The organism is Sphingomonas sp. PP-CE-3G-477 (assembly GCF_003050745.1).
In the GTDB taxonomy this organism is placed as follows: Bacteria; Pseudomonadota; Alphaproteobacteria; order Sphingomonadales; family Sphingomonadaceae; genus Sphingomonas.
The window spans coordinates 1-115,343 of sequence record NZ_QAOF01000009.1 but is presented as its reverse complement, the minus strand read 5'-3'; the positions used below and the strand labels follow the sequence as shown (position 1 = coordinate 115,343).

Here is a 115,343-nt window from a genome sequence, read left to right as displayed (position 1 = left end):
TTGATCTCGTGCTCGCGGCCGAGGAACGTTACCGGGCCCGCGATGTAGGCTTCCATCGTCAGGTTGCGCGTGGTCGCGCGGAACTTGCCGGGGTAGCTCTGGATTCCGGTCTGAAGCCCGGTCGCCGGGTCGATGCCGATCCCGTCGGCGTCGTTCCGCAGCGGGTTGCCATACACGTAGAACAGCGTGTTCTTTTCATCGGTGGCACGGCGGATGGCGCTGGCGCGCGCGATCCAGCCATTGCCGAAGCGGTGCGTGATGTCGCCGAAGATCTGGCGGTCGATGACGTTCCAGCTCGACCAGTCGGGCGCGACGTTCGACGAGCGCGAGAAGTTCAACGGCGTGCCGTCGCTGTAAGTGAGCGGTATCGCGCCCCACATCGCGCCGCGGCTCTTGTGATCCTGATGGCCGTACCCTGCGCTGACCGTGGTGTTGGCGCCGAGATCAGCCTCGACGATACCGTAGCCGACCCAGCGGCGCAGGCCGTAGCGGTCGAGATGGCTGTCGCCGTCCTGATACGCACCGACTGCGCGGGCGCGGACGCTGCCGTCCTTGGTGATCGGCACGCTGACGTCGGCTTCGCCGCGATACTGGTCGAACGAGCCGTATTGCCCGCTCGCGCGTACCTGAAGGTCCTTGGTCGGACGCTTGCGGATGAAGTTGACCACGGCGGACGGGTTGCCGGTCGACGAGAGCAAGCCGGGCGCGCCGCGGACGACCTCGATATGGTCGTAGAAGGCGGTGTCGATCGATCCGGTCTGGATTCCGAACGCGAACGGCACGCCGATGCCGTCGACCTGGAACGTCTGGATGTCGAAGCCGCGCGCGGAGAAATACACTCGGTCGGTCTCGCCGGCCTGCACGTTCACGCCGGGAACCGTGGCGAGCAGCGTGTTGACGTCGTTGAGCTGGAAATCCTCGATCTGCGCGCGCGTGACGACGCTGACCGACTGTGGCGTCTCGCGCAACGTCAGGTTGAGCCGCGTCGCGGTGGTCTGGCCGGGGATGGTGTAGTCGCTGCTGCCCTCGGTACGCGCGCCGGTGACGACGATCTCGTCATTGGACTGACCCGTCTGGAGCGCGGGATCGGGCATGGTAACGGACCCCGCGGTGGGATCGGCCGCGGTCAGTAGAACGGCGAGTAAGGCAGACATTTATTTCCCCCAAGGAACCTTTTGCAGGCTCTTGGCGCGTACCAGTAACTAATGCAAGTCAATCTCAATAAGAGGGGGTTCGTGTATCGGGTCTTCTCGGCTTGGCCACGAACTGAACGGGCCCTCGAATTGTGTCACGCCAATTTCGAGGGGGCGCAATCGAGCAGCATGGCCCGCAGCGTCAACCCGGCCAGGAAAAGCGGATCGTGTCGTCGCGCAGTCCAGCGCGCACCACGTCGATGCCGCCCGAGCGAACCATCCACTCGAGCCGGTGATCGCGGTATTCGCGTCGTCGCCCGCCGGTCCGATAATGGTCCGCAGCGCCAGCCATCGCGGACGCCGCCTCGTCGAACTCCGAGAACGTCGCAGCAACCGACGAACGCTCGCGGATCCGGGCTAGCCAACGCGCGAGCGACGTGTCGGAGGCAGGGCCCATGCCGTAATAGGCGGAGCGGTTGACCATTGGTGCGGCTGCGGCGTCGGCCCACCCAAACCGCTCGCCGCCGAACCAGTCGGCGTCGCCGAGGCGTTCGGCGAGCCAAGTCTGAAGCGTTGCCGTGTCACGGGCGGCAGCGGCCTTGAGGCGTCCGGCGAGATCGCCCTCGGCACGCCGGAACCAGAGAAGTTCGCCGAAGCCCCAGTTCACGGCCTCATATTGCGTGTCGCAAACCTCCTCGGTCGTCCTCGCGGCGGCCCGCGCAAGCGCACCGACCGGCAACAGAGGTGGCTCGGGCCAACGCTCCTCGATGTATTCGAGGATTATTGTGGAATCGAAGATCGCGTCGTTACCGTCGATCAGGACCGGCACTTCTCCGCGCGGATTGGCGGCGGCGAAGGGGGTATCGCGCCTTCCGGTACCGAAATCGTCAGGTAGCAACCGCTCGAACGCGACGCCCTTCTCGCGCAAAGCGATCTTCACTTTTTGCGCGTACGAGGAAAGCGGGTGATCGTAGAGTATCATGCACGTGCCTTCGTCAGCAGCTGGAACGGCCTAAGGTACCGGCGGCGCGCTGTCGAGCTAGCCGCCGCCGTGATGTTTGCCGATCCGGACGACGTCGAGCAGGAACGTTATCCGGTCGGAGTTTCGCTGGCCGCCGACCACGAACGACGACTGCCGCCGTGTGGACTGGCGGATCAATTTTCCAGTCGCAACGCTGCACGATCGGCGGTGGCTGCGGCGAGTTCTGCGCGAGCGGAGGCGATCCGGGCCTGTGCATCGATCAGTCGCACGCGGGCGTCGGTCGCAGTTTCCTCGCGCTGGTTGACGAGGAAGAAATCGCCTGAGCCCAGCTCGAAGCGACGTCGTTCGGCGGCCGCAAGGCGATCGGCGAGGCGGCGCTCCTCGTCCGCGATGGCCGCCAGCCGTTCGGTGGCATCGACCGCGATGACGATCCCGTCGACCTCGACGGCGATCTGATCGCGCAGGAAGCGACTGCGTTGGCCGAGCGCGTCGATCTCGGCCCGCGCTTCCGCGACACGACCCTTGGCGGCGCGGTTCTGCAAGGGCACGCTGAAGCGGAACCCGACCGTGGCTTCGAGCGGCGTACGGCTCGGGCCGCCGAGACCGACGGCACCGAGGTCCTTGCCGACGTCGCCGCGCAGATCGAGCCGCGGCGAAAGATCGTTCTCGGCCAGCATCAGCTTTGCGGTCGACTGGTCGATCCGGGTCAGGATCGCGCGATAGTCCGGGCGCGCAACGGGGGCCTTGATCGGGGACGCCGCCGCCAGACCTGCCAGCGGCGTCGTGTCCGGCGGCAGTCGCTCGGCCGATACGAGTAGCGGTGCGCCGTTGTCGTCGCGCAGATATAGCGACAACGCGTTGGCCGCGCTCGCGATATCCTGCTCGGCGCGAACGACGAGGGCGCGTCGCCGGACGAAATTCTGGTCGTTTTCGGTGAGCAATATTTCGGGTCGGGCGCCGAGCGTGACCAGGCGGCCGATGGCGCCGCGGCGACGTTCCGCGAGGTCCAGCAATTCGCGGTAGGCGCGCAGTCGCAATCCGGCTGCGACCCAGCCCTGATAGGCGTCGACCGCGCGCCGCTGCACGCCGATCGCGACCATCTCGCCCTCGAACCGGGCGACGTCGATATCGGCGCCGGCAAGGGTACGGCGCGTACGGCGTTCGTCGACGACCCGGTCGCGCAGCAGCGCGAACAGCGCGCCGACCTTCGCCTCGCCGGCGCGGTTGGTATAGGCCTGGTCCTCGTAGACGGGGAACGTGCCCCGCGATGCGCGGTAGTTGCCGTAGAGATACCCGCCATTGCCGGTCAGCGGCCGCGTTGCGCGACCTTCGACGACGGTGCCGTCATAGTAACCGGCCACGCGCGACTTGCCGTCGACATCGAACACGGTGTCGAACGCACCCTCGGCGGACAGCGATCGGCCCTCCGCCTGGCGGACGCGGGCCAGCGCCTCGACGATCTGCGGCGCGGAGCGGGCGGACGATCGCAGCACCTCGTCGAGCGTCAGTGGCGTAACCACGCCGGGAGACGCGACCTGCGTGCTGGACAGTGTCTGAGCGCTCGCCGCCACGGGGCACAAGGCGATGACCGAGCACAGGAGGAGCCGGATCATTTCTTCGCTCCCTGCTCGTCGCCGGCCTTCGAGGCAGCAGCCTTCGCATCGTCCTTCGTCGGCGCGGTGGGACGGCGACCGAACTCCAGCGGGAAGTCGTTGAGCTGGCGCCAGAGTTCGTAACCGACCAGGACCGTCTCGCCCTGCACCCAGCCGCGGACCTTGCCGCCGGGACGTGCGAACTCACGTGCGGGCCAAGCCGGCTTGCCCGGTTGCGGTTCGACCAGGATGCGGAACAGCCCGTCGACCGCGGCATTGGGATCGATCGTGCGGACGCGGCCGTCGAACATGCCTTGCGCCACCGATGGCCAGCCGCTGAACTGGATCGCGGGCCAGCCTTCGAATTCGAGCCGCACCGGTCGTCCGGTCCGAAGCAGCGGCACGTCGCGTCCGTCGACGAACAGCTCGACCGCGCGCTCGATGCGCTCGGGTGCGATCACCGCCAGCACCGTACCGGGCGACACCATCGCGCCTCCGGTTGCGGCGTTGAGCTGCTGGACACGCCCCTCGCGTGGTGCGCGGACCATCTGCACGGACTGGCGATTGAGCTGGATGTCGATCCGGTTGAGCTTGGCGCGCGCCTCGGCGAGCTTGGCGCCCGCATCGGCGACCTTGATCTGCGTCTGCTCATAGTCGCGCCGCGCGGCCAACCCTTCGGCGAACAACTGCGCCGTCCGCGATACGTCGATCCCGGCGACCGCGCGGCTCTGCTGGATCGCGGCGATCTCCGCCTGGACCTGCGCGCGCTCGGCACCGAGGCGGGACAGCAGGTCGGGATCGAGATCGACGACGCGCGCGATCGGATCGCCCTTGGCGACGTGCTGGCCGTCATGGACATACCAGCGCTCGACGCGGCCCGGCACGAACGCGGTGACCTGCTGCTGCCGATCGTCGGGATCGAGCGCGACGACCTGGCCGGTCCCACTCGCGGTCTGCACCCAGGGGACCAGCGCCATGATCGCTCCCGCGGTCGCGACGCCGATCGTGAGCATCCAGGCCAGCGTCCTCGCCACCCGGGGTGGCCGCATCCTACCCAGCGTGGGGAAATGTGCGGAACGATCAGGCGTGTACGGCATCGGTCGCCTCCTTCCGCGTGGCCGCGATCAGCGCCTCGCGCGTGTCGAACCGCCGCTGTCGACGGGGATCGAGCTGGAACCAGCCATCGAGGCTGATGTCCTCGGGCCTGCCGGTGCAGAGCAGCGTCGTGGTCTGCGCCGCCTTCAACTGGCGCAGCACATTGACGAGCCGGTCGGTGGGCACGAGATCGAACAGTTCGGACAGCATCAGCACGCGTGGGCGCACGAGCAGCGCCTTTGCCAGCTTCAACGCGATGACCTCCGCGATCGACAGCGGAAAGCCCGATGCCGCCAGTGGCGTATCGAGCCCGAGCGGCAGCCGCGCGATGGCGTTGCGCAGGCCGACCATGGTGAGCGCGTCGAGCACCGCGCCGGGCACAGAAGTGTCGTTTGCCAGCGTCAGATATTCGCGGATCGTGACTTCGACGATGGTCGGACGATCGAGCACCATGATCTCGGACCGCAGCCGATAGGTGTCGAACGTCGCCATGTCGGCACCGCCGACGGTGACCAGACCGCGCTCGGGAACGAGGTGGCGCTTCAGCACCATCGCCAGCAACCGCTCGGCACTACCATCGGACAAGGTGACGAGCTGCTCGCCCGCCGCCAGCGCGAAGTCGAAGCAGGCATGCTCGATCTCGACCTCGGCGAGCTGCACGGCGCCATCGACGGGCGCCTCGCCAGCCTTGGCTACCGCGGGCTCCTGCGGGATCGCGAACAGCAGCGACAGCTCCTCGGCACTGGCTACCAGATCGTACAGCGTGTCGAGATACCAGCCGAGCTGCGACACGCCGTAGAACACGCCGCTCAGGATCAGTTCGGCCGCGACCAGTTGGCCGATCGACAGTTCGCCGCGCAGGATCAGGCTTCCGCCGAGCGCGAGCAGTGCCGCACTGGCAAAGGCGTAGAGCAGCAGGAATGCGACCGTCTGCGCGAAACTGTAGCGGAAGTAGCGACGGTGCCGCTCGACATAGGTCGCGGTGACGGCGTCCGAACGATCCATCGCGAAATCAAGATGGCGGCTGGATTTGTAGAAGCCGTTCGACGCACCAAGGCTCTCCAGCCAGCGTGCGGCATCATGCTTGGCGTGGCTGAGCGCGACCGCGGATCGGATCGACCCACGGGACCAGAGCAGCCAGATCGCCAGCACCAGCACCACCAGCAGCGCGTTGAACGCGAGGAAGAACGGATGGTAGAAACTGGTGACGACGAGCCCGACGACGGATTGCAGCAGGATCGTGAACCCGCCGATGATCAGGCTCGGCACGGCCTTCTGCACCACGACGAGATCGAAATAGCGGTTGAACAGGTCGCCACGGTTCTGGTCGGCGAAGAACGGGTTCTGGGCGTGGATCGCACGCGTCGTCACCTCTGATACGACGCGTGCGAACGCGTGCCGCTCGAACAACGCCATGATCCAGAATCGCATCGCGCTGAGGCCGGCGACGAACAGCAGCAACAGCAGCAGCAACCCCGCCAACGTCCAGAGCGGCGCCGGCAGCGCCGTGTTGGCGACGTTGTTGATCAGCAGCTGGACCGAGATCGGGGTCGCCAGCGACAGGAGGCTGATCGCTACGCCGTAGACCGCGGCAAGCCGCAGATACGGCATGTCCGGTCCGACGATCTGCCCGAGCCATTCGCTTGCCTCGCGCCAGCCGATCCGTTCGTGTGCCACTTGCATCATCCAGCGTCGTTGCAGAGGCGCATAGGGTCGGCGATCGGGGCTATTGGTACAATATTGCGCAGGCTATACTGTCGATAGGATTATCCTATGGCCCCACGGCTCGCAGCATGTCCGCGATCAGCCGATAGGCGGGTGAGCGGCCCGCCCCGACGCGCCACAACAGCCCGATCTCGCGGTAATAGCGTCCGCCCTTGATCGGTCGGACGATCACGTCGTCGCCGTCACGCACCTCCTGCCGGACATAGAGTTCGGGCAGCAACGCCAGCCCCATCCCCATGCCCGCCATCTGGCGGATGGCATCGAGGCTGGTTCCTTCGTAATCGTTCAGCATGATGCCGCCGACGTCGGCAGCGATTTCGGCGACCTGTTCCGCCAGCCGGTACTCGGGAACCAGCGTCAGCAGGTTCTGGCCGCGAAGATCTGCCGGTTCGATGGCGGACTTGGCGGACAAGGGATGATCGGTCGCCATCGCCAGCCAGAGCGCCTCGCGAAACAGGCGTTCGGTATGCAACGCCCGCCCCGCGACGGGCAGCTGAAGCAGGATCAGGTCGTGATCCCCTGCGACGAGTCCGCTCGTCAGCGTCGACGGCAGCCCTTCGCGGATGTGCACGCGCAACGTCGGATGTTCGCGGTGCAGTCGCGCAACCAGGCTTGGCAGCAGGTACGCGCCCAGCGTCGGCGACACGCCAAGCCGGATCGTCCCGACGAGCGCATCCGCCGACGCCGCCCGCATCTCCTCCAGGTCCGTCACGTCGAGAAGGATGCGCCTTGCCCGCTCCAGCGCCTCGCGCCCGAGCGGGGTGAGGAGCGCCGGACCGCCGCGCTCAAACAGCGGCGCGCCGATCACCAGCTCGAGGCCGCGGATCTGCTGCGACAGCGACGGCTGCGATATCCCCATGCGCTCGGCGGCGCGGGTGAAGCTCCCGGTCTCGGCAAGCGCGACGAAGTAGCTGAGCTGGCGGGTCGTGGTGCGCGGGCGGTGCATGCCCCATGCTCTCGCGCCACCGGTCGTGAGACGCATCCTAATTCGTCCTGTCTGGGGGGCGCGGCCCCGTCATGCCGGGCGCTTCGGCTCCACTCAGGAGAGCCTCGTTCCGGCATGACGGGGTGAGTTCGGAAATGTCGTGACCCGGACGATCCGTCCTAGAGCCAGCGCACCGCACCAGTCGCCAGGCTGTAGACCGCTCCGACGACCTTCAGCTTCCCTTGGCGCTGTGGTTCGAGCAGCATCGGCTCCGAATAGTTCTGCAATCGATCGACCATGCGGCGGACATTCTCGTCGATCGTACGGTTCAGCAGGGTCTCGTTCGTTGCGCCGGCGCGCCGTGCGACCAGAACCGAGGGAATGATCGGCTCGATCATGCGCCCGATGCTGCCCGGCAGCCGGACATCCTTGTTCACGACGTCCACCGCGGCCGCGACGGCCCCGCATTTCTCGTGCCCCAGCACCACGACCAGCGGAACGCCGAGCGCCGTGACCGAATATTCGATCGAGCCCATGCCCGCGGTATCGACATTGTTGCCGGCGGTGCGGACGATGAACAATTCGCCGAGGCCCGCACCGAACAGCTGTTCGGGGCCGACCCGCGAGTCCGAGCAGCCGACGAGCGTCGCGAACGGCTGCTGACCCTCGGCGAGTGCGAGACGCCGCGCGCGCGACAGGTCGGACTTGACCGGCCGATCCGCGACGAACCCTGCATTGCCGTCCTTCAGCCGTCGTAACGCCGCGTCGGGGGTAAGCTGGGGAGTGGCCGATACGATCGGATCAGCCGCGCCGGCAGAGGTCGCCGTCGTTGCGGCTGCAATCGATGCGAGCGTGCCGGTGGTCAGAATGTCACGTCGGGAAATGGTCATGGATCGTCCTTTCAGGTGAGGGAACTTCAGAATCGGGCAACCAGGGTGATCTGCGCGATATGGTTGGGACCGGGCCGGTCGCGGCCGACCAGCGTCTGGTTGAGATAGCCGATCTCGGTCGACAGTCCGGGCTTCAGAGGAATACCGACACCGGCAAAGGTGCGGACCTGATCGAGCCCGGAGCGGACACCCCAGCGCGTGTCGGCAAGTTCGAAGAAGACTTCGCTGGTCACGATGGCGGACGGCGCGCCGGGCTTGCCCAGCGGCATCACACCGCGCAGCATCTGGCGTGCCCGCCACGACGTTCCGCTCGCATTCTCGCGCCACCGCTGTTCGGTCCGCGTCCGTCCAATCAGCCGCAGCTTCGGGGACGAATGCAGCGTGACGAGCAGCTGCTGCCAGGTGCGATGCTCGGTCGATGACGCACGATCCTCGACCGGCGTGTTGCGAAAGACCGCATAGCCTCCGTAGATCGAGAGGTCGGGCGATGGCTCCCAGCCAAGCCCGAGCCGCAGGTTGCGTTGCCCGAGGTGCCCGATGTCATCGATGACCCGGATCTGCCCTTCGGCCCACACCCCGAGCTGCCCCCGGACGGTTCCGCTTGCGAGGAAGCCGCCCCATGCCTGGACATCGCTCTGCGCCAGCGCGGGTGTTGCCCCGAGACAGGTGACCATCAGGGCGGACAGCCTCATTATTGTCGCGAACTGCGGCGGAGGACCTCGCTGATCCTTCAAACGCTTGCGTGATACGGCCACGAAGTCTCTCCTTCCATTCGCGAGGATGCCACCTGATCGGGGCGTTGCTCGCAGGATTGAAATGGCCGTTTCGGTATCTTCGCGCCAATCGATAGTTAAGGCGCTTTTCGATAGGCTGACGCTATCGATGTAATGTTAGCGACAAGCGTCCATGATCCGCGTCGCGCTGTCGGACACGCGGGCGGCGATCATCGCATACAGCGCGCCGTTTGCCGCGTTCTCACGCCAGCTGGCTGCGATCATCCGGTGACCGTTCCAGCCATCGGGTCGCAGAATTCGGATTCCTGCGTCACCACCCACTTCAGAACACATGTAAAGCTTCGGTAGGATCGCAAGTCCCAGACCCGTCGCTGCCATCTGCCGAAGACTGTCGAGGCTGGTGCCTTCATAGTCGCGTAACAGGACCATGCCGTATCGCTCGCACAGGATCGTGCCCTGTCGGTGGAGGTGATGCCGCGGATCGAGGCTCAGCACTTCGGCGCCACGTAGATCCTCCGCCGTCACCTGGCTGCGCTGCGCTAATCGGTGGAGCGGCGATGCAACGAGCACCAGATCTTCGCGGAACAGTGGTTCGATCGAGAGTGCGTCACCGTGAATCGGTAGCGGACCCAGGATCATGTCGAGCTTGCCGCGTGCAAGCTCGAGCGTTTGTTCGTCAGGAATGCCTTCTCGAATATAGAGCCGCAATCCGGGATGATCGCGCGTCAGGTCGGCAATGACGCCAGGTAAGAGATACGGCCCAAGCGTCGGCGTCACCCCGAACCGGATCGTCCCGACGGCGCTATCGCGGGAGGACGACGCGAGATCACAGATATCCTGTCGTTCTACCAGAAGCTTGCGAGCACGGTCTGCGATATCCCGCCCGATCGGCGTCAACTGCGCTCCGGCCAGCTGACGCTCGACTAACGTGATGCCGAGTTCCGTTTCGAGCACGCGAAGCTGTTGGCTCAATGTTGGTTGGGAAACATGCACGGCTGCGGCAGCGCGGCGGAAATTCTGGGCGTCGGCGATCGCCACGAGATATTCCAGCTGACGAAAAGTTGGCATGCTGGCTCCCGCTCATTTGCTGTGAAATGTTTAGATGCCGGCAGCAGGCGTGTCACTTCCACAGACCGAACATCCTATCTTCAGGCAACCGCACGCAAGCGTAACGGCTGCTGCCGCGAAGCCGGGCTGGCCGGGGCTACGGGCTTTTCTAGGTATGCGGTCGCCCGTCTGAATGGCCCGGATCGGCTAGCGAACGCTCGTGCAAAACGATGAAGGGCGCCAACCCGTTGACCGGGTAGCGCCCTCCTTTCGGTATCGAAACCGGTCGTTATCGGAACCGGTCGATATCAGACCCGACGACGAGCAGCCGCGGTGGCGCCGAAGCCAGCGGCGGCAGCGCCGATCAGCAGGGCGATCACGACCATGAACGACGTCCCGGCAGCTGCACCGGCGGCGGTGTCTGTCGCGGACTTCGCGGTTGCGATCGTCTCGTTCTTGGTCTTCACGAACTGCGCCTTGGCACGCGTCACCTGAGCCTGGGCTTCCGGACGGCTGATCTTGCGCTGGGCGGCGACGATGTCGACGATACGGCTCTCCGCGCGGACGCCGTCCTGGCCACCACGGGCAAGTGCCGGCAGTTCCTGGGCGATTTCCTTCTGGGCCTGTTCCGGCGTCATCTGGGCGGGATCCGACGGTGCGGTCGACAGATAGGCCGAAGCCTCGTCGCGTACGTCGGTCACGTCGACGTTGGCGACGTCGGCAACCTTGGGTGCTGCTGCACCAATGCCGCTACCGGCTGCGGTCGCGACCGAACCGACGGTGCGGAAGGCGCCGCCGATGATTCCGCCGACGGCCGATGTCAGCAGGTACAGCGTGAGGATCAGCGTGACACCCCAGACGACCAGACCGTGGACCAGACCGTCGAACCGGTCCTGCACGCCGGCCACGCGCGCTGCGGCATAACCGCCTGCACCGAGTGCGATCACCGTGGTGATGATCCAGTAGATCCCGGCACCAATGCCGAAGCCGGCCGCGCCGGGGGTCGTGCCTTCGACGGGATCGACGAGGCTGAGGCCGATGCCGGTGCCGAGGATGCCCAGCACGAGCTGGACCGCGATCGCAAGCACGACGCCTGCAAAGATCGCGCCCCAGGATACGCGCGTCGGGGTCTTCGCATAGCGAACGTCATCGACCGGCAGGACGCCGGGCGTCAGATGGGTAGCCATAATCACTCCTGTTTATTCGTAAGGGAATTTCTGAAACGCTGTCGGCGGACCGGGTCAGTCCTTGCCATCGCTATCGATCGGCGGATCGATCGGGTGTTCGGTCTTCGCCTGTCGGGCGCCGGCCTTGCTTTCGCTGAGGCCCTGCTTTTCGACAGCGGTGTCCCCGATGATCTTGCCGATGGCCTCCTGGACGGAGCCCTTGGCCCGACGGGTCCGCGCCTCGTCCGACTTGCTCGTCATGCTGCTGCGTCCTTCAAAGTTGGGCCGCCGCGCTGCGGTATCGGCATGGAGTCGCCGTCGAACCCGCGGGCGCGTGCCCAGGCAGCGGCGGCGTTGCGGCGATTGACGCCGATCTTGGCGTAGATCCGGGCGACGTGGTTGCGCACCGTGTTGCCGGTCACGTCCAGCGTCCGCGCGATCGACTTGTCGTCGAGCCCGCGACAGATCAGCGCGAGGACTTCGCGCTCGCGCTGCGTCAGCTCGTCGAGACCGACGCCCGCCGGTTCGGCATCCGGCGTGCGGATGCGCGCGAGCTTTTCCATGATCGACCGGCTGAGCCAGCTCGTGTCCTTCATCACCGCTTCGATCGCGTTGACGAGTTCGCGCTCGGACGCCTTGCGGACGCTGATGTCGCGCATCGCCCACAGGACACAGGCCTCGTCGCCCAACCGGATCGGTTCGGCCGACACGATGCAGTCGAGGACGTGGCCCTCTTTCGACCGGATCCGGACCTCGCGGTCGCGGATCGGCTGGCCCGCCTCGATATCCGCTTCTATCGCCTGGCGAAGGGCAGGGGTCTCCCACAGCTCGACATCGCCGAGCGGACGACCGACGATCTCGGAGGAATATCCGGTCAGCCCGGTGAAGGCCTCGTTCACGTCGCACAGGCGGTGGCCGTCCAGCGCGCCGATCGCCAGCGCGACCGGCGCAAGGGAGAAGGTTCGCATGAACCGTTCTTCGCTATGCCGCAGCGCAGTCTCGGCTTTGCGGCGCGGTTCGAGATCGGCGAAGGTGAACAGCATGCAGGATTGATCGCCGATGTCGATCGGCTGACCGGCGACGATGACGAGCTTGGTACTGCCATCCGGCAGACCGAGCTCGGCTTCCATCTGCGGAATCGTGCGTCCTTCTGCCAGTCGCCCCTTGGCCAGATCGCGCTGTTCGGCGCGTTCCAGCACGTCGATATCGTACACCGTCCGCGACAGGATCGTCTCGCGATCATGCCCGGTCATGTCGATGAAGCCCTGATTGACCTTCACGAAGCGAAGATCGCACAGGCGACAGATCACGGCCGGTGCGGGGTTCGCGTTGAACGACTGTTCGAAACGATCCTCCGCCTCGAACCGCGCCGAGACGTCCTGGATCACCATGACCAGGCATTCCGGTTCGTCCGCGTCGTTGGTCAGGACGAGGCTGCGCACCTGATGAACCCAGCGCGGTTCCTCCTCGCCCGCCACGGCGACCTCGACCACGACTTCCGAAAACGCCTCGCCGGACACCACGCGCTCGATGGGATAGTCCGCATCGGTCAGCTTGTGGTTGTTGCGATAGCGCAGCTGGAAACGCTGGCGATACTCGTCGACATCGGTCCCGAGTTCCTCGACGGATGCGACCCCGTGCATCCCGAGCGCCGCATCATTGGCCCACAGGATACTCTGGTCGGGGTCGACCAGTATGACGCCTTCGTCGAGCCCCGCGATGATCTGGCGCAGGTGGCGCAAATCGGCGGAGTCGCGAAGCGACTTGAGGGCCGGAGCCAATGCCACGATCTCAGTCGTCCCGGATCAGCTGCGCTGGCCGTGGACGAACCAGGCGATGCCATAGCCGATCGCCGCCGCACCCAGCGCCCAGAGGACGGGGGCGTCCTGCGCCGATGCCTGGGCGGAACGTGCGCCGCGCTTTGCCGCCTCGGCTGCCCGCTCGGCGGCGTCGCGTGCATCGCTGCCGATCTTGTCGGCGAGTTCGGGTGCACCGTCGACGACGTCTTCGATTGCCGACTTCGCGCGCCCGTACAGGTTCTGGGCGCCGCCAGCGACCTGATCGACCACGCCGTCGACCTGCCAGTCGCGGCTGTTCACGGTGTCGCCGACGGCCTTCTCGACCTTGCCACCGACATAGCGGGCGCCGCCCTGGAATTCGTCTTTGTTCATTGGTCTGTCCTGTTCGAATGAGGAAAAGCTCGGATCGTCACGGCAGCACGCCGCACCCGGCGGCGGCCTTGCCGACCTCAAGTGCGATCGCAGGATCCTTGAGCTGCGCCGCGACGCGGACGAGGTCGGATGCGGTCAATACGCCCGGCGTGGTATCGCCCTGCCGATACGCCGCGGCGGCCTTGCCGAGGCGCTGTAACTGGCCCAGCGACAGGTTCGCCTGAAGCCGGCCGCCGACGCAATCGGCACGGCTTTCATCCAGGCCATAGCGCTGAAGGCCGGTCGAGATCCGGGTCGCCGGAGCGGCGCAACCGACGGTAATCGTCAGCAGGGCTATCGCCCCACCGTTTGCGAGAATGCGTTTCAAGGATGATACCCCGCCTACCGGCCGAAGCGACGTTGCAATCGGACCGGACGCATAAAGCGTGAGGTAACCACTTGGTTCCTGGTAGTTTTGTGTAAAGCGCCTGGGTCTTATGTACTAGTTTGGGACAGCGATCTGGTTGCGTACATCTTGGCGAACCGGCGATGCAGCATCCGTGTAGAGCTGTCGCTGGCGATCTCGGCACGCTGTTCGTGCCATGCCGCCCGTCCCCGAAAATAGGTCCGGTCGTCGTCGCTATAGCCCGTAAAAATCGTCTCGGCTTCGTCCGTCACGGCGATAGCTCCCATGTGATCAAGCGGCATTCGTTATGCCAACACGGGGCATTGCGCGTGATCAGAAATATCCAGTCGTACAGGTAGAAATGTCAGAACGTTGGGACCGACAAAACTACTTCCGGCGCCGTCCATTGCAGCGATGCTCGCCCGGACAGGACCGGCTCGAACCGAATTTGCGTGCCGGGTCGGATGCGCGGCGACCTTAACGCGGCCTCGGCCGTTGTGCGGTGCAGAGGAGAGCGTTTCATGTCCCGCCAAATTCTGATCACCGGTGCGAGCGTTGCCGGAAATACCGCGGCGTGGTGGCTGGGTCGCGCCGGTTTCGACGTGACGGTGGTCGAACGCGCGTCCGGGTTTCGCGATGGTGGTCAGAACATCGACGTACGCGGATCGGGTCGCGAGGTGCTGCGACGGATGGCGCTGGAGCAGACGGCACTCGACGCGGGCACCGGTGAAGAGGGCACCGCCTGGGTGGACGGCGATGGCAGGATCGTGGCGCAGTTCCTGACGGCGGAGATGGAGGCGGATGGGCCGACCGCTGAGATTGAGATCCTGCGCGGCGATCTTGCGCGGCTGCTCTACGAACCTGCGGCGGAACACGCGGCGTATCGTTTCGGCGACAGCGTGACCGCGATCGAGCAGACCGATGAGGCGGCGGTCGTGACCTTCGCCAGCGGCAGCACGGAGCGGTACGACGCGGTCATCGTCGCCGAAGGCGTCGGTTCGGCCACGCGCGGGCTTGTCTTTCCGAACGAGAACGCGCCGCGCTGGATGGATCTCACGATCGCCTATTGCACGATCCCGCGGGCGTCCGGCGACGATCGGCTGTGGCGCTGGTACAACGCGACCGAGGGACGCAGCGTGTCGCTGCGTCCCGACCGTCATGGTACTACGCGTGCGATGCTGTCGGTGCAGCAGCCACCTGGTGACGAGCAGGATTGGAGCACGGCGCGCCAGAAGGCTTGGCTTCGCGAACGCTTCACCGACGCCGGCTGGCAGTCCGCGCGCGTGCTCGATGGCATGGACGCGACCGACGACTTTTACTTCGATGTGTTGCGGCAGGTGCGGATGACGCGGTGGTCGAAGGGCAGGGTCGTTTTGATCGGCGATGCCGCGTGGTGCGCGACGCCGATCGCGGGCATCGGAACGACGCTGGCGATCACTGGCGCCTATGTGCTCGCGGCCGAGATGGCACGGAGCGAGGATGTCGCCACCGCCTTCGCCGCCTACGAACAGGCGATGCGTCCGATGGTGGACGATGCGCAGGGCGTCCCCAAGATCGCGCCACGACTGATGAATCCGCATAGCCGGCTGGGTATTCGTCTGCTGCACGGTGTGTTGGGCATGGCGAGCCGGCCGGCCGTTCGCAGGACGGCGGGCAAGCTGTTCGGTGGTCGGTCGAAGGCGCCAGACCTGTCTCGCTATGTCGACGCGACGGCGGATGTGCCAGCCGGCATTGCGGCAAGCCGTGCGCAGCCCTCCAGCGCTGTGCCATCGCCAGGTGGGCTGTCGCCGCTGTTGGCGCTTGGTGCGGTCGGTGTCGTGCTGGGCGCGAGCGCGATCGTCGGACGGCGCAACGCGCCCGATCCGTCGCATCCCGGGATCCGTCGTTGGTATCGCCGGCTCGACAAACCGGGCTTCACGCCGCCCGATGCGGCATTCGGGGCGGTCTGGCCGGTGCTGGAAACCGGCCTTGCGGTCGGCGGCTATCGGTTGTTGCGGCAGCCATCGGGCACGACGCGCAATGCAGCGGTCGGGCTCTGGCTGCTGAACACCGCCATGGTCGGCGGCTGGACGCAATTGTTTTTCCGCGAAAGGCGCCTCGGGACGAGCGCGGTCGTATCGGGCGCCATGGTCGCCTCCAGCGCAGCCTATGTCGCGACCGCCGCCAAGGTGGACAAGCCGGCCGCGGCGGTCGGCCTGCCGTTCGTTGCGTGGCTCGGCTTTGCGACCTTGCTCGCCGAACGCATCTGGCGCGACAATCCGGACCAAGGGAAGTGACGCGCGTCACCGTCTGGCACGACGGCAATTGCCCGCTCTGTCGCCGCGAGATCGCGATCATGAGACGGCTGGACCGGCGCGGCAGGATCGATTTTATCGATGCGACCGGTGCGGACGATTGCCCGATCGATCGCGCCGCGTTGCTGGCGCGCTTCCATGCGATGGAGGACGGGCGTTTTCTGTCCGGAGCCGCTGCGTTTGCCGCGATGTGGCGCGCGATTCCCGTGCTTCGGCCGATCGGTCTGCTCGCGCGGTATCGCCCCGTACTCGACCTGCTGGAGCGCGCGTATCTGCGCTTTCTGAAGGTGCGTCCGCGCCTGCAACGCTGGTTGGGCAAACACGAGGCGAAGGCATGAGGCTGAAGCCGGATCCGGTCGCGCCCGGACAGGAGAGCGTCTGGCACTATCCCCGGCCGGCGATTGCCGAGCCAAGCCAGCGCCGCATCGTCATCGAGCATGCCGGTATCGTCGTTGTCGATACCTCCGCGGCGGTACGCACGATCGAGACCAGCCATCCGCCAAGCTGGTACGTCCCGCCGGATGCGATCACGCAGGGACTGCTCCGTCGATCGACGCGTCGCTCGTTCTGCGAATGGAAGGGCGAGGCGCGATACTGGAACGTCGAGATCGGCGGACGCACCTTCACCGACGTCGCGTGGAGCTATCCCGATCCCACGCCGGCCTTCGCCATCCTGCGCGATCACGTCGCCTTCTATGCGGGGCCGTTCGATCGCTGCTCGGTCGATGGCGAGCGCGTGCGACCGCAGCCTGGCGGGTTTTATGGCGGGTGGATCACGTCCGACCTCGCCGGTCCGTTCAAGGGCGTGCCGGGTAGTATGGGTTGGTAAGCCGGTAGCAGGCCATCGACCGCGATCGCCGCATCGTCAGGCTGCCTTGAGCATCACCCGGCCCAGCAATCCGGCGATGTGCCGACTCTCGACGGGTCTGCTGAACAGATAGCCCTGGATATTGCCGCAGCCTTCGTCGCGCAGCCGTTCGAGCTGGTCGATGTCCTCTACGCCTTCGGCTGTGGTTTCCATGTGAAGTGCGGTGGCAAGATCGACGATCGCGCGGACGATCGCCGCCGCGCTCGGATCGCATGCTACGCCGGTGACGAACGAGCGGTCGATCTTGATCTTGTCGAACGGGAAGCTGCGCAGATAGCTCAGTGACGAATAGCCCGTGCCGAAGTCGTCGAGCGCAACGCGGATGCCCATTTCGCGCAGCCGGTGGAGCAACGCGACGACCGGCGCCTCGCCCTCGAGGAATATCGATTCGGTGATCTCGATCTCGAGCCGGTCGGGCGACAGGCCACTGTTGGCGAGCGCTTGCAACACGATGGCCTGGAACCCCGCGTTGCGGAACTGCAGCGGCGAAACGTTGACCGCGACACGGACGTGGTCGGGCCAGTGCACGGCCTCGCGACATGCCTCGTGCAGCACCCAGGCGCCGATCGCCACGATCAGCCCGGTTTCCTCGGCGATCGGGATGAACGCGAGCGGCGGCACCAGGCCGCGGGTCGGATGATGCCAGCGCAGCAACGCCTCGAACCCGCCGATCCGGTTCGCCTTCAGATCGAATACCGGCTGGTAGTTGAGCACGAACTGTCCATCCCGAATCGCGTCGCGCAGATCGAGTTCGACTTGGTGACGCTCGCGCGCGGCGGCGTCGAGCGCGGGTTCGAAGAACCGGAACACGCCGCGCCCGTCTTCTTTGGCGCGGTACAGCGCAAGATCGGCGTTCTTGAGCAGTTCGTCCGCGGTGTCGCCGTCGGCCGGACCGATCGCGATGCCGATGCTGATACCGGTCGCGATCAGATGGTCTTCGGCCTCGACGGGGTCGCGCAGTGCGTCGAGCAACGCCTGCGCCAGCGCACGAGGCCGATCGGGTTCGCACGGACCCGACAGGATAATCGCATATTCGTCGCCGCCGAGCCGTGCGACGAGCCCGTCGGGGGCCACGTCCGCCAGCCGCCGGCCGACCGCGGCGAGCAACGCGTCGCCGATCGGATGACCGAGCGTATCGTTGATTCCCTTGAACCGATCGAGATCGAGACACAGCACCGCGACCGTCCCGCCGCCGTGCGCCAGCCCATGCCGGCCGACCTGCGAGATCGCCTGGTCGAGGGCCTCGCGGAAATAGATGCGGTTGGGCAGGCTGGTCAGCGGATCGTGGAACGCGAGATGGCTGATCCGGTTCTCGCGGTCGACGATACCCGCCGCCATCCGGTTGAAGCTGGCGGCAAGCCGTCCGATCTCGTCGGTACCTTCGACGATCGCCGGCACGCGGCTGCCCTGTTCGAGGGCCTTGGCGGCGGTGTCGAGCGCGGCGATCGGCTTGGCGATGCTGCGCGCGAGCCGGCTGCTGCCGAACAGTACGAGCAGCAACCCGACAAGCCCTGCGAGCGCGATGCCGCCCTGCAACGGCAGATAGGGCGCGAGCGCGGCATCGAGCGGATAGCGGATGAGGATCGCGGCCTGTGGCTTGCGCCCCGTACCGGCCAGCGGCTTGGCGAGGGCGAACGCCCGCCCGGCGGCGAGATCGAGCGTCGCCAGCGCGCGTCCGGACTGCGATCGCTCGACCAGCGCATCGATCGCGCGCGAGCTCCGGATCGATCGATCGGTCGCCTGCCAATGCCCCGTGGCATCGCGCTGCATCATGGTTGCGATCAACGGGATCGACGACAGGCGTTCGAGCGCACGCATCTCCGCCGCGTCGAGCCGCACCGCAAAGACCACCCAGCCGATCCGGGTCGGCGCCAAGACCGGCGACAGTACCAGCCGGTAGACGTCGCCGCCAACCGCGACGACCGCGTCGTTGCGCCCCTCGGGAACCGCGAACGGAAACGGTGCCAGCGCCGATTCAAGTGCGCCGGAGGGGCCCGTGACCTGCCCGTCATTGTCGACCACATAGGCTGCCGATACCGACGCCCGGGTCGCCAGGTTGGCGAGCGCGGAGGCGATCGTCGGCCGATCGCCGCTCGCCACCGCCGCACGAAATCCGAAATCGCGCGCGAGCACGTCGGCCGAACTCGACAGGGATTGCGCGCGCAACGCCCAGAGCCGGTCGTATACGCTGCCGCTGGTGGTGAGCTCGGCCCGGACGGAGTCGCGCGCGTGATTGCCGATCATCACCTGAGCCACGAACGCCAGAAGCACCAGTGCGACCACGAACAGGCCAGCGTACAGCACCGACAGCTTCGTTCGGAGGCGCTTGAACCGCGGGCGCGCTGCCCGGATCTTCGTCAGATCCATCATCGGTGCAGCGCGAAGATCGTCGTCAGCCCGGAGGATCCGACGGTCACGGGCTGCGACGCGGTGCTGCCCGGCGCACGGATCGAGGGGTGCCAGACACGCACCGTCGCGCGCCCCACCGGCACGCCGTCGATCGTGACATGCCCCGCGCCGTCGGTCAGCGCCGCAAAGGGCGTCGCGGTGACGTAGACGAAACCGTTCATCGCATCGTGGATGTTGCAGCCGAGCGGCACGATGCCGGGTTTGTCGAAAACCACAGTCCGCGCATCTTCGCGACCATAGAGCTTCAGGTCGAACTTCTTCGCCTTCGAGAAGGAATAGACATGGTGCCGTACCTTGTCGCGGTTCGGAAAGCCGACCGTCGCGCCGACCGGTACGATCAGGACGTGCGGCTGGAACGCGATGTCGCGCTGTTCCACATTATAGGGTCCGCGCACCGTTGCCGCGGGCGCCTTGGGCGTTTCGATCGTGACGACCGCACCGGCCAGCGGTCTACCGTCGATCGCGCGGATATCGATCGAAACGGTCGCCGCAGACCCGGTCGAGGGCAGGCCGAGGCCGAGGAGAGCAAGAACGAGCGGAAAGACGCGGTACACCATACCAGCGAGGTTAACGCTGCGCGCTTTCGAACTCGTGAAGACGTTGTTTACCCACGAAAAACCATTTTGGGTCCATTAAACGTTCAAATTCGATGTTTCCGGCCTGGCCGCGAGCATCCCCCGAAACCGGTCATCGACCCGACATTGTGTAGACCTCCGATACGCCGATCGACTGCCTTGATTCCCCTGCTAGGCGCACTCGCGTTGTCGCCCGCATTCGCGCAGGACGGGCGTGCGGGGGGCAAGCTGATGCTGACCAACGGCGTCACGACGATCGAGGGGAGCTCGGGCGGGGGCATCTCGACCTGGGCGCTGATTGCCGGCAACGAAACCACAGACGGCGTCGGCGGATCGCTGCACGTCTCCGGCATCGTCCTCCCGGACTTCCGCTTCGCAAGCTACGGTGCAGCGGTCGGCCTCGAGGATCGCCTCGAGCTGAGCTATGCACGCCAGTCGCTTGATACACGCGCGGTTGGCGGCAGGCTCGGCATCGGTCGCGGCACCACGCTCGATCAGGACGTGTTCGGTGCAAAAATGCGGCTGGCGGGCGATGCGGTTTATGGCAGCCCTTATTTGCCGCAGATCGCGGTCGGGATGCAGTACAAGCACAACCTCGATGCGCCGATCGCCGCCGCGGTCGGTGCGCGACACGCCAGCGGTACCGATTTCTACATAGCCGCAACCAAACTGTTGCTGCGCCAGAGCATCCTGGTCGGCGCGACCGCCCGCTATACCAAGGCCAACCAGAACGGCCTGCTTGGCTTCGGCGGCGATGCCGGCAAGGCTCGCACGCTCCAGTGCGAAGCGACGCTCGGGTATCAAGTCTCGCGGCGATTGTTGGTCGGCGGCGAATATCGCTCCAAGCCTGACAATCTCCGTTTCGCAAGGGAGGACGATTGGGCAACCGCCTATGTCGCCTATGGGATCGGCAAGAACCTGACCGCGACCGCGGCGTATGTCGACCTGGGTTCGATCGCCACCGCGGATCGCCAACGCGGCGGATTCCTGTCGCTCCAGGCGGCATTTTGAGGAGATGACGATGCTTTCGTTGCTGGTCGCGCTGCTGCAAGTCGCGCCCGCGCTGGCCGGGGAAGACCCGGTCGCACCCTATATCATGCGCGATACCCATGCCGGTGCCCGCCCCGCCAGGGACACGGCCCTGCTGGAGGCGTTCCACGGTCGCGCGGGGATAGACCGCGTCGTCGACGACCTCGTCACGACGAGCCAGGCGGACCCGCGCATCGGTGACATCTTCAAGGGGCAGGACATGGTCCGCCTGCGCCGTACGCTGAAAGAGCAGTTCTGTTATCTGCTGGCCGGCGGCTGCAGCTATTCGGGCCGCGACATGGCGACCGCGCACAAGGATCTGGGGATCCAGGCAAAGGACATGAACGCGCTCGTCGAAAACCTCCAGGCTGCGATGACCCGCGAGCACGTCGCGTTCCGCGCGCAGAACGCGTTGCTCGCCAAGCTCGCGCCGATGAAACACGATGTCGTCACCCGCTAGCGGGCGAGCAGGGATACCCGCGTCGTCTATCGCGGGACGCTGGAACGCTGGCGCGCACGGACCCGCAAGGGGCGGCGCTACGGCGAGATTATGGTGCGAGAACTGCAACCGCGGCACGTCGAGGCGATGCTCGCCGAGTTGCTGCCGCATCGGACGTCCGCGAACATGCTGCGCAAGCGGCTCTCCGCGCTGATGAAGTTCGCCATGCGAATCGGCATGGCTGGCACCAACCCGGTCATCGTCACGCGCCCTTTTAAGGTCAGCGGCGGCGGGTTCCACAGCTGGACCGAGGAAGAAATCGCGGCCTACGAGCGGCGTCACGTCATCGGTACGGTCGCGCGGCTGGCCTTCGATTTGATGATCTGGACCGGCCAGCGCGGTGGCGATGCTCGAAAGATGGGCCCCGCCAGCATCCGAGACACTCGGCTCGAACTCACGCAGGAAAAGACGAAGGTCTTCGTCTCGCTACCGATCATGCACGGCCTGGCCGAATCGATCCTGGCGACCCCAACAATCGGCGCGATCTTCGTCGTGACGGAGTTCGGCAAGCAGTTCTCCGTGAAGGGGTTCGGCAACAAATTCCGGCAGTGGTGTGACGAAGCCGGCCTGCCGAATTGTTCGGCACACGGCCTGCGCAAAGCCGCTGCGCGTCGCTTCGCCGAAGCAGGTTGCTCGAATCAAGAGATCAAGGCGTGGACCGGTCACACGACCGATAGCGAGGTCGCGCGATACACCGCAGCGGCGGACCAGCGCACACTTTCAGACACCGCCGCAATAAAGCTTTTGGCTAACCTCGCTGAAAGGTTAGCCAAAGATGCCGCTAAGGCATTGAAATCAGGGGATAATAAATGAAGTTTGGTGCACCCGACTGGATTCGAACCAGTGGCCTCTGCCTTCGGAGGGCAGCGCTCTATCCAGCTGAGCTACGGGTGCCAGATGGGAGCGCCTAGCAAAGCTGGGGGCGGGGCGCCAGCCGTTTTGATGCCCGCGCGTCACTTCGTCGGTATGGCATTCCTGACCTTGGGCGGCGGCGTCTTGGGTTTGAACGCGCAGAGATCTGCGACGATGCACCGCCAGCATTCGGGCGTACGTGCCTTGCAGACATAGCGGCCGTGCAGGATCAGCCAGTGATGCGCGTGGAGGCGGAACGGCTGTGGGGTCGCCTTGTCGAGTTTCAGCTCGACCGCCAAGGGAGTCTTGCCCCGTGCGAGGCCCGTGCGGTTGCCGACGCGGAAGATGTGCGTGTCGACGGCGAACGTCTCCGCGCCGAACGCGACGTTCATCACGACGTTGGCGGTCTTGCGGCCCACGCCCGGCAGGCGTTCGAGCGACTCGCGGTCCGCCGGTACTTCGCCGCCGAAATCGTCGATCAGCATCTGCGACAACGCGATGACGTTCTTTGCCTTGGTGTTGAACAGGCCGATCGTCTTGATGTGGCGCTTGAGTTCGTCGATGCCCAGCGCGATCATCTTCTCGGGCGTGTCGACGTCGCGGAACACCGCGCGCGTCGCCTTGTTGACGCCGACGTCGGTCGCCTGCGCGGAGAGCGCCACAGCCACGACGAGCGTGTAGGGATTGACGAATTCCAGCTCGGTCTCGGGATGCGGATCGGCCTCCGCCAGACGCGCGTAGAATTCGACGACGTCCGCCTTCTTCACAGTCCGAGCACGTCGCCCATCCGGTAGCGCCCGGCGGGTTGGCCAGCGAGCCAGATCGCCGCGCGTACGGCGCCGCGCGCGAAGATCGAGCGATCGTCGCCGCGGTGGTTGAGTTCGATCCGCTCGCCTTCGCCCGCGAAGATCACGCTGTGATCGCCGATCACCGAGCCGCCACGAAGCGACGCGAAGCCGATGGTCCCCTCGGTTCGTGCACCGACGAGCCCGGCGCGGCTGTCGACGCGGAGTTCGGCAAGCGTGGTGCCGCGCCCCTTGGCTGCCGCTTCGCCGAGCAGCAGGGCGGTGCCGGAGGGGGCATCGACCTTGTGCTTGTGGTGCATCTCGACGATCTCGACGTCCCAGTCCGAGCCGAGGCGCGCGGCGGCTTCGCGCACCAGGATGCCGAGCAGCGTCACGCCGAGCGAGGTGTTGCCGGTCTGCAGCACGGCAATATCGTTCGCGGCCGCGTCGATCATCGACTGATGCTGCGGCGAAAGGCCGGTCGTACCGATGACGATAGCGGTACCAGCCGCGCGCGCGGCGGCGAGGTGTGCTTCGACGGCGGACGCGGTCGAGAAATCGACCAGCACGTCGGCGGTCTGTGCGAGCGCGTTGGGATCCTCACGTGCGTCGACGCCACCAGCGAGCGTCGCACCGGCGGCTTCGATCGCGTCGACGATCGCGCGACCCATGCGTCCTGCGCTGCCGTAGATGCCGATCGAGGTCATGCCACGGGCATGCGGGGCGGTTTGGGGCGCGTACGTTTGCATGCGCGGCGCTTTGCACCAAGCCAGCGCTTGGGGACAGGGGCGAACAGGCCGGTCACGCTATTTCTTCGTGGAATTGGCGCAGGCCGTCGCAGCGGCTCCGTCGTAACGACGCCGCTTCAGCCGTTCGCGATCAACCTCCGGACCAGATCGAGATCGGCGGGTTTGTCGACATCGACCGCCGCAAGCCCGAACGGGCTCGCCACCGCCGCTGCGTCGAGGCCGGCAAGCCGACCGAGGTGCGCGATCGCTGCGACCAGCGTCAACCGGCCAGAAAGATAGCGGAACAACGTGCCGATGCCGAGCCGACGGACGATCCGCCAAGGCCGCTTGCGATCCGCTTCGACCTGCGCCCACAGATCGAGCGCAGCGACCGAGCGCGGCGTCGCGAAGTAGAACAGGTTGCAGCCGGACCATGCCCCGTCGGCGAAGCGCAGATAGGTTCGGCGCGTGCCGGGGGCGGCGGCCTCGATCACGTCCTGACGTGCGAGCAATGCCGCTACGTCGGCCTTCGGGGGCGCATCGGCGAGGAAGCGCGTGATCCATTCGGGCTGGAGCAGCGCGTGGTCGGCCGTGGTGACGAGCAACGGCGTGCCGAGTGCCTCGATGCCCTCGCGGACGCTGAGGCTGGGGCCGGCGGCGGCCGTCAGGACGGTAAGACCCAGCGCGATCGCGTGGGCGCGGACCCTGTCGTCCGATACCGAAACGGCGATCCGCGTCGCGCCCGCGTCTCGCAGCGACTGGGCGACGCGCGCGAGCAGGGTCTTGCCGTCGAGCAGGATCAGCGCCTTGTGCGACGCGCCGCCGTAAGCTGCGACGGGATCGACGCCGCCACGCGAGCCCGCGAGGATCAGTGCGCTGAAACCCGTGCTCATGCCGGTTTCGCAGCCTCGTTGGCGCGTGCCCGCCACACCCGCCAGAACACGCCAGGGGCCGCGAGGATCGGATGCTTCTCTCGCCACGGCGTCATCGGCACGGGGATCCCCGTATGGCGCTCGACCTTCCATGCACCGTAGCGCGCGGCACCTTCGAAGGTGAAGGCGGCGCGGACGAGGCGAACGACGTTGATCGGCTTGCCCGCGCGCCGGCAATGGCGCCAAGCCTGCAACAGGCGCGCGCGCTGTGCGGGGGGGGGCGCAGGTTGCAGCACGCCGGCGTTGTCGACGAACGCGATACCATCCGCCGCCCATGCCAGGGGAAGCAGCGCGTCGTAGCGCCCCGGATCGAACTGGAGGATCTGCCCCTCGCGGCCCTTGCGTTCGACGCGTAGTTCGGCGGCGTAGGTCTGGCGAAACAGCGCCCGCCAATACTCGTCTGCCGTGCCGCTGTCGGGGCCGAGCGCCGCGGCGAACCGCGCCGCCGACTTCGCCGCATCGCCGATAGCCGTCGCCACCGCCTGGGTAGTTGCACCATCGCGAACCCAGACCAGGGCTGAGGGCTGGACGAACCGTGTCCAGATCGTGGTGTCGAGCGTACGGGCCGCGGCGGCCTTCGCGAACGTCGTCAGCCGCATCGTCGCAATCTTCGCGCGCAGCGTTTCGCCGTGCAGGTCGAACTCACGATAGCTGACGGTCGGCCAGATGCCGCGCTCGGGCGGGCCGGCGGTCAGCACGTAGAAGTCGAGCACGCCCTCGGTCAGTCCGGTGCGCAGGTTCGAGCCGTAGAAGAGAACTGCCACCACGTCGGACGGCTCGGCGAGCAGGGCCGCGACATCGCGGACCGCCGGGATCGTCGAGGCGCGAAGCTGGCGCCGGACGACGTCGTCCAATGTGGTCACGGGACGACGAAGCGGAGCGGCTTGCCTTCGCGGACGATCAGGTCGCCACCCGGATAGATTTCGCCGTCGAGGATGAAGCCCGAGTCCATCGACAGGTCGAGCGACGGCGCGTCGATCCGGTGATAGCCGGCCCGATCGAGCCATGCGGCGGGCGAGCCCGTCACGATCAACGGTGTCGCAGCCGCCAGCCAGCGCGGCGGCGCGTCGACGACCAGCGTCTTCATGCCCGCGCGCGGTACGCCGAACGGGCGGATACCGACCGGCATCCGCTTCAGCGTCGACGCCAGCATGATGTAGCGTGCGCGGTCGGAGTTGGTGTTCGCACCCGGAGCATGCGCACCCGAAGTCTCGCCGCCCTGAAACCGGATCCGCATCCGGGTGCCTGCGCGCCACGCGCTGTTGGCGCCGCCGAACAGCGTCTGGAGGATCGCCCAGCACAGCGCCAGTCCGACGGCGACGCCATTGAACGCGCCCGCGCGGTGGGTGCGCTGCGCCAGCGCGGTGGCCTGGACGAACGCGCCCGCGCCGAACAGGAAACCGTGCAGACGCGTGCCATTGTCCTTGCGGACGATCTCGATCGGGCTGCGGGTCTTGACGTTGCCGTCGCGCGCCGCGGTGAGCGCCTGGTCGAGCGTCCAGCTGTCGGGGATGCCGAGATCGAGTGCGAGCGCGTTGGTCTTGCCCGACGGCACGATCGCCACACGGGGTGCAGCGCCGGTCCAGACGCGCGCGGCGGCGGTCATTACGTCGCGGATCGTCCCGTCGCCGCCGTCGATCACCAGCAGTTCGATACCGTGGCGCGCGAAATCGGTCAGCACTTCGGCGAGTTCGGCTTGCGTACGCGGCGTTACCGCGAGCACGGTGCCCGACAGGAACGGCTTGGTCGCCTCGACGCTGCTGCGGTTACGGTGGCTTTTCGGGTTGCAGATGATGCCGGTGCGGATCTTCGCCGCCGCCTCGCGCGGGCTCACGCCGACGGGGTCCGACAGGACGTCGGGTATCCATGCCGATGGCGACACTGGGCGCCCTCCAAAGGCCTGAAAGTTGGAAACAGCATCAGCCACAATACAAACTACCCGTCACGGTCCGTAACCGCTACAAATTTATGTCAGGAAGATTTCGGTTCCGCGTCGACGGAGACCGGTTCACCCTAACGGCGGTACCGCATCTTCATCCGCACGACCGTTCCCGACGCCGGCAGCGCGACTCGAACAGCCTCGAACGACGGCAACCCGATCGATGTCGGAGCATCGTTGGAAAAGCCGAAGCCCTCCTTGGGCGTGAACAGCGTGCGGTTGAAATTGTGGTCGCTGTTCTCGTCATGATATTGCGCGATCGCGTAATAGCCGGGCTTCAACCAGAAGCACGCGCGGGGCGTCGTCGCAGCAACGCGGACCCGTGCCAGCTTTGCGCCTTTTGCCAAAAACCGTTTCTTGTCGTCGGGATACACCGTGAAGGCGACTTCGCCGACGGCATTGTGCATCGTCGTCGCTTCGAGGACCAACTTTGCATTGCCGTTGCCCGGCGTGCCCTCGCACGTTTCGGCCGCACTGGCCTGAACCGGCGCGACGATACCGACGAGCACAGCGAGGCCCAAGGATAGTGCATATTTCATCGGCGGATAAAGACCTGGAAAAGTGGCGGTAGCGGGGCGCCCCGATGGCATTGTCGACGTGAACGCCGCCTTTATCGTATCCGTGACCCCGTTCGGCGCCTGCCGGCCCAGCAGCCGGCTCAGCTTTCAGCTCAGCGCGCGCGTCATCCGCGCCGCCGCGAACCCGAGCAGGATCGCGACGGCCATCGATCCGACCGCGACTGCCGCGGCAACGCCGGTCGAATCATAGGTCGGCATCAACGCAAAGGCCGTGACGAACAACAGCAGCACGCCGACGGCGCGGATCGCGAACACCGTGCCGGCGCGGTGCAACGCCGTCATCACCGTGTCGAGGCTCACGGTCGCCAGGTCGAAGCAGCCCGCGGCCGCTAGCCACAGGAGCACGGGATAGGCGTGGCCGAAGGACTTGCCGCCGACCAGCTTCAGGATCGGTTCGCCGACCAGCGCAACGATCGCGAGAATGACGAGCGCAGCCGCGGTGCTCGCCAGCATCGTCCTCACCAGTATCCGGCGCAGGCGCGTGGGCTCCGCGGTGCGTACCGCGCGAACGATCTCGGGGAAGGCGGCGCGCGACAGCATCTGCGACAGCTTGGCCAAGGCTTGCGCCAGCTGCGTCGCCAGTCGGAACGCGCCAGCAGCGGCGGGGCCGATCGACGCGCCGACGAGCAGCAACGGGATCTGCTTGCTCGACAGGCCCAAGGTGGCACTGGCGTTGGTGCTGAGCGAAAAGCGGACGATGCCGGGGTTCTCGTCGCGGATCTGTCGCCACGTTCCGCGACCCTTTGCGAGCAGGTCGAGGTCGCCGCTCTTGGCCACCATCAGCCAGTAGGTACCGGCGGTCACGATCTCCGCCACCGCCCAGGCGATCATGAATCCGCGGATCGTCGGTTCGAACAGGATCGCTGCGCCCGCACCGACGAAGCGCATGATCGGCGTCATGCTGTCCGCCACCGCCGACAACGAGAATTTATCGCGCAGGCGGAGGATGCCGAGCGGGGTCGAACGGATCGTGATGAGCTGCACCACCGCGAACATCAACGTGTCGCGCATCAGGTCGGGCGGGATGCCGAAGCTCTCGCTCCACGTCCACAGGATCGCCACGCTGAGCACTGCCCCGAGCAGCGCGCTGCACAGATCGAGAATCCCGGACAGCCGCAGCAACCGCGCCAGCCTTGGGGTGTCGCCGGTCTGGATCGGCTCGACGCCGTATTGGACGATGATCTGCCATGTCTGGAAGCCAACGAACGTCGCCAGCGCCTGTGCGGCCCCACTGATGAGCGCGAACCGGCCGAAATCGACCACGCCCAGTGTGCGCGTCGCGAACCCGAGATAGAACAGCGACAGGATCGCCAGCACGCTGCGGCTGGCGAGCAGCCAGCCGAGATTGCGTGCCGCGGCCCGGAAAATCCCGGTCGTGCCGGCTGGAGCCGGAGTAGGCGCCGGTGCCGGGGGAGGAGCGGGGGCCTGAACCATGCTGTCCGGCCCCTATAACGCGTTAACCCACGCGGCAAGTGCGGCGCGGTACGGAGGCGCTCCGGAATGCCGGAGGTGACAAAGCGGCGGGTGGCTTATAGATCGCGGACGATCGGGCGAGCGTGCCGCCCAGATATCGAGGATACTTCTCTATCTGCGGAATTGCCGGCCTTTACGCGCGAGGTAGCGCTGCCGTCTCGCCCCGTCTCGTCACCGCGCCCCTCATTACCGCGCAGTGCGACGCGATCCTCCACCGCGGCCCCGACGACCAGGGCGTTATGACCGATGGCGATTTCGGCTTCGGGATGCGCCGGCTGAGCATCATCGACATCGAAGGCGGGCACCAGCCGTTCCATTCGCCCGACGATCGCTATGCGCTCGTCTTCAACGGCGAGATCTACAATTTCCGCGAATTGCGGCGCGAGTTGCAGGCGCTCGGCCGCGTGTTCGAGAGTGCGGGCGATACCGAAGTCATCCTCGCCGGCTATGAGCGCTGGGGCGACGACGTCTGGGCGAAACTCGACGGCATGTTCGCGGTCGCGGTGTGGGATACGCACGCCCGTCGCCTGACGCTGGCGCGCGACCCGATCGGTATCAAGCCGCTCTATTATACCGACCAGGCCGCCGGGTTCGCGTTCGGTTCCGAGCTCAAGACTCTGACGATGCTGCCCGGCATGGCGTTCGATGTCGATCGCCGCGCGCTCCACGATTATTTCAGCTTCGGCCATGTCCGCACCCCGCGCTCGATCTACGCGCAGGTCCGCATGCTGCCGCCGGGCCATGTGATGACGATCGAGGCGAGCGGTCCGCTTACGATGCGCGCCTATTGGACGCCGGCCTATCATCCCTCTGAACCCCGGTCCGAGGCGGAGTGGATCGAGCGTTTCCGCGACGAATGGCTCGACACGATCGGCAAGCAGATGGTCGCGGACGTCGATGTCGGCGCGTTCCTGTCGGGCGGTGTGGATTCGTCCGCGGTGGTCGCAGCGATGGCGCAGGTCTCGGATCGGCCCGTGCGCACCTTCACGATCGGCTTCCCCGACCCGCGCTTCGACGAATCACCGCATGCCGAGGCGATCGCGCGGCATCTCGGCTGCCACCACGTCACGCGCACGCTGGAGTTGGCGGACGCGCAGGCGATGCTGCCCGAGGTCCAGCATTGCTATGACGAGCCGTTCGCCGATCCGTCCGCGGTGCCGACCTGGTACGTCAGCCAGATCGCCGCGCAGGAGGTGAAAGTCGCGCTGTCGGGCGATGGCGGCGACGAACTGTTCTTCGGCTACAAGCGCCACGCGACCGAACGCCGGATCGGTGCGCTGCCCGCGCCGTTGCGCAGGCTCGCGCGCGCATTGGATGCAGTGCCGACCTTGCCCTCGCGACATGCGAACGCCGTATTGCAGCGCTGGCGGAAAACCACTGGTAGCGCCGCACTCCCGAACGGTGTCGCACGGTTCTTCGCCAAGACGCAGATCACCAACGAAGCCTTCCGCCGCGAGATATTCTCGGCCGAGTTCATCGCCGAGGAGGAGGGCGGGATCGCCGCGCTGGTTGCGGAATATTTCCCCGATCCCGCCGCGATCTCGACCGACACGCTCGAGCAGTTCGGCCTCGCCGACCTCGCGCTCAACCTCCCCGGCGCGATGCTCACCAAGGTCGACCGCGCGAGCATGGCGCATTCGCTCGAAGTCCGCGTGCCGATGCTGGGGCAGGGGATGGTCGACCTCGCGCTGTCGATGCCCGCGGACATGAAGCTGCACGGCAAGGTCGGGAAATACGTGATTCGCCAGGCCATCGCGCCGTGGTTGCCGGAAGGGATCCTCGATCGCCGCAAACAGGGCTTCCAGATGCCGCTGGCCGCATGGTTCGCAGGCGATTTCGGCGCGTATGCGGAGCAGCTCTGGCGCGACAGCGGCGTCCGCGAGCAGGGCATCTGGCGTGCCGGCGCGGTCGACAAGGTGTTCGCCGATCACCGTGCGGGGAAACGGGATTACAGCCGCTTCCTGTACGCACTGGCGATCTACTGCCTGTGGTGGATCGGGCGGCCGAAAGCCTTGCGCATCCCCCTTTCCGTTCGTGCTGAGTAGAGACCGAGTAGCTTCGCAGAAGCGTATCGAGGGCTCGTATCGAAGCATGTGTTCCGCGCGCCAACCTGTCCTTCGATACACCATCTCGATACGCCGCCTACGGCGACTACTCGACGGCTACTCAGGACGAACGGAAGGGGGAGTGTCGGCGTAAAAAGGGTGGGGCAATGAAGCTTACGCCAGCCAACTCTCCAGCGTCTCACCCTTGGCCTTGCGAACCATCGCCTGCACCAGCCGCACCAGATGCACCACCAGCGAGATCGCGGTCCACGCTGCCACCCCGATGATCCCCCAGTCCGGCCGCGTCACCAGCAACCCGGCAAACAAAATCACCATGTTCGGATTGCGCCGCGCGGTGATCAGCCGGAACCAGCTGTCGAACCTCTCCCACACATGGATATGCATCCCGAACCGAACGATGAACGCCCCCTCGATCAGCCGCTGCGCGACATAGCCGAACAGCATCGTGCCGATCACCGCCCAGAACACGCCGTCCTCCAGCGGCCGCCCGTATGGCGCACACCCCGCCGCCCAGGCCCACCACCAGAACGGCGGATGCACCAGATCGACGCCGTGGTCCCAAGCGTTGCCGAGCTTCGACGAGGTGATCGTGCAGCGCGCGAGCTTCCCGTCGACGGTGTCGAGCACCATGAAGAACAGACCCGTAGCCAGCCCGGTCCAGAACCAGCCATACCAGAACGCGACGGTCGCGACGACGCAAAGCACCGAACCGAGCGCGGTCACCTGGTTCGGCGTGATCCCGGCGCGCGCGCAGACCCGCGTGATCGCCAGCGCCCATTCCGGCCACAGATACTTGGTCAGCAGGTCGGTGACGCCCTTGTACGCGCCGACATAGCTCGCCCGCTCGATCGCGGGCACGGCGGCGGGGGTCAGCAATTCCGCGAACGGCCGTTCGCGCTTGCGCAACGCCTCGTTGAAGATGCCCTCCTCGGCCTCTGCGGCGATCACCGTAAGCCCGGTCACCAGCGGCGCCTCGCCGAGCATCGCCGCGGTCATCCGCGCGCGCTCGTCGGCACCCCGGACATGCGCGAGCACGGGCACGCCGGTGCGAGTCACGACGGTGCCGGGCCGCGTCTTCAGATACGCGATCCACATCGGGTCGAACGCATAGGCGAGGTTGGCGAGGATCACCGGGCCGGTGTCGCCGTCGCCATCGGTCGGCAACCCTTGCGCGACGCCGATCCGCCGGATCCGCTCGGCATTGGTCATGCCCCAGAGCAGCGTGTCGTTCGTCCGGACCGTCCGGAGCGCTGGCGTGGGGGCTGTCGAATCTACCATGCCGCACCCGTTACCCGATCTGGTCGTGAAAGCGAGAGGGGCTCACGGTTGCCGATCGTATCTAGTTCCCCCGCGAAGGCGGGGGCCCAGGATCAAGCAGCGCTGCGGTTGGTACCCTGGACCCCCGCCTCCGCGGGGGAACAACTGCTTACTAGACCGACGTGGCTTCCAGTAGCCGAAGGACTTCTCCCGCCGCTTTCGCCGCGCCACCCTCGACCGCCCCCAGCGACCGCCCGGCAAACTCCGCCTGAACCGCCGCATACTCCGCATGCCGCAACGCCGAGCGATCCACCGCCGCCACGACATCCGCAACATCGCCAACCACCTCACCGCAAACCCACATCGCGTAGTTCGGATTACCCTCCCACGCGGCCCCCCCTGCATTCAGAAACACGCAAGGCCGCGGGCGCATCAGGAACTCGATCACCTGGCTCGACGTATCGCCGAGATACACGTCCGCCACGCCGGTGTAGCTCCCATCGACCATCGCGAACCCGTCGATGTCGCAGTGCACATGCGCCAAGTCCCCGATCTCGCGCATCAATTCCGCCACCTCGGGCGCGCGCTCGACCAGTCGCTGGTGTGGCGCGAAGATCAGATTGTAGCGCCCGTCCGCGACGATCCGCCGCACGATCTCCGTCCCCCAGCACCACCACGACGAGCGATGTTGCTGCCAATGCGGCGTATACAGGACGACCGGCCGCGTATCCGCGAACGGCGGCGCGGCGTGCGTCCGGTGCGTGAAGTCGGCCTTCACATAGCCCGTCGCGACGAACCGCTCGGGCGCGAACCCGCGGTCGAGATACGTCTGCCGCTCCAGTTCGCTCGGCACCAGAGTCAACGCCGCCGCCCGCCGCCGCGGATCGTCGCGCGCGCTCATCGAGCCGACTCCGTGCGAGGTCTTCACGAACTTCGCGCGCATCGGAAACAGCCGCGGCAGCCACAGGCTCGTCTGCTCGGCACACACCACGACGGTCGCGCTGCGCAGATACGGCAGCAGCCGCAGCAGCATCGGCATCTTCGCGGGCAGCACCGGATTACGCCCGCTGCCGTCGTCCGCAACGACGCGAAACCCGGGCGCACGGCGGATGCGGACGGTCGGGAAGGCGGCGGTCCAGCGCGTCAGCAGCGTCTCGTGCACCGACGTGCTGACCCATAACTCGATCGGCACGTCCGACGCAGCAGCGAGCGCCTCGACGATCGGATAGAGATGCGGGATCAGCAGCGTCTCGCCCAGGAACAGGAACGCGACCTTCGGCATCATCGGCCGTGATCGCCTTCCCAGAGCGCGATATCCTCGGGCCGGTCAATCTCCTGCCAGTGCGCGCCGGATGCGATCCGCACCGCCGTCACGCCCGGCCCCTGCGCGACACGCGCGACGACGGCGTGGTGATAGGCGTGAATGCCGTTCTCTTCGCCGATCACCGCGCGCAGTGCCTCGGCATAGGCCGTCCCGCCCTGCGACACGATCAGCCCGAGCGATCGATCGGTCGCCGCATGCCCGACGAGATGCTTGCCGACCGCGATCACCCGGTCGCCCACGGTCTCGACCAGCATGTCGTCGAGACCGGCATCGACGAGCGGCTCGACCAGCAACGCTACCTCTTCGGTCCCGCCCGCCATCGCCGTGCGCAGGATCGCCGGATCGAACACGGTGTCGCCGTTCATGAGCGCGAACGGCGCCTCGAGATACGCGCGCGCCGCCCACACGCTGCCGATGCTGTTGGCGGTCGACCAGAACGGATTGAAGACGAGGTCGGTCGGCAGGCCATAGTCGCACGCGCGCAGATGCGCCTCGATCTGGTCGATCCGGTAGCCACCGACGATCACTGCGCCCTCGAACCCTGCGGCAGCGACCGCGTCGAGCTGATGGTCGAGGATCGCGCGACCGCCGACCTCGACCAGGCATTTCGGCGTGGTGAGCGTCAACGGCAGCAGCCGCGATCCGTGGCCCGCGGCAAGGATGATGGCCTTCATGGGGTACGGCTCTACGGGCGAAGTGTGGCAGGAAAATGCATCGTATTTCTTACTCGGAGGCGGGCGCTCAGGACTACGAACGCAGCGCTGCTTGACTCTGCGCCCCTGCCTTCGCGGGGAACACTAGCGCCGTACCACCTCGGCGTCCGCGCGCGACCAGCCGCCACCCATTGCCTGGTACAGCGTTACATACGCCGTCAGCCGATCCGCGCGCGCCTGCACCAGCGACAGCTCCGCGGTCAGCAGTCCACGTTGCGCATCGAGCTGGTCGATATATGCCGAATACCCAGCACGGTAGCGGTTCGACGCATTGCGCAGCGCGCCCGCGAGCGCGTCGCGCTGCCCGGCGAGCGCGACTGCCTGCTGCCCCGAGCGCTGGACGCCGGCAAGGCTGTCGTCGACCTCTCGGAACGCCTGGAGCGCAGTCCGGCGATAGGCGAACGCCGCCTGGTCGCGACGCGCGGTGGCTGCGTCGGCTTGTGCCCCCAAGCGCCCGCCGTCGAAGATCGGGCTCAGCACGCTCGCGCCGAGAGAGAACACTGCGGTCGGATTGGCGAGCGCACTCGACAACACCACGCCGGCCGAGCCAGTGAGCGCAAGATTGGGCAGCATCGCCGCGCGCGCGCTGTCGAGCGAGCGATCGGTCGCCACCAAAGTCTGCTCGGCCTGATACAGATCGGGGCGGCGGCGAAGCAGGTCGGCGGGGAGGCCGTCGGGGATCGCCGGCGCGACGAGTTGGTCCAGCGTGCGGCCGCGCGCGATAGGGCCGGGGGTGTCGCCGAGCAGCAGGCTGAGCGCGTTCTCCTGCCGGCTGATCGCAAGCTGCGCGGCGGGGACGAGCTGTTCGGTGGCGTGATATTCCGCCTCCGACTGCCGCAATTCGAGGTTCGAGGTGTAACCGGTCTCGGCGCGCCGGCGGGCGATGCGCAAGCCTTCCGCGCGCGCCGCGAGTGTCTGGCGCGCGACGGCGAGGCGGAGGTCGAGTGCGCGGAGCGTGATGTAGCCGGTCGCGACGCTGCTCGCGATGCCGAGCCTCACCGTGTCACGCGCAGCTTCGCTGGCGAGCAACTGCGCGCGGGCGGCTTGGCTCGCGAGGCGGAGGCGGCCGAACAGGTCGAGGTCGTAGCTGATCGCCACCCCCGGCTGCGCGCCGATCGCGTCGGAGGGCGTGCCGAGCGGGCTTACGGTCTGGCCGGTGGTACTTGATGCCGAGCCGCTGACGAGCGGCGTCTGCTGCGCGCGGGCAAGCCGTGCGGCGGCGCGGGCTTCGTCGATGCGCGCGGCGGCGGAGCCGAGGTCGGGGCTATTGGCGAGCGCGCGGGCGACGAGATCGGTGAGGACGGGATCGCCGAACGCGCTCCACCAGTCCGCACGGATCGGTGCCCCGGGGCCGAGCGCGGTGCGCCAGGCGGGGGGCGGGGTTACGGCGGTGGTGGCGGGGGCCTCGGGGCGGGGGCCGATACAGGCGGTGGCGAGGAGGGCGAGGGTCAGGGCGGCGGCCGTTTTGCCGCCCCGCCACTCAACTGCGCGCTCCCATCCCGCAACGTTACACCACCCCGGCGAAGGCCGGGGCCCAGTTGGAAAGGTCGCAGTGATAGCGGACTGCGCTTCGTTATCACCGTCCCCCAACTGGGCCCCGGCCTTCGCCGGGGTGGGGCCGTTTGGGGTGGGACTTGCACCTCTTTTCCCATCGCTGCGGACGGGGCCCAAGCAAGCAATGTTTCCCCGCGAAGGCGGGGACCCAGACTGGGCTCCCGCCTTCGCGGGAGAACAAGCTAGCGCTGGGCCAGGTTCAGGCAGCATCACCGAACCCCCGGCCCACCGGCCGTATCCACTCGAGCCTGCACCGACATCCCCGGTCGCAACCGTGCACTCAGCGGCTGCCCCGCATCCACCCGAATCCGCACCGCGATCCGCTGCGGCACCTTGGTGAAATTCCCGGTCGCATTATCCGCCTTCAGCACCGCGAACTCCGATCCCGCCGCGGGCGAGATCCGCTCCACATGCCCGGTCAGCCGCGCGTTCGCCAAGCCGTCGACCGTGAATGACGCGGGCTGCCCGACTACCATCCGGGCCGTCTGCGCTTCCTTGAAGTTCGCGATCACCCACGTCTCCGGCGGCACCAGGAACATGAGCTGCGATCCCGCCGTCACATACTGCCCCAACCGAACGCCAACCTCGCTCAACCGCCCCGTTTCCGGCGCGCGGATCACGGTATTGGCGAGGTCGATCCGCGCAAGCTGTCGCGCCGCCTCAGCGCCTGAGACGCCCGCCTGCTGGCCACCACGCCCGACTTCAACCGTGCGGATATCCTGTCGCGCAATCTCCCGCGCGGCCTTCGCCTGCCGGACCTGTGCCTGCGCCTGGCGCAACGCCGCCAGCGTCTGGTCTCGCTCGCGCAGCGACACCGAGCCGTCGGTCACGAGGTCATTGACGCGCGCCATGTCGGCCTGCGCGCGCATCAACTGCGCCTCGGCATTGGCGACCGCCGCGTCCTGCGCCGCGAACGTCGCTTCGCGGCTGGCGGCCGTTTGCCGGCTGTTGGCGAGCGTCGCGGCCTGCGCATCGACCTGCGCCTGCGCCTGATCGACGCGCTGGCGATAGATGCGGTCGTCGATCTTCACCAGCGGATCGCCCTGCTTCACATCGGCGAAATCGCGCACCAGAACCTGCGTCACATAGCCGCTGACCTGCGGGCTGATCACCGTCGTCCGGCCGCGGACATAGGCGTTGTCGGTCGACTGATAGCTCGTCGCGAACGGGGGCAGGCGCCATGCCGCGAGCACCGCGCACACGCCCGCGATCGCGAGCAGGGCGATGATGATGATGACGTTGCGGCTGGGCGGTTGCGGCCGCCAGCCAGAGCCGACCGGCGTGACCGGCACAGCGGGTGCAGCGGTCGTCGCGGCCACCTCCGCCTGCTTTTCTTCGGTCGCCGGCCCCTCGGCCACCGGGCTGCGTGCGTCGCTCATGTCGTCCCCTCCAGCCGCGCCCGTCTCTCGCGTCGCGCGCGTCTCGCCAGCAGGAACAGCAGATACCCGAACGTCCCGCCGGCAAGCACCGCGATCAACCGGAAGACGTCGTCATACGCAAGCACGTTCGCCTCGCGCGTCGTGGTTTGCGAGAGGATCGCGGCGCCCTCGGCGTTGCGCAGGGTCGGATCGACGATCACCCGGCTGACCGCGGCGCCACCGGCGGCGATGCGCTGCGTCACGATCGGGTCGGTCGGCGAGATCTGCTGGACCAACGCCACGCTGTTCGCCTTCTCGCGGATCACCTGGTAGCTGCCGAGCAATGCGGTGCCGCCGAGCCCGCCGAGCGAGTTGATGATCCCGAACAGCGCGATGAAGCTGATGATGTGGCCGGCGCCTTCCTTCAGCGCACGGGTCATCCCGAACAGCAGCGCGGGCCCGAGGAAGAACGTCGCGGAGAAGCCGATGATCGCCTGCGTCACGTACATCTGCGGCGCGCGCGTCAGGCTGGTCGCGTAGGAATCGAACCACGCCGCCACCGCGACCAGGCCGATCGCCAGCATGATCGGGTGGCCGAGCCGCTCGACGTCCAAGGTCACCGCGCTCGCGATCACGCCGGCGACCGACGCGACGAAGATGATCAGGAAGAACGGCACGAGCTGGTCGTTGTTCTGGCCCAATACCGTCAGCAGCCCGACCGACGCGTAGGTCTGCTCTGACAGCACGATCCGCGCCATGACGATGACGATCGTGAAGCGGACGATGTCGGCGCTGCCGAGCCAACGGGTGTTAAGCAGCGGGTTGGCGCGGTGATGCTCGACGACGATCGCGGCGGCGAACATCGGGATCGCGACGATCAGCGCCCAACCGATCCACGGCGCGTTGGTCCACCACACGATCCGCCCGAGCCCGAGCACCGCGGCGAACAGCGCGGTCGAGCCGGCGAACAGCACGAAGGTCAGGAAGTCGAGCGGTTCGAACGCCTTGCTCCGCGTCGTCGGCGGGAGGCGCAGCGCGGCGACCGCGGCGAGCGACAGCAGCGCGAGTCCGAGTTCGAACAGGTACAGCGTCCGCCACTGCGACATCGCCAGCAGGTCCGGCGAGAACAGGCGGGCGAGCGGCGTCGCGCATTGCGGAATGCCGATGCCGAGCACGACGGCCTTCAACCGCCATTTCGCGGGGAGCGACTGCATCACGTAATAGAGGCACAGGCTGCTCAGCGCCGCGCCCGCCATCCCGCTGATCGCGCGGACAGCGATTGCGGTCCAGAAGCCGTGGACGAACAGATGCGCGAGCGTGATCAGCACGTAGAGGATCAGGAAGATCATCGCGAACGGCCGCAGCCCGAACTGGGCGCGGAACTTGATCATCAGCAGGTTTATGCTGACGTTGGTCATGACGTAGACCGTCGGCAGCCACGCGATCTCCGCCGGATCGAGCCCGAGCGCGCCCTGCAGTGTGTACGTGTTGGCGCTGATGAGCGCGTTGCCGAAGCCGACCGTCAGCCCGAGCAGGATGCCGATTAGCGCATAGGCGATCTGGCGGTGTCTCGGATGCAGCGGCGAACCGGGGGAGCCGGGGAGGACAGGGCGTTCGTGCTCGGCGAACTGCCAGTCCTCTTCGCTCAGGAAGTGTCTGATTCTCTGGGCGATCATGGTTGGGCGGTTCTGGCATGATCGGGGCGGGGCGTCATCCAGGAACGCTTTCGACGGTAGGCAACGCGAATCAAATCAGCAGACCACCCCGGCGAAGGCCGGGGCCCAATTGGGGGACGGCTGTAACGATGCGCAGTCCGCCGTTACTGCGACCTTCCCAATTGGGCCCCGGCCTTCGCCGGGGTGGTGACTGTCCGGTGGTCAATCCTAGTCTAATGAGCAAAATGCTGCACTGCAGCGGAACTCGCGCGCCCACCCAACCGTTGCGCTAACATGCGCATGTTCAGATCGCTCCACATACCCCCCGAATGGGTCTGGCTGGAGAGCGTCGCCGTCGTCTCGGCGGCCGTCCTCGTCGCGCTGGTCGCGCACTGGCTGACGATGCGAATCGGCGGCCATGCCCAGCGCCGCTCGACCGCCAAGACCGACGGTCTCGTCCTCGCGCGCGTCCGCCGTCCGCTCCGCGCGGTGTTCGTTTCGGTCGCGGTCGCGTTCGTCGCGCGGATACTGCCTATGGACAACGACATCGAGGATCTGTGGAAGCAGTTGCTCGGCTTCCTTGTCCCCGCTCTGCTCGGCTGGCTCGCGGTCGCCGCGCTGCGCGCATTCCAGGACGTGATCGAGATCCGCGCCGACATCTCGGTCGAGGACAATCTCCGCGCCCGCCGCAAGCGCACCCGTGCCGCCATTCTCGGACGCATCGGGACGTTCTTCATCATCTTCGTCAGCGTCTGCCTGATGCTGCTCAGCGTCCCCGGCATCCGCTCGATCGGCGTCACGCTGATGGCGTCCGCCGGTATCGCCGGCCTCGTCGTCGGTGCCGCCGCACAGCCCGCGCTGAAGAACCTGATCGCCGGCGTGCAGATGGCGTTCACCGAACCGATCCGGATCGACGACGTGCTGATCGTCGACGGCGAATGGGGGCGCGTCGAGCAGATCAACCTGACGTTCGTGGTCATCAAGATCTGGGACGAGCGCCGCCTCGTCGTGCCGGTGTCGAAGTTCCTCGAACAGAGCTTCCAGAACTGGACGCGCGAGACGAGCCAGTTGATGGGGTCGGTGTTCTGGTATCTAGACCCGTCCGCGGACGTGCCGCGTCTGCGGGAGAAACTGGGCGAGATCGTCACGTCCAATCCGCGCTGGGACAAGCGGTTCTACAACCTCCAGGTGACCGACGTGAAGACGGACTGTATCGAACTGCGCGGGCTGATGACCGCCAAGGACGCGGCGATCGCGTTCGATCTGCGATGTGATGTGCGAGAAGCGTTGCTGAAGTATATCCGCGAGGAAATGCCCGAAGCCATCCCACGCAACCGCCTGCTGATGGCGCCCGACCCGGTGAGCCGCGGCTCAGCAAACAGTCCGCTCTAACCACCGTCGTCATTTCCGCGGAAGCGGGAACCCATACTGGCTAGCGGCGCGATAGAGGCGCTCCGGCCTAGATTATGGGTCCCCGCCTCCGCGGGGATGACGAAACTGGAGGGCCTCGTGACCGTCAGGCCTCGACGTGCTCCGGCACTGCCTCGAGCGCAGTGATGAACAGCTCGCACCACCACATCACGTCCTCCTTCCGGACGTTGTCGATCAGCTTCTCCCAGCGTTCCTTCCGCTCGGCCAGCGGCATCTTCAGCGCCCGGTCGATCGCGTCGGACATCTCCTCGGGGCTGTACGGATTGACCAGCACCGCATCCTTCAGCTGAGTCGCCGCACCCGCGAAATGCGAGAGCACCAGCACGCCAGGATCCTCCGGATCCTGCGCCGCGACGTATTCCTTCGCGACCAGGTTCATCCCATCGCGCAACGGCGTTACCAGTCCGACCCGTGCCGCACGGTAGATTCCCGCCAATACATCCCGCGGGAAGCCCTGATTGACGTAGCGGATCGGCGTCCAGTCGATGTCCGAATATTCGCCATTGATCCGCCCCGACATCGAATCGAGGTTCGCGCGAATCTCCTGATAGGTATCCACCTTCTCGCGCGAAGGCGGCGCGATCTGGAGCATGTAGACCAGCCCACGCCGATCCGGATGTGACCCCAGGAACCGCTCGTATCCGGCGAACCGCTCGGCCAGCCCCTTCGAATAATCGAGCCGGTCGACCCCGACGATCAGGCTGCGGCCGGTCGCGGACATGTACATCCGCTCCTTGGCATGCCGCGCCGCGTCGCTGTTCGCCGACTTCTCGAAGTCCGCGGTCTCGATCCCGATCGGCGTTGTGATCGCCTTGATCGTGCGATCACCGACCGTCACCCAACCATCCTCGCCGACCACGCCGTCGAGCTGGCTCGTCACGTAATGCAGGAAGCTGTCGAGCCAGTCCTGCGTCTGGAAGCCGATGACGTCGTACGCGAACATCGATTCGACCAGCGCGCGGTGGCTCGGTAGCGACAGCAGCATCGCCATCGGCGGCCACGGGATGTGGAGGAAGAACCCGATCTTGTTCTCCACACCGAGCTTGCGCAGTTCCTGCCCGAGCGGGACGTGATGATAGTCGTGGACCCACACCAAGTCCTCGGGCTCGATCAGCGGCAGCACCGTTTCCGCAAACCGTTTGTTCACCCGCGCGTAGCCGCTTGAGAAATCGCGTTCGAACTCGGTCAGGTCGATCCGGTAATGGAACAGCGGCCACAAGGTCCGGTTCGCATAGCCATTATAATATTCGTCGAAATCCTGCTCTTCGAGGTCGATCGTCGCGGTGGTGACGCCCTTGCCCTGCTGGAAATTGATGTGCCCGGTGAAAGTCTCGGTGGTCGACCCCGACCAGCCGAACCACACGCCGCCCTTTTCGCGGAGTGCGGCAAGCAGCGCGACCGCGAGGCCGCCCTGGTTGCCGGAAGGCGCGTCGACGGACTGGACGCGGTTCGAGATGACGACGAGGCGGCTCATCGGACGGCACTCCACGGCTTGCTGAGCAGGACCGCGCAGTTGATCAGCCCCACCAGCGAATAGGTTTGCGGATAATTGCCCCACAGCTCGCCGGTATTCGGGTCGATATCCTCCGACAGCAGCCCGGCCGGCGTACGGCGCGCGACCATCTCGTCGAACAGCGCGCGGGCGTCGGCGGTCCGGCCGGTCGCATGCAGCGCCTCGATCAGCCAGAAGGTGCACACGTTGAACGCGGTGTGCGGCAGGCCGAAATCGTCCTCGGTCGCATAGCGCAGCATGTGGCTGCCGCGGCGCAGACCCTCCTCGACCGCCTTGAGCGTCGACTGGAATCGCGGATCGTCCGGCGCGAAGAAGCGCAGGTCGAGCAGCTGGATCAGGCTCGCATCGAGATCGTCGCCACCGAACGTCGCCGAGATACGCTGCGTATCCTCGCGCCACGCCGATTGCTCGATCGTCGTGCGGATCGTGTTGGCACGCTCCTCCCAGAACGTCCGGCGATCCTCGAGCCCGAGAACCTCCGCTGCGTTGGCGAGCCGGTCACACGCCGCCCAGCACATCGCCGCCGAATAGGTGTGAACGTGCGCCTTGGTCCGTAGCTCCCACAGCCCCGCGTCGGGCTTGTCGTACGTCTCCCACGCGCGGTCGCCGACCAGTTCTAGGCTCTTGAAATCCTCCTCGCTCGACATCCGGAACAGCCGCTTGTCGAAGAACGCCTGGACGTCGGACAGGATGATCTGGCCGTACGCGTCGTGCTGGATTTGCTCGTACGCCTGGTTGCCGACGCGGACCGGGCCCATCCCGCGATAGCCGGGCGGGTCGCTCTCGATCCGCTCGATCAGCGTCGCCTCGCCGCCGACACCGTAGAGCGGCTGGACATGGCCGCCCTTCGACGCATCGACGATGTTGCGCAGATATTCGAGATAGCCTTCGAGCACGTCCAGTGCACCCAGGCGGTTGAGCGCCTGCACGGTATAATAGGCGTCGCGGATCCAGCAGTAGCGATAGTCCCAGTTGCGCTCCGAGCCCTCATGCTCGGGGATCGAGGTGGTGAGCGCGGCGACGATCGCGCCGGTCTCCTCGTGCTGGCACAGTTTCAGCGTGATCGCCGCGCGGATGACGACGTCCTGCCACTCGACCGGCGTCGCGAGCCCGCGCACCCAGTGTCGCCACTCGTCCTTGGTCCGCGACAACATCGCCTCGGCCGCCTCGTGCAGCACGCCCGCGAAACTCTCGTCGGGGCCGAGGAACAGGTGCATCTGGCGCTCGAGCCGGAACCAGTTCTCGCCGACGATATGCCCGACCGGCGCATCGGTGGTCAGCCGCAGCGTTTGGTCGTCCATCAGGAAGCGGATATGGTTCGAACCCTGCGTGTGCTCGGTCGGCTTCCCCCAGTTCGTCGCGACCCGCATCCGAACGCGAATGCGCGGCGAGCCCGCGACCGGCTTGACGATCCGGACGAAGCTGGTCGGGCGATAGGTCCGCCCTTCGCGGACGAAGCGCGGGCAGAAATCGATCACTTCGACCGCGTTGCCCGCCTCGTCCTCATGCCGCGTCACCAGGATCGGCGTATTGCGGATATAGGCCTGCGTGGTTTTCGCACCGCCCTCGAGTTCGATCGCCCAGAACCCGGTCTTGGGCGCATCGCCGCCAAGCAGCGCGCAGAACGCCGGGTCGCCATCGACGCGGGGCACGCAGCCCCAGACGAACGTGCCGGTCTTGTCGATCAGCGCGGAGACCTGGCAATTGCCGATCGGCCACAGGTTCATGTCGGCTTTTTGGGTAGGTGCGGTCATCGTGTTTCCAACATGGGTGTTTCCAATATGGCAGCAATCCAGTCGCGAAGTGCGGCAACGTCGTTCAGGCGGTAGGTGGCGGCGGTAGGCCGTTGCTCGCCGATCAGCACGCCCGCCCCGCCAAGGTCGCGTGCGGCCTCGAACCCGTCCTCGTCGGTAACGTCGTCGCCGAAGAAATACGGTACGCTCCCCACCATCGCCGGTGCCGTGATCAGGTCGCGCAGCGCCGCGCCCTTGTCGCCAGGGGTACGCAGCTCGACCATCATCTTGCCGCGCTGGAGCGTGAGGCCGTGCGTGGCGGCGAGGTCTTCGGCGAGGCGGACCGCGGCGGGTTCGAAGTCCGGCGCCATCCGGTAATGCAGCCCGGCGCCAAGGCTCTTGGCTTCGTAGACGAGCCCGTTGGCGTCGGCGAAGTCGCGGAACGAGTTGGCGGCGGCTTCGAGCGAAGCGGGGCGTTCGGCGGCGACATGGCCGTCGTCGGGCGTACGCGTCTCGGCGCCGTGGCTGCCCGCGACCGCGAACAGATGTGCGTGGCGGCCGAGCATCGCGTCGAGCTGCGCGATCGAGCGCCCGCTGATGATCGCGACGCGACCGGGGAAGCGCTCGGCGAGCGTATCGAGCGTATCGAGCAGCATCTGGCTCACCACGACCGCATCCGGCGTCGCGGCAAGATCGACGAGCGTCCCGTCGAAATCGAAGAAAAGGCTCACGGCGTCAGGCACGGCAAGGGGCGGCGCGAGGACATCAGTCGCGGGCTGGCGTTCGGCTAGCATCATCCCTGAACCCCTAGCGGCACCGCTCCGTTCCGCTGCATTGCAAAATTGGAACGGGTGCGGTTCGATTTTCGGGGTGGGGGAGGCGGCAAGCGCGACCACCCTTCCTGTTCTCCCGCGAACGCGGGAGCCCAGGACCCAGCAGCGCAACGCCCGTAACCCTGGCCCCCCGCCTCCGCGGGGGAACAAGAAAGGGAGAAGCAGGCATGAACGCTAAGACGTGGCACATTTTCACCACTCACATCACCGCACCCACCACCACCCCGGCGAAGGCCGGGGCCCAATTGGAAAGGCAGTTATAATAGCCCACAGTCATTCATTAGCCCGGTCCGCCCAATTGGACCCCGGCCTCCGCCGGGGTGGTGGTGTGTGGCGGATGCGGGCCCAGATTTTCTCCTGTCATTCCCGCGGAGGCGGGAACCCATATTGGCAGACCTTACCGCAAGCTCGCTGACGCCCGAGCATCTGGATCCCCGTCTTCGCGAGGATGACGAAAGTTTATGCGGGGGGCACTTCAGTGTCTGGAGATGGCCACCCGGCGCTCGCGTATCGACACCGATCCCAAAACAGATACCCCTCCAATCCACCCCACCTGCGACACCTCGCGACACAAAACCGCTGGACTAGCCCCAGCCGCGTGGTCATGCCTGCCGCCCATGTCCCGCGTCAGCGCCTTACTCCTCGCACCCGTCTCCGCAGCCGTCCTGCTAGCCGGCTGCACCGTCGGCCCGGACTACCACCCCAAGGCCGCGGCAGAGCTGGGCGTCGCCGACGCCTACTCGGTCACTCCCGAGACCAAGCCCGAAGACCTCACCCGCTGGTGGCAGAAGTTCGACGACCCCGTCCTCGGCCAGCTCGTCGAGCAGGCCGCCGCCGCCAATCTAGACATCGCACAGTCGGTAGCCCGCCTCCGCCAGGCCCGCGAAAGCCTGCTCCAGAACCGCGCGTCGCTGCTCCCGACGGTCAACGGCTCGGCCGGCTATCAGCGCAACGAGAACGTCCGCGGCGGTGGACGTTCGTTCACGCTGCCCGACGGTACCGTCGTCGACACCGGCGGCGGCGGCGCCAACAGCTTCACGCTCGGCGCCAGCGCCAGCTACCAGGTCGGCGTCTTCGGCGAGATCCGCCGCACCGTCGAGGCGAGCCGCGCGGATTACGCAGCGTCCGGCTACGACTACGCCACCGTACTCATTTCCGTCGAAAGCGAGGTCGCGCGCAACTACGTCCTCGCGCGCTCGTACCAGCAGCAGCTCGCCAACGCCCGCGCCTCGCTCGCGATTCAGGACGACAATCTCGAGATCGCCGGCTTCCGCGTCCAGGCCGGGCTCGTCTCCAGCGTCGACGCCGAACAGGCGCGAGCCCAGCGCGCCCAGACCGCCGCGACGATCCCCAGCCTCGACCAGCAATATGCCGCCGCCGTCGCGCGGATCGGCGTGCTGACCGGTCAGGCACCCGGCGCGCTCCGCCTACTGATGGCGCCCGCAAAGGCGATCCCGACCGGCCCCGCCGCAGTCGGCGTCGGCATCCCCGGCGACACGCTGCGCCAGCGCCCAGACATCCGCTCCGCCGAACGCGCACTCGCCGCCGCCACCGCGCGGATCGGCGTTGCCAAGGCGCAGCTCTATCCCGCGCTCGCGATCACCGGCAACCTCAACACCAACGCGACCTCGATCGGCAACATCGGCGACGCGATCACCGGCAGCCTGTTCGCCGGCCTGACCCAGGCGATCTTCAACGGCGGCCGTTTGCGCAGCCAGGTCCGGACCAGCGAAGCCGCCGCCGACGGTGCGCTCGCGCTCTACAAATCCACCGTCCTCACCGCGCTGGAGGATGTCGAGAACGCCGTCGTCGCGCTTCAGACCGCGCAGGAACGCGAACGCCAGTTCGCGATCGCGCTCGACGCCTCGAACAATTCCGCGATCCTCAGCCGGAGCCAGTATCGCACCGGCCTCACCGATTTTACCACGCTCAACCAGCAGGAAACCGCGCTCCTGTCCGCGCGCAACGGCGCAACGCAGGCGCGCGCCGACGCGGCCACCGCGTTGATCGCACTTTATGCCGCGCTCGGCGGCGGCTGGGACTCCACCGTGATCCCGCCAGCGCCCATATCCAATCCAGAGGCACGCTGATGGCCGACGCATCGATCGACGACTTCCTCGGCGTAAAGCCGCAGGCTCCCTGGAAACGCTACGTAAAATGGGTCGTAATCGCGGTCGGCGTGGTCCTGCTGTGCCTGCTGCTCGCGAAGTGCTTCGGCGCGAAGGAGCAGACGCAATATTCCACGCAGGCCGCTCAGCGCGGCAACTTGACTGTCAGCGTTTCGGCAACCGGCAAGCTCGCGCCGACCACGCAGGTCACGGTCGGCTCGCAGCTGTCGGGCCTTGTCACCAAGGTCGTCGTCGACGTCAACGACCGCGTGACCGCGGGCCAGCCGCTCGCGCTGATCGATCCCGAACAGCTCGACGACCAGATCCGCCAGACAAGCGCCCAGCTCGCGGCGAACCAAGCGCAGGTCGCGCAGGCACAGGCCACCGTCGCCGAATCGCGCGCGCAGCTGAACCGGCTCGAAGAGGTCTCGCGTCTCTCGGGTGGTCGCGTGCCGTCGAAGACCGAACTCCAGACCGGCCGCGCCGACTACGCACGCGCCGTCGCCGCTCAGAAGGTTGCCGAAGCCAACGTCGTCGCCAGCCGCGCGCTCCTCGCGCAGAACCAGACGCAGCGGGCGCGTGCGATCATCCGTTCGCCGGTGACGGGGGTGGTGCTCGCGCGCCAGATCGATCCCGGCCAGACCGTCGCCTCGTCGTTCAACACCCCGACGCTGTTCGTGATCGCCGAAGACCTCACCAAGATGAAGCTTGAGGTCGCGATCGACGAAGCCGACGTCGGCGAGGTCAAGATCGGCCAGAAGGCCAGCTTCACCGTCGACGCGTTCCCCGGCCAGACCTTCCCCGCGACGATCAGCCGGGTCGATCTCGGTTCGAACCTGACGGTCAGCTCGGCCACCTCGTCGACCTCGACCACCGCGACCTCGACCACCGGTCAGGTCGTTTCGTACGCGGCCGACCTGACGGTGGGCAATCAGTCGCTAACGCTGCGTCCCGGCATGACCGCGACCGCGGACATCGTCACCTCGGACAAGCGCAACGTCCTGCTCGTCCCCAACGCCGCGTTGCGTTTCAAGCCGACCGCGGCGTCCGGCGATGCAGGCGGCGGCATTGCCGGCTCGCTGACCTTCCGTCCGCGCCGTGGCGGTGGTGCGGAGCGCACCGCTACGGTCGCTCGCGGCGCGCGGCAGACGATCTACGTCAAGGGCGCGGACGGCACGCCGCAGCCGGTGCAGATCACCACCGGCGACACCAACGGCACGATGACCGAAGTACTGTCGGGCAATCTCCAGCCCGGCGCGCAGGTCATCACCGGGCAGTTGGCGAGCGGCGGCGACGACGCCAAGCGCAGCGGCGGCGCACGTCGCGCAGGGAGCGCGAGCAAGGGTGGGGGCGGTGGCCAGTAACGCGCCGCTCACCGCCGAACCGCTCATCTCCCTGCGCGGTGTCACCAAGACGTACGGGCAGGGCGCGACGATGTTCCAGGCGCTCAAGGGCGTCGACCTCGACATCGCGGCCGGCGATTTCGTCGCGGTGATGGGGCCGTCGGGGTCGGGCAAGTCGACGACGATGAACATCCTCGGCTGTCTCGACGTGCCGAGCGACGGCACTTTCCTGTTCCGGGGCCATCACGTCGAGACGCTCGACCGAGACCAGCGCGCGCTGCTGCGGCGAAAATATCTCGGCTTCGTGTTCCAGGGCTTCAACCTCCTTTCGCGCACGTCCGCTTTGGAGAATGTCGAACTCCCCTTGCTCTACCGCGGCGACGAAAAGCGCGCGCGCCGGGATGCGGCGATGGCGAGCCTCGACACCGTCGGCCTAGCGGACTGGTGGGACCACACCCCCGCCGAGCTGTCCGGCGGCCAGCAACAGCGCGTAGCGATCGCCCGCGCGTTGGTCACGAGTCCCGACGTGCTGCTCGCCGACGAACCGACCGGCAATCTCGACAGCGAACGCTCGGTCGAGATCATGCAACTCCTCACACGGCTGAACGCGGAAAAGAACATCACGGTCCTGATGGTCACCCACGAACCCGACATGGCCGCGTTCGCGCGGACGGTGGTCCACTTCAAGGACGGCCTGGTGGAACGCATCGAAAGCCAGCACCGCCAAGGTGAAAGGGTGGAATCGTGAGCGCCTCCCAAAACGCATTCCCCTCCCGCTTGCGGGAGGGGTCAGGGGAGGGCGCGGCGTACGTACTGGCGTCCGGTCTGTTTGGTCAGCCCCTCCCCCGACCCCTCCCGCAAGCGGAAGGGGAGCAGCAAGACTGCGTCCTCGATACCGGAGCGACGCGCTAATGTTCGGCACAACCCTCGTCCTCGCGCTCCGCTCGATCCGCCGCCACCTGTTGCGGTCGTTCCTCACCATCCTCGGCATCGTCATCGGCGTCGGTGCGGTCGTGACGATGGTCACGCTCGGCAAGGCGACCACCGCCGCGGTGCAGCAGTCGATCTCCGCACTGGGCACCAACATCCTGCAAATCCGTCCCGGCCAGGGCTTCGGCCGCGGCGGCGGGGGCCCGCGTCCGCCCGACTTCAAGCCCGAGGACGTCGACGCGATCGCCAACCAGATTGCCGGCGTCACCGCGGTCGCGCCGCAGGCTCAAGCCACCGCCACCGCGATCTACGAGGGCGCCAACTGGTCGACCACGATAAACGGCACCACCTCGGCCTATTTTCAGGTCCAGCCCTGGCCGCTCGATTCGGGCCGCCTCTTCTCACCGATCGAGGAAGCCGCGGGGAAGGCCGTCTGCATCATCGGCAACACGGTCCGCACCAACCTCTTCCGCGGGGGAGACGCGGTCGGCCTGCGAATGCGGATCGGCGCGATCAGTTGCGACGTGATCGGTGTCCTCTCGACTCGCGGCCAGGCTGGCTTCGGCGGCGATCAGGACGATGTCGTCATCATGCCGATCAAGGCGGTCCAGCGCCGCTTCACCGGCAGCCGGGACATCCGCCTGATACTCGTCGGCGTAGATCAGAAATTCTCGACCTCGACCGTACAGGCCTCGATCACCGACCTGCTGCGTGAGCGCCGCACGATCACTGCGGGCAAGGAAGACGACTTCAACATCTTCGATACCAAGCAGATCTCGGACACGCTGACCGGCACGACGACCCTGCTCACCGGCATCGTCGCCGCGGTCGCCGGGATCAGCCTGGTGGTCGGCGGGATCGGCATCATGAACATCATGCTGGTATCGGTCACCGAGCGCACGCGCGAGATCGGCATACGCTTGGCCATCGGTGCAGTCGCGCGAGAAGTGCTGTTGCAGTTCCTCGTCGAGGCGATCGCGCTGTCGTGCCTCGGTGGCGTCATCGGTCTGATTGTCGCGCAGGCGGCGATCGCGATCATCGCGCCGCTGATCAAGGTTCAGTGGCTGTTCGTGCCCGAGATCAACATCTTCGCGTTCGCGATCTCCGCAGTGATCGGCGTCGTCTTCGGCTATTTCCCGGCACGACGCGCGGCGGCGATGAACCCTATCGACGCGTTAAGGCACGAGTGATCGCCGCCTTGGGATCGCGGACCAGCGCCTGCAGCCGGTCCAGATCCTCGGGCGTATCGATGTCGATCAGCTCGGCGGGCGCGGTCACGACGTGCCGCCCCGCCTTCACCAGATCGCGCGCGCCCGCATCGCCGTCCAGCGTCAGCAGGAAATCGAACCGCTCGCGCCCGAACAGGGCAGGGGGGCTCGGCTTCTCGCCATCGCTCGACGCGACCACCGCGTCCGCGCTGTCGGCGGCATCGAGCATCCGGTAGATATGCGCCGCGGTCACGCGTGGCATGTCCGCCAGCGCGATCAGCACCGCCTCCGCACCCTCGTCCTTGGCGCACTGTACGCCGAGCTTGACCGACTGCGACATCCCCGACGACGGATCGTCGTTGTGCACCACCTCGAAATGATGGCTGATGAAGTCGAGCTTGCAGCCGTCGGTGACCACCAGCCGGCGCTTGAACGGAATGTTCTCGAACGCGGTGATGACGTGCATCCCGAGTGGCTTGTTGAGAAACGGCACCTCGAGCTTGTTGGGGATGCCGAACCGCTCCGAGCGCCCGGCCGCGAGGAGGATGAGGAAGACGTTTTCAGCGGCGATCATTGAACGCTCCTATCATCGCCGCCGCGACCGACAGCGCGATTTCCGATGGTCCGATCGCGCCGATGTCGAGCCCGACCGGCGCATCGATCCGGTCGATGTTCTCCGCCGTAACGCCTTCCGAGGCAAGCCGCTCGCGCCGCGCCGCATGACTCTTGCGGCTGCCGAGCGCACCGACATACGCAGCATCGGACGCAAGCGCGGCGATCAGCGCCGGGTCGTCGATCTTGATGTCGTGGCTCAGCGTGACGACCGCGGTCGACGGGCCGGGGCGGAGTGCGGCGATCGCCTCGTCCGGCCAGCGATCGTCGAGCGTCACGCCCGGAAACCGCTCCTCGGTCAGGAAGCGCGCACGCGGATCGATCACCACCGTCTCGATCCCGAGTTCGCGCGCCAGCCCCGCCAACGCCTGCGCGATCTGTACCGCGCCGACGATCAGCAGCCGGCGTGGCGGATCGTAGCGGTTGACGAACACCTCGCCCGTCTCCAACGGCCGCGCATCGCTGTGCCCGGTCGCGAGATCGGTCGTCACCGTCAGCGCATCGCCCTGGTCGCGCGCATCGGCGATCCGGTCGAACAGCTCGGGATCGAACCCCTCGGCGGACACCGGCTGCACCATCACCGCGATCTCGCCGCCGCACGGCAGCCCGACTTCCCACGCCGCCGCATCCGCCACGCCGTAGTTGCGCACCTGGAACGGCGCGCCGGCGATCACCTCGGCGGCGGTGGCGAGGATATCGCTCTCGACGCACCCGCCGGAGACGGATCCCTCGAACCGCCCATCGGCATGGACGAGCATATGGCTCCCCTTGGGGCGCGGCGCGGATCCCCAGGTCGAAACGACCGTGGCGATCGCCATCTTCTCGCCCTTCCAGGTCTTCGCAGCAGCGAGCACGCTATCGTTTTCGGCCATGTCTCGTTCTCTTTCTAATCCTCCCCGCACGCGGGGAGGGGGACCAGCGCAGCTGGTGGAGGGGGCCAGCCGCAGACGTTACGCTTTGGGGTCGCCCCCCTCCACCACGCCAAGGGGCGCGGTCCCCCTCCCCGTGCCCGGGAGGATCAGACGGCCGGCAACCCTTCGAGCAGCTTGTCGAGCGTCACCGGAAAGTCCCGAACCCTCACCCCCGTCGCGTTGTAGATGGCATTCGCCACCGCAGCCCCCGCGCCAGAGATGCCAAGCTCGCCAACGCCCTTCGCCCCGACCGGGTTCGCGGAATCGTCGATCTCCTCGATAAAATGCACTTCAAGTTGCGGAATGTCGGCATTCACCGCGACATGATACTCGCCGAAATCCGGGTTCACGAACGCCCCCGTCCGCGTGTCGACGATGCCCTCTTCGCTGAGCGCATAGGCGATTCCCCAGGCCATCCCGCCGGTGATCTGGCTCGTCGCGGTCTTGCGATTGAGCACCCGCCCGACATCGAACACGCCCAGCATCCGCCGCACCCGCGTCTCGCCCGTCACCGCGTTCACCGCGACCTCGACGAAGTGCGCGCCGTGGCTAGCCTGGCTGGTGCGCTTGCTCTCGGCCCCCGGCCCGGTCTTACCCATCGCCACGATCGGCTCACCGCGCACCAGATCCGCCAGCTTCACCGACCGACCACCAGCACTCACGCAGCCATCGTGCAGGCTCAGATCCTCGGGCGCGGCGTTCATCCGCAACGCCAGTTCGCCAAGGATATCCTCGCACGCCAGCACCACCGCCGAACACGCGCTGCCTGCGCCGAACGACCCGCCCGACCCCGCGCTCGGCGGGAAGTCGGTATCGCCGAGCCGCACGTTCACGTCCGCCACCGGCAGCCCGAGCATCTCGCCCGCGGTCTGCGCGAGGATGGTGTACGTCCCAGTACCAATGTCCGTCATGTCGCATTCGACCGTCGCGCGGCCATCCGCCTCCAGCCGCACGCGCGCCTGCGCCTCGACGGTAAAGTTGCCGCGCAGGCTCGCCGCCATGCCGATCCCGACCAGCCATTCGCCGTCGCGCACCGATCCCGGCGCCGGCACGCTCGCAGGCCAGCCGAACCGCTCCGCCCCTTGCGTGTAGCAATCGAGCATCCGCCGGGTGGAGAACGGCTTGCCGCTCACCGGATCGGTCTCGGGCTCGTTGCGCCGCCGCAGTTCGATCGGATCGATCCCGAGCTGCTCGGCCAGTTCGTCCATCGCGCACTCGACGCCGAACGTCCCGACCGCCTCGCCCGGCGCCCGCACCGCACCGCTCGCAGGCAGGTCGACCCGCACCAGGTCGGTCTTGAACCGCCGCGCGTCGCCCCGGTACAGCGGCAAGGTCCCGAACGGCACCGGCTCGAGAAATTCGCCATCATCGTTCTGCGCGACGACGCTCTCATGCCCCATGCCGAGGATTACGCCGTTTGCGTCGGCCGCGATCCGGATGCGCTGCGTCGTGTGCGAGCGGTGGTGGACCATATAGGCGGTCTGCCGGCGGGGCAGGGCGACCTTGACCGGCCGCCCGACGACCTCCGCCGCGATCGCCGCGAGAATCGCCTCGGGACCGACACCGGTCTTACCCCCGAACCCGCCGCCGACATACGGCGCGAGCACGCGCACCTCGTCCGCATCGATCTTCAGCGCCTTGGCGATCGTCTTGCGCGCGCCGCCGATCACCTGGTTGCTCGACCGCACGGTGAGTTTGTCGCCCTCCCACCACGCGGTGGTCGCATGCGGTTCCAGCGCGGCGGGGAAATGCACGGGCGTCGTGTAGGTGCGGTCGAACGTCACCGCCGCGTCCGCCATCACCGCGTCGAGATCGCCATTGTCGATCGGCGGCAGGAAGCCGATCTTCGGCGCGGTATCGATCGGCTGTGCCTGGACGTCGAACCGATCCTTGCTCGCTTCGGTGCGAACCACGACCAGCGCCGCAGCGTCGCGTGCGATCGCCTGATCCTCAGCGACAACGATCGCGACCGGCTGGCCAAGGTGGAGAATGACGTCGGTATCGAACAGCGGCATCGCGCGCGAGTTGGACTCGCCGGCCGGCATGCGCGCATCGTTATGGATGACGGCAATGACGCCGGGCAACGCCTCGGCGGCGCTCACGTCGATGCCGAGAATGCGCCCGCTGCCGACGGGCGTGCCAACGATCGCGGCATAGGCGATGCGATCGGGCGTGCCCTCATACGCATAGTCCGCCACGCCGGTGACCTTCGCCGGCCCCTCGATCCGATCGAGCCCAAGCCCGAGAACGCCCTGCTTTGCGCGGTCGAGACCCCCCGGCCGAAACGCCGCATCCATCACGTGTTCGTTCATTCTGCGGTCCTCGGGTGGAGGGAAGGATATGGGTAGGCCGGGGGCGTTTGACGAGGTCACGGCCCAACCCCAAAACACCACCCCGGCGAAGGCCGGGGCCCAATTGGGGAACGAGAGTAACGGCGGACAATCCTCCGTTATCAAAGCCTTCCCAATTGGGCCCTGGCCTCCGCCCGGGGAAGTAACTATTTGAGCGGTATCTCTACTTGAGGCGAGCCCTCAAACTGCCGGCAACTGGTCCAGCAGCTTGTCCAGCGTAATCGGGAACTCGCGCACCCTGATCCCCGTCGCATTATACACCGCGTTGGCCACGGCTGCACCAGCGCCAGAAATCCCCAGCTCGCCGATCCCCTTCGCGTGGATCGGGTTCGCATGGATATCGCGCTCGTCGACGAAGTGGACGTCCATCTGCGGCACGTCCGCATTGGCCGGCACGTGATATTCGCCGAGATCGTGGTTCACCAGCTTGCCGGTCCGCGTGTCGTGGACGAGGTCCTCGGTTAGCGCGGTGCCGATCCCGAAGGTCATCCCGCCAAGGCACTGCGACCGCGCGGTCTTCGCGTTGAGCACGCGCCCCGCCGCGAACGACCCGAGCATCCGCCGCACCCGCGTCTCGCCGGTGATCACGTTGACCGCGACCTCCGCGAAATGCGCACCGAACCCGGCCTGCGACGTCTCCTTCTCCTGCTTGCCCGGCTTAATGTGCCCTGTAGCCTCGAGACCCGTCCCAACAAGCTCGCCGATCGGCGTCGAGCGGTTGTCACCGATCGCCTTGCCGTCCTTCAGAGTCAGGCCGTCCTCGTCGACGCCAGCCGCCTTGGCCAGCTTTCCGCGCAGCATCTCGCACGCCAGATACACGGCAGTACCCGAAGACGCCGCGCCCCACGACCCGCCCGAACCAGCGGCCGGAGGATCGTTGGTATCACCCAGCGACATCGTGATGTTCTCGACCGGAATCCCTAGGATCTCCGACGCGATCTGCGCCAGGATCGTATAGCTGCCCGTGCCGATATCGGTCATCGCCGACGACACCGTCGCCGAGCCGTCCGGATGGATCTCGACCTTGGCGGACGATTCCATCATCATGTTGCCGCGCACCGCCGAGGCGACGCCCATGCCGATCAGCCACTCGCCCTCGCGCCGCGTGCCGGCCTTCTGGCGCTTGTCCCACCCGAACTTCTTCGCACCCTCGTCGAGCGCACGCGTCAGGTTGCGCGAAGAATAAGGCACGTCCTTCTCGGGGTCGATCTTCGGATCGTTGCGCTTGCGCAGCTCGATCGGATCCATCTCGAGCTTCTCGGCCAGCTCGTCCATCGCGCCCTCCAGCGCGAGCATCCCGACGGCCTCGCCCGGCGCACGCATCGAGCCCGACAGCACGAAGTTCACATCGACCACCTCATGCGTGATCAGCCGGTTCTCACCGCCGTACAGCAGGTGCGTGCCGATCCCGGCCGGCTCGAAATAATCCTCGGTCGGCTGGTTCGAGGTCAGCGTCTCGTGACCGATCGCCAGCAACTTGCCGTCGGCATCCGCCGCCAGCCGCACGCGCTGCTCGGTATTCGACCGCCGCACGGTCGCCTCGAACACCTGCGGCCGCGACATCACCGCCTTGACCGGACGGCCGAGCTGCTTCGCCGCGATCGCCGCCGCGACGCTCTCCGGCGCGATGCCGAGCTTCGACCCGAACCCGCCGCCGATATAGCGCGCGATGATCCGCACCTTCTTCTCGGACAGCCCCAGCGACTTCGCCAGCTGCTGCGCATCCGAGGTCGGCATCTGGTACGCGCCGTATAGCGACAGCGAACCGTCCTCTTCCCATACCGCGGTCGAGGCATGCGGCTCCATCGCCGCGGAGTTCTGGCTCGGCGTGACATAGGTCGAATCGATCGTCACCGCCGCCTCGGCCATCGCCTTGTCGACGTCGCCCTGCTTGAAGTGTGCAGGCGTCGCATCGTCCGGCGGCGTCCGCGTCTCGTCGCGGTGCGCGGCGAAGTCGTACTGACCCTCGGCCTCGTCATACTCGATCGGCAGGCGCGCCGCCGCATCGCGCGCGACCTCGAAGCTCTCGGCGAGCACGATCGCGACGATCTGGCCGAAGAACGCGATGTCCTTCACGCCCTGCGTCGGTGCATCGGTCGCGCCGCCCTGCGCCGAGACGCGGATGAACTGGTCGAAATCGGTGACGACGTCGATCACGCCGGGGATCGCCTTGACCGCATCGACGTCGATCGAGACGACCTTGCCCGCCGAGATCTTCGTGCCGACTAGTACGCCATACGCCATGTTGGCGAACTGGTATTCCGCAGCATAGGTCGCCGTGCCCGTAACCTTCAGCGGACCGTCAATTCGGTCGAGCGGCTTGCCGATGACGCCCTGCACGCCCGTATCCAGAAGACTGTCCGGATGCGGCTTGTCCATCGTCAGGCTATTCGTAGTGCCAAGACCAAACATGCTTATGCTCCCGTGACGTTGCGCAGTGTCGCGATCAGCGTGCGACGGGCGAGGGGGATCTTGAAGTCGTTCGAGCCATAGCCCTTGGCGTCGGCAAGCAATGCAGTCGCCGCAGCCTCGAACACGGCATCGGACGGCGCCTTGCCGACCAGCGCCGCCTCGACCGCCGGATTGCGCCACGGCATCGGCCCGAGCCCGCCGAACGCGAGCGAGGCCGACGCGATCACGCCGTCCTGCACATCGACGATCGCCGCCACCGATACGAGCGCGAACGCATAGGACGCACGATCGCGGACCTTGCGGTATTCCTGCTTGCCCTTGACCGGTGCCGGCAGCTCGATGTGCGTAATCAGTTCACCCGCTTCGAGCGCGTTCTCGATCTGCGGCGTGTCGCCCGGCAGGCGATAGAAGTCGTGAATCGAGATCCGCCGACGATCGCCATCCGCCTTCAGCGTCACGATCGTCGCGTCGAGCGCACGCATCGCCACCGCCATGTCGCTCGGATGCGTCGCGATGCAATGCTCGCTCGTCCCCAGCACGGCGAGGATGCGGTTGAAGCCGCCGATTGCCGAACAGCCGCTACCGGGCTCGCGCTTGTTGCACGCCGCCGCAGTGTCGTAGAAATAATAGCACCGCGTCCGCTGGAGCAGATTGCCCCCGGTCGACGCCTTATTGCGCAACTGCCCCGACGCACCGGCGAGCAACGCGCGGCTCAGCACCTCGTATTTGGCGACGACACGACGATCGGCGGCGAGATCGCTGTTCGGCACCAGCGCACCGATCGTCAGCCCGCCATCCTCGCGCTCCTCGATCTTCGCGAGATCGAGCCGCGAGATGTCGACCAGCTTGTCCGGCGTCTCGACCTGCAACTTCATGAGGTCGAGCAGATTGGTGCCGCCCGCGATGAACTTCGCACCAACGGTATCGATATCCTTGACCGCAGCCTCGGGCGTCGCGGGCTTCTCGTACGTGAAGGTCTTCATGCCACCAGCTCCCCACGCGCGTTGGCTTCCATCGCGGCGTCCTTCTCGTCCGCGGTCCGGCCTGCGGGCTCGGCACCACCGACTTCGCGGATCGCATCGACGATGTTGGGATAGGCGGCGCAGCGGCACAGGTTGCCGCTCATGCGCTCGGAAATCTCGGCATCGTCGAACTTCGGATCGGTCAGGTCGCCCGACGCATAGCTGGCCCAGCCCTTCTTGACCTCGTCGAGCATGCCGACCGCCGAACAGATCTGCCCCGGCGTGCAATAGCCGCACTGATACCCGTCATTCCGCACGAACGCGTCCTGCAACGCGTGAAGGTTGCCCGGCTGGCCGATGCCCTCGATCGTCGTGATCTCGTCGTCCTGGTGCATCACCGCGAGCGTCAGGCAGGAATTGACGCGACGCCCGTTGATCAGCACCGTGCACGCACCGCACTGGCCATGATCGCAGCCCTTCTTCGACCCCGTCAGCCCGAGATGCTCGCGGCACAGGTCGAGCACCGACGTACGAATATCGGGCTCGGCGTCATATGATTGACCATTGATCGTGAAATGCATGGCGGTGCCCCTGGTTGAATGTGCCGGGAATGTACGGATTTCGAGGACTTAACGCCGATGCGACCGATCGTTTCCTATTGCGACAAGCTCTCACGTGTTGGTACGCTGGCGTTCATAGCGCTGAGCGGGCAAACTGTTGCGATGACGCCAGCTTCTCCCCGATTGTCGCCCCCAATCGTGATCGCGCACCGCGGCGCGAGCGGTCTCCGCCCCGAGCACACGCTGGCGGCGTACTCGCTGGCGATCGACCAGGGCGCGGACTTCATCGAGCCCGATCTGGTGCCAACCAAGGACGACGTCCTCGTCGCGCGCCACGAGAACAACATCGCCGAGACGACCAACGTCGCCGACCACCCCGAGTTCGCAGGCCGGAAAACCACCAAGACGATCGACGGCCAGACGATGACCGGCTGGTTCGTCGAGGACTTCACGCTCGCCGAACTGAAGACGCTGCGCGCGAAGGAACGCCTGCCAAAGCTTCGCCCCGCGAACACCACCTATGACGGCCAATTCGCAATCCCGACGCTCGCCGAGATCATCGCGCTCGCCAAGCGCCGCACGATCGAGACGGGCCGGACGATCGGCATCTATCCCGAGACCAAGCATCCGACCTATTTCGCCAAGATCGGCCACCCGCTCGACGCGAAACTGGTCGCCGAACTGCGCGAGGCCGGTTGGGATTCGGCCAAAGCGCCGGTGTTCATCCAGTCGTTCGAGGTCGCCAACCTCCAGCGCCTCCACAAGATGACCAAAGTCCGCCTGATCCAGCTCATGGACGGGGAGGGTGGTCCCGCCGACGGCGCGCAGCCGAGCTACAAGGCGATGATCGCGCCCGAGGGTCTCAAGGCGGTCGCCGCCTATGCCTACGGCATCGGCCCGAACAAGAGCATGCTCTGGACCGACGCGACCCCGACGACGCTGGTCGCCGAAGCGCACGCGGCGGGTCTACGCGTCCACCCCTGGACCTACCGCGCGGAAAACTATTTCGAACCGACCCGCTTCCGCCGCGGCACCGACCCCGCAGCCCACGGCGACATCGCCGCCGAGATCGACGCCGGCCTTGCACAAGGTATCGACGGTTTCTTCACCGACTTTCCGCTATACGGGGCACAAGCGCGCGACCGAGCCCATGGAACCGTGCGTGCAGGAGTAAAGTAAATGCGTAAGGTTCTTCCCGTACTCGCGGTGCTGCCGTTCCTCGTAAGTGGCTGCATCAGCACAGCAACCTCGATCGTGAAGGCACCGTTCCAGGTCGCCGGCAAGGCGGTCGACTGGACCACCACCAGCCAGGAAGAATCGGACCGCAACTACGGCAAGAAGATGCGCAAACAGGAAGCCGAAGAGGGCAAGCAGCGCAAGGAACTGGTGAAGCGCTGCAAGCGCGACCCGCAGCGGTCGGAATGCGGCCAATACCAGGACTACCGCACCGGGAACTGACCGACCTAGCGCGTCGTCTTCCCTCCAGTACCACCACCACCCCGCTTCCCTAATACCCCCCCGGCGAAGGCCGGGGCCCAATTGGGCGAACGGAGGTAACTACGCGCTGCACTCAATCAGCAACGTTCCCCAATTGGACCCCGGCCTCCGCCGGGGGGGCTAAAACTGATACCGCATCCCGCTTCCTTGTTCTCCCGCGAAGGCCGGAGCCCAGTCTGGACTCCCGCCTTCGCGGGAGAACAAACTCTCGGGAGCACACTCCTCAAAACCACCCCATCACAGTAACCGGAAACGGCGTCCACCAACCAACCCGAACCCCCGCAAACCGCAGAGCATCCCCCGTCCAAGCATTACACGTCCGCACCGCGCTATACCGCCCGCTAGCCTCATAAAACGCATCATACCCGGTATACCCCCGATACCGCGCACCCCCATCGCGAAAGCTAGCCCGGATATACGCCGCCAACCGCCGATACTGCGCCGGCGTGACCACGATCTCCCGAGCCCCGTCCCCCGCACGCGGCCTCGGCAGATGCTCGACATGCATCAACGTCCGATCACTCCCGACCGCCGAAGCAACCACGGTGCGCAGCTTCACGTCCGCCCACGTCGGCGTCTCGAGATAAAACGTCTTCTCCCCCCACCCGAACGCCACATGATCGAACGCGCCATACCGCGGATCACGCAGATCCTCCGCCCGAGCCACCCCGCGCCAGTCCACCCCCGCCGCCACCTTCGGCACGATGATCCCGGTATGCACGCCGTTGCTCTCGACGAAGATATGAACCCCCTCGGCCGGCGCCCGCCAGTTGCGGTTGCTCGGGATCGACCCACCAACCAGCCCCGCTACCGCATAGCTCGCGACCACCCCGAACACCGCCGCGACCGCCCATAAAATCGACTTAACCCAACGCGTTTCCGTCTTCATTCCGTCATGCTAGACCAGCCGCATGGCCAATGACACACATGTGCTGAGCACCCCGCCCGAAGGCGCGCCCGACTGGACGATCCCGCAGAACTGGGCGGATTACACCGCGGAGGATCACGCGACCTGGGACACGCTCTTCGCGCGCCAGTCGAAGCTGCTCCCCGGCCGCGCCTCGAACGCGTGGCTGCGCGGGCTCGACGTGCTGAAGCTGTCGAAGCCCGGCATCCCCGATTTCGAGGAGCTCTCCGAACGCCTGACCAAGCTCACCGGCTGGTCGGTCGTCGCGGTGCCCGGCCTCGTCCCCGACGACGTGTTCTTCGACCACATGGCCAATCGCCGCTTCGTCGCCGGCAACTTCATCCGCCGCCCCGACCAGCTCGATTATCTCCAGGAACCCGACGTCTTCCACGACGTGTTCGGCCACGTGCCGATGCTCGCCGACCCGGTCTTCGCCGACTACCTCGCCGCCTACGGCCGCGGCGGCCAGCGCGCGCTGGGGCTCGACGCGCTGAAGTATCTGGGACGGCTTTACTGGTACACGGTCGAGTTCGGCCTGATCGCAGAACCCGAAGGCCTGCGCATCTATGGGTCGGGGATCGTCTCCAGCTACGCGGAAACGCGGTTCGCGCTCGACGATCCGAGCCCCAATCGGATCGCGCTCGACCTCGCCCGGGTTATGCGCACCGAATACCGGATCGACGATTTCCAGCAGAATTACTTCGTCATCCCGAGCTTCGAGGAGTTGCTGAGGCTGACGGTAGAGACAGACTTCGCGCCGCTGTACGAAGAGCTGAAGGCGCTCCCGGATATTCCCGTCGCGCGGATCGAGCCGGGGGATGTGGTGCTCACCGAGGGCACGCAGGCGTACGCGAACGCGAAACTCAGCGCTTAAACCAGAAGCACCACCCCGGCGAAGGCCGGGGCCCAATTGGGCGAACCTCCAAAATAGAGCCGCACCGCCATCCCAATTGGGCCCCGGCTTCCGCCGGGGTGGTGTTAGGCGTGGGGTGAGGCCTCCCTCCCCAAAAGATTGTTCCCCCGCGAAGGCGGGGGCCCAGACTGGACCCCCGCCTTCGCGGGGGAACAATCTTTTACCGTAGGCTCAAATATCCAACGCCCACCCATCACGCCCCTTAGGATCGAACGGCCCCTCCGCCACGAACCGCACCGCCCCAGCGCGCAACCGAAGCACACTCCAATCCCCCCGCCGGTCGACCGCCTCGAGCGAACACCCGCAAGCCTCATACGCAGCCACCACCCCGGCCCGCTGCGTCTCCAGCAACCCGGCCAGCACGATCGTAGCCCCCACATCCGAAATCGAAGCGATCTCCGGCGCCATCGACACCAGCGGCCCCGCCAGAATATTCGCGATCACCAGATCATACGGAGCGCGAACCACGATCGCATCGTCCAGCGTACCGTCCGCGACCACCAGATCGATCCCCTCGACCCCATTGAGCGCGGCATTCTCCGCCGTCACATCGATCGAGACCGGATCGATATCCGTCCCCATCACACTGGCCTCAGGCCAAAGATGCGCCGCCGCAAACGCAAGCAATCCCGTCCCAGTCCCGATATCGATCACGTTCGCAAACGATGCATCCGCCAACCCGTCGAGCATCGCCAGACACCCACTGGTCGTCTCGTGATGCCCCGTCCCGAACGCCCGGCTAGCCTCGATCAAAAACGCCCGCTGGTCCGCCGGCACCGCGCCCGAATGCGCGCCGGTATGCACGAAGAACCGCCCCACCGACAAAGGCTCGAGCCCAGCCTGGCTCATCGTCACCCAGTCCGCATCATCCAACCGCTCGACCGCGATCTCAGCCCCCGCCGCACTTGGCACCAGCGCCCGCACCGCCGCGACCGTATCCGCCGTCGGCTCATGCTCGAAATACGCATCGAGCCGCCACGATTCGACGTCGTCCTCGATCTCCTCGGTCGTCATCAACACGCCATCGATCGTCAGATCATCGCTCGCATCGATCGCCTCCGCCTCCGCCCGCGTGCAGGGGAGGGTGAGCTTCCAACTATCGGACATAGCTCGCCCCGTTCACGTCGATCACCGACCCAGTCATCGAGGCCGGCGCCTCCAACGCCAAAAACTTCGCCGCCGCCGCGATCTCTTCAGGCGCCGCGACCCGCCCGAGCGGAATATCCGCCAGCAACGCATCGCCGCCACGGCTCGACAGATAGTGCTTCGCCATCCCGGTCATCGTGAACCCCGGGCACACCGCAAACGCCAGAATGCCCTCCCGAGCATAGCCTCGAGCAATGGTCTTGGTCATCGCCACCATGCCAGCCTTCGACGCGGCATAATGCCAGTGCGCCGGCGAGTCCCCGCGATACGCCGCCCGGCTCGCGATATTGACGATCCGCCCGCCGACACCCCGAGCCTGCCAATGCAGCACCGCCAACCGACACAGCTCCGCCGATGCGGTCAGGTTGATCCGCATCGTCCGCTCCCACTGCGCGGTCCAGTCGTCATCGGCGAGCGCTGCCGCCTCGAACACGCCAGCATTGTTGATGAGCACATCGATCGCGCCGCCAGCTTGCTCCAGCGCCGCGTTCCACAACGCAGTCGGCCCCGCAGGATCGCTAAAATCGGCCGGAATACCGCTGGCGGTCCCATGCCCGATGACGGAAGCGCCCGCGCTGGTCAGGGCCGCATAAATAGCCGCGCCGATACCGCGGCTGGAGCCGGTAAGAAGAATAGTCATGCCAGCGCTCTAGCGCCGCAGGCTGATGCCGTCACCTGAGACCAAGTGAGAAATGGGTTCGCGCAGAGGCGCGGAGGACGCAGAGTGCGTACACATTGAGGCGAGGGCGCGACAATACTGCGATTTTGAGAACCTGCGGTTCCGCGAAAGTCTCTGCGTCCTCTGCGCCTCTGCGCGAGAAATTCTTCGATCGCGCCCCTGATAGAAGGACGCCGTCCTCAAGCCACGCTCGCCGAAAACCCGTCCGCCGCGCCGCGCAGCACACCCAGCTTGTCGTCCACCGCGCAAAAGCCGTGCCCAAGCTGATCGATCTCGACCGCCACCCCTTCGGTATCCTGGCGGATCGCGGCGATCGTCGTCGACATCGCGTCCGCCGCCAGCGCCGTCTCGTCGACCGCTGCAGTGATCGCGGTGACGGTCTGCGCCTGCGCGTACATCGCAAACCTGATCCGGTCGGCGCTCTCCTGGACCTCCGCGACCGTCGACTTGATCGAGGCGTTGGTCACGACGGTCGAGCGTGTCGCCGCCTGGATCGCGGCGATCTTGCCGGCAATGTCATCGGTCGCGCGCGCGGTCTGGTTGGCCAGCGATTTCACCTCCTGCGCCACCACCGCGAAGCCGCGCCCGGCATCGCCCGCTCGTGCCGCCTCGATCGTCGCGTTGAGCGCCAGCAGGTTGGTCTGCCCGGCGATGCTGCGGATCAACCCGAGGATCGATTCGATCGACTTCGCATGCTCGCTCAGGGTCTCAGACATGCCGACCGCTTCGCCCGCCTGCGCCGAGGCGCGGGTCGCGATCTCTGCCGCGGCCTCCACTTCGGTCCGCGCATCCTCGATCGCCCGGATCAGCCCGGCGGCGGTCTGCGCCGCCTCGCGCATCGCCAGGGCCGATTGTTCCGCGGCCGCGGCGACCTCGCTCGCCTTGCTCAGGACGCCGCGTGTCGAGGACGATGCCGCCGCCGCCTGCACGCGGATTCGCGCGCCCAGAGCGGCGGTGTCCTCGATTGACGCGGCGATGCGCTTGCGAAAGTCGGATGCCCGCGTGCCCCGTTCGGCGCGTGCCGCCTCGGTGTCGGTCGCGCCGAGATACGAGGCCATGATGTCCGCCTCGATCAGCGCGAGCCGCTGTACCGCATCCGCCACGATCCGCATCGTCGCGGTGTCGGTGCCGAGGCGGTCGACGACCAGGTTCAGCGTCGCGCTATGGGCAAAAGCGGCGGCCGACAGCAGCGCGGGCAGGGGGATACCCGACTGGCGCGAACTCTCCGCATGGTCGATCGCCATCGCCTCGCACGCCTCGTCATACGGCGACAGGTACCGCATCCGCGCATAGACCGCGCTCTGGGCGATCCGCCGTTCGAGCCGGTCGGGCGTGATCTGGGCTGCGATATGGCGCACCGCGTCGAGCGACAGATAATGCCGCCAGAACATCTCGCCGATCCGCCGGTGATCGTCCTCGTCGAGCAACGCGCTGAGCGTGGCGCAGGCCGGCGCGATCAGCCCGTCCCAATCATAGTCGCCGACGCGCTCGCGCAGCGATCTGGCCGAACGCATTGGCGTCGCCAGCGCGGTATCCGCAGTCATGACCTCTCCCAAGGCTCGTTATGCAGCGACTTTGGCGACGAAATCGCCGGCGCTGTTCTTCAGATTGCTCAGCCGTCCATCGAGCACGTCGAAGCCGCGGCCGACGCCGTCGATCTCGCTCGCGACGGTTTCGGTATCCTCGCGGATCGCGGCGATCGTCGTCGACATCGAATCGGCGGCAAGCGCGGTTTCGTCGACCGCGGCGGTGATCGCCGTCACGGTCTGCGCCTGCGCCTCCATCGCGTAGCGAATGCGATCGGCCGATTCCTGGACTTCGGTGACGGTCGCCTTGATGCTGGCATTGGTCTCGACCGTGCCGCGGGTGGCGGACTGGATCGCGGCGATCTTGGCGGCGATGTCGTCGGTCGCGCGCGCGGTCTGGTTGGCCAGACTCTTCACCTCCTGCGCGACGACGGCGAACCCGCGGCCCGCGTCGCCTGCGCGCGCCGCCTCGATCGTCGCGTTCAGCGCCAGCAGGTTCGTCTGACCGGCGATATCGCGGATCAGGCTGAGGATTGATTCGATCGACTTCGCATGATCGCTCAGCGCCTCCGACATGCCGACGGCTTCACCCGCCTGTACCGACGCCCGATTGGCGATCTCTGCTGCGGCTTCCACCTCGGTCCGCGCATCCTCGATCGCCCGGATCAGCCCGGCGGCGGTCTGCGCCGCCTCGCGCATCGCCACGGCGGATTGCTCGGCGGCCGCGGCGACTTCGCTCGCCTTGCCCAGCACCGCGCGAGTCGATGCCGAGCTTCGGACCGCCTGTTCGCGCAACGTATGCCCCTCGTTGGTCGCGGTCTCGACCATCGCCGCGATGCCGTCGCGGAATTCCGCCGCCAGCGTATCGCGACCGACCTGTGCGGAGTGCGCACGGTAATTGTTGTAGATCGCGACGGTGATCTCGCCCTCCAGCGCGGACAGTCGCATCAGCGTGTCGATGTAGCGCGGCAGCTTGACGCCCTCGCGGTCGACGCGGCGCATCAGCACGTCGAGCGCGGCCCGGTCGCTCGCGCTGATCATCGACAGCAGCGCCATCGGCGATACGTCCGCCGCATAGGCCGCGGCGACCGACCGCTCGACCGATTCGATCCAGGCCCGGCCCGCGGTATCCAGAAACCGGTTTCTCAGGAACGTGCAGCCGATCTCGATCATCTTTTCGGTCTCGCTCGGCGCCCAGAGACGCTCGTCCGCGAAGCACCGAAGCCATTGCTCCCAATAGGCTTTCGAGACGATCGCGATCTCGGGCTCGAGTGCGTCCCACACTTCGCGGCTCGCCACTGCAAGCGAACCATCGAAATCGAACACCCGCAGCCGCGCCGGGATGTCGACGGTGGCGGCGATCGAGCCGAGCGTCGGCAGGTCTTTGGTCAAGGCGGTGGACTCCGAAATCGGGTTTTGCCCGTCCAGCGCTACCGCCTATTGTTTAAGAGCTGGTTAGGGATCGATGGTAATCTTCGCCCACCGTGCACGACCTCGACGCGGGTAACGCGCGATTGCCTTGGGTTACAGATGGGCGGCCAATGGGTTGCATCGCAGCACGCGGAGTCTAATAGGTCGGCGCAACCATCTTTTTTACGATCGAGGACTCCGCCCTTGGCATCGCGCAATCCGGCACGCCCGCTATCTCCCCATCTGCAGGTCTATAAATGGGGCCCGCACATGCTGGTCTCGATCCTGCACCGCGTGACCGGCAGCGGGATGGCGACCGTCGGTAGCTTGCTGCTCGTCTGGTGGCTCGCGGCGATCGCCGCGGGCGATCAGGCCTATGCGACCTTCGTCGACGTGTTCACCACCGAGACGGGCCGGCTCAACATCCTCGGCTATGTCGTCGCGGTCGGGCTGACGCTGTCGCTGTTCCAGCACATGATGACCGGCATCCGCCACTTCGTGCTCGACACCGGCGCGGGCTACGAACTGAAGCGGAACAAGATGGGCGCGCTCGCGACGATGGTCGCGTCCGTCGCGCTGACGGTCGTGTTCTGGCTCTACATGGGGATCAAGTAATGGGTTCGGGTACGGCAATCGGTCGCGTCCGCGGCCTCGGCAGCGCCAAGCACGGCGCGCATCATTGGTGGCAGCAGCGCCTGACGGCGGGTGCGAACCTGTTCCTCATGCTCTGGCTGATGATCTCGGTCGCGCGGATGCCCGGCTATGATTACGCCGCGGTCCATCTGTGGCTGCAATCGGCCTGGGTCGCGGTGCCGATGGCGCTGCTGATCCTGTCGGTCTTCTATCACTTCCGTCTCGGTCTTCAGGTCGTGATCGAGGATTACATGCACGACGAAAGCCGTGTCGTGACGATGATCCTCCTCAACCTGTTCACCTTCACGCTGGGCGGCATCGCCCTGTTCGCGATCCTGAAGGTCGCCTTCTCCGGAGCTCCCGCGTAATGTCAGCTGCCTACAAGATCATCGATCATACCTATGATGCGGTCGTCGTCGGTGCCGGCGGCTCCGGCCTGCGCGCCACGATGGGCATCGCCGAGAGCGGCCTGAAGACCGCGTGCATCACCAAGGTCTTTCCGACCCGCAGCCATACCGTCGCAGCCCAGGGTGGCATCGCCGCCTCGCTCGGCAACAACTCGCCGGATCACTGGACCTGGCACATGTTCGACACCGTCAAGGGTTCTGACTGGCTTGGCGACCAGGACGCGATCGAGTATCTGTGCCGCGAGGCCCCGCAGGCGGTCTACGAGCTCGAACATGCCGGCATGCCGTTCAGCCGTAACGAGAACGGCACGATCTATCAGCGTCCGTTCGGCGGCCACATGCAGAACATGGGCGAGGGGCCTCCGGTCCAGCGCACCGCCGCCGCCGCCGACCGCACCGGCCACGCCATGCTCCACGCGCTGTATCAGCAGAGCCTGAAGTACAACACGGACTTCTTCGTCGAGTATTTCGCGCTCGACCTGATCATGGAAAACGGCGTCTGCCGCGGCGTCATCGCGCTGTGCATGGAGGACGGCTCGATCCACCGCTTCCGCAGCCACCAGACCGTGCTCGCCACCGGCGGCTACGGCCGCGTCTATTTCTCGGCGACCTCGGCGCACACCTGCACCGGCGACGGCAACGCGATGGTGCTCCGCGCCGGCCTGCCGCTCCAGGACATGGAGTTCGTCCAGTTCCACCCGACCGGCATCTACGGCGCGGGCGTGCTCATCACCGAGGGCGCACGCGGTGAGGGCGGTTACCTGACCAACTCCGAGGGCGAGCGCTTCATGGAGCGCTATGCCCCGTCGGCAAAGGACCTCGCCTCGCGCGACGTCGTCAGCCGCTCGATGGCGCTCGAAATGCGCGAAGGCCGCGGCGTCGGCAAGAACGGCGACCACATCTTCCTGCATCTCGATCACATCGATCCCAAGGTGCTCGCCGAGCGCCTGCCGGGTATCACCGAAACTGGGAAAGTCTTTGCCGGCGTCGATCTCACGCGTCAGCCGCTGCCCGTCACGCCGACCGTGCACTACAACATGGGCGGCATCCCGACCAACTTCCACGGCGAAGTCGTCAACCTCGTCGACGGCAACCCCGACGCGGTCGTCCCCGGCCTGTTCGCGGTCGGTGAAGCGGCTTGCGTCTCGGTCCACGGTGCCAATCGGCTCGGCTCGAACAGCCTGATCGATCTCGTGGTGTTCGGTCGTGCGACCGGTCTGCGGATCAAGGACACGCTGAAGCCCGGTACGGCGCACGCGCCGCTGCCCAAGGGGTCGGAAGACCTCGCGCTGACGCGTCTCGACCATTTCCGCAATGCGTCGGGCGGTTCGCCGACCGCGCAGATCCGTCTCGACATGCAGCAGACCATGCAGAAGCATTGCGCCGTGTTCCGCGACACCGAGCTCCTGAACCAGGGCGTCGAGAAGATGGCCGGGATCTACAGCCGGATGACCGACGTCGCCGTGAAGGATCGCAGCATGATCTGGAACACCGATCTGGTCGAGACGATGGAACTCGACAATCTGATCGGCCAGGCGGTCGTGACGATGAACTCGGCGGCCAACCGCACCGAATCGCGCGGCGCACACATGCACGAGGATTTCCCCGAGCGCGACGACGCGAACTGGATGAAGCACACCATCACCACCTTCAACGGCTGGGGCGGCAAGGGCGGCGAGACCAAGATCGATTTCCGCCCGGTCCACGACTACACGCTCACCGACGACATCGACTACATCAAGCCCAAGAAGCGGGTATACTAATGACCTGGGCCATCATCGCGATCGGGTTCCTCGTGCCCGTCGCGGTGGGGCTCCTGACGCGTTTCCAACCGATGATCGCCGGCTTCCTGTGGCCGGCGGTCGTCGCGGTAGTGACCGCGATCTACGTCTTCGGCATCGAAAGCCGCGGTGTGGGCGAAGAACCGCAAAAAATAGCGATCACCTTCTACGCGCTCTTCTCGCTGGTAGGCGGCGTCCCCGGCGGCCTTGTCGGCTGGATTCTCCAATATAAGCGCACGGCCGAGAAGGCCTGACCCTCTTCCTTGTTCTCCCGCGAAGGCGGGAGCCCAGTCTGGATCCCCGCCTTCGCGGGGAAACAAGCTTCAGGCGCAACGCCGACGACTAATCGAGCCGCCCAGCCGCGATCTTGTACACCAGATTTCGGTCCCGCCGCCCGACCGCCACGACGATCACCGTCACCAGGCCATCGTCCACCCGGTACACAAGTCGATACCCCGCAGCCCTCAGCTTGATCTTGTAGCAGCCGGCCATCCCACTCAGTCGCGCACTCGCAATATGTGGCTCGCCCAACCGCTCGGTCAGCTTCGCCTTGAACTGCTCGCGAACATTGGCGCCAAGCTTCTCCCACTCCCGCAGCGCGCTTGGCAGGAAAGCGAGGCTATAGGTCGCCAAGCGACACCGCGACCGGCACCTCGTCGGCACGCGCCCGCACCAGGTCTGCTAGTTCGACGTCCTCCAACCGATCCATCAATTCCTCCCACGCCGCTGCCGGCACGAGATACGCGGCGGGCGTATTCCGATTGAGCACAGCCACTGGAAACCCGCCCGCAGCCTCGATGACGCCGGAGGGGTTCTTCTTCAGGTCGCTGATGCTCACCGTCGCGCCGGCAAATATGGTTTCGATCATGACCAGTCTATAGCACGTCGAACAGGTCACACCAGATCACTGTGCTGATGTGCAGCAACCTGTTCGGAACCCACCGCCCCCGCAAAAGTTTGCCGCGGCATGACCGACACATCCCCCGCTTCGAACGCCCGCAACTACCCGTTGCTGGCCGCCCCCCACATCCACCTCCACGGCCCCGTCGACGACGCGATGTACGACACTTTCAAGTCGCAACTCGTCGCCGCCCCCACCGAAGGCCCGCTGGTCGTCTCGATCACCACGCTCGGCGGCGACCCCGAAGTCGCCCGCGCGATGGGCGACAACATCCGCCTGCTCCGCGAATATACCGGCCGCGAGACGCTCTTCCTCGGCAAGGTCGCGGTCTACTCCGCGGGCGCGACGTTCATGTCCGCTTTCCCGGTCGACAGCCGCTTCCTCACCCGCAACAGCCGCGTCATGATCCACGAGCGCCAGATGCAGAGCACGATCGAACTCAACGGCCCGCTCAACACGCTGTCCTACACGCTCAAGGCCAAGCTCCACGAGATCGAGGACTCGATCAACATCCAGGAGGAAGGCTTCCGCGCGATCGTCGAGGGCTCGAAGGTGTCGCTCGAGGAATTGAAGAAGAAGGCCCCCTCCAACTGGTACATCGAAGCCCAGGAAGCCCGCGACCTGGGGCTCGTCCTCGACATCATCTGACCGGAGAGTAGAAGGCAACGCGACAGCGGGTGTGACGCATGTTGCACCCGCGAAGCTAAGGATTTGCGGGGAGGGCCCCTGTCATGTATCGGCTCTGACAACCTATAATCACACCACGGACGGACCGCTCGCAATGGCCGAATTCTCGCTCCCGAAAAACAGCGTCGTCAAGAAGGGCGTCAAGCACGCCTCGACCAGCGGGGGTAAGCGTCTCAAATCGTTCAAGGTCTACCGCTACGATCCGGACAGCGGCGAGAACCCGCGCTACGATAATTTCGAGCTCGATCTCGACGACACCGGCCCGATGGTGCTCGACGCACTGATCAAGATGAAGAGCGAGCAGGATTCCTCGCTCACCTTCCGCCGGTCGTGCCGCGAGGGCATTTGCGGCTCGTGCTCGATGAACATCAACGGCAAGAACGGCCTAGCCTGCACCACCGCGATCGAGGATTGCAAGGGCGAGGTCCAGATCACGCCGCTGCCGCACATGGACGTGATCAAGGATCTGGTCCCCGACTTCACGCATTTCTACGCGCAATATTCGTCGATCAAGCCGTGGCTGCAGACCGTCACCCCGCCGCCCTCGGGCAAGGAGCGCCTCCAGTCGCCGGAAGATCGCTCGAAGCTCGATGGCCTGTACGAGTGCATCCTGTGCGCCTGCTGCTCGACCTCGTGCCCGAGCTATTGGTGGAACGCCGACAAGTTCCTCGGCCCTGCAATCCTGTTGCAGGCCTATCGCTGGCTCGCCGACAGCCGCGACGAGATGACCGGCGAGCGCCTCGACGAACTCGAGGATCCGTTCCGCCTGTATCGCTGCCACACGATCATGAACTGCGCGAACGCGTGCCCCAAGGGTCTCAACCCCGCCAAGGCGATCGCCGAGATCAAGAAGATGGAAGCCGAACGGATCGTCTGATCCGGTCGGTTGGGGGAGGGGCCTACCTTTCCCGACTTAGGGGGGGGTAAGACCTGCCTTCCCCCCACCCCGTTCGTGCCGAGTAGAGATCGAGCGTAGTCGAGAGCTCGTATCGGGGTACACGTCATTCGATACGTCATCTCGACAAGCTCGATGCCTACTCGGGATGAACGGAATTTATGACTGACAAACCCCATTTCGTCGAAGCCGAAGACCCCGCCAACTCAGGCTGGCGCAGCTGGTCGCTCTCCGACCCCACCCGCTTCAACACGTTGCTCGGCCCCATGCTCTACCGCGTCGACGGCCCCACCGTCCGCGTCCGCATCACCCCCGAGCATCGCCATTCCAACCTCCAGAACAACGTCCACGGCGGCGCGCTCCTCGCGTTCATCGACGTCGCCTTGTTCGCAGCCGCAAGAGGCTTCGGCCTGATCACCGCCGGCACCGCAGTCACGCTCGATCTCAACACGCAGTTCATCGGCGGCGGCCGCGTCGGCGAGCCGATCGAGGCGCAGGTTGAGGTGCTCAAGGAAACCGGCCGCCTCTTGTTCCTGCGGGGCCTCGTGGTGCAAGGGGACGACGAAACCAAGATCGCCGCCTTCTCGGCCACGATCCGCAAGCCGACTGCCAGATAGCACCGGCATTTCTCTGTTCTCCCGCGCACGCGGGAGTCCAGGAGCCACACATACAACGCCTGGGGGCCTGGGCCCCCGCCTGCGCGGGGGAACGGAAATGACGGTACTCAAAGCCTATGAGGCGCTCGTAGCGTCAGGCGAACTCCGCCCCGACCCCGAACAGGCCGCCGCCGCCGCGCGCCTTAACACCCTCGCCACCGAACTCGCCACCCCCAAGTCCACTGGCTTCTTCGCGCGCTTCTCCAAGAAACCAGACCCGCGCGGCGTCTACCTCTGGGGCGGCGTCGGTCGCGGCAAGTCGATGCTGATGGACCTGTTCTTCGCCAACGCGCCCGTCGAGGAGAAGCGCCGCGTCCACTTCGGTGAGTTCATGCTCGAGGTCCACGCACGCATCGCCGCCGAGCGCCGCAAGGAAGTCGGCGACCCGATCGTCCCTGTCGCCACCGCGATCGCCTACGAGACGCGGCTGCTCGCGTTCGACGAGATGATGGTCACCAACAGCCCCGACGCGATGATCCTGTCGCGGCTGGTGACATCGCTGCTCGATTCCGGCGTGACGATCGTCACTACGTCCAACCGCCCGCCCGCCGATCTCTACAAGAACGGCCTCAACCGCGAGCATTTCCTGCCCTTCATCGCGACGATCGAACAGCGCCTCGACGTGCTCCCGCTCAACGGCCCGGTCGACTATCGCCGCGACCGGCTCGGCAGCCAGGACACGTGGCTCGTCCCCAACGGCCCCGAGGCGACCGCGCAACTCTCCGCCGCGTTCTTCCGCCTCACCGACTTCTCGACCGACGACAGCGAGCATGTTCCCGCCGAAGACCTCGTAGTGCAAGGTCGCACGCTTCGGGTGCCCAAATCGCTCAAGGGCGTCGCGGTGTTCAGCTTCAAGAAGCTGTGCGGGGAGGCGAGGGGGGTGGCCGACTACCTCGCCATCGCGCGGAAGTTCCACACCGTCATCCTCGTCGGCATCCCCAAGCTCGGCCCCGAGAACCGCAACGAGGCGGCGCGGTTCGTGGCGCTGATCGACGCGCTGTACGAGCACAAGGTCAAGCTGCTCGCCGCCGCCGATGCGCAACCGGGAGACCTTTACGAAAGCGGCGATGGCAGGTTCGAATTCGACCGCACGATCAGCCGCCTCGAAGAGATGCGGTCCGAGGACTATCTCGCCGAGGGCCATCTCTAGTCTTATTGCACATGCGAACGAGTTGCAATAACAACCTGCTTTTGTCCTTTTAGCGGTTGCCGTGGCGGGATAATGCGCGTAACCGGCGTCACCAATCACCCCGCACATCAGACGGAGACGGATTGGAATGGCTCGCAAGAAGATCGCGCTGATCGGCGCCGGTAACATCGGCGGTACGCTCGCGCACCTCGCAGCACTCAAGGGCCTTGGCGATATCGTCCTGTTCGACGTCGCCGAGGGCATCCCCCAGGGCAAGGCGCTCGACCTGTCGCAGTGCGGCCCGGTCGAAGGCCTCGACTCGCAGATTACCGGCTCGAACGATTACGCCGATATCGCCGGCGCGGACGTCATCATCGTCACCGCCGGTGTCGCGCGGAAACCCGGCATGAGCCGCGACGACCTGCTCGGCATCAATTTGAAGGTCATGAAGGCCGTCGGCGAGGGCATCAAGAATAACGCCCCGAACGCATTCGTGATCTGCATCACCAACCCGCTCGACGCGATGGTCTGGGCACTCCGCGAGTTCTCGGGTCTGCCGCACCACATGGTCGTCGGCATGGCCGGCGTGCTCGACTCGGCACGCTTCAGCCACTTCCTCGCCGAGGAGTTCAAGGTCTCGGTCAAGGACGTCACCAGCTTCGTGCTTGGCGGTCACGGCGACACGATGGTCCCGGTCATCAGCTACTCGACCGTGTCGGGCATCCCGGTGCCGGATCTCATCGCGATGGGCATGTCGAGCCAGGAAAAGATCGACGCGATCGTCAAGCGCACGCGCGGCGGCGGCGGCGAGATCGTCGCCCTGCTGAAGACGGGTTCGGCATACTACGCGCCGGCGACCAGCGGCATCGCGATGGCCGAGGCGTATCTGTACGATCAGAAGCGCGTGCTGCCGGCGGCGGCGTATGTGTCGGGCGAGTACGGCCTTACCGATCTGTACGTCGGCGTGCCGGTGGTGATCGGTGCCGGCGGCGTCGAGAAGATCGTCGAGATTAAGCTGGATGATGAAGCCAAGCAGAACCTCACCGTGTCGGTCGATGCGGTCAAGGAACTGATCGTCGCCTGTAAGGGTATCGATGGTTCGCTCAACTGATTTGAAGACGTGAGCTAAACCAATCTGCTGTTCCCCGGCGAAGGCCGGGGCCCAGTTGGGAGAACTCCCGAGATGGATACCGCCTTCTGCGTCTACATCATGGCCAGCAGGCGGAACGGGACGATCTATCTCGGCGTCACCAGCAATCTTCCCAAACGTGTTTGGGAGCATCGCAACGGTGCCGTCGCAGGGTTTACGAAGAAACATGGTTGTCATCTGCTCGTCTGGTACGAAGTTTATGACGATCTGGACGCCGCCCGGCAGCGCGAGCTGCGGATGAAGGAATGGAAACGGGACTGGAAGGTGAAAGAGATCGAAGGGATGAACCCGAACTGGGATGATCTGTTCGATACGCTGACGCCAAACTGATCCGCCTTCCCAACTGGGCCCCGGCCTCCGCCGGGGAACAAGAGAGAGAAAATTAGATGAGCATCCTCGTCGACAAGAACACCAAGGTCATCACGCAAGGCATGACTGGCGAAACCGGCAGCTTCCACACCAAGGCGGCGCTGGAATACGGCACGCAGATGGTCGGCGGCGTCACGCCCGGCAAGGGCGGTACGACCCACCTCGACCTCCCCGTCTACAACACCGTCGCCGAAGCCAAGGCGATGACCGGTGCGACCGCGTCGGTCATCTACGTGCCGCCCCCCTTCGCCGCCGATTCGATTCTCGAGGCGATCGACGCCGAGATCGAGTTGATCGTCGCGATCACCGAGGGCATTCCCGTCCTCGACATGGTCAAGGTCAAGCGCGCGCTGTCGGGCTCCAAGTCGCGGCTCATCGGCCCGAACTGCCCCGGCGTGCTGACCCCCGGCGAGTGCAAGATCGGCATCATGCCGGGCTCGATCTTCAAGAAGGGCTCGGTCGGCGTTGTCAGCCGTTCAGGCACGCTCACCTATGAGGCGGTGTTCCAGACGTCGAACGCAGGCCTTGGTCAGACGACCGCGGTCGGCATCGGTGGCGATCCGGTCAACGGCACGAACTTCATCGACGTGCTCGAGCTGTTCCTCGCCGACGACGAGACGCAGTCGATCATCATGATTGGCGAAATCGGCGGCGACGCAGAAGAGCAGGCGGCACAGTTCCTCCGCGACGAAGCCAAGCGCGGTCGGTCGAAGCCGATGGCAGGCTTCATCGCCGGTCGTACGGCGCCTCCGGGCCGCCGCATGGGCCATGCCGGCGCGATCGTGTCGGGCGGCAAGGGCGACGCGGAGAGCAAGATCGCGGCGATGGAAGCTGCCGGGATCCGCGTTTCGGAAAGCCCCAGCCTGCTCGGCGAGACGCTGCTGAGCGTGTTGAAGGGCTGAACTAACTGCTCCCTCTCCCATCGGGAGAGGGAGGGAGCTGCCTATAAGGTAGCGGAAGGGTGAGGGCGATGGGCGCCGATCACCCTCATCCTCTCGCCCGCAATTGTGGGCGAGCCCCTCCTTCTCCCAGCGGGAGAAGGGATAAGGACGAACGACATGGGCTACGAAGGCCAGGATTTCAGCGATATCGCAGCCGGCGTCAGCCCGGCGTTCGTGGAGACGCTCTACGCCAAGTTCAACGCGGACCCGGCCTCGGTCGAATCCGGTTGGCGCGCGTTCTTCGAAGGTCTCGAAGGCTCCGCGCAGGGCCCGAGCTGGGAGAGCGCCCGCTGGCCGCTCACCACCACGGACGACCTGACCGCAGCGCTCGATCCGACCCAGATGGAGCCCGCGCCCAAGCCCGCAAAGGGGAAACCAGCCCCCGCAGCAGCAGCGCCCGCGCCCGTCTCGAAGGAAGAGATCGCCAAGGCCGCGGCCGACGCGATCCGCGCGCAGCTGCTCGTCCGCACCTACCGTGTCCGTGGTCACCTCGCCGCGAACCTCGATCCGCTCGGCCTTTCGAAGCGCGAGATGCCCGAGGATCTGAAGACCGAATATCACGGGTTCTCCGACGCCGACATCGACCGGAAGGTCTATCTCGGCGGCACGATGGGCTTCGAATGGGTCTCGATCCGCGAGCTCGTCGACACGTTGCGCAAGAATTACTGCGGCAATGTCGGCCTCGAATACATGCACATCTCCGACGTCGAGGAGCGCCGCTTCCTCCAGGAGCGCATGGAGGGCCAGGACAAGGCGATCGAATTCTCCATCGACGGCAAGAAGGCGATCCTCACCAAGGTGATCGAGGCCGAGCAGTGGGAGAAATTCCTCGGCAAGAAGTATGTCGGCACGAAGCGCTTCGGCCTCGACGGCGGCGAATCGATGATCCCCGCGCTTGAGAGCGTGATCAAATATGGCGGCCAGATGGGCGTGCGCGAGCTCGTCATCGGCATGGCGCATCGCGGTCGCCTCAACGTGCTCGCCAACGTGATGGCCAAGCCGTTGCGCGTGATCTTCCACGAATTCGCCGGTGGTTCGGCCAACCCCGACGACATCGGCGGTTCGGGCGACGTCAAGTATCACCTCGGCACCAGCACCGATCGTGAGTTCGACGGCCACAAGGTTCACATGAGCTTGGTCGCCAACCCGTCGCATCTCGAAGCCGCCGACCCGGTCGTGCTCGGCAAGACGCGCGCGATCCAGACGCTCAACAACGACCTCAAGGACCATGTCGCCAGCCTGCCCGTGCTGATCCACGGCGACGCGGCGTTCGCGGGGCAGGGGATCGTCTGGGAGTGCCTCGGCTTCTCCGGCATCCGCGGCTACAACACCGGCGGTTGCGTCCACTTCATCATCAACAACCAGGTCGGCTTCACGACCTCGCCGCAGTTCGCGCGCTCGTCGCCTTACCCGTCGGATGTCGCCAAGGGCGTCCAGGCGCCGGTCTTCCACGTCAACGGCGACGATCCCGAGGCGGTCACCTTCGCAACCAAGATGGCGATGGAATTCCGCCAGAAGTTCCACCGCGACATCGTGATCGACATGTGGTGCTATCGCCGCTTTGGTCACAATGAGGGCGACGAGCCGTCGTTCACGCAGCCGCTGATGTATGACATCATCCGCAAGCACCCAGGCGTCTCGTCGGTGTACGGCGATCGCCTGATCAAGGAAGGCGTGATCGACCAGCCTTGGATCGATGAGAACGTGAAGCAGTTCACGCTCCGTCTCGAGGGCGAGTTCGAAGCCGGGTCGTCGTACAAGCCGAACAAGGCCGACTGGTTCGGCGGTCGCTGGACCGGCCTCAGCGCGCCCACCGATGGCGCGTCGGCGCGTCGCAACGTCGAGACCGGCCTCAGCCAGAAGCTGTTCGACTCGCTCGGCCGCACGCTGACGACGATCCCCGACAGCGTGAAGATCCACAAGACGCTCAACCGCGTGATCGATGCCAAGCGCGAGATGTTCAAGTCGGGCAAGGTCTTCGACTGGGCGACCGGCGAAGCACTCGCGTTCGGCGGCCTGCTCTCGGAAGGGTACGGCGTCCGTCTGTCCGGCCAGGATTCGGGCCGCGGCACCTTCTCGCAGCGTCATGCCGTCTGGGTCGACCAGACCGACGAGCACAAGTACGTGCCGTTGCAGGAGATCGAGCACGGCCGTTTCGAAGTGCTCGACAGTCCGCTGTCCGAGTACGGCGTGCTCGGCTTTGAATATGGCTATGCGCTCGCCGACCCGAAGACTTTGGTCCTCTGGGAGGCGCAGTTCGGCGATTTCGTCAACGGCGCGCAAATCATGATCGATCAGTTCATCACGTCGGGCGAGTCGAAGTGGCTTCGCGCCAACGGCCTCGTGATGCTGCTCCCGCACGGCTATGAAGGGCAGGGGCCTGAGCATAGCTCGGCACGTCCCGAGCGCTTCCTGCAATCGTGCGCCGACGACAACATCCAGGTCGCGAACTGCACCAGCCCGGCGAATTATTTCCACCTGCTCCGCCGGCAGATGCACCGCAACTTCCGCAAGCCGCTGATCGTGATGACGCCGAAGTCGTTACTGCGCCACAAGCTGGCGGTTTCGAATGCGGAGGATTTCCAGGGCGACAGCCACTTCCGTCGCCTGTTGTCGGATACCAATCCGGCCGCCGACGTCGACACGAAGCGTCTGGTCCTGTGCACCGGCAAGGTCGCGTACGACCTGATCGAGGCACGCGACGCGGCGGGCGACACCGACACGCAGATCGTCCGCGTCGAACAGCTCTATCCCTTCCCCGGCAACCCGATCGCCGAGCGCGTCGCACGGATGCCGAACCTGGAAGAGATCGTCTGGGCGCAGGAAGAGCCGAAGAACAACGGCTACTGGTTCTTCGTCGAGCCGCTGATCGAGGAGGCGCTGGCAACGGTCGACTCCCGCGTGAAGCGCGCGCGCTATGCGGGCCGCAACGCCTCGGCATCGCCCGCGACCGGCCTGATGAAGCGTCACCAGGCCGAACAGGGCGCGCTCGTCGCCGACGCGCTCGGCCACTCCGTCCGCGACGAAATCCGCCGCACCCGCGCAAACTGATTGAACCCGGACCCTGTATTCCTGCGAAAGCAGGAACCCAGGGTCCGGCAGAGTAACCCTAGGCCCCTGCGTCCGCAGGAGCACAAAAGGTAGAAGCAAACATGGCAACCGAAGTCACCGTCCCCGTCCTGGGTGAATCGATCACCGAAGCCACCCTCGGCGAGTGGCTGAAGCAGCCCGGCGATCCCGTCGCGGTCGACGAGCCGATTGCAAGCCTCGAGACCGACAAGGTCTCGGTCGAGGTCCCGTCGCCGGTCGCCGGCGTCATGGGCCAGCACGCCGTTGCCGTCGGCGACACCGTGCAGGTCGGCGCGATGCTCGCCACGATCGACTCCGGTGATGGCGCCGCCGCCGCGCCCGCCAAGGCGCCAGAGCCGGCCGCGACCGCAACGCCCGCCGCTCCTGCGAAGGACGAGTCCGGCGCAGGTTACGGCGACCAGCCCGGTGCCGGCACCAGCGATTCACCCGCTGCGCTCTCCCCGTCGGTCCGCCGCGCGGTGCTCGAGCACGGCGTCGACCCCGGCACGGTCAAGGGCACCGGCCGAGACGGTCGCATCACCAAGGAAGACGTGACCGCCGCCGCGTCGAGCAAGCCCGCACCGGCGCCCGCCGCAGCGCCCGCACCGGCCGCAGCCCCTGCCGCCGGATCGGGTCGCGGTGAAGAACGCGTCCGCATGACGCGCCTCCGCCAGACGATCGCCAAGCGCCTCAAGGAAGCGCAGAACACGGCTGCCATGCTGACGACGTTCAACGACGTCGACATGACCGCGGTGATCGAGGCGCGCGCCAAGTACAAGGACCTGTTCGAGAAGAAGCACGGCGTCCGGTTAGGCTTCATGGGCTTCTTCGTGAAGGCCGCGACCATGGCGCTGCGCGACATCCCGTCGGTCAACGCATCGATCGACGGCGACGACATCGTCTATCACGATTACGCCGACATCTCGGTCGCGGTCTCGTCGCCGGGCGGCCTCGTCGTCCCCGTGATCCGCGATGCCGACCAGATGTCGGTCGCGACGATCGAGAAGACGATCGGCGACTTCGGCAAGCGCGCCAAGGAAGGCGCGCTCAAGATGGACGAGATGAAGGGCGGCACCTTCACGATCTCGAACGGCGGCGTGTTCGGCTCGCTGATGTCGACCCCGATCATCAATCCGCCGCAGTCGGCCGTGCTGGGCCTCCACCGCATCGAGGAGCGCCCGGTCGTCGTCAACGGCCAGATCGTCATCCGCCCGATGATGTACCTCGCGCTCAGCTACGACCACCGCCTGATCGACGGCCGCGAAGCCGTGACGTTCCTGGTGGCGCTGAAAAATGCTATCGAGGATCCGACCCGTATCCTGATCGACCTGTGAGGTAGCGATGAACTGGCGCGACCATATCCATTCGGACCCTGAAATCCTGGGCGGCAAGCCCGTGGTGAAGGGTACGCGGATATCGGTCGAGCTGATCCTCGAATATTTCGAAGACGGTGCGAGCATCACCGATGTTCTCGCCGCCTTCGATCATATCACCGAGGATGACGTCCGTGCAGCGATCGCGTTCGCGCGAGACCTGCTGGTCGACTCGACGGTCGCGGCGCAGCGCAAAGCGGCCTGACGGGTGCATCTGCTCGCCGACGAAAACCAGCATCCGGTTGTCGTCGCGCGGTTGCGAAGTGCTGGTCACGCCGTCGAATGGATCCGGGAAACATCGCGCGGCGCAAAGGATCCGGAGATACTGGCGCGAGGCGATATCGCGGCGCTCATATTGATCACGGACGACCGCGACTTCGGCGACCTGATCTTCAACCGTGGTTACCCTGCGCCCCGCGCGATACTATATAATCGACTGAACCGCGTGCATCCGGATGCCATCGCCGACCGCCTGATCGCAGTGTTGGCCGGTGGTGGCTTCGAAGGCCACATCACAACGATAACCAAGGACGGCGAACGCAGTAAGCCGTTCCCCGCTGGAGCATAACATGGCTGACTACGACTATGACGTCCTCGTGATCGGTGCGGGCCCCGGCGGTTACGTCGCGGCGATCCGTGCAGCGCAGCTCGGCCTGCGCACCGCTTGCGCCGAGTCCCGCGAGACGCTCGGCGGCACCTGCCTCAACGTCGGCTGCATCCCGTCCAAGGCGCTGCTCCACGCCTCCGAGATCTACGAGGAAGCCAAGGGCGGCCACATGACGAAGTTCGGCATCGACTTCCAGGGCGTCACGCTGAACCTCGACCAGATGCACGCCGAGAAGGCCAAGGCCGTCAAGGAACTCACCGGCGGCGTCGAATTCCTGTTCAAGAAGAACAAGGTAACCTGGCTCAAGGGCAAGGCCGCGTTCCAGGACGCGCACACCGTCGACGTCGCGGGCCAGAAGGTCACCGCGAAGAACATCGTCATCGCCACCGGCTCCAGCGTCATGCCGCTCCCCGGCGTCACGGTCGACCAGAAGACCGTCGTCGACAGCACCGGCGCGCTTGAGATCCCCAAGGTCCCCGAGCACATGGTCGTCATCGGCGGCGGCGTGATCGGCCTCGAACTGGGCAGCGTCTGGCGTCGCCTCGGCGCGAAGGTCACGGTCGTCGAGTTCGTCGACCAGATCCTCCCCGGCTTCGACGGCGAAGTCCGCCGCGAGACCGCCAAGCTCTTCAAGAAGCAGGGCATGGAACTGAAGCTCTCGACCAAGGTCACCGGCGTGACCGTCGACAACGGCGTCGCGACCGTCACCGTCGAGCCCGCTGCCGGTGGCGCATCCGAGACGCTGACCGCCGACGCGGTGCTCGTATCGATCGGGCGGAAAGCGAACGTCGACGGCCTCAACCTCGAAGCCATCGGCCTCGAGCTCAACAAGCGCGGCCAGATCGAAACCGACCACTCGTTCCGCACGAAGGTCGACGGCGTCTGGGCGATCGGCGACTGCATCCCCGGGCTGATGCTCGCACACAAGGCCGAGGACGAGGGCGTCGCGGTCGCGGAAAACATCGCCGGCCAGACCGGCATCGTCAACGAGGACGTCATCCCGAGCGTCGTCTACACGATGCCCGAGATCGCCGGCGTCGGCCTCACCGAAGAAGCGGCGAAGGAAAAGACCGCAGAATCCGGCGGCATCAAGGTCGGCAAGTTCCCCTTCGCGGCCAACAGCCGCGCCAAGACCAACCGCGACACCGACGGCTTCGTGAAGATCATCGCCGACGCCAAGACCGACCGCGTTCTCGGCGTCTGGATCGTCTCGAGCCTCGCCGGCACGCTGATAGCCGAAGCCGCCATCGCGATGGAATTTGGTGCGACCAGCGAAGACATCGCCTACACGTGCCATGCGCATCCGACGCATGCCGAGGCGATCAAGGAAGCGGCGATGGCGGTGCAGGGCAAGCCGATACACATCTGACCGCGCAAGGCCGTAGCGCAAGCTACGGCCGAGCCCTAAGCGGTCGGATCGGCCGGCGCGGCCAAAAGCCGCGTCCGACGACAGGGGCTTTGCCCCTGTCCGGCCAACACAATTTCCCTACGATCTATACCCATGAGCAGCGCAACCCGTCGGTCGGTCGGACCCCCGATGTTCCCGCGCTCTCTAGAACGCCGGGCGCCATACTCCGCCTTTGCGGAGAAGCAACTGTGGTCGGCCCGGCGATGCATCGCCCCCCTGCCGTCCACGCTGCATCTCAAACGTACCGCACACGCCCGACACGATGCCGGTATTCTGGCAGATGTCGCATTACGAACCGTCCTTCACGCTCAGAGACATCCAAAAACGTCCGCCGGAACGCAACCCGACAGACGAATGACCGTGGAAAAGCCCGCACTCCGACCGTCGCCACGCCGACAGGATCCCGGCCACGCTTCCACGCGTCCGAACGCGACCGCCGACGCGGACCCCGCGCGCAAAAAAACAACTTAAATCAAACTATTCCTTAGCAAAGCCAACCTAGTAGCGCGTGAAACGAACGAACAAGCAGGTGTCCGTGGCGCTCGATCTCACTACTCTCTACGTCGTTGCGGCGCTTGGCATGCTCGTCGCTGGGATCGTCCACCTCGCGCCGGTCGCGACCGGCCGGTTCGGCGATTGGGCCGCGTTGTGGGGCGGCGGGCATCTCGTCGTCGGGTTCGGGACGATGATGGCGGTCCTGAACGACCATATCGGCATCGCATGGGCGCCGAACGCGGGGAACCCAGCCGCGGTGATTGGCTATGCGCTGATCGCCAGCGCGGTACTCCGGTTCGCACGCCCCGACGCTCGCCTGACGCCATTGCTGACGATCGCCGCCGTCATCGCCGTGCCGTTGGTGGTCAGTGGAGACCCGGCGTATTTCCACTTCCGCGTCGCCTATCTCAGCGTCGTCCGCGCCGGCTTCGACATCGTCATCGTCATCGCCGCGGTGCGTCTTGCCCGACGGGAATCGCTGCAAACCGGCTGGATCGTCGCCACGCTGTTCGCGATCACGGTGCCGCTGTTCGTCGGCCGCGCATGGCTTGCCTATGAGGACCGTATCGGTACGCAGCTGACCGGCATGCACGACGACATCGGTGCCTGGCTTGCCGCGGGTCAGATCGCCTTCATCGTCTTTCGCGTCTTCTCGCTGCTGATCCTCCAGGCCGAGCGTGGCCAGAATGCCCTGCGCGAGCAGATGGAGCGCGATTGGCTCACCGGCGCCCTGAACCGCGCGGGCGTCGACCGTATCGCGGCGACGCTGGCGGATCGTTCTTCGGTGGGACGATTGACCGCGATGATGCTCGACGTCGATCACTTCAAGGCGCTCAACGATTCCCAAGGCCACGCTGCCGGAGACGCCGCGCTCCGGTCGCTCGCCGACATCGCCCATGCCATGATCGGCAAACGGGGCCACCTCGTCCGCTGGGGCGGCGATGAATTCGTCTGCCTGCTGCCTGACGTCGGCATCGAACGGGCGCGGATGATCGGCGTCGGCATCGCCAGTCAGTTCGCACAGGTCATGACCGCGACGGCCACGGCCACGGCGACGGCGACCTCGGCGACCTCGGCGGCGGTCGACGCGGCACCGGGCGTCAGCATCGGCATCGTCGAAGGGGACACCGCAGGTGCGATCGCCGATCTCATCGCCCGCGCGGACAAGGCGATGTACGTCGCGAAAGGCGACCGACGCCGCGCGCCGATCGCCTATTTCAAGGCTGCCTGACGCCCCGCGTACGAAACGATAGGCCGTTGAGGATCGCAGAGGTGGATGGCAAGCCGCCGATGCCGTCGACCGATGGCCATGCGATGCGACTGTAAGTATCTGACCGGATCAACTCTCGTCCGCCAATATCGGCGATGCTCAAAGCGCGAGTCCCAAATGAAAGGGACGAGATGCACCGCAAGTCATCGCCGACCGTCACGCATGAAATGGCCGACCAGATCCGCCTGCTGCAGGCACAGGGCCTCTATCATCACCAGATCGCGGCCCTGCTTGAGATCAACCAGGGCTGCGCTTCCGAAGTCGTGACGGGTCCGAAGTCGTGACGGGAAAACTACATCCTCCAGCGGGGCCTCGCCAGAACAGTCTCGATATCTGACGGCAGTTCCCTCACGTCGAAGGCGGCGTATCCTTCGGCTTGCCGAACCCCGAGATTAGCCGATCGAGTCCCGCAGATACCGAATCGAGCACCTTGGCGAATTCAGGCGGCAACGGGTTCGTCTCGCTACGCGGCGGCTCGGGCGTATCCCCGGCAAACGGACTCGCGCCCTGCGGCTTGGCCTGATCGCCAACCATGTCGGGTGCGGATTTGGATGCATCGGGCTCCGCTGGCGGGGAGGGCGGGGCAGGGGGCGTCGGCGGGGCGGGCCGCACGCTCGGCTTTGGGTCATGCTTCGAGATCGCCGTCGCCGCCGCCATCAGCCCGGCCGCGATCATCTGCCGACCGACGGGCGTTCCCATCTGTCGCGCGATCGCCGCGGCGATCCCCGCGAGCGGCGCGGAGCCCCCATGGCTGTTGCCGTGGCTGGTGTCGTGTTTGGCACCGTGTTTGGTGCCGGGCTCGCAGCCGTGCTTGCCCGCGGCCTGTTCCTGCTCCTTGCGCTCCCGCTTGTCCTTCTTCTTGCCCATGTCGCCCTCTGTGCCGTTCCGGTTGATGTGTACGATAAAGATAATACACCAATACCGCAGCGCAACCCCGCGGGATGCCGGGCCAGACCCCTTCCACGATCACCCCGCCACGATCACCCCGCCACGATCACCCGGTTTGGATCACTTGCCGCCGGACCACGTCCCCGGCAGCCGCCACGTTATTTTGCGCGTGCTGTGGCTGATCATCGGCTTGCCGTCGAAGCCCAATGCCGGGGTATAGCGTGCCCGCGCGGCAATCGCCCGACAGGCCGCCTTGTCGAGTTCGACCTCTCCGCTCGTCACCACGGTACGGCAATCGACAGCGTGTCCGTCGAGGCTGATCGTCCACAGGATCGTCGACGTCCCTTGCGCGCCCTTGCCGACGACGCTCATCGGATAGTCGTTGGTCGTGACCCAGCTTTCGGGGGATCGCGGCTCCGCCGGCTGGGCGATCCGCGACCGTTCGGTCGGATCGATGCCCCACAGCTTGACTGTCGCGTCGTTGCATTTGGCCAACGCCTCGAACGCCGCCTTCGCATTGGGCATGACGAACGCCCATCCGGGCATCTTCTCCGGCGAGACCCGCAGCACCGCGTCGGCCGGCTTCGCGCTGGCCGGGTTCGTATCCGTTGGCCCGGTCTTGGCCGGCAGCGTCTCGAACAGCGCGATGTCGACGGGCATCCGCGTCATCCGCTTGCCCGTCGCCTGCGTCGGATAACTCTCGTACCGGCTCTCGTCCGATCCGCCCCCCGCAAGCGTGATCGTCGCCTGTCCCAACCGCATCGCGCCATTCCGATCGTTGGTATAGATCATCATCTCGAGCGTGGACCCCAACGGCAACTGGCGCATCGCCAGCACCGTCTCGGCCTTGCCGGTACCGTACGTCCGGCCGAGCGTGCAGGCCGTATCGCCGTAATCGACGTTCCACCGGCCCGACGGCGTCATCGGCGCGGTCGCGGCAGGCTCGGCGATCGCGGCGGCGGCGCTCAGCGCCAGCATCAGTGGCATCGGTCGAATCCCCTCATCATCGTCCCCCTGACGTACCGGTCAGTCCGTCGGTTGTCGCCAATCCGTCCCGGCGTTTCAAGCGCCGTCGGCACCCGTCGCCCGATGATGCGCAATCGATCTCGCCAATCGATCGTCCCGGATGAACTGGCACCCGGCCTCATGCATTCCTATCTCTCCCACTAGTCTCCCGATCAGAACAGAAGTAGAACCAGCCTCATGCTGACCAAGATTTCCGTACGCGGCGCGCGCGAGCACAACCTCAAGGACGTCGACATCGACATCCCCCGCGACACGCTCACGGTGATCACCGGCCTCTCGGGCTCGGGCAAGTCGAGCCTCGCCTTCGACACGATCTACGCCGAGGGCCAGCGCCGCTACGTCGAGAGCCTCTCCGCCTATGCCCGCCAGTTCCTCGAACTGATGCAGAAGCCCGACGTCGACCATATCGAGGGCCTGTCGCCCGCGATCTCGATCGAGCAGAAGACGACGTCGCGCAACCCGCGCTCGACCGTCGCCACCGTCACCGAGATCTACGATTACATGCGCCTGCTCTGGGCGCGCGTCGGCATCCCGTATTCCCCCGCCACTGGTGAACCCATTGCAGCGCAGACCGTCAGCCAGATGGTCGACCGCGTCATGGCGCTCCCCGAGGGCACGCGCCTGTACCTGCTCGCTCCCGTCGTCCGCGGCCGCAAGGGCGAGTACCGCAAGGAACTCGCCGAGTGGCAGAAGGCGGGCTTCGCGCGCGTCCGCATCGACGGCACGATCCACGACATCGACGAAGCCCCCGCGCTCGACAAGAAGTACAAGCACGACATCGAAGTCGTCGTCGACCGCCTCGTCGTCGGCGGCGAGATCGCCACGCGTCTGGCCGAGAGCTTCGAAACCGCACTGAAACTCGCCGACGGCCTCGCCTATGTCGACCCCGCCGACCCGGTCGAACCGCACACCCCCAAGTCCGAGATCCTCGGCAACAACGCCCCCGACGGCCGCATCGTGTTCAGCGAGAAGTTCGCGTGCCCGGTCAGCGGCTTCACCATCTCCGAGATCGAGCCGCGGCTGTTCTCGTTCAACGCCCCCCAGGGCGCATGCCCGGCCTGCGACGGCCTCGGCGAGAAACTGCTGTTCGACGAAGACCTCGTCGTCCCCAACCACATGCTCAGCATCAAGAAGGGCGCAGTCGTCCCTTGGGCGAAATCCAACCCGCCCAGCCCGTATTACATGCAGGTCCTCGGCAGCCTCGCGCGCGAGTTCAAGTTCGACATCGAGACGCCCTGGTCCGACCTCCCGCCGGAGGTCCAGAGCACCATCCTGCACGGCTCGAAGGGCAAGCCCGTCACGCTCACCTTCATCGACGGCAAGAAGAAATACGACGTGTCGAAGCCGTTCGAGGGCGTCATCGGCAACCTCAACCGCCGCATGCTCCAGACCGACTCCGCCTGGATGCGCGAGGAACTGAGCAAGTACCAGTCCGCCGCGCCTTGCGAAGTCTGCGGCGGCGCGCGCCTGAAACCAGAAGCACTCGCGGTCAAGATCGCGATGAAGGACATCTCCTACGCCACGCATCTCTCGGTGGTCGACGCGCTCCAGTTCTTCACCGACATGCCGCAGCACCTCGGCGACCAGCAGAACGCGATCGCCGAACGCATCCTCAAGGAGATCGTCGAACGGCTGGGCTTCCTCAACAACGTCGGCCTCGACTACCTCAACCTCGACCGCACCAGCGGCACGCTCAGCGGCGGCGAAAGCCAGCGCATCCGCCTCGCGTCGCAGATCGGCAGCGGCCTGTCCGGCGTGCTCTACGTCCTCGACGAGCCCTCGATCGGCCTGCACCAGCGCGACAACGACATGCTCCTCAAGACGCTCCGCCGTCTGCGCGATCTCGGCAACACCGTGCTCGTCGTCGAGCATGACGAGGACGCGATCCGGACCGCCGACTACATTATCGACATGGGCCCCGGCGCCGGCGTCCGCGGCGGCCAGGTCGTCGCGCAGGGCACGCTGAAGCAGATCCTCAAGTCGAAGGGCAGCATCACCGCCGACTACCTCAACGGCACGCGCGAAGTCCCGGTCCCGGCGACGCGCCGGAAGGGTAACGGCAAGAAGCTCACCGTCCACAACGCGGTCGCCAACAATCTGCGCGGCGTCACCGCCAGCCTGCCGCTCGGCACCTTCACCTGCATCACCGGCGTGTCCGGCTCGGGCAAGTCGAGCTTTACGATCGACACGCTCTACGCCGCCGCCGCACGCGAGCTGAACGGCGCGCGCATCGTCCAGGGCAAGCACGACAAGATCACCGGCCTCCAGTATCTCGACAAGGTCATCGACATCGACCAGTCGCCGATCGGCCGCACCCCGCGCAGCAACCCCGCCACCTACACCGGCAGCTTCACGCAGATCCGCGACTGGTTCGCCGGCCTGCCGGAATCGCAGGCGCGCGGCTACAAGCCCGGCCGTTTCAGCTTCAACGTCAAGGGCGGCCGCTGCGAGGCGTGCCAGGGCGACGGCGTGCTCAAGATCGAGATGCACTTCCTCCCCGACGTCTACGTCACCTGCGACGTCTGCCACGGCGCGCGCTACAATCGCGAGACGCTCGAGGTGAAGTTCAAGGGCCATTCGATCGCCGACGTGCTCGACATGACGGTCGAGGACGCCGCCGAGTTCTTCAAGGCGGTCCCCCCGATCCGCGACAAGATGGCGATGCTGGTCGAGGTCGGCCTCGGCTACGTCAAGGTCGGCCAGCAGGCGACGACGCTTTCGGGCGGCGAAGCGCAACGCGTCAAGCTCGCCAAGGAACTCTCGCGCCGCGCCACTGGCAACACGCTCTACATCCTCGACGAACCCACCACCGGGCTCCATTTCGAGGATGTGCGGAAATTGCTCGAAGTCCTCCACGCGCTGGTCGAGCAAGGCAACACGGTCGTCGTGATCGAACACAATCTCGACGTCATCAAGACCGCCGACTGGGTCCTAGACCTGGGCCCCGAAGGCGGCGTCAAGGGTGGCGAGATCGTCGCCGAAGGCACGCCGGAGAAGGTAGCGAAGGCCAAGGGCAGCTTTACGGGGAAGTATCTGGCGCCGTTGTTGGAGAAGCGGGTGCCCGAAAAGGTGCAAAAGGCTTCGGCGGGGTGAGTCCTTATCGCCCGGAATTCATCGCCGCTCTAGAGCTTTTCGCTATCGTCAGCGAGGTTGTGGAGCGGAGAGGGTTCTTGCGACCTGTCCTAGTGGGTGGCGCAGCAGTGGAACTCTACTCGGCCAGCGACATCGCGACGGGCGATTTTGATCTTGTCACCGCTAGGCAGGATGTTCTTGAGCAGGCATTACAGGCTAATGGTTTCGTCAAGCCATCTGGTCCCGGTAAGCTGACGCGCGGCTGGATACATCCCAAGTTGAAGCTTGGCTTCGAGGTCGTTGGCTCGGCTCTGATGGATGGCAGGGCGGAACGGGATCGCGTGAAGCTTATCGATACCTCAGCAGGCGATCAGTTCGCCGTGATTTCGGTGGAGGACTTGATTGCCGATCGGATGGGGCAATATGCTTCTAGGTCGGCCCCTGACATGCTGGGACAGGCACAAGTGTTATTCAGCCTTTATCAAGGCGAAGATAGTAGCTATCTGGATCGTAGGATTCGCGAAGAAACCGATACCGCATATGGCATTGAAGACCTCCAATAGCCCTCGAGGCATGTCGCTCGCCAGTTTTGGGCAGGGCGTGACGCGTCGGCGCGAGATGCTCGGTGATATCGCTATGCCGCGCAATTCCGGTCTACGCCGTACGGACAGCAAAATCGCGTTGCTCGCTGCGATTGAGAATGTTGGTGGCTCTTGGTAATTGTCAGCCAAGTTCGCTGAGCAACAGGCGCCATTCTCGTAAGACGCTTGAATAGCGGTGACGGAAAATCGCTTCCTCGTCTCCTTGTAGAGGATGCCGATCGACAGAAAAGGTTTCTCCTCGAATGACATCGAGAATTCGCATGTCATCGATGCCGTGATTTGGCAGTGCTCTACTCATAGCCCACAGGCCTATCCGCGCGGCTTCCTCGGACAAGGTAGGCCTGTCGGAAAAATAGGGATAGATCAGCCGCGTCTTGTCGGTTCCGACTTTTAACGACATGAGATTGTCGACCCGGACTATTCCTTCGATGTCTGCAAAACCGCACGTCCCGCTGATCGAATTCGGGAACTCCTCAATATCCTCATTGATCCAGCGCCGTGTTTCGTTCCACCAGTGTAGAAATCCGTCACGCAGTTTAGGGTACAGGTTTTTCCGATGCCAATCTCGTTCGATTTGCCGGTCGGTCGACTCGGTGAGATCGCTCTTTCCTGCCGCATGACTTTTTGCATCCGCCCAGAACGGGTAGTGAAAATGCCGGGCTAGAGACTTCTGTCCGGATCGCCTTGCAAGTTCGTCCTTCGCCTCACGCTTTAGTTTGGTAGAACGGATCGAATCCTTCAAATAGAACAGATGTAGCGCTTTCCTGAGGGCGATGGTGTCAATCGACATGCGGTTCCCTTGGCGGATTTGCTGGAAGAATCATTGCAGGTGCCCGACCCAATGCTCTTCCGACACGATCGTGATCGGTACGCCTTCGGCTCGCATATCGGCTGCTTTGAGGATTTTGTTGCCGAACGAAGAATGCTTCCAGGATTCGGTCGCGTACAAACCGATGACGAGTACGTCGGTCTTCTGCGTCAAGCTGCCGCACCGGCCCCCGCGCTCGCTTACGGCGGCTTCGCAGGCTTTGCGCTGCCCGAAATTAAACGTGCCCGTGAAGCAATAGCTGCGGCCACCGAAGGTTAGATTCGGCGCGGGGTCACATAGCGGCAAAGTAGTTGCCTTGAGTACCTCGCCTAGCTCAAAGTCACGGCTCGAAAATGCATTTAGAGTTGCCAGCAGGTCACGGCATTCCTCCTCGTCGGCTATGCCGTCTGCCAACACCGCGTTCACGCGATCGTACAGTGTTCGGATAACTGGCTGACCACTGATGCCCACGCTGGCAGCCAGCCACTTTTGCAAAAATTCGACTTCGCTTTGATTGAGCGTGCCATCAGCGGCGATGCCACGCGTGATGCCGATCAACTCGTCTATCTGTCGCGATGAAATGCGATCATTACTCACTAGTGCCAAGAAAGTCTCATTAGTCATCTTCGTCTCCGACTAAATTTATGCTGGCTCAAATGGATGATGCAAAGCAAGGGGGTCGCTGTCCGAATTGTAGCGATCTCCTCAAAGCTGGAACATGGCAGCAGGCCAATTCGTTCAACTGCGCAAATCAACAGCATTGGACGATTGTTATGACCAAACCCGACCACCGCCCGCACGAGCCAGCCGAGCCCAAAACGTTCGGCGTCAACGCGCTGTCGATCGGGGCCGCGGCGATCGGTCTCGGGGGTGCGTTGCTGGCGGTGTTCCTGCGGTCGAAGGCCAACCCCGCCGAGCATGCCGCGCCCGATCTCGCGCTCGACAAGCCCCGCCCGGGTGCGACCGATCGCGCGCCGGACGCCTTCCGCCCCGATCCCACCGCGGTTCCCACCAAGGCCGAGCGTGAGTCGCTCCGCCCCGCCACCGGCCCGGCCCCGTCGTTCGCCGCGGATCGCGGTTCGACGCTAGGCTGACGCGCCTTCCTGATCCTCCCCCGCAAGGGGGAGGTGGCTGGTTCTTGCCAGACGGAGGGGGAGGGGGCGATCACCTTCGTCGCGTGTCCTCCCCCTAAGTCACCTGCGGTGCCACCTCCCCCTGGCGGGGGAGGATAAGAACGGCCCAACGGTCGAAGCCGATCCCGCCGCCGCCACCCCCGCGCGGTCACCCCGGACTGGTTCCGGGGCTCACGGTCCCGCTAACGCGACAGCAACGGCGTCAGTAACGGTGGATACCGGAACAAGGCTTTCCTGAGCAAAGCCGAAGGGTCCGGCATGACGGGGGAGGGCATAACCCCCCCTCCTCGTTCTCCTGCGAAGGCAGGAGCCCAGGATCAAGCAGGACAGCGATCGTGGCTCCTGGGCCCCCGCGTTCGCGGGGGAACAAGGCCGCCGCCCCAGCCGCCAACGCATCCCGCAACCACCCCCGAAACCGCTGTCCTACACACCCCGATCCGGCATACCTGATCGGTCCTCTCGCATCGAGGATCGATCATGGCGAACGTACCCACCCCGGCCGACCCGCCCCCATGCTACATCGCAACGCGCGCCACGCCCGCCCCCCGGCCACGGTACGAACCCCCAATCCCCGACCACCTCCCAGACGCGGTCCGCCACGTCATGGCCTGGCAAGCCCATGTCGACGCCGGCCGGATCGGCACCCGCATCCCCGTATCGCCCGAGATCGCCGCCAACCGCGACCGCTGGACCGCGCTCGCCCGGACCATGCGCAAGTGACCGCCGCTCTCCAGGAACACGGCATCGACCAGGCCACCGAGCAAACCGGCCAACCCGACGCCCCCTCGCAAGCCGCCCCCGATCACACGGCACAGCCGCAAGCCGACCCTGCCGCGCAAGCCGACAACGCCCCGCGCGCGTACGTCCCAGCCACCCCGACCCGCTACACCCAGCGCAGCGACGGCTGGACCCCGGATCGCCAGCGCGGCTTCCTCGAACGCATCGCCGAGGGCGCCACCGTCGACGAAGCCAGCGCCAGCGTCGGCCTCTCGCCCGGTGCCGCCTACACGCTGCGTCGCCGTGCGGCAGGCGCGGCGTTCGCGCTCGGCTGGGACGCCGCCAAGCTCGTCGCGCGGCCGATCGTCGCCGAAACCCTCTTCCTCCGCGCGATCGCCGGCCAGACCGAGCGGGTCACCAGGCCCGACGGCGAAGTGATCGAGCGTCACCGCTACGACAACCGCCTCGCCATGTCCTTGCTCAACCGCCTCGATCGCCACGCCGACGCCGCCGAGACCGCCAACGCCGCCACCCGCATGGTCGCCGCCGAATTCGACGCCTTCCTCGACATCATCGCGCGCGACGCCGGCCCCGCCCGCGCCGGCCTGTTCCTCGGCGAACGCCTCGACGCCGACGCCATACAGGCGGGGGCGGGGCCAAAAACGGGATCAGCCCCGAGCGCAGCCGAAGCGGCAATGGCGCCGATCCTCGCGCTCGCCCGCGCCGACCGCTGGCTGCGCAGCTCTGCCGGCGTAGCCTCCGGGATCGACGTCGGCGATCTCGATCCCGCCGCCCGCGCCGGCTGGACCGCCGCGCAATGGTCGCGCGCCGAAGCCGCGGGGCTGCTTCAACTGGCGCCGGATCCCGCGCCCGAACCGGCACCCGATCCGGCGCTCGATCCGGACCTGAAGCCCGCTGCCCAAAACGCGCCAGCGTCTGCACTTCCTGTACTTCACTTTGACCAGGATGGTCGCGACGGTGATCATCCGGTCTGGTTCGACTCGATTTCGCAGGGCTGGCGGACCTGTTTTCCGCCGCCGGATCCGTATTTCAATACCGAAGATGGCCTGTTCGGCGAAGACGCGTATAGCCGCGAGTGTTCGGACGAAGAGGCGATCATCCTCGACGCGCCACGCGACCGCGAAATCGCCGAGCGGACGATCACCGAGGGCGTCGACCGCGATACATGGTTCGTCGCCTACGCGATCGACGGCGGTCTCGTCGACGAAGCGGGCGCCGAGGCGGCCGGCGCCACCGATGCGGATCGCATTACCACGTTGGCGGCGAGTTTCGATCCTCTCGGCTGCGACGAACCGGTCGCACCGGCGCCCGGCGCGCGCGCGGGTCTCGATCCCGTCCAGTCGCAGCGCCCGGACGTTCCGTCGCCCCCGGTCGCGGCGCCTGCACCCAAATCCCCGATCGGGCGTTCTCCCGCCGTCAGACTCTTATACGACAGGGACCCCCATGAGCATCTTCAGCAAGATCAAGTCCGCAATCTTCGGTGAGAAGGGCCCGCTCGGCAGCGGCCATTTCGGCACGCCCAAGGCCGACGCACCAGCGCCCGCGCCGCAGACCACCGCAGCCCAGCCCGCGCCGACGCCAACGCCCGCCGCTCCGACCCCGCAGGCCGCTCCCGCAGCGCCCGCTCAGGCCGTCGACGTAGAGGCAGTCCTCTCGGGCATCGCTTCCAAGAAGGGGTCCGACCTCAACTGGCGCACCTCGATCGTCGACCTGATGAAGCTGCTCGATCTCGATTCGAGCCTCGACAACCGCAAGGAGCTCGCCACCGAACTCGGCTATACCGGCGCGAAGGACGGCAGCGCGGAGATGAACATGTGGCTGATCAAGGCCGTGATGCGCGAGCTGGAAAAGAACGGCGGCACCGTGCCCGCCAACCTCAAGGATTGATCTGAGATAGGCGCCGGCAACCAAATGCTGGCGCCGGTCATTACGCTTGCAGTATCAACCCACTGAAAGGACACGAAATGCGCGTTGCGATGCTGGGCCTGCTGGCCGCCTCTACCATGGTTGCCGGCTGCGTCGGCGACGGGGGCAGCCGCTACGGCGTCGACCCGCGCTATCGTTCCTACGACTATAACCGCGTCGATCCCGCATACGGCGGCTACGATGCCGGCCGCTATTACCGCGACGATCGCCGCTACCGCGAGCGCCGCCTGTCGCGCAACGACCGCGTCTACCGTGGCAATGACGGTCGCTACTATTGCCGCCGCAACGACGGCACCACCGGCCTGATCGTCGGCGGAGTCGCGGGCGGCGTGCTCGGCAACGTCATCGCGCCCGGCGGCTCGGGCCTGCTCGGTACCGTGCTCGGTGCAGCTGGCGGCGCGCTCGCAGGGCGTGCGGTGGATCGCTCCAGCAACGACACCCGCTGCCGTTAAATCCCTCGACCGGCGCCGAAATATCGGCGCCGGTCGTTCTAAATCATCGCCGTCGATGGCGGCGCGCGCGAAAATATTATCTGCGTAAATCGACGCAGTTCTTGACCCATTTTACCGGCAAGATTTGCAATTCGGGCGGTCTTGGCCCATATAGCGATCAGCTACAGTCGCATATCGACGGTTCTTGGCGCTTTGCGGCACCTTTCTCCTTCTTTCCCTGCTCCGCGGCACGGGTCGCCCGAACGTCGGGTTACTCTCTACTAAGAAGGAGCCACTTCATGGCTATCACCGGAACCGTCAAGTTTTTCAACGCCGACAAGGGCTATGGCTTCATCGCGCCGGATGGCGGCGGCAACGATGCATTCGTGCACATCACCGCGGTTGAGCGCGCCGGCATGCCGACGCTGAACCAGAACCAGCGCGTCACTTACGAGCTCGAGCCCGACAAGCGTGGCAAGCAGTCGGCCGTGAACCTCCAGCCAGCCGATTGATCTCGCTGGCGGATTACGGTCCGCCAACCTGATCTCGGTTGCGATGCGGCGGCTATCATGGCCGCCGCATCACCCCTTTGAAATTTCCCGCAGGAGCGCACCAGCATGGCCGATAATCCAGAATTTTACCGGGCCCGCGCTGATGAAGAGCGTCGCAACGGCGATGCCGCCCTCCTCGACAACGTCCGCGATCGCTGCCGCCGCGCCGAAAAGGCCTGGGACGACATGGCATCACGCGCCGAACGCACCCAGATCCTCCGCGCCGCCCGCGAAGCCGCCCCTCCCGGTGGTGAACGCATGATGATCGGCACCCCGTCGATGGTCCCCGCCGAATAGGCCGGATCGCCGAGGTTCGATGAGTTGACGGAAACCCGGATGCAGCGATGCACCCGGGTTTTTCTTTGTGGTCTTTAGACAGAATGGTTCGCGCAGAGGCGCAGAGAGCGCGGAGCTTTTAGCTGAATCGCAGGTGCCCGAAATCAGATGCGACGTCCGCGACCTGGCCCGGAACGCTTTACCTTCGCGTCCTCTGCGCCTCTGCGCGAACCAACTTATTCATCGAGCAAGTTGGCTGCCAGAGGGTATCCGTTGAACACCGCTGACGCGGGACCTCGCAAGCGATCGCGGCGACTTACTTCAGCGGCTTACCCGAATCCTTCCACCGATCGAGAATCTGCGACTCTGGCGGCAGCATGTCGGAAGCAGCGGGTACTGTCGGTGCCTGAGTAGTAGGCTTGGCCTGCGCAACAGTGGCTACCACCGTAGCCGGCACCGGGACGGCGACAGCACCGGCCGTTGCGGCTGCGATCATCTGAGCCGTGGGCGGCGCGATCGGTTGCACGGACATGTGCGGTCCCGGCACCGGTTCGCCGCCAGCATAACGCTGATTAAAAGCCGCAGACGTGCCCCAATACCCCTTCCACCGATGGAAGAAATGCGCGCCGACGACGTCGGTCATCACCATGCTCCGGTTCCACGCGGGCGTCACGGCGTAGGTATGATAGTGCGTCGCCAACCCGACCGGCGCATAGACGTAACCGGCGAGCGCCATGCCGGCCGCGCGCGCCGCGCGGACCCATGCGGCACGCGCCGGCATCCGCGTCATCGCGCCGTCGCATGCGAAGCTGAACTGGCAGCCGGCATGTTCCGAGCCCTGGTACACCACGCCGCACACCGTTCCCGGGAAGGCAGGATGCCGCGCACGGTTGAGGATGACCTGCGCGACTGCCTGCTGGCCGGCATCGGGCTCGGATGCGGCTTCGTAATAGATCGCCGCAGTGAGGCATTGCAGTGCCCGGTCGCGGTCCAGTGCCGATGCGCGTGCCATCGAGAAGGGCCGTGCGGGAACGATGCCCGCGTCGAGCATCGCACCGGCCGGGATCGGCAGGTCGGGGAGGTCGATGGTCCCCGTAACACCAGCCGCTGGGGCGGCAATCTCCTGCTCGGCCAGCGTCGGGGCCGGGGCTGAAACCTTTACCGAAGACGCGGCACTCGCGCGGTCGTTCGCGGCTTCACGCGCCGACATCGCCCGGAGCGCAGCATGCGCAGAAATCCCGGCGCCGATGACCAGCACTGTGACGACCATCGCCGCCCAGATGCGCTTCATCAGCCGAACCGTCTGCAACCGAACGCGCAACTGCTTTCCTCATACCTGCCTGTCGAGCGTGCCCAACGCTCGGCATAGCCGATTTGGCCGGACCGATCGCGCACGGATTCAGTCCGTCCCACCGCGGGACGGACGGCCACCGTAGCAGCAAGCGCTTACCGTAAGGTTGCGGTGTCGAGCTTCAGCGCGGCCTCGGGGATGACCTCGACGTTTGGATAGGCTTTGCGCAGCGGTTCGATGAACTGCTTAGCGTCGCCCACCACGACGATGCTGGCTGCCTTCGGGTCGAGCAGCGCGACGGCCGCCGCCTGCACGGCCGCCGGATCGACGGCACCCACCGCGCCGGTGTAGCGCTGGAGTTCACCGAGCGGCACGCCGTTCTGGACATAGGCGCCGAGGATACCGGCAATGCCCGACGTCGTCTCGATCCCGCGGCCGAAATTGCCCACGAGCACGGCCTTGCGCGTGTCGAGCTCCACATCAGGCACCGGAGATGCTCCCATCCGCGTCATCTCGGCGGCGATCAGCGTCACCACCTCGGCAGCGGTCGGATTCTTGGTCTGCGTCCGCGCCGCGACCGTGCCCTGCGTTTTCCCCGCATCGAGCCCGCTGCCCGCGCCATAGGCCAGCCCGCGCTTGATCCGAATTTCCTGGTTCAACCGCGACGAGAAGCCGCCGCCCAGGACTGTATTTCCGACCGCGAGCGGATAATAGCGTGCGTCCGACCTTGCGATGGCCGGCCGCGCAACTACTACGCCCGCCTGGCCCGCTTCCGGCATGTCGACGACGATCACGCGCGGCTTCGGGTACGTGACCTGCGGCGCGTTCGCGGTTGCCGTGCTGGTCGATTTCCAAGAACCGAACTGTGCCTCCGCCAAAGCCTTGGCGCGCGCCACGGTGACGTCGCCGACCATGATCAGCGTTGCCTGGCCCGGCTGGAAGCTCCGCGCATACGCTGCCGTGATATCGGCCCGCGTGATCGCCTTCAGTGACAGCGGCGTGCCCCCGTTAGGCGCACCATAGGCCGAGGCGCCAAGCACGGCACGATCCGCAACCAGACCCGCGACCTGCGCCGGGTCCTTCAACGCCAGTGTCACCGCGTCGACCTGCTGCGTCCGCGCCCGCTCGATCTCCTCAGGCGCAAAGGCCGAGTTGATCGCAACATCCGCGAGAATGGCCATCGCCGGCGCGAGCTGGTCCGACTTCACCGTGACGTCGACCGACGCGCCATCGCTCCCCGCCGAACTCCCGATCGCACCGCCAAGCCCCTCGACCGCACGCGCGATCTGTGTCGCCGAACGCGTCTTTGTGCCCTTGGTGAGCAGGTCCGCCGATAGTCTGCTGACACCCGCGCGGTTCGCGGGATCGGTCGCCGCACCACCCGCGGTAACGAGATACGCGGTGACGATCGGCAGGTCGTGCCGCTCCACCGTCACCAGCCGCATGCCGTTCGCGAGCCGCGTCTCCACCGGCTGCGGGATCGTTGGCGATACCGGTGCGCTGGGCGCAGGCGGCTGGACCCGCTGCCCTTCCGGCGCAGGCGTCACGATCTCGATATTCGCGGGCGCCTTCAGGTCCGCAACCTGCACCGTCGGTGCAACCGTGATCGCATCTGCGACACCGCTCGCAGGCTTGGCCGCAAGCGGCATGTACCGGATCGTCGCGGACTGATTGTCGCCAAGATATTTCCGCGCAACCCGCTGGATATCCGCCGCCGTCACCCGCGCAATGGCCGCCAATTGCTTGTCAGCCGCCGCCGGATCGCCATCGATCAGCACCGCCGCGGCCAGCGTGCTCGCCTTGCCCTCGGCCGTCTCGCGCGACAGGATCGATCCGGTCAGAATCTCGTTCTTCGCCTCCGCCAGTTCCGCGGCAGTCACCGGTGCATCGCGGAACCGAGCGATCTCGCGCTTCAACGCGGCCTCACCCGCCTCGACCGTCTTGCCACCTGCGAGGATCGCATAGACGACCATGTTGCCGGTCGCCTGCTTGGTATCGAGCATGGCCTCCGCGGACTGCGCCAGCTGGTCGCGGTACACGACGCTCTCGTACAGCCGTGAACTCTCGCCCGTCGCCAGCGCCGCCTTCAACACCATCAACGCCGGAATGTCCGCATCGCGGTCCGGCGGCAGGTGATAGCTGACCAGCACCGCGGGCAACGGCGTGTTGGGCTCGTACACGGTCCGCGTCACTGCCTTGGTCCGCGCAGGCTCGGCAACCGTCACGCGCGGGATCGCCGCGGACGGCTTCTTGATGCCCGCGAAATACTGATCGACCCAGCCGTTCAACTGCGCCGGGTCGAAATTGCCCGACACCACGAGGATCGCGTTGTCCGGCCGATAATAGGTCGCATGGAACGCCCGGACGTCGTCGATCCCCGCGGCTTCGAGATTCTCCAGGCTGCCGATCCCCGGCCGTGCATAGGGATGAACCTGATAGGCGAGTTCCGGATAATAGATCGAGAACAGCTTGCCGTACGGTTGCGCTAGAGTCCGCTGGCGCAGTTCCTCCTTCACAACGTCGCGCTCCGAGCCGAAGCTCTTGGGCTCGACGACGAGGCTCGCCATCCGATCGGCCTCCGCGAACAGCAGACGCTGGAGGTGGTTGGCCGGGATCACCTCGTAATAATTGGTATAGTCGTCGTTGGTCGACGCATTGTTGTAGCCGCCGACGTCCTCGGTCAGCCGGTCCATCTGCTCCGACACCAGGTTGCGCGTCGACTTGAACATCAGATGCTCGAACATGTGCGCGAACCCGGACTTGCCCTGGGGATCGTCCTTTGAGCCGACGTCGTACCACACCTGCACCGACACGTTCGGCGTGCCGGTGTCGCGGATCGCATACACGCGCAGGCCATTCGGCAGCGTGCGCTCTGTAAAGGCGATCGGCTTCACCGAAACCTGCGTCGGGGCAGGTGCGGTCTGCGCCCCCGCCGCTACCGGGAAAGAAGCTGCGGTCAGCAGCAAAGCGGAGCGGAGGAGGCGCATCGAGATCCTTACTTGTTGCGGTTCGCGAACAGCACCGCGCCCGCGATCGCCGCGGAGCCGATGCCGACGCCCAGGCCGATCTTCGCGAGCGGCCAGCTCTTCGCCTTCTCCGCAGCGTTATGCGCGGCGGCTTCGGCCTGCAGCTTCGCCTCCTTCGCGGCGGCGAGGATTTCGTTCGGGGTATCGCTGTCGATCTTGATCGTCACTTGGGCTCTCCTTCACTCTTCCGGGCATACACGCCACGGAAATCATTCGCGAACTGCGTCAGCGTCCCCGAGGCGATCGCCGCCCGCAGATCCGCCATCAGCGTTTCGTAGAACCAGATGTTATGCTCCGTCATGAGCATCGCGCCAAGCATTTCGCCCGATCGGACGAGATGATGCAGATACGCCCGGCCCCACGTCGCGCAGACCGGGCAGGGGCAGGCGGGATCGAGCGGCCCCATATCCTCGGCGAATTTCGCGTTGCGGATGTTGATCGGGCCGGAGCGCGTGAAGGCTTGGCCGGTGCGGCCGGACCGCGTGGGCATCACGCAATCGAACATGTCGATCCCGCGCTCGACCGCACCGACGATATCGTCCGGCTTGCCGACCCCCATCAGGTAGCGCGGCTTGTCGACCGGCAACTGGTCCGGCGCGAAGTCGAGGCAGCCGAACATCTCCTCCTGGCCCTCGCCGACCGCCAGCCCGCCGACCGCATACCCGTCGAAGCCGATATCGATCAGCGCATCCGCGGAAGACTTCCGGAATCCCTCGTTCAGCGCGCCCTGCTGGATACCGAAGATCGCGTTGTTCTCGGCATGATCTTCACCCGCGTCGAACGCCGCGCGCGATCGCTTGGCCCAGCGCATCGATCGCTCCATCGCCGCCGCCTGCACCTCGCGCGTCGACGTCGTCGGCACAAGTTCGTCGAACGCCATGACGATGTTCGAGCCGAGCAGTCGCTGGATCTCGATCGACCGCTCGGGGCTCAGCAAATGCCGCGTGCCGTCGAGGTGCGACTTGAACGAGACGCCTTCCTCGGACCGCTTGGTCAGGTCGGCGAGGCTCATCACCTGATAGCCGCCAGAGTCGGTGAGGATCGGCTTCGACCAGCCCGAGAACGCGTGCAGACCACCCAGCCGCGCAACCCGCTCGGCACCTGGCCGCAGCATCAGGTGATAGGTATTGCCGAGGATGATGTCCGCACCCGCACCGACCACGTCTGCGGGCTTCATTCCCTTGACGGTCGCGGCGGTGCCGACCGGCATGAACGCAGGCGTGCGGATGTCGCCGCGCTGCATTGCGATGACGCCGGTACGCGCCTTGCCGTCGGTGGCGGAGATGGTGAAGTCGAAGCGGGGGCGGGTGGTCATATTACTTTTTCTTGCGAATGCCGTAGCGATCGCCGGCCGGCGCGCCGCGGATGGTGATGAGTTCGGCGCGAGTCAGCACGCCATCCTTGTCGCGATCGAACCGCGTGAAGAACTGCGCGAACCGTGCCTGGAGTTCGGCCAGCGTGATCCGGTTGTCGCCATCGCGGTCGACCTCGAACGAGCTCGGCAACGCGTTACGATCGCCGAGCGACGCCTGCGCCCAGTCGGCAAAGGCGATGTACCCGATCGATCCAGTCGCAGCCCCCTCGGCGGTGGCATAGCTCCGCGCGACGCCCGCGGTTAGTTCGGCCTGCGTCACGCGGCCATCACCGTTCGTATCGCACGCGGCGATGAACAGCGCAGCCGGCTCGGCGAAAATCGTTGCAGGCGGTTGCGGCGTACCCGCGGGCGGCGGTGCGGCAACGATGGCCTGGATCAGAGCGAGAGCGAGCAGCATGCCGCCCGTCATGGCAGCAGAAGCGAGGCGTCGCCATAGCTGTAGAAGCGATACTTCCCGGCGATCGCATGCGCATACGCCGCCTGCATCCGCTCGCGCCCCATCAGCGCCGACACGAGCATGAACAACGTCGAGCGTGGCAGATGGAAATTGGTCATCAAGCCGTCGATCCCGCGAAACCGATAACCCGGCGTGATGAAGATCGCGGTGTCGCCGTCGAATGGGCGGATCACGTCGTCCTCGCCCGTCGCGCTCTCGATCAGCCGCAGCGACGTTGTCCCGACCGCGATCACGCGACCACCGCGTGCGCGGACCGCGTTGAGCCGATCGGCGGTGGCGGCATCGACCCGGCCCCATTCGGCGTGCATCTTGTGCTCGGTGGTGTCGGTCGCCTTCACGGGGAGGAACGTCCCCGCGCCGACATGCAGCGTCAGCGTCGCATGCTCGATCCCCGCCGCCTCGAGCGCCGCCATCAGCTTCGGCGTGAAGTGCAACGCCGCCGTTGGCGCTGCCACCGCGCCCGGCTCGGACGCAAACATCGTCTGGTAATCGTCCGCATCGCGTTCGTCGGTAGGACGCTTGCCGGCGATATACGGGGGCAGGGGCATGTGGCCCGCGCGCTCCAGCAACAACTCGACCGGCTCGTCGCCGGCGAACACCAGCGCGTAGCTTCCGTCGTCCTCGCGATCGACCGCCGCCGCGCTGACGCCGTTGCCGAACTCGATCACATCGCCATCGCGCAAGCGCCGCGCGTTGCGAATGAACGCGCGCCACCGCCGTGGCCCCTCGCGCTTGTGCAAGGTCGCGCCGATCTTGGCATCGCCGCGCTGCCCGTCGAGCTGGGCCGGGATTACCCGCGTATCGTTGAACACGAGCATGTCGCCACGCCGCAGCAGCGATGGCAGGTCGGATACGCCCGCATCCCTCGTGGCGTCACCTTCGAGCACCAGCATCCGCGCAGCATCGCGCGGCGCCGCGGGGCGGAGCGCGATGTTGTCGGTCGGCAGGTCGAAGTCGAAAAGGTCGACGTTCAACGTGGAGTCACTTCTTTGCAGGAGCCTTCTTTACCGGCGCCTTGCGAGCGACCGGCGCGAGCTTTGGCTTGGCAGCGTTCGGCCCCGAAGCCGTGCCCGGCAACGTCACCGGAGCACCGAGCGCCGGGGCGGGCGGCCCAGCCATATACGCCGGAGGATTGTCCGCCGCGATATACGCATGGACGATCCGCGACGGGTTCGCCGGCGGCTCGCCGCGCTCGATCGCGTCGACATACTGCATCCCGTCGAGCACGCGACCGAACACGGTGTATTTCTTGTCGAGGCTCAGCCGCGGCTGGAAGACGATGAAGAACTGGCTGTTCGCGCTGTCCTCCTTGTCCGACCGCGCCGCCGACACCGCACCACGGACGTGCGGCAGGTAGTTGAACTCCGCCTTCACGTCGGGGAGCGTCGAGCCACCGGTGCCGTCGCCCTTGGGATCGCCACCCTGCGCCATGAAGCCGTCGATCACACGATGGAACGCGAGGCCGTCATAGAAATGCTGGCGGGTCAGCGTCTTGATCCGCTCGACCATCAGCGGCGCGACATCGGGACGCAGCCAGATCGTCACGCGGCCGCCGGTCGATAGGTCGAGCAGCAGCAGATTCTGCGTATCGGTCGTGAGCGGCGGCGTGAGGCGCGCAGGCGCTGCAACCACATCCTTCTTCTGCGCCGCGACCGGCACCGTGACCAGGCACCCGAGCAACGCGAACATTCCGACGAAAAAGCGCATCAAATTCCCACTCGAAAGAGGCCCGGCGCAACCAGGCTGCCGCCACTTAGAGCAAATCCCCGCTTGCGCCAATCTGAACGTGATGGGGGGCACGCAGCAGTCCCCCTTCACGATACGTCATCCTGACATAAGGTCAGGATGACGAAGGAGGTCAGCTTCCCTTGCGGCCGATCTTCTCGACCCGAGCGACCACCTCTTCGCGCACCGCCTCCGGCACGAACTTCGCAATATTCCCTCCGTACAGCGCGATCTCCTTAACCAGCCGGCTCGCGATCGGCTGCAACGCGACGTCGGCCATCAGGAACACCGTCTCGACGCGCGGATTGATCTGCTGGTTCATCCCCGCCATCTGATATTCATATTCGAAATCGGCGACGGCGCGCAGGCCGCGGACGATCACCTTCGCCCCCTGCCGCTCGGCAAAATCCATTAGAAGCGAATCGAATGCGACCACCTCGATATCGCCGCCGATGCCGGCTACCTCGCGGCGCACCGTCGCCATCCGCTCCTCGATCGTGAACATCGGCGACTTCGACGGATTGGTCGTCACCCCGATCACCAGCCGGTCGACCAGCTTCGCGCCGCGCCGGATGATGTCCATATGCCCCAGCGTGACGGGATCGAACGTCCCCGGGTAAACCCCAATCCGTGCCGTCATGCCGATCTCCCCGGTTGTCGTTCTAGCGGTCGCGTTCGAGCACGAAGCGGGCGATATCCCGTAACAGGTCGGCTTCCTTGCCATAGCTGTGCAGGTGCTGCACGGCCTGGTCGACGAGCATCCGCGCCTGTTCGCGCGCACGCTCGGGCCCGAGCAGCGACAGGAACGTCTCCTTGCCCGCGACCTCGTCCTTCCGCAGCGACTTGCCGACCACCGCCTCGTCGCCCTCGGCATCGAGCAGGTCGTCGGCGATCTGGAACGCGAGCCCGAGGTCATGCGCATAGCCGCGAAGCCCCACGCGACCTTCCGGCGGCAGCCGCCCGAGAATCGCGCCAGCCTCGACCGAGGCCGAGATCAGCGCGCCCGTCTTCATCTGCTGCAACCGGGTCACGGTATTGAGGTCGAAGCGCGTGTTCTCCGCCTCGATGTCCATTTTCTGGCCGCCCGCCATGCCGTTCGGCCCCGACGCCCGCGCGAGGTCCATGACCAGTTCGATCCGGACGAACGGATCGGCGTGCGTCGCCGGATCGGCCAGGATCTCGAACGCCATCGCGTGCAGGCAATCGCCCGCCAGGATCGCGGTCGCCTCGTCGAACACCTTGTGCACGGTCGGCTTGCCGCGGCGCATGTCGTCGTCGTCCATCGACGGCAGATCGTCGTGGATCAGCGAATAGACGTGGATCGCCTCGATCGCGGTCGCCGCCCGTGCAGAGCATTCGCGCGCCACGTCGAACAGGTTGGCGGTCGCGAACACCAGCAATGGTCGCAGCCGCTTGCCGCCACCGATCGCCGCATGCCGCATCGCGCGGTACAGGTCGCCGCGCGGATCGTCCGGGATCGCCAGCAGCTGGTCGAATTGCCGGTCGATCTCCGCGGAGACCTCGGCAAGCGCGGCATCAAGCGTGACGGGCATCCCGCTCACCGCGTCAGCCCGCCGCGAACGGACGGACGCCGGCAGGCTTGCCGTCGCCGTCGAGCCGGATCGCCTCGATCCGCGCCTGCGCCGCATCGAGCCGGTCGGCACAACGCTGGCGCAGCTTGTTGCCGCGCTCGTACAGCTCGATCGCCTGCTGAAGCGGCGTGTCGCCACTTTCCAGCTTCCCGACGATAAGCTCGAGTTCCTTCAGTGCATCCTCGAACGCGAGGTCTTCGATCGGCGTGTCCATGCCCGCCGCTATGGCGCAGGCACGCGACGGGGGTCAAGGACGTGCGCCACGGATCGGAGTGCCGATTCAGCGCAGGCGGTTCACGGTCCAGGTATACAGCACCGAGACGCCGATCAGCCCGAGGTCGACCGCCGCCTGCATCCGATGCGGCGACGGATCGCTGGTCTCGTGCGTGAGGATACGAATGTCGGCAGTCGGGTGGCGGATGGTCAGTGCCATCAGCACGAGTCCCGCGATCACCAGCACAGCCCTACGATCGCGCATCACCCATCTCCCGGAACGCCTGCGAACATGCCTCGATCGCGGTCGTTGCGCAAGTGTATCAAGCGGCGATTGGCAGGACGCTCGCATCGCGCGATCGATCGCGTCCTGCGCCTTTTGCCGCGAACAGCGCACGATCGGCGCTACGATACAGTGTCTTCCAATCCGCCTCGCGCAGCAACGGTCCGGTGCAGCTGCCGATACTGGCGGTGACGGCGATATCGAACGGCATCCGCTGGCTGCGCAACCGTTCGAGGATCGTATCGGGCATGACCGGAGTCGCCGCATCGACCAGTATCGCGAATTCCTCGCCACCGATCCGCGCCACCAGCGCCTCGGGCGGCACCGCATTGCGCAGCGCTCGGGCGACGACGCGCAGCACTTCGTCGCCACCGTCATGCCCGATCGTCTCGTTGACGCGCTTGAAATGGTCGACATCGGCGATCAGCAGCATCTGGTCGCCCGGCCGGCCGATCGCGCGGTGCAGGAACGCGCGGCGATTGAGCAGGCCCGTCAACGGCTCGGTATCCGCGAGCAGCCGTGCGGCTATCTCCTGTTCGCGCGCGGTATCGCGCTCCACGCTGAGCAGGCGAATCCGGTAGGCGATCGCAAGGCTCGACAGCATCGATTCCAGCGCCATCGACAGGATCGTCGAATTGTCGAGCCACAGGCTCCAGTCGAGCAACTCGAACGCGTTGGCGACGCGCAGGCTGGCGACCACGATCGGTACGCTCCACGCCAGCGCGAACAGCCACAGGAAATTGCTCCGCATCCGCCAGGCTCGGAAGAGAATGATGGGGATCAGCACCAGCAACAAAAGGTACGTGCTCGCCAGTATCGTATCGAGCACGCGAAACTGCCATGGCGCGAATGCCGCCCACAACGTGCCCGCCGTCAGCAGCGCGGCGATCACCCAGCTACTCGCGGCTCGCAGCCATCCGCCAAACACACCCTGTTCGAAGAACGTACGGGCGAACACCAGCGCGGACGCCGCCGATCCGGCAAGGAACAGCGTGTTCAGCCGTTGGCGATCATTGTTGTCTAAGGTCGGAAACATCTGCCCCAACGCACCCGAAGACGTTACCGCATACGCGAGCAGGAACAGCACGAGCAGGCAATAAGCGGGCTGGAACGCCTGTCGCAACGCGCCCCACAGCGCGAGATTGTAGACGATCAGCGCGATCGCCATCCCGCCGAACGCACCATACAGCGCAGCGAGCAGGATCTCGGTGGTATCGCGCTGGTCATGGTCGGCGAGCGCGGGTCCCAGGATCAGGCCGCGCAGGTTCGCTGCCCCCTCGACATGCCAGAGCAACCGGACCGGTGCCGCGTCGTGTGACGGCAGGGGCTGGACGATCACCGCGCCCAGCCCAAGCAGGCGTCCCGCGGTGCGCGAGGTAAAGCCGGCGTGGCGGATCGATCCGTCGGCATACAGCACGAACAGCGTCACGCGGTTTACCCAGGTGCTGCCGATGCGCACGGTATGATCGGCGGCATTGATCGCTGGCAGGGGCTGCGAGAGCACCCAGAAATCGCCGCTGCCAAATTGGGTTTGCGAGATGGTGCAGTCGAAACCGCGTGGCTGCCTGAACAGTGTCGCGGGGGTCTGCCCCGCGATCGCGGGACGAACGCAGACCGAAATCGGTGTGCCCGTCACGGCTGCAGCTGGCACCGCAAGGGCAAGGCCGAACGCCAACGCGAACGCGCCGATCATCCATCGCAGCCATGCCATGCTTTCCATAGGGCTACGGTAGCGACGCTTTCCGAATTATCGGTAAACGCGGGAAGGTTTCGTCGCAAAACGGACCAATCGACAGCGCCCCGATCTTTCTCCGCCAGGGGGAGGCGCCAAAAGTACCGAGCGGGTACGCCGAAGTCTGGCGGCGGTGCGCGAATGCCTGCTTCCAGAGCGGCTTTGCCGATACCGGGCTTCGTCGCAAAGCATGTCGCTGCTTTTATACTGGGGCGTGGCACTGGCGCATGGACCAGTAAACGGCAAATATGCACTTTCGAGATCAGTATAGTCAGTCGGTCCGACGTGTTGATCATATGTATCCGCAAAAGGTAGCAGACCCATGCAGCTGTCCGAGAGTATGTGTCCGGATACTCGTCGGGTCGGTCGTCTGGCATCGGCAGCAATTCTTCTGAGTTGGTCGGTGGCGGGGGTTGGCCAGTCCGGGAACCAGTCTGGAGTACAGTCGGAGCCGCCTCCAGCTGCACCGACCAATGCCGAACCCACGCCATCTCGTGCTCAGGCTGAAGTATCGGATGCCCGCCCCGATATCGTGATCCTAGGCCATCGAGGGCAGGTGGACACTGCGATCGAGCCGCTGGCGACGCTCGACGCGGGGGCGATAACCGCTACCGGCGCGACATCGATCGACGAGCTGCTGCGGACCATCCGCGGCGTGACGCAATCGGGCGATGGGCAGGATCCAATCTTTCTGCTCAACGCGCAACGTGTGTCGGGATACCAGGAGATCGGCAACCTGCCGCCTGAAGCGCTCGAGAAGGTCGAGGTTTTTCCGGAGCCGGTCGCACTCCAATACGGCTACCCGCCGACCCGCCGGATCGTGAACTTCATCACCAAGCGCCGGTTTCGCCAGCTGTCGTTGAAGCAGGCAGTCGGCACCTCGACGCGGGGCGGTGCCGATAACGCCAACGCGCATGTCGATTACACGCGTCTCCAGGGCGACGGTCGCCTAACGCTGTCGCTGGACGCACGGCATACCGATGCACTGTTGCAAACGCGGCGGCGCATCCTGCCTGATCCGGACGTGCCGTTCGATGCACGCGGGAATATCACCGGGATTCTGGCGGGAGGCGAGATCGATCCCGCCTTGTCGGCACTCGCGGGGCAGTTCGTGACGATCGTCCCGGTACCGACCGGTCCTCTACCGGTTGGCACCGTCGGACTGGACAGCTTCGCGGCAAACGCAAATCGGCCGCGGCTGTTCGACCTGTCGCCGCTGCGTGCGCTCGCGCCGTCGAACGACACCTTCCACGGCGAGGCGGTGATCGCCAACCGGCTCGGGCGGAAGTTGTCGGGTTCGTTGACGCTCACCGCGGATCATAGTCGCGAGCGTACCCTGTTCGGTCCCGCGAGCGCGACGCTCCTCATTCCCAGCGAAAACCCGTATTCGCCATTCATCCGGAACGTTCTGCTTCAGCGCTATCTCGTCGAAGCGCCGCCGCTCAGCCAGCGCACCGATATCACGACGCTTCATGCCGGGGGCGTGGTACGCGGAGCTTGGCGCGGCTGGCAGTGGGACTGGACCGGCACGCTCGACACGCAACGCAGGAACGGTCTTGTCACCAAGGCGATCGACACCACCGCCGTCAACGCGGCGATCGCCGCTGGCGCCGATCCGTTCCGACCGTTCGATCTTGCGCTGCTTTCCAACCGGCTTGTCGATCACACGGTCCAATCGACCTATGGTGCAGGGACAAAGTTCGTCGCGACCAACCGTCCGCTACGCTTGCCGGCTGGCCGCGTGACGCTGACCGCTACGATCGAGGGCGAGCAGATAGGGACGAACAGCAGGACGCGCGGCGCCACCCCTTCGGCGATCGCGTTCGATCGAGGGAGGGTGGAGGGCGCAGTCGCGCTCGACCTGCCGATCGCATCGCGACGCGAGGATGTCTTGCCGTGGGTTGGGGATGTATCGGCCTCCGCCTCCGCTACCATGCGGCGTGTCGGTGGTTTCGGTGACCTGTCGGATTCGACGGTGGGTGTGAACTGGGCGCCGTTCACGGGTCTCCAGCTGCTGGCACAGTATAAACGGTCTGCCACGGCGCCAACGCTGGATCAGCTCGCCGCGCCGCAGATTTCGGCGCCACAGGTGCCCTTGTTCGATTTCGCGACCGGCCGTTCGACGCTGGTGACGTTGTTTCTGGGCGGCAACCCTGCGCTGGCTGCCGACCGTCGGCGGACGCGCTCGATCGGGGCAACCGTGAAGCCCCTCGCCAAGAGCGAACTGCGTATCGGCGCCACCTACGAGGTTACGGAAATTCGCGACGGGATCCAGACCATCTTCGCCCTCACGCCCGCTGCGCAAGCGGCGCTACCCGAACTGTTCGTCCGCGATGCCGCCGGCGCGCTGGTGTCGGTGGCATTCCGTCCGATCAATGTCTTCCGGGAACGTCGCCGGACGCTGAACCTCACACTCGCCGCCAGCGGCCAACTCGGTCGTCCCCAACCACCTGCGACACCAGGAGGCCGCGCACCGGATCGCCCGACCTTCTATGGCGGGATCGGCCCCACGCTTCGCCTTGCCGACCGGATCGAGCTCAGGCCGGGGATGCCGACGCTCGACCTGCTGGCCGGCGACACGGTGTCGGGCGGTACGACGCAGCGAATTGCCGGTTACGGTTATGGGGGGCTGAGCTATCTGGGCAACGGCGGTACATTTGATTTCTACTGTACCGGTGGGGCCACCGTTCGCGGCGCGGTCGCCGCATCGACCCTGACATTCGCGCCCTTGTGCAAGATCAACGTCACCGGTTCGCTGAGCATCCACCACTTCCTGCCGCGCCAGGACTGGACCCGGCATCTGGGCTTCAAGCTTGAGATCGCCAACATTACCGGCGCTCGCCAAGGCGTGCGCGACGCCACCGGCATCGTTCCTTACCGGTATCAGCCGGATTTGCTCGATTCGGTCGGACGCAGCGTCGTGGTATCGCTCCGCAAATTGTTTTGAAGGTGACGACGGCCGTGCGGGGATTGAACCTTGCTCAAGTGGCACATCCCGACCGCGATACGGACATTGGTCGACCAAGCGTCCGAGATCGGCTGCGGAGCGCTGAGCTATTTGCACGCCTTAAAATCAGATCGTTCGAAGCGAACTGAGCCCGGCTTCTCAACCAAGCCTTGCCGCGGAAACTGATTGCGCTACCATTCCGGTCAACGACGAGAAAAGTCTGGGAGTGTGGATATGCGTTGGCGATCATGGGCGGCAATCGCCGTCGCGGTAGGAACACCGTATGCCGCACCAGCGAAGGACGCAGCCGGTCCGCGCCAGATCCGCATCGATGTCGCCACGGCGGGGGCACCGGTAGATCGTTCGTTCGACCTGTCGATAGGTTCCGATTTTCCGGGAACGCTGATCCGCAGCGATAGCCAGGCGCAGCTGAAGACGGCGGTCGATGAGCTGGGCTTCCGGTACATCCGGTTCCACGACATCTTCCACGACGTTCTCGGCACCGTACGCAAGACTGACGGTCGGATCGTGTACGACTGGACGAAGATCGACCAGCTATACGATGCCTTGCTCGCCCGCCACATCCGCCCGTTCGTCGAACTCGGCTTCACGCCGAGCGCGATGAAGACATCGGAACAGACGATCTTCTATTGGAAGGGGAACACGTCGCACCCCGATCCGGCAATGTGGCGCGATCTGATCGATGCCTATGTCCGGCATGTCCGCGAGCGCTACGGCGCCAACGAGGTGCGGCGCTGGTATTTCGAGGTCTGGAACGAGCCAAATCTCGAGGGGTTCTGGGAAAAGGCCGACCAGAAGGCGTATTTCGACCTTTATGCGAGCACGGCACGCACGATCAAGGCAATCGATCCGGCGCTGAAGGTCGGTGGACCGTCGACGGCTGGGGCCGCGTGGGTGCCCGAACTATTGGCGTTCACGAAGCGGAACCGCGTACCGATCGATTTCGTCACGACGCACACATACGGTGTCGATGGCGGCTTCCTCGACGAAGAGGGCAAGCAGGACACGAAACTGTCCGCATCACCCGACGCGATCGTCGGCGATGTCCGGCGGGTGCGCGCGCAGATCGAGGCGACGTCCTATGCCGGACTGCCGCTGTACTTTACCGAGTGGAGCACGAGCTACACGCCGCGCGACTTCGTCCACGACAGCTATGTCAGCGCACCCTATATCCTGACCAAGCTCAAACAGTCTCGGCGCTATGCGCAGGGCATGAGCTACTGGACGTATACCGACCTGTTCGAGGAGCCCGGCCCGCCGCCAACGCCCTTTCATGGCGGGTTTGGCCTGATGAACCGTGATGGCATCCGCAAGCCGGCGTGGTTTGCCTATAAATATCTGAATGCGTTGAAGGGCCGCACGATCTTGCTCGACGACGAACTCGGGCTCGCTGCAGTGGATAGCAGGCGGATCACCGCGCTGGTGTGGGATTGGCAGCAGCCGGTACAGTCGGTCAGCAACACGCCGTTCTACACCAAGCCGGTACCGGCGACCGCAAGCAAGCCGATAGCGTTCCAGTTCGCGCATGTGCCGCAAGGCACGTACCGGCTTCAGGTGCACAAGACCGGCTATCGGAACAACGATCCACTGTCTCTGTACATCACAATGGGGATGCCGAAGGCGCTCGACGGCGCGCAACTGGCAACCCTCCAGCGCGCGACCGCAGACCTGCCCGAACAGGACCGCGTCGTAACGATCGGTGCAAGCGGTTCGGCGAGCGTGACGGTGCCCATGCGCAGCAACGACGTCGCACTGGTCACGCTTGAGCCAATCGCGCGCTGACATCGGATCGAGTGTAGCAGCCCCCCGCCAAGAATTTATACATCGGCCGAATGGTCGACATGGAGACCATAGCGGAATGTCCGCTTACGGGCGTCGATCAAGGCGGTATTCAAACCTGATACCAAGCCAAACCAGCTTAGCCGTTGAGCCGTAGGAGTGTAGCGCGCCGTTCGCGACGCGCTACCATGTCACATCCTGAACGATACCGAAGCGACGTACGTGCGGCCGTTCTTGTAGAACGCCGTCGGCCGATCGCGCGTGCCGCTATACTGGGTGTAGGTCGAGTCGAGCAGGTTCTGCGCGTTGACCGTCAGCGTGATCGCCTTGGTCAGGTTGAAGCCTGCCGAGAAGTCGAGCTGGCTGTACGGCGCGACCATGTCGATTGAGTTCAGGCGGCCGATCGCACGGAAATACGACGAGCGGTAGTTATAGCTCAGGCGCGCCTGGAACGGTCCGTTATCGTAATATGGGATCACGTTGACGGTGTGCTTCGACAGATAGGGCAGGTTCAACCCTTCGTCGGTCGAGCTCTCGGCGTAGGAGTAGTTCGCCTGCAGGCCGAAGCCGTGCCAGATCTCGCCCTGTGCCGAGACCAGCGCGCCGTTGACGTTCGCCTTGCCGCCGTTGAGCGGCTGCGACACGAGATAGGACGCGTTGCGCTGCGTCAGTTCGTTGAAGAACGTCTGGCGGCTGAGGCCGTTGAGGATGTAGTCCTTCACTTCGCGGCGGAACAGCTCGAGCGACAACAGCGTCCCCTCGCGCGGATAATATTCCGCGGACAGTTCGTAGTTGGTCGACTGGTACGGCTTGAGGTTAGGGTTGCCGCCGCTCGCATCGAGCGTGATGTCGTTGCGACCGACCGATCCACCGAGCTGCTCGTAGCGCGGCCGTGCGATCACCTTGGCAACGCTGCCGCGGAAGATCAGATGCGTGCCCGCTTCATAGGCAACGTTCAGGCTCGGCAGGAACTTCAGATAGTCGTTCTCGACCCGCTGCGGCACGATCGTCGGCAGGCTGCCGTCAGTGCCGGAGACCTGATCGGCGTAGTTCGACACGTTCTTGGTATAGACCAGGCGCCCGCCGATATTGCCGCGGAAGCCGCTCTGGTCGAAGTTCAGCTGGACGTAGTTCGCCGCTACCGTCTCGTCGACGATGTACGATGCAGTCGGCTTGGCGACGGGGATGTTGATCGAGTTCGCTAGGATGTCGATCACGGTCTGGTGCGACAGGTTGATGTACTTGGTCGCATTTCCGGTGCCGCCGGTGCCATCGAACGTGCCGTTCGGCGTCGTCATCGTGTCGACGCCGAGGCTGGCCAGCGTGTAGTTCGAGGTCGAGTAGTTGTTGAAGCCGCTCGCGTTCAGGCGGTTGCGGTGATCCGTGAACTTGCCGCCGATGCGGATTTCCTTGAACGGCCCCGCCTCGAACGGAATGACCGCGTCATAGCCTGCGTAGTAATCGCGATCGATCGTCTTCGAAAAATCGATCCCTCCCGCGCGCGCCGCATTCAGCTGCGTGCCGTTGACGATGACGGGTGCGCCGTCGATCGTCTGGAGCTGGGGGCTGTTGCTGCGGCGGTAATTAGCCGGGTTGGTCAGGTCGCCGCCATACTCGACGTTCGCACTGTCGGAGGTGAAGCCGTAGCTGTACGGAAGGTCGGTCCGGACATCGAGCAGATATTCGGGATTGCGCCCACCGATCGCCTTGCTCCAGCCGCCGGTCGCCGACACGGTCGAACCGCCGGGACCTTCCCACTCGGCAACGAAGTTGAGGTTGTCGGTGGTCAGCTTGGTCTTGCGGATCAGCAGATCGAGCTGCGCGCTCTGGCTGTTCGCCGAGGCCGCGCCGAAGCTTGCATTGGTAACGACGCCGTTCGCGACCGTTGCCGACTGGAGAACGTCGCCGCTCCACGCGCCGGGGATGACGTACATCGACTGGCTGCTGTTGTTGTAGTTGCCGTCGATATGCAGGCCGTTGAGGGTCAGCGTGATGTCGTCGGTCGGCTTGGCCTGGACCGTGCCGACATAGCTGATGCGCTTACGCTGCTGCGTAAAATACGCGTAGTTGATGCCGAACGGCGATACCGCGTTGGCGAGATCCTGGCGCGTGCCGCCGGTGACCGTCGCAGCCGTGTTCTTCAGGACGGGCTGACCGCTCGCATCGCGGACGAGGCTCCCGTCGGTATTGGCCTGGAAAAACCGGCTGCCGGCATTCTCGAACCCGAAGAATTCGACGCCCGAGCGGGTCAGGCTCTGCTTGTCGTAGGTGACGGCGCCGAGCACGCCGAACGTGCCGCCTTCGTTGTGCCAGCTGTAGAGACCCGAGGCGCGGACGTTACCCTTATCGGCGCGGTCGTTGTACGAATAGCCGCCCGAGGCGAAGATCGAGTTGGCGGGCGTGTCGAGCGGACGGCGCGTGCGGACGATGACGGTGCCGCCAATGCTACCTTCCTCGATCCGCGGCTCGGGCGACTTGTACACTTCCAGGCGCTCGACGAGCTCGGGTGCAAGCAGCGAATAGTTGAAGGTACGGCTGGTCGGGTCGTTGTCGTTGCCACCCCAGTCGGCCGAGGCGACCGCATGGCCATCGAGCAGCATGCGGTTGAGTGCGGGATCTGTGCCGTGAATTGCGACTTTCTCGCCCTCGCCAAAGCGACGGTCGATGCTGACGCCGGGAACGTGCGATAGCGATTCTGCGACGTTGCGGTCTGGAAACTTGCCGATCGCCTCGGCGCTGATGACGTCAACGATAGCGTTGGCCTGACGCTTTACCGCAATCGCGCTGCGCAGGCTGCCGCGGATACCGGTAACGACGATGTCTTGTCCGGTTTCGTCACCGGCGGGGGCGACGGGTTCGGTAGTTTGCGGATCTGACGCGGAGGTCTGCGCTGCCGGCGCTGCGGCAACCTGCGCGAACGCGCTTGGTGTAACGGCGACATAAACAGCTGCAGTCGACGCCAAGAAAATATGATTCCGGAAGACCATTGTTAAAAACCCCTTCTCTCGCCCCACGACGCCGATCCGACGCAATCTGGCGTCCCCGATTACCGGAAACTAGGTCCTATTTTGGACGTGTATAAGTCCAGGCTTGGTGGCCCTGGCATATAACCACTTTGTAAGGAAATCTATCGATAATTGCTCTTTAGCTTATTCGGAAGAGTGTGAACGGCTGATGCCAGAATAGAACCTTTCCAAATATTGCGGCGAAGACGATGGTTCTCACGTCGAATGCCCACCGACGCCGTAGAGGTTGATTGGTTTCCCAAAGGACTGTTGAAGCCGAAAGCCCGGCCGGAATGACGCGCGCCCTCCTCTCTGATGCTGATGGGCAGCCGCGAACGTCGGCATCGAGCCATTTTAACCCCGCCGTGTCGAGTGAACGGACCAGAGCGTCGTCATTCTGCGGCTGCGATTGTGCAATAACAGCCAAGAGTTGCTGCCCGCCGGCTCGCGGTCGCGGAAGTTCAATTTTCAACGGTAAACGGACCATACGGGCAGTCAGTCGCGCGCCGTACGTTCAAAGCAGCTCCAGTCAGAATCGATGCAGCCCCCGCCCACCGCGATCGCGTATACCGGGAAGCCGTAATCGTCTTTTAGGTAGCGGAATCGACAATGCCGGTTGAGGCCGTTCGGAAGGAGACGGGTAGGGTCAAAGGTGAGTTCGCGAGTCCCTTCCGGAAAGTCATAAGCCGGCGAGGCATCCTGCGCGAGGGAAGCTGCCACCATGCAGATGGTGAGGGCGGGAACGGTGAAATGACTGGGATAATCCTGACGCGAGGACATGGAGAATTAGGCCTAGCCCGTAATAACGTGTTGCGAACGTCCGCTTTTCGCGGTGGGTTCAACGGGTGGCTGCAACATGCTGGGCGAACATTTCAGCCGGTGTCTGATACATCAAGGTCTTTCTGGGGCGCTCGTTGAGCTGGCGAGCGATGGCGCTGAGTTTGGCCTGGCTGTGGA

The 115,343-nt window shown here is 65.8% G+C and carries 108 protein-coding genes, 1 tRNA gene and 1 pseudogene (1 of these 110 running past the window's edge); 44 read left to right on the top strand and 66 right to left on the bottom strand.

Annotated features, from left to right (window positions below; translation table 11 throughout):
- From C8J45_RS15985 to C8J45_RS15915, 15 genes are all read right to left on the bottom strand, one after another.
- A protein-coding gene (locus tag C8J45_RS15985) for a TonB-dependent siderophore receptor (RefSeq protein ID WP_107964112.1) crosses the window boundary here: on the bottom strand, positions 1-1,154 show its 5' portion. 1,006 nt of this gene lie to the left of the window's left edge; only the first 1,154 of its 2,160 coding nucleotides appear in the window; its start codon is at positions 1,152-1,154; its stop codon lies beyond the left edge, outside the window.
- Between the two features lie 181 nt (positions 1,155-1,335).
- Entirely contained in the window at positions 1,336-2,115 is a 780-nt protein-coding gene (locus C8J45_RS15980) for a glutathione S-transferase family protein (protein WP_107964111.1), read from the bottom strand.
- 173 nt (positions 2,116-2,288) lie between these two features.
- Positions 2,289-3,728, bottom strand: a complete 1,440-nt coding sequence (locus C8J45_RS15975; protein WP_107964110.1) for a TolC family protein — start codon at positions 3,726-3,728, stop codon at positions 2,289-2,291.
- Positions 3,725-4,804: an efflux RND transporter periplasmic adaptor subunit gene (locus tag C8J45_RS15970; RefSeq protein WP_107964109.1), complete on the bottom strand. Its 1,080-nt coding sequence runs from the start codon at positions 4,802-4,804 to the stop codon at positions 3,725-3,727. Before C8J45_RS15970 ends, C8J45_RS15975 begins: the two co-directional genes overlap by 4 nt.
- The gene (locus tag C8J45_RS15965; protein ID WP_181321241.1) at positions 4,788-6,479 is read right to left on the bottom strand and encodes an ABC transporter ATP-binding protein; all 1,692 of its coding nucleotides are present in this window, start codon (positions 6,477-6,479) and stop codon (positions 4,788-4,790) included. Before C8J45_RS15965 ends, C8J45_RS15970 begins: the two co-directional genes overlap by 17 nt.
- 94 nt (positions 6,480-6,573) lie before the next feature.
- On the bottom strand, positions 6,574-7,509 hold the full coding sequence (locus tag C8J45_RS15960; protein WP_258191496.1) for a hydrogen peroxide-inducible genes activator: 936 nt from the start codon (positions 7,507-7,509) through the stop codon (positions 6,574-6,576).
- A gap of 122 nt (positions 7,510-7,631) precedes the next feature.
- Positions 7,632-8,342, bottom strand: a complete 711-nt coding sequence (locus tag C8J45_RS15955; protein ID WP_107964107.1) for a carbonic anhydrase — start codon at positions 8,340-8,342, stop codon at positions 7,632-7,634.
- A 26-nt stretch (positions 8,343-8,368) separates the two neighbouring features.
- Entirely contained in the window at positions 8,369-9,034 is a 666-nt protein-coding gene (locus tag C8J45_RS15950) for a DUF2490 domain-containing protein (RefSeq protein WP_107964106.1), read from the bottom strand.
- Positions 9,035-9,232: 198 nt separating this feature from the next.
- Positions 9,233-10,144 (bottom strand): hydrogen peroxide-inducible genes activator, encoded by a 912-nt coding sequence (locus tag C8J45_RS15945; RefSeq protein ID WP_107964105.1) that lies wholly within the window; start codon positions 10,142-10,144, stop codon positions 9,233-9,235.
- Positions 10,145-10,431: 287 nt separating this feature from the next.
- Entirely contained in the window at positions 10,432-11,310 is an 879-nt protein-coding gene (locus C8J45_RS15940) for a hypothetical protein (RefSeq protein WP_107964104.1), read from the bottom strand.
- 54 nt (positions 11,311-11,364) lie between these two features.
- The gene (locus tag C8J45_RS15935; RefSeq protein WP_107964103.1) at positions 11,365-11,550 is read right to left on the bottom strand and encodes a hypothetical protein; all 186 of its coding nucleotides are present in this window, start codon (positions 11,548-11,550) and stop codon (positions 11,365-11,367) included.
- Positions 11,547-13,076 (bottom strand): PAS domain S-box protein, encoded by a 1,530-nt coding sequence (locus tag C8J45_RS15930; protein ID WP_107964102.1) that lies wholly within the window; start codon positions 13,074-13,076, stop codon positions 11,547-11,549. The genes C8J45_RS15935 and C8J45_RS15930 overlap by 4 nt, the downstream gene beginning before the upstream one ends.
- A gap of 18 nt (positions 13,077-13,094) precedes the next feature.
- Entirely contained in the window at positions 13,095-13,460 is a 366-nt protein-coding gene (locus C8J45_RS15925; protein ID WP_107964101.1) for a CsbD family protein, read from the bottom strand.
- Positions 13,461-13,497: 37 nt separating this feature from the next.
- A complete protein-coding gene (locus tag C8J45_RS15920; protein WP_107964100.1) occupies positions 13,498-13,827 on the bottom strand; it encodes a hypothetical protein in 330 nt (109 codons plus the stop codon).
- A 107-nt stretch (positions 13,828-13,934) separates the two neighbouring features.
- The gene (locus tag C8J45_RS15915; protein ID WP_146168637.1) at positions 13,935-14,117 is read right to left on the bottom strand and encodes a hypothetical protein; all 183 of its coding nucleotides are present in this window, start codon (positions 14,115-14,117) and stop codon (positions 13,935-13,937) included.
- A gap of 249 nt (positions 14,118-14,366) precedes the next feature.
- Between C8J45_RS15915 and C8J45_RS15910 the strand changes: the two genes are divergently transcribed.
- Genes C8J45_RS15910 through C8J45_RS15900 form a run of 3 tightly spaced genes read left to right on the top strand, consistent with a single transcriptional unit; the run spans position 14,367 to position 16,968 of the window.
- Entirely contained in the window at positions 14,367-16,121 is a 1,755-nt protein-coding gene (locus C8J45_RS15910; RefSeq protein ID WP_107964098.1) for a tryptophan-rich sensory protein, read from the top strand.
- On the top strand, positions 16,118-16,477 hold the full coding sequence (locus C8J45_RS15905; RefSeq protein ID WP_107964097.1) for a thiol-disulfide oxidoreductase DCC family protein: 360 nt from the start codon (positions 16,118-16,120) through the stop codon (positions 16,475-16,477). The genes C8J45_RS15910 and C8J45_RS15905 overlap by 4 nt, the downstream gene beginning before the upstream one ends.
- The gene (locus C8J45_RS15900) at positions 16,474-16,968 is read left to right on the top strand and encodes a DUF427 domain-containing protein (RefSeq protein WP_107964096.1); all 495 of its coding nucleotides are present in this window, start codon (positions 16,474-16,476) and stop codon (positions 16,966-16,968) included. Before C8J45_RS15905 ends, C8J45_RS15900 begins: the two co-directional genes overlap by 4 nt.
- 36 nt (positions 16,969-17,004) lie before the next feature.
- On the opposite strand, the gene C8J45_RS15895 is transcribed toward C8J45_RS15900, so the two are convergent.
- Positions 17,005-19,374, bottom strand: coding sequence for an EAL domain-containing protein (locus C8J45_RS15895; protein WP_258191495.1), 2,370 nt, complete (start codon positions 19,372-19,374; stop codon positions 17,005-17,007).
- Positions 19,374-19,973: a methylamine utilization protein gene (locus tag C8J45_RS15890; protein ID WP_258191494.1), complete on the bottom strand. Its 600-nt coding sequence runs from the start codon at positions 19,971-19,973 to the stop codon at positions 19,374-19,376. Before C8J45_RS15890 ends, C8J45_RS15895 begins: the two co-directional genes overlap by 1 nt.
- Positions 19,974-20,150: 177 nt before the next feature.
- Here C8J45_RS15890 and C8J45_RS15885 point away from each other — a divergent pair, with 177 nt between their 5' ends.
- From C8J45_RS15885 to xerC, 3 genes are all read left to right on the top strand, one after another.
- Positions 20,151-21,002 (top strand): DUF3034 family protein, encoded by an 852-nt coding sequence (locus tag C8J45_RS15885; protein ID WP_308811359.1) that lies wholly within the window; start codon positions 20,151-20,153, stop codon positions 21,000-21,002.
- Positions 21,003-21,006: 4 nt separating this feature from the next.
- Positions 21,007-21,480, top strand: a complete 474-nt coding sequence (locus C8J45_RS15880) for a group 1 truncated hemoglobin (protein WP_107964094.1) — start codon at positions 21,007-21,009, stop codon at positions 21,478-21,480.
- Between the two features lie 90 nt (positions 21,481-21,570).
- The gene (gene xerC, locus C8J45_RS15875) at positions 21,571-22,332 is read left to right on the top strand and encodes a tyrosine recombinase XerC (RefSeq protein ID WP_107964093.1); all 762 of its coding nucleotides are present in this window, start codon (positions 21,571-21,573) and stop codon (positions 22,330-22,332) included.
- 4 nt (positions 22,333-22,336) lie between these two features.
- On the opposite strand, the gene C8J45_RS15870 is transcribed toward xerC, so the two are convergent.
- The 8 genes from C8J45_RS15870 to C8J45_RS15835 form a co-directional block, all read right to left on the bottom strand.
- Positions 22,337-22,413 (bottom strand) — tRNA-Arg (locus tag C8J45_RS15870).
- A 59-nt stretch (positions 22,414-22,472) separates the two neighbouring features.
- The gene (gene nth, locus C8J45_RS15865; RefSeq protein ID WP_107964092.1) at positions 22,473-23,138 is read right to left on the bottom strand and encodes an endonuclease III; all 666 of its coding nucleotides are present in this window, start codon (positions 23,136-23,138) and stop codon (positions 22,473-22,475) included.
- Positions 23,135-23,863, bottom strand: a complete 729-nt coding sequence (gene dapB, locus C8J45_RS15860; RefSeq protein ID WP_107964091.1) for a 4-hydroxy-tetrahydrodipicolinate reductase — start codon at positions 23,861-23,863, stop codon at positions 23,135-23,137. The genes nth and dapB overlap by 4 nt, the downstream gene beginning before the upstream one ends.
- Before the next feature lie 158 nt (positions 23,864-24,021).
- The gene (locus C8J45_RS15855) at positions 24,022-24,777 is read right to left on the bottom strand and encodes a nucleotidyltransferase family protein (RefSeq protein ID WP_107964090.1); all 756 of its coding nucleotides are present in this window, start codon (positions 24,775-24,777) and stop codon (positions 24,022-24,024) included.
- Positions 24,774-25,679, bottom strand: coding sequence for a hypothetical protein (locus C8J45_RS15850; RefSeq protein ID WP_308811358.1), 906 nt, complete (start codon positions 25,677-25,679; stop codon positions 24,774-24,776). Before C8J45_RS15850 ends, C8J45_RS15855 begins: the two co-directional genes overlap by 4 nt.
- A complete protein-coding gene (locus C8J45_RS15845) occupies positions 25,676-26,698 on the bottom strand; it encodes a diacylglycerol kinase family protein (protein WP_181321240.1) in 1,023 nt (340 codons plus the stop codon). The genes C8J45_RS15850 and C8J45_RS15845 overlap by 4 nt, the downstream gene beginning before the upstream one ends.
- Before the next feature lie 131 nt (positions 26,699-26,829).
- Positions 26,830-27,276, bottom strand: a complete 447-nt coding sequence (locus C8J45_RS15840; RefSeq protein ID WP_181321239.1) for a DUF2141 domain-containing protein — start codon at positions 27,274-27,276, stop codon at positions 26,830-26,832.
- Positions 27,277-27,420: 144 nt separating this feature from the next.
- Complete coding sequence (locus tag C8J45_RS15835; protein ID WP_107964087.1) at positions 27,421-28,767, bottom strand: lipopolysaccharide biosynthesis protein; 1,347 nt, start codon at positions 28,765-28,767, stop codon at positions 27,421-27,423.
- A gap of 122 nt (positions 28,768-28,889) precedes the next feature.
- On the opposite strand from C8J45_RS15835, the gene asnB reads away from it, so the two are divergent.
- On the top strand, positions 28,890-30,851 hold the full coding sequence (asnB, locus tag C8J45_RS15830) for an asparagine synthase (glutamine-hydrolyzing) (protein ID WP_258191493.1): 1,962 nt from the start codon (positions 28,890-28,892) through the stop codon (positions 30,849-30,851).
- A 174-nt stretch (positions 30,852-31,025) separates the two neighbouring features.
- Here the strand turns inward: asnB and C8J45_RS15825 are convergent, their stop codons facing one another.
- From C8J45_RS15825 to C8J45_RS15800, 6 genes are all read right to left on the bottom strand, one after another.
- Entirely contained in the window at positions 31,026-32,150 is a 1,125-nt protein-coding gene (locus C8J45_RS15825) for a CDP-alcohol phosphatidyltransferase family protein (protein WP_107964086.1), read from the bottom strand.
- Between the two features lie 151 nt (positions 32,151-32,301).
- Positions 32,302-33,414, bottom strand: coding sequence for a hypothetical protein (locus tag C8J45_RS15820; protein ID WP_107964085.1), 1,113 nt, complete (start codon positions 33,412-33,414; stop codon positions 32,302-32,304).
- Positions 33,411-34,127, bottom strand: coding sequence for an NTP transferase domain-containing protein (locus C8J45_RS15815; RefSeq protein WP_107964084.1), 717 nt, complete (start codon positions 34,125-34,127; stop codon positions 33,411-33,413). The genes C8J45_RS15820 and C8J45_RS15815 overlap by 4 nt, the downstream gene beginning before the upstream one ends.
- Positions 34,128-34,250: 123 nt before the next feature.
- Positions 34,251-35,618 (bottom strand): efflux transporter outer membrane subunit, encoded by a 1,368-nt coding sequence (locus C8J45_RS15810; protein WP_107964137.1) that lies wholly within the window; start codon positions 35,616-35,618, stop codon positions 34,251-34,253.
- 311 nt (positions 35,619-35,929) lie between these two features.
- Entirely contained in the window at positions 35,930-37,099 is a 1,170-nt protein-coding gene (locus tag C8J45_RS15805) for an HlyD family secretion protein (protein ID WP_107964083.1), read from the bottom strand.
- On the bottom strand, positions 37,096-38,754 hold the full coding sequence (locus C8J45_RS15800; RefSeq protein ID WP_107964082.1) for an MFS transporter: 1,659 nt from the start codon (positions 38,752-38,754) through the stop codon (positions 37,096-37,098). Before C8J45_RS15800 ends, C8J45_RS15805 begins: the two co-directional genes overlap by 4 nt.
- A 273-nt stretch (positions 38,755-39,027) precedes the next feature.
- Here C8J45_RS15800 and C8J45_RS15795 point away from each other — a divergent pair, with 273 nt between their 5' ends.
- Positions 39,028-40,125, top strand: a complete 1,098-nt coding sequence (locus C8J45_RS15795) for a mechanosensitive ion channel family protein (RefSeq protein ID WP_107964081.1) — start codon at positions 39,028-39,030, stop codon at positions 40,123-40,125.
- A gap of 124 nt (positions 40,126-40,249) precedes the next feature.
- Here the strand turns inward: C8J45_RS15795 and C8J45_RS15790 are convergent, their stop codons facing one another.
- Genes C8J45_RS15790 through otsB form a run of 3 tightly spaced genes read right to left on the bottom strand, consistent with a single transcriptional unit; the run spans position 40,250 to position 44,141 of the window.
- Positions 40,250-41,638, bottom strand: a complete 1,389-nt coding sequence (locus tag C8J45_RS15790) for a trehalose-6-phosphate synthase (RefSeq protein ID WP_056047374.1) — start codon at positions 41,636-41,638, stop codon at positions 40,250-40,252.
- Positions 41,635-43,431, bottom strand: a complete 1,797-nt coding sequence (locus C8J45_RS15785) for a glycoside hydrolase family 15 protein (RefSeq protein WP_107964080.1) — start codon at positions 43,429-43,431, stop codon at positions 41,635-41,637. Before C8J45_RS15785 ends, C8J45_RS15790 begins: the two co-directional genes overlap by 4 nt.
- Positions 43,428-44,141: a trehalose-phosphatase gene (gene otsB, locus C8J45_RS15780; RefSeq protein ID WP_258191492.1), complete on the bottom strand. Its 714-nt coding sequence runs from the start codon at positions 44,139-44,141 to the stop codon at positions 43,428-43,430. The genes C8J45_RS15785 and otsB overlap by 4 nt, the downstream gene beginning before the upstream one ends.
- Before the next feature lie 719 nt (positions 44,142-44,860).
- Between otsB and C8J45_RS15775 the strand changes: the two genes are divergently transcribed.
- The 4 genes from C8J45_RS15775 to C8J45_RS15760 all read left to right on the top strand — a co-directional run bounded on the left by C8J45_RS15775 (position 44,861) and on the right by C8J45_RS15760 (position 49,814).
- The gene (locus tag C8J45_RS15775; protein ID WP_107964079.1) at positions 44,861-46,333 is read left to right on the top strand and encodes an efflux transporter outer membrane subunit; all 1,473 of its coding nucleotides are present in this window, start codon (positions 44,861-44,863) and stop codon (positions 46,331-46,333) included.
- Entirely contained in the window at positions 46,333-47,715 is a 1,383-nt protein-coding gene (locus C8J45_RS15770; protein ID WP_107964078.1) for an efflux RND transporter periplasmic adaptor subunit, read from the top strand. The genes C8J45_RS15775 and C8J45_RS15770 overlap by 1 nt, the downstream gene beginning before the upstream one ends.
- 70 nt (positions 47,716-47,785) lie before the next feature.
- A complete protein-coding gene (locus tag C8J45_RS15765) occupies positions 47,786-48,442 on the top strand; it encodes an ABC transporter ATP-binding protein (RefSeq protein ID WP_136191380.1) in 657 nt (218 codons plus the stop codon).
- A 163-nt stretch (positions 48,443-48,605) separates the two neighbouring features.
- The gene (locus C8J45_RS15760) at positions 48,606-49,814 is read left to right on the top strand and encodes an ABC transporter permease (RefSeq protein WP_107964077.1); all 1,209 of its coding nucleotides are present in this window, start codon (positions 48,606-48,608) and stop codon (positions 49,812-49,814) included.
- On the opposite strand, the gene C8J45_RS15755 is transcribed toward C8J45_RS15760, so the two are convergent.
- The 6 genes from C8J45_RS15755 to C8J45_RS15730 all read right to left on the bottom strand — a co-directional run bounded on the left by C8J45_RS15755 (position 49,789) and on the right by C8J45_RS15730 (position 57,661).
- Positions 49,789-50,406 carry a nucleotidyltransferase family protein gene (locus C8J45_RS15755; protein WP_107964076.1) on the bottom strand — a complete coding sequence of 206 codons (618 nt, stop codon included), beginning with the start codon at positions 50,404-50,406 and terminating at the stop codon, positions 49,789-49,791. The two genes, C8J45_RS15760 and C8J45_RS15755, sit on opposite strands and share 26 nt — an antisense overlap.
- Positions 50,393-51,316 carry an XdhC family protein gene (locus C8J45_RS15750; RefSeq protein WP_107964075.1) on the bottom strand — a complete coding sequence of 308 codons (924 nt, stop codon included), beginning with the start codon at positions 51,314-51,316 and terminating at the stop codon, positions 50,393-50,395. The genes C8J45_RS15755 and C8J45_RS15750 overlap by 14 nt, the downstream gene beginning before the upstream one ends.
- A gap of 146 nt (positions 51,317-51,462) precedes the next feature.
- Positions 51,463-53,667 (bottom strand): xanthine dehydrogenase family protein molybdopterin-binding subunit, encoded by a 2,205-nt coding sequence (locus tag C8J45_RS15745; RefSeq protein WP_107964074.1) that lies wholly within the window; start codon positions 53,665-53,667, stop codon positions 51,463-51,465.
- Between the two features lie 219 nt (positions 53,668-53,886).
- Positions 53,887-56,118, bottom strand: coding sequence for a xanthine dehydrogenase family protein molybdopterin-binding subunit (locus C8J45_RS15740; protein ID WP_107964073.1), 2,232 nt, complete (start codon positions 56,116-56,118; stop codon positions 53,887-53,889).
- Positions 56,119-56,120: 2 nt separating this feature from the next.
- Complete coding sequence (locus C8J45_RS15735) at positions 56,121-57,101, bottom strand: xanthine dehydrogenase family protein subunit M (RefSeq protein WP_107964072.1); 981 nt, start codon at positions 57,099-57,101, stop codon at positions 56,121-56,123.
- Positions 57,098-57,661 (bottom strand): 2Fe-2S iron-sulfur cluster-binding protein, encoded by a 564-nt coding sequence (locus C8J45_RS15730; RefSeq protein WP_107964071.1) that lies wholly within the window; start codon positions 57,659-57,661, stop codon positions 57,098-57,100. Before C8J45_RS15730 ends, C8J45_RS15735 begins: the two co-directional genes overlap by 4 nt.
- A gap of 141 nt (positions 57,662-57,802) precedes the next feature.
- Here C8J45_RS15730 and C8J45_RS15725 point away from each other — a divergent pair, with 141 nt between their 5' ends.
- Positions 57,803-58,819 (top strand): glycerophosphodiester phosphodiesterase, encoded by a 1,017-nt coding sequence (locus C8J45_RS15725; protein ID WP_107964134.1) that lies wholly within the window; start codon positions 57,803-57,805, stop codon positions 58,817-58,819.
- Entirely contained in the window at positions 58,820-59,098 is a 279-nt protein-coding gene (locus C8J45_RS15720; protein WP_107964070.1) for a hypothetical protein, read from the top strand.
- A 262-nt stretch (positions 59,099-59,360) separates the two neighbouring features.
- Here C8J45_RS15720 and C8J45_RS15715 read toward each other — a convergent pair whose 3' ends face one another.
- The gene (locus C8J45_RS15715; protein WP_107964069.1) at positions 59,361-60,026 is read right to left on the bottom strand and encodes a TIGR02117 family protein; all 666 of its coding nucleotides are present in this window, start codon (positions 60,024-60,026) and stop codon (positions 59,361-59,363) included.
- Positions 60,027-60,048: 22 nt separating this feature from the next.
- Between C8J45_RS15715 and phhA the strand changes: the two genes are divergently transcribed.
- Complete coding sequence (phhA, locus tag C8J45_RS15710; protein WP_107964068.1) at positions 60,049-60,918, top strand: phenylalanine 4-monooxygenase; 870 nt, start codon at positions 60,049-60,051, stop codon at positions 60,916-60,918.
- Between the two features lie 210 nt (positions 60,919-61,128).
- On the opposite strand, the gene C8J45_RS15705 is transcribed toward phhA, so the two are convergent.
- The 4 genes from C8J45_RS15705 to C8J45_RS15690 all read right to left on the bottom strand — a co-directional run bounded on the left by C8J45_RS15705 (position 61,129) and on the right by C8J45_RS15690 (position 65,700).
- Positions 61,129-62,064, bottom strand: coding sequence for a 50S ribosomal protein L11 methyltransferase (locus C8J45_RS15705; protein ID WP_107964067.1), 936 nt, complete (start codon positions 62,062-62,064; stop codon positions 61,129-61,131).
- Positions 62,054-62,743, bottom strand: coding sequence for an SDR family NAD(P)-dependent oxidoreductase (locus tag C8J45_RS15700; RefSeq protein WP_107964066.1), 690 nt, complete (start codon positions 62,741-62,743; stop codon positions 62,054-62,056). The genes C8J45_RS15705 and C8J45_RS15700 overlap by 11 nt, the downstream gene beginning before the upstream one ends.
- A 218-nt stretch (positions 62,744-62,961) precedes the next feature.
- Positions 62,962-64,326, bottom strand: a complete 1,365-nt coding sequence (locus C8J45_RS15695) for a methyl-accepting chemotaxis protein (protein ID WP_258191491.1) — start codon at positions 64,324-64,326, stop codon at positions 62,962-62,964.
- Between the two features lie 18 nt (positions 64,327-64,344).
- Positions 64,345-65,700 (bottom strand): methyl-accepting chemotaxis protein, encoded by a 1,356-nt coding sequence (locus C8J45_RS15690; RefSeq protein WP_374956451.1) that lies wholly within the window; start codon positions 65,698-65,700, stop codon positions 64,345-64,347.
- A gap of 222 nt (positions 65,701-65,922) precedes the next feature.
- Between C8J45_RS15690 and sdhC the strand changes: the two genes are divergently transcribed.
- Genes sdhC through C8J45_RS15670 form a run of 4 tightly spaced genes read left to right on the top strand, consistent with a single transcriptional unit; the run spans position 65,923 to position 68,793 of the window.
- The gene (sdhC, locus tag C8J45_RS15685; RefSeq protein WP_060524021.1) at positions 65,923-66,333 is read left to right on the top strand and encodes a succinate dehydrogenase, cytochrome b556 subunit; all 411 of its coding nucleotides are present in this window, start codon (positions 65,923-65,925) and stop codon (positions 66,331-66,333) included.
- On the top strand, positions 66,333-66,719 hold the full coding sequence (sdhD, locus tag C8J45_RS15680) for a succinate dehydrogenase, hydrophobic membrane anchor protein (protein WP_060524023.1): 387 nt from the start codon (positions 66,333-66,335) through the stop codon (positions 66,717-66,719). The genes sdhC and sdhD overlap by 1 nt, the downstream gene beginning before the upstream one ends.
- Positions 66,719-68,521: a succinate dehydrogenase flavoprotein subunit gene (gene sdhA / locus C8J45_RS15675; protein ID WP_056047438.1), complete on the top strand. Its 1,803-nt coding sequence runs from the start codon at positions 66,719-66,721 to the stop codon at positions 68,519-68,521. The genes sdhD and sdhA overlap by 1 nt, the downstream gene beginning before the upstream one ends.
- On the top strand, positions 68,521-68,793 hold the full coding sequence (locus C8J45_RS15670; RefSeq protein ID WP_107964065.1) for a hypothetical protein: 273 nt from the start codon (positions 68,521-68,523) through the stop codon (positions 68,791-68,793). The genes sdhA and C8J45_RS15670 overlap by 1 nt, the downstream gene beginning before the upstream one ends.
- Positions 68,794-68,881: 88 nt before the next feature.
- On the opposite strand, the gene C8J45_RS15665 is transcribed toward C8J45_RS15670, so the two are convergent.
- Together C8J45_RS15665 and C8J45_RS15660 are read right to left on the bottom strand one after the other, a co-directional pair.
- Complete coding sequence (locus C8J45_RS15665) at positions 68,882-69,172, bottom strand: type II toxin-antitoxin system RelE/ParE family toxin (protein WP_107964064.1); 291 nt, start codon at positions 69,170-69,172, stop codon at positions 68,882-68,884.
- Positions 69,159-69,407, bottom strand: coding sequence for a type II toxin-antitoxin system Phd/YefM family antitoxin (locus C8J45_RS15660; RefSeq protein ID WP_107964063.1), 249 nt, complete (start codon positions 69,405-69,407; stop codon positions 69,159-69,161). The genes C8J45_RS15665 and C8J45_RS15660 overlap by 14 nt, the downstream gene beginning before the upstream one ends.
- 99 nt (positions 69,408-69,506) lie before the next feature.
- Here C8J45_RS15660 and C8J45_RS15655 point away from each other — a divergent pair, with 99 nt between their 5' ends.
- The 14 genes from C8J45_RS15655 (at position 69,507) to C8J45_RS19310 (ending at position 83,773) form a co-directional block, all read left to right on the top strand.
- Complete coding sequence (locus tag C8J45_RS15655) at positions 69,507-70,088, top strand: ClpP family protease (protein ID WP_107964062.1); 582 nt, start codon at positions 69,507-69,509, stop codon at positions 70,086-70,088.
- A gap of 133 nt (positions 70,089-70,221) precedes the next feature.
- Positions 70,222-71,004: a succinate dehydrogenase iron-sulfur subunit gene (locus C8J45_RS15650; protein WP_056060672.1), complete on the top strand. Its 783-nt coding sequence runs from the start codon at positions 70,222-70,224 to the stop codon at positions 71,002-71,004.
- A gap of 179 nt (positions 71,005-71,183) precedes the next feature.
- Positions 71,184-71,639, top strand: coding sequence for a PaaI family thioesterase (locus tag C8J45_RS15645; protein WP_107964061.1), 456 nt, complete (start codon positions 71,184-71,186; stop codon positions 71,637-71,639).
- Positions 71,640-71,736: 97 nt separating this feature from the next.
- Entirely contained in the window at positions 71,737-72,828 is a 1,092-nt protein-coding gene (zapE, locus tag C8J45_RS15640; protein ID WP_107964060.1) for a cell division protein ZapE, read from the top strand.
- Between the two features lie 127 nt (positions 72,829-72,955).
- The gene (gene mdh, locus C8J45_RS15635; RefSeq protein ID WP_107964059.1) at positions 72,956-73,918 is read left to right on the top strand and encodes a malate dehydrogenase; all 963 of its coding nucleotides are present in this window, start codon (positions 72,956-72,958) and stop codon (positions 73,916-73,918) included.
- Positions 73,919-73,990: 72 nt separating this feature from the next.
- Complete coding sequence (locus tag C8J45_RS15630; protein ID WP_107964058.1) at positions 73,991-74,287, top strand: GIY-YIG nuclease family protein; 297 nt, start codon at positions 73,991-73,993, stop codon at positions 74,285-74,287.
- Between the two features lie 56 nt (positions 74,288-74,343).
- Positions 74,344-75,228, top strand: coding sequence for a succinate--CoA ligase subunit alpha (gene sucD, locus C8J45_RS15625; RefSeq protein WP_093396778.1), 885 nt, complete (start codon positions 74,344-74,346; stop codon positions 75,226-75,228).
- 156 nt (positions 75,229-75,384) lie between these two features.
- The gene (locus C8J45_RS15620) at positions 75,385-78,318 is read left to right on the top strand and encodes a 2-oxoglutarate dehydrogenase E1 component (protein ID WP_107964057.1); all 2,934 of its coding nucleotides are present in this window, start codon (positions 75,385-75,387) and stop codon (positions 78,316-78,318) included.
- 101 nt (positions 78,319-78,419) lie between these two features.
- A complete protein-coding gene (gene odhB / locus C8J45_RS15615; RefSeq protein ID WP_107964056.1) occupies positions 78,420-79,670 on the top strand; it encodes a 2-oxoglutarate dehydrogenase complex dihydrolipoyllysine-residue succinyltransferase in 1,251 nt (416 codons plus the stop codon).
- A gap of 7 nt (positions 79,671-79,677) precedes the next feature.
- Positions 79,678-79,914, top strand: a complete 237-nt coding sequence (locus C8J45_RS15610; protein WP_107964055.1) for a DUF433 domain-containing protein — start codon at positions 79,678-79,680, stop codon at positions 79,912-79,914.
- 3 nt (positions 79,915-79,917) lie between these two features.
- Positions 79,918-80,277 (top strand): DUF5615 family PIN-like protein, encoded by a 360-nt coding sequence (locus C8J45_RS15605; protein WP_107964054.1) that lies wholly within the window; start codon positions 79,918-79,920, stop codon positions 80,275-80,277.
- Between the two features lies 1 nt (position 80,278).
- Positions 80,279-81,685, top strand: a complete 1,407-nt coding sequence (gene lpdA, locus C8J45_RS15600; protein ID WP_107964053.1) for a dihydrolipoyl dehydrogenase — start codon at positions 80,279-80,281, stop codon at positions 81,683-81,685.
- A 547-nt stretch (positions 81,686-82,232) separates the two neighbouring features.
- Complete coding sequence (locus C8J45_RS15595; protein WP_107964052.1) at positions 82,233-83,450, top strand: diguanylate cyclase; 1,218 nt, start codon at positions 82,233-82,235, stop codon at positions 83,448-83,450.
- Between the two features lie 170 nt (positions 83,451-83,620).
- A complete protein-coding gene (locus C8J45_RS19310; RefSeq protein WP_181321236.1) occupies positions 83,621-83,773 on the top strand; it encodes a hypothetical protein in 153 nt (50 codons plus the stop codon).
- A gap of 64 nt (positions 83,774-83,837) precedes the next feature.
- Here the strand turns inward: C8J45_RS19310 and C8J45_RS15590 are convergent, their stop codons facing one another.
- Together C8J45_RS15590 and C8J45_RS15585 are read right to left on the bottom strand one after the other, a co-directional pair.
- The gene (locus tag C8J45_RS15590; RefSeq protein ID WP_107964051.1) at positions 83,838-84,356 is read right to left on the bottom strand and encodes a hypothetical protein; all 519 of its coding nucleotides are present in this window, start codon (positions 84,354-84,356) and stop codon (positions 83,838-83,840) included.
- Positions 84,357-84,497: 141 nt separating this feature from the next.
- Positions 84,498-85,364, bottom strand: coding sequence for an energy transducer TonB (locus C8J45_RS15585; RefSeq protein ID WP_107964050.1), 867 nt, complete (start codon positions 85,362-85,364; stop codon positions 84,498-84,500).
- Positions 85,365-85,580: 216 nt separating this feature from the next.
- On the opposite strand from C8J45_RS15585, the gene uvrA reads away from it, so the two are divergent.
- Entirely contained in the window at positions 85,581-88,496 is a 2,916-nt protein-coding gene (gene uvrA, locus C8J45_RS15580) for an excinuclease ABC subunit UvrA (protein ID WP_056060637.1), read from the top strand.
- Positions 88,493-89,038, top strand: a complete 546-nt coding sequence (locus C8J45_RS15575) for a hypothetical protein (RefSeq protein ID WP_107964049.1) — start codon at positions 88,493-88,495, stop codon at positions 89,036-89,038. The genes uvrA and C8J45_RS15575 overlap by 4 nt, the downstream gene beginning before the upstream one ends.
- 160 nt (positions 89,039-89,198) lie before the next feature.
- On the opposite strand, the gene C8J45_RS15565 is transcribed toward C8J45_RS15575, so the two are convergent.
- The gene (locus C8J45_RS15565; protein WP_107964047.1) at positions 89,199-89,867 is read right to left on the bottom strand and encodes a hypothetical protein; all 669 of its coding nucleotides are present in this window, start codon (positions 89,865-89,867) and stop codon (positions 89,199-89,201) included.
- A 30-nt stretch (positions 89,868-89,897) separates the two neighbouring features.
- Positions 89,898-90,509, bottom strand: coding sequence for a BRCT domain-containing protein (locus C8J45_RS15560; RefSeq protein ID WP_107964046.1), 612 nt, complete (start codon positions 90,507-90,509; stop codon positions 89,898-89,900).
- A gap of 149 nt (positions 90,510-90,658) precedes the next feature.
- Here C8J45_RS15560 and C8J45_RS15555 point away from each other — a divergent pair, with 149 nt between their 5' ends.
- From C8J45_RS15555 to C8J45_RS15530, 7 genes are all read left to right on the top strand, one after another.
- Entirely contained in the window at positions 90,659-90,979 is a 321-nt protein-coding gene (locus tag C8J45_RS15555) for a hypothetical protein (protein ID WP_107964045.1), read from the top strand.
- A 516-nt stretch (positions 90,980-91,495) separates the two neighbouring features.
- Entirely contained in the window at positions 91,496-91,738 is a 243-nt protein-coding gene (locus tag C8J45_RS18965) for a hypothetical protein (RefSeq protein WP_146168636.1), read from the top strand.
- Positions 91,735-93,240, top strand: coding sequence for a hypothetical protein (locus C8J45_RS15550; RefSeq protein WP_107964044.1), 1,506 nt, complete (start codon positions 91,735-91,737; stop codon positions 93,238-93,240). Before C8J45_RS18965 ends, C8J45_RS15550 begins: the two co-directional genes overlap by 4 nt.
- The gene (locus tag C8J45_RS15545; RefSeq protein WP_107964043.1) at positions 93,200-93,643 is read left to right on the top strand and encodes a DUF3597 domain-containing protein; all 444 of its coding nucleotides are present in this window, start codon (positions 93,200-93,202) and stop codon (positions 93,641-93,643) included. Before C8J45_RS15550 ends, C8J45_RS15545 begins: the two co-directional genes overlap by 41 nt.
- Positions 93,644-93,720: 77 nt before the next feature.
- The gene (locus tag C8J45_RS15540; RefSeq protein ID WP_181321235.1) at positions 93,721-94,134 is read left to right on the top strand and encodes a glycine zipper 2TM domain-containing protein; all 414 of its coding nucleotides are present in this window, start codon (positions 93,721-93,723) and stop codon (positions 94,132-94,134) included.
- 278 nt (positions 94,135-94,412) lie between these two features.
- On the top strand, positions 94,413-94,625 hold the full coding sequence (locus tag C8J45_RS15535) for a cold-shock protein (protein ID WP_031394996.1): 213 nt from the start codon (positions 94,413-94,415) through the stop codon (positions 94,623-94,625).
- A gap of 105 nt (positions 94,626-94,730) precedes the next feature.
- Entirely contained in the window at positions 94,731-94,961 is a 231-nt protein-coding gene (locus C8J45_RS15530) for a hypothetical protein (protein WP_056060610.1), read from the top strand.
- A gap of 295 nt (positions 94,962-95,256) precedes the next feature.
- Here the strand turns inward: C8J45_RS15530 and C8J45_RS15525 are convergent, their stop codons facing one another.
- From C8J45_RS15525 to C8J45_RS15470, 12 genes are all read right to left on the bottom strand, one after another.
- Positions 95,257-96,231, bottom strand: a complete 975-nt coding sequence (locus C8J45_RS15525; RefSeq protein WP_107964042.1) for a cell wall hydrolase — start codon at positions 96,229-96,231, stop codon at positions 95,257-95,259.
- A gap of 155 nt (positions 96,232-96,386) precedes the next feature.
- Positions 96,387-99,218: a pitrilysin family protein gene (locus C8J45_RS15520; protein WP_107964041.1), complete on the bottom strand. Its 2,832-nt coding sequence runs from the start codon at positions 99,216-99,218 to the stop codon at positions 96,387-96,389.
- An 8-nt stretch (positions 99,219-99,226) separates the two neighbouring features.
- A complete protein-coding gene (locus C8J45_RS15515) occupies positions 99,227-99,424 on the bottom strand; it encodes a hypothetical protein (RefSeq protein ID WP_197978314.1) in 198 nt (65 codons plus the stop codon).
- Complete coding sequence (tgt, locus tag C8J45_RS15510) at positions 99,421-100,572, bottom strand: tRNA guanosine(34) transglycosylase Tgt (protein ID WP_107964040.1); 1,152 nt, start codon at positions 100,570-100,572, stop codon at positions 99,421-99,423. The genes C8J45_RS15515 and tgt overlap by 4 nt, the downstream gene beginning before the upstream one ends.
- Before the next feature lies 1 nt (position 100,573).
- Entirely contained in the window at positions 100,574-101,029 is a 456-nt protein-coding gene (locus C8J45_RS15505; protein ID WP_258191490.1) for an EF-hand domain-containing protein, read from the bottom strand.
- Between the two features lie 8 nt (positions 101,030-101,037).
- Positions 101,038-102,063 carry a tRNA preQ1(34) S-adenosylmethionine ribosyltransferase-isomerase QueA gene (queA, locus tag C8J45_RS15500; RefSeq protein WP_107964038.1) on the bottom strand — a complete coding sequence of 342 codons (1,026 nt, stop codon included), beginning with the start codon at positions 102,061-102,063 and terminating at the stop codon, positions 101,038-101,040.
- Between the two features lie 7 nt (positions 102,064-102,070).
- Complete coding sequence (locus C8J45_RS15495) at positions 102,071-102,796, bottom strand: peptidylprolyl isomerase (protein ID WP_107964037.1); 726 nt, start codon at positions 102,794-102,796, stop codon at positions 102,071-102,073.
- Between the two features lie 151 nt (positions 102,797-102,947).
- Positions 102,948-103,454 carry a pantetheine-phosphate adenylyltransferase gene (gene coaD, locus C8J45_RS15490; RefSeq protein WP_107964036.1) on the bottom strand — a complete coding sequence of 169 codons (507 nt, stop codon included), beginning with the start codon at positions 103,452-103,454 and terminating at the stop codon, positions 102,948-102,950.
- 22 nt (positions 103,455-103,476) lie between these two features.
- Positions 103,477-104,367 carry a polyprenyl synthetase family protein gene (locus C8J45_RS15485; protein WP_107964035.1) on the bottom strand — a complete coding sequence of 297 codons (891 nt, stop codon included), beginning with the start codon at positions 104,365-104,367 and terminating at the stop codon, positions 103,477-103,479.
- A 13-nt stretch (positions 104,368-104,380) separates the two neighbouring features.
- On the bottom strand, positions 104,381-104,620 hold the full coding sequence (locus C8J45_RS15480; protein ID WP_056060585.1) for an exodeoxyribonuclease VII small subunit: 240 nt from the start codon (positions 104,618-104,620) through the stop codon (positions 104,381-104,383).
- Between the two features lie 66 nt (positions 104,621-104,686).
- Entirely contained in the window at positions 104,687-104,884 is a 198-nt protein-coding gene (locus tag C8J45_RS15475; RefSeq protein WP_107964034.1) for a hypothetical protein, read from the bottom strand.
- 58 nt (positions 104,885-104,942) lie between these two features.
- The gene (locus C8J45_RS15470; protein WP_258191489.1) at positions 104,943-106,622 is read right to left on the bottom strand and encodes a diguanylate cyclase; all 1,680 of its coding nucleotides are present in this window, start codon (positions 106,620-106,622) and stop codon (positions 104,943-104,945) included.
- A gap of 568 nt (positions 106,623-107,190) precedes the next feature.
- Here C8J45_RS15470 and C8J45_RS15465 point away from each other — a divergent pair.
- Together C8J45_RS15465 and C8J45_RS15460 are read left to right on the top strand one after the other, a co-directional pair.
- Entirely contained in the window at positions 107,191-109,581 is a 2,391-nt protein-coding gene (locus C8J45_RS15465) for a TonB-dependent receptor (protein WP_107964033.1), read from the top strand.
- A gap of 234 nt (positions 109,582-109,815) precedes the next feature.
- On the top strand, positions 109,816-111,384 hold the full coding sequence (locus C8J45_RS15460; protein ID WP_107964032.1) for a cellulase family glycosylhydrolase: 1,569 nt from the start codon (positions 109,816-109,818) through the stop codon (positions 111,382-111,384).
- A 188-nt stretch (positions 111,385-111,572) separates the two neighbouring features.
- On the opposite strand, the gene C8J45_RS15455 is transcribed toward C8J45_RS15460, so the two are convergent.
- The 3 genes and pseudogenes from C8J45_RS15455 to C8J45_RS15445 all read right to left on the bottom strand — a co-directional run.
- Entirely contained in the window at positions 111,573-114,344 is a 2,772-nt protein-coding gene (locus C8J45_RS15455) for a TonB-dependent receptor (protein ID WP_258191488.1), read from the bottom strand.
- A 537-nt stretch (positions 114,345-114,881) separates the two neighbouring features.
- Entirely contained in the window at positions 114,882-115,166 is a 285-nt protein-coding gene (locus C8J45_RS15450; protein WP_107964030.1) for a hypothetical protein, read from the bottom strand.
- A gap of 58 nt (positions 115,167-115,224) precedes the next feature.
- A pseudogene (locus C8J45_RS15445) lies at positions 115,225-115,343 on the bottom strand (IS30 family transposase); the annotation flags it as partial.

Bases quoted from the DNA above. Each gene is read 5' to 3' on its own strand.
- C8J45_RS15715 (WP_107964069.1), bottom strand. From the start codon at position 60,026: ATGAAGACGGAAACGCGTTGGGTTAAGTCGATTTTATGGGCGGTCGCG.
- C8J45_RS15475 (WP_107964034.1), bottom strand. From the start codon at position 104,884: ATGCGCGATCGTAGGGCTGTGCTGGTGATCGCGGGACTCGTGCTGATG.
- C8J45_RS15800 (WP_107964082.1), bottom strand. From the start codon at position 38,754: ATGATCGCCCAGAGAATCAGACACTTCCTGAGCGAAGAGGACTGGCAG.
- C8J45_RS15450 (WP_107964030.1), bottom strand. From the start codon at position 115,166: ATGTCCTCGCGTCAGGATTATCCCAGTCATTTCACCGTTCCCGCCCTC.
- C8J45_RS15910 (WP_107964098.1), top strand. From the start codon at position 14,367: ATGTCCCGCCAAATTCTGATCACCGGTGCGAGCGTTGCCGGAAATACC.
- odhB (WP_107964056.1), top strand. From the start codon at position 78,420: ATGGCAACCGAAGTCACCGTCCCCGTCCTGGGTGAATCGATCACCGAA.
- C8J45_RS15655 (WP_107964062.1), top strand. From the start codon at position 69,507: ATGACCGACACATCCCCCGCTTCGAACGCCCGCAACTACCCGTTGCTG.
- C8J45_RS15560 (WP_107964046.1), bottom strand. From the start codon at position 90,509: ATGACTAATGAGACTTTCTTGGCACTAGTGAGTAATGATCGCATTTCA.
- C8J45_RS15925 (WP_107964101.1), bottom strand. From the start codon at position 13,460: ATGAACAAAGACGAATTCCAGGGCGGCGCCCGCTATGTCGGTGGCAAG.
- C8J45_RS15505 (WP_258191490.1), bottom strand. From the start codon at position 101,029: ATGCTGCTCGCTCTCGCTCTGATCCAGGCCATCGTTGCCGCACCGCCG.
- C8J45_RS15765 (WP_136191380.1), top strand. From the start codon at position 47,786: ATGTTCCAGGCGCTCAAGGGCGTCGACCTCGACATCGCGGCCGGCGAT.
- C8J45_RS15725 (WP_107964134.1), top strand. From the start codon at position 57,803: ATGACGCCAGCTTCTCCCCGATTGTCGCCCCCAATCGTGATCGCGCAC.
- C8J45_RS15630 (WP_107964058.1), top strand. From the start codon at position 73,991: ATGGATACCGCCTTCTGCGTCTACATCATGGCCAGCAGGCGGAACGGG.
- C8J45_RS15705 (WP_107964067.1), bottom strand. From the start codon at position 62,064: ATGTCCGATAGTTGGAAGCTCACCCTCCCCTGCACGCGGGCGGAGGCG.
- C8J45_RS15470 (WP_258191489.1), bottom strand. From the start codon at position 106,622: ATGGAAAGCATGGCATGGCTGCGATGGATGATCGGCGCGTTCGCGTTG.
- uvrA (WP_056060637.1), top strand. From the start codon at position 85,581: ATGCTGACCAAGATTTCCGTACGCGGCGCGCGCGAGCACAACCTCAAG.
- phhA (WP_107964068.1), top strand. From the start codon at position 60,049: ATGGCCAATGACACACATGTGCTGAGCACCCCGCCCGAAGGCGCGCCC.
- C8J45_RS15960 (WP_258191496.1), bottom strand. From the start codon at position 7,509: ATGCGTCTCACGACCGGTGGCGCGAGAGCATGGGGCATGCACCGCCCG.
- coaD (WP_107964036.1), bottom strand. From the start codon at position 103,454: ATGACGGCACGGATTGGGGTTTACCCGGGGACGTTCGATCCCGTCACG.
- C8J45_RS15700 (WP_107964066.1), bottom strand. From the start codon at position 62,743: ATGACTATTCTTCTTACCGGCTCCAGCCGCGGTATCGGCGCGGCTATT.
- C8J45_RS15530 (WP_056060610.1), top strand. From the start codon at position 94,731: ATGGCCGATAATCCAGAATTTTACCGGGCCCGCGCTGATGAAGAGCGT.
- C8J45_RS15815 (WP_107964084.1), bottom strand. From the start codon at position 34,127: ATGAAGGCCATCATCCTTGCCGCGGGCCACGGATCGCGGCTGCTGCCG.
- C8J45_RS15485 (WP_107964035.1), bottom strand. From the start codon at position 104,367: ATGCCCGTCACGCTTGATGCCGCGCTTGCCGAGGTCTCCGCGGAGATC.
- C8J45_RS15730 (WP_107964071.1), bottom strand. From the start codon at position 57,661: ATGCATTTCACGATCAATGGTCAATCATATGACGCCGAGCCCGATATT.
- mdh (WP_107964059.1), top strand. From the start codon at position 72,956: ATGGCTCGCAAGAAGATCGCGCTGATCGGCGCCGGTAACATCGGCGGT.
- C8J45_RS15805 (WP_107964083.1), bottom strand. From the start codon at position 37,099: ATGAGCGACGCACGCAGCCCGGTGGCCGAGGGGCCGGCGACCGAAGAA.
- C8J45_RS15755 (WP_107964076.1), bottom strand. From the start codon at position 50,406: ATGATCGCCGCTGAAAACGTCTTCCTCATCCTCCTCGCGGCCGGGCGC.
- sucD (WP_093396778.1), top strand. From the start codon at position 74,344: ATGAGCATCCTCGTCGACAAGAACACCAAGGTCATCACGCAAGGCATG.
- C8J45_RS15975 (WP_107964110.1), bottom strand. From the start codon at position 3,728: ATGATCCGGCTCCTCCTGTGCTCGGTCATCGCCTTGTGCCCCGTGGCG.
- C8J45_RS15610 (WP_107964055.1), top strand. From the start codon at position 79,678: ATGAACTGGCGCGACCATATCCATTCGGACCCTGAAATCCTGGGCGGC.
- C8J45_RS15460 (WP_107964032.1), top strand. From the start codon at position 109,816: ATGCGTTGGCGATCATGGGCGGCAATCGCCGTCGCGGTAGGAACACCG.
- C8J45_RS15955 (WP_107964107.1), bottom strand. From the start codon at position 8,342: ATGACCATTTCCCGACGTGACATTCTGACCACCGGCACGCTCGCATCG.
- C8J45_RS15720 (WP_107964070.1), top strand. From the start codon at position 58,820: ATGCGTAAGGTTCTTCCCGTACTCGCGGTGCTGCCGTTCCTCGTAAGT.
- C8J45_RS15695 (WP_258191491.1), bottom strand. From the start codon at position 64,326: ATGACTGCGGATACCGCGCTGGCGACGCCAATGCGTTCGGCCAGATCG.
- C8J45_RS15895 (WP_258191495.1), bottom strand. From the start codon at position 19,374: ATGGATCTGACGAAGATCCGGGCAGCGCGCCCGCGGTTCAAGCGCCTC.
- C8J45_RS15650 (WP_056060672.1), top strand. From the start codon at position 70,222: ATGGCCGAATTCTCGCTCCCGAAAAACAGCGTCGTCAAGAAGGGCGTC.
- C8J45_RS15950 (WP_107964106.1), bottom strand. From the start codon at position 9,034: ATGAGGCTGTCCGCCCTGATGGTCACCTGTCTCGGGGCAACACCCGCG.
- C8J45_RS18965 (WP_146168636.1), top strand. From the start codon at position 91,496: ATGGCGAACGTACCCACCCCGGCCGACCCGCCCCCATGCTACATCGCA.
- C8J45_RS15945 (WP_107964105.1), bottom strand. From the start codon at position 10,144: ATGCCAACTTTTCGTCAGCTGGAATATCTCGTGGCGATCGCCGACGCC.
- dapB (WP_107964091.1), bottom strand. From the start codon at position 23,863: ATGACCTCGATCGGCATCTACGGCAGCGCAGGACGCATGGGTCGCGCG.
- C8J45_RS15970 (WP_107964109.1), bottom strand. From the start codon at position 4,804: ATGCCGTACACGCCTGATCGTTCCGCACATTTCCCCACGCTGGGTAGG.
- C8J45_RS15520 (WP_107964041.1), bottom strand. From the start codon at position 99,218: ATGCGCCTCCTCCGCTCCGCTTTGCTGCTGACCGCAGCTTCTTTCCCG.
- C8J45_RS15540 (WP_181321235.1), top strand. From the start codon at position 93,721: ATGCGCGTTGCGATGCTGGGCCTGCTGGCCGCCTCTACCATGGTTGCC.
- lpdA (WP_107964053.1), top strand. From the start codon at position 80,279: ATGGCTGACTACGACTATGACGTCCTCGTGATCGGTGCGGGCCCCGGC.
- C8J45_RS15835 (WP_107964087.1), bottom strand. From the start codon at position 28,767: ATGGTTCAGGCCCCCGCTCCTCCCCCGGCACCGGCGCCTACTCCGGCT.
- C8J45_RS15775 (WP_107964079.1), top strand. From the start codon at position 44,861: ATGTCCCGCGTCAGCGCCTTACTCCTCGCACCCGTCTCCGCAGCCGTC.
- C8J45_RS15980 (WP_107964111.1), bottom strand. From the start codon at position 2,115: ATGATACTCTACGATCACCCGCTTTCCTCGTACGCGCAAAAAGTGAAG.
- C8J45_RS15940 (WP_107964104.1), bottom strand. From the start codon at position 11,310: ATGGCTACCCATCTGACGCCCGGCGTCCTGCCGGTCGATGACGTTCGC.
- C8J45_RS15855 (WP_107964090.1), bottom strand. From the start codon at position 24,777: ATGAGCACGGGTTTCAGCGCACTGATCCTCGCGGGCTCGCGTGGCGGC.
- C8J45_RS15585 (WP_107964050.1), bottom strand. From the start codon at position 85,364: ATGCCACTGATGCTGGCGCTGAGCGCCGCCGCCGCGATCGCCGAGCCT.
- C8J45_RS15935 (WP_107964103.1), bottom strand. From the start codon at position 11,550: ATGACGAGCAAGTCGGACGAGGCGCGGACCCGTCGGGCCAAGGGCTCC.
- C8J45_RS15525 (WP_107964042.1), bottom strand. From the start codon at position 96,231: ATGAAGCGCATCTGGGCGGCGATGGTCGTCACAGTGCTGGTCATCGGC.
- C8J45_RS15545 (WP_107964043.1), top strand. From the start codon at position 93,200: ATGAGCATCTTCAGCAAGATCAAGTCCGCAATCTTCGGTGAGAAGGGC.
- C8J45_RS15750 (WP_107964075.1), bottom strand. From the start codon at position 51,316: ATGGCCGAAAACGATAGCGTGCTCGCTGCTGCGAAGACCTGGAAGGGC.
- C8J45_RS15495 (WP_107964037.1), bottom strand. From the start codon at position 102,796: ATGCGCTTTTTCGTCGGAATGTTCGCGTTGCTCGGGTGCCTGGTCACG.
- C8J45_RS15740 (WP_107964073.1), bottom strand. From the start codon at position 56,118: ATGTTTGGTCTTGGCACTACGAATAGCCTGACGATGGACAAGCCGCAT.
- tgt (WP_107964040.1), bottom strand. From the start codon at position 100,572: ATGACCACCCGCCCCCGCTTCGACTTCACCATCTCCGCCACCGACGGC.
- C8J45_RS15735 (WP_107964072.1), bottom strand. From the start codon at position 57,101: ATGAAGACCTTCACGTACGAGAAGCCCGCGACGCCCGAGGCTGCGGTC.
- C8J45_RS15900 (WP_107964096.1), top strand. From the start codon at position 16,474: ATGAGGCTGAAGCCGGATCCGGTCGCGCCCGGACAGGAGAGCGTCTGG.
- C8J45_RS15785 (WP_107964080.1), bottom strand. From the start codon at position 43,431: ATGACCGCACCTACCCAAAAAGCCGACATGAACCTGTGGCCGATCGGC.
- C8J45_RS15820 (WP_107964085.1), bottom strand. From the start codon at position 33,414: ATGATGCCGAAGGTCGCGTTCCTGTTCCTGGGCGAGACGCTGCTGATC.
- C8J45_RS15890 (WP_258191494.1), bottom strand. From the start codon at position 19,973: ATGGTGTACCGCGTCTTTCCGCTCGTTCTTGCTCTCCTCGGCCTCGGC.
- C8J45_RS15790 (WP_056047374.1), bottom strand. From the start codon at position 41,638: ATGAGCCGCCTCGTCGTCATCTCGAACCGCGTCCAGTCCGTCGACGCG.
- C8J45_RS15660 (WP_107964063.1), bottom strand. From the start codon at position 69,407: ATGATCGAAACCATATTTGCCGGCGCGACGGTGAGCATCAGCGACCTG.
- C8J45_RS15770 (WP_107964078.1), top strand. From the start codon at position 46,333: ATGGCCGACGCATCGATCGACGACTTCCTCGGCGTAAAGCCGCAGGCT.
- C8J45_RS15825 (WP_107964086.1), bottom strand. From the start codon at position 32,150: ATGGTAGATTCGACAGCCCCCACGCCAGCGCTCCGGACGGTCCGGACG.
- C8J45_RS15760 (WP_107964077.1), top strand. From the start codon at position 48,606: ATGTTCGGCACAACCCTCGTCCTCGCGCTCCGCTCGATCCGCCGCCAC.
- C8J45_RS15620 (WP_107964057.1), top strand. From the start codon at position 75,385: ATGGGCTACGAAGGCCAGGATTTCAGCGATATCGCAGCCGGCGTCAGC.
- xerC (WP_107964093.1), top strand. From the start codon at position 21,571: ATGGTGCGAGAACTGCAACCGCGGCACGTCGAGGCGATGCTCGCCGAG.
- C8J45_RS15670 (WP_107964065.1), top strand. From the start codon at position 68,521: ATGACCTGGGCCATCATCGCGATCGGGTTCCTCGTGCCCGTCGCGGTG.
- C8J45_RS15880 (WP_107964094.1), top strand. From the start codon at position 21,007: ATGACGATGCTTTCGTTGCTGGTCGCGCTGCTGCAAGTCGCGCCCGCG.
- sdhA (WP_056047438.1), top strand. From the start codon at position 66,719: ATGTCAGCTGCCTACAAGATCATCGATCATACCTATGATGCGGTCGTC.
- C8J45_RS15590 (WP_107964051.1), bottom strand. From the start codon at position 84,356: ATGGGCAAGAAGAAGGACAAGCGGGAGCGCAAGGAGCAGGAACAGGCC.
- C8J45_RS19310 (WP_181321236.1), top strand. From the start codon at position 83,621: ATGCACCGCAAGTCATCGCCGACCGTCACGCATGAAATGGCCGACCAG.
- C8J45_RS15745 (WP_107964074.1), bottom strand. From the start codon at position 53,667: ATGAACGAACACGTGATGGATGCGGCGTTTCGGCCGGGGGGTCTCGAC.
- C8J45_RS15565 (WP_107964047.1), bottom strand. From the start codon at position 89,867: ATGTCGATTGACACCATCGCCCTCAGGAAAGCGCTACATCTGTTCTAT.
- zapE (WP_107964060.1), top strand. From the start codon at position 71,737: ATGACGGTACTCAAAGCCTATGAGGCGCTCGTAGCGTCAGGCGAACTC.
- C8J45_RS15535 (WP_031394996.1), top strand. From the start codon at position 94,413: ATGGCTATCACCGGAACCGTCAAGTTTTTCAACGCCGACAAGGGCTAT.
- C8J45_RS15480 (WP_056060585.1), bottom strand. From the start codon at position 104,620: ATGGACACGCCGATCGAAGACCTCGCGTTCGAGGATGCACTGAAGGAA.
- C8J45_RS15795 (WP_107964081.1), top strand. From the start codon at position 39,028: ATGCGCATGTTCAGATCGCTCCACATACCCCCCGAATGGGTCTGGCTG.
- C8J45_RS15645 (WP_107964061.1), top strand. From the start codon at position 71,184: ATGACTGACAAACCCCATTTCGTCGAAGCCGAAGACCCCGCCAACTCA.
- C8J45_RS15555 (WP_107964045.1), top strand. From the start codon at position 90,659: ATGACCAAACCCGACCACCGCCCGCACGAGCCAGCCGAGCCCAAAACG.
- sdhD (WP_060524023.1), top strand. From the start codon at position 66,333: ATGGGTTCGGGTACGGCAATCGGTCGCGTCCGCGGCCTCGGCAGCGCC.